Below are 115343 nucleotides of genomic sequence, written 5' to 3'. Positions count from 1 at the left end.
CGGCCATCCGTCGCGGCGTGGTGCTCCAGCCGGAGATGCGCCAGTCGCAGGGCCTGTTCTTCAACCTGCCGATCAGCGAGAACCTGCTGCTCGCGCGCGAGTCGGCGCGCGACGGTTGGCTGCGCCAGCCGGGGCAGGAACGCAGCGAGTGCGAGGGACTGCTGAAGCGGTGGGGCATCAAGGCCCCCTCGATCGACGTGCCGCCGGACAGTCTCAGTGGCGGTAATCAGCAGAAGGTCGTACTTGCGAAATGGCTGCTGACGTCGCCGCGCGTGCTGCTGCTCGACGAACCCACCAAGGGCGTCGACGTGGCCGCCAAACACGACATCCACCAGCTCATTCGCGAAGAAGCGGCACACGGCATGGGCTGTCTCGTCGTGTCGAGCGACCTGCCCGAACTGCTGGCACTCGCCGATCGCATCGTGGTGCTCAAGCAGGGCCGCGTACAGGGCGAGGTGCTTCGTGGGGCCACCGAGGAGGACGTGATGCACCTGGCGACTCGCGCCGAGGAGACCGGCGCGGCATGAGTACGCAGCCGACATCCAGCCGATGGACCGCGCTGCTGCGCACGCGCGAGCTGAGCACGCTGTGCATCCTGCTGCTCGAGATCGCGTTCTTCACCTGGTATCTCTGGCCCGAGGGGGGCGGCCGGCATCCGTTCCTGAACGCCGAGAACGGGCTGCTCATCCTGAAGTACTCGGCGATCTACGGCATCGCGGCCATCGGCGCGTCGATGGTGATCATCTCGGGTGGCGTGGACCTGGCACCAGGCGCCGTCATCGCGCTGACGACAGTGGTCGTCGGTCATCAGGCCGTCGTCTCGGAGTGGCCGCTCGCGGCATCGGTTCTCGCGGGGCTCGGCGTGGGCGTGCTTGCAGGTGCCGTGAGTGCAGCGCTCGTCGTCCTCGTGCGATTGCCGCCCTTCATCGCCACGCTCGGCGTCATGGGCATCACGCGCGGCCTCGCCTACATCGTCACCGAAGGCCGCTTCTTCGACGTCTCCGCGCGCGTGCCGCCTGACTGGGCACCGCTCGGCATCCCGCTCGACTGGATGGCGCCCGTCGTGATGGTGCTGCTCACGATCGTGTTCCACGTCTTCATGCGTCGCGTGCAGGCGGGTCGCGCGGTGTTCGCCGTCGGCGGCAACGAGACCGCCGCGCGCTACACGGGCATCCAGGTGGGCCGCATCAAGACCATGGTCTACATGGTCTCCGGCGTGCTCGCCGCGCTGTCGGGCGTGATCCTCGTGCTCGGACAGGGGCAGGGCAAGGCCGATCTCGCCAACGGCTACGAGCTCGACATCATCGCGTCGGCCGTCGTCGGCGGGGCGAGCCTGTCGGGTGGTCGCGGGTCTGTGGTGGGCGCCGTGCTCGGCACGCTCATCTTCGGCGTGCTGCGCAACGCGCTGCCGCAGATCCCCGGTGCCACCTTCTACGACCGCCTCATCGTCGGCCTCGTCGTCGTCGTGATCGTCGTCGTCGACCAGTTGCTCGCCCGCGGCAGCCGCCAGAGCTGACACGCTGCCGAAGGGTTGTAGGCGCGGCATTCCCGGCATTTATGTAAGACCATCATGGTCGGATATACGGCTGCTGCTGTTTGGTAGCATTCCGGATCGCGATGTCCCACGACTCCTACAGCACGCGCCGCACGCTCTCGGTCGGTAACGAGACGATTCACTATTACAGCCTTCCGGCGCTCCAGGCGGCGGGGTTCCCTGGCGTGGCCAGACTCCCGTACTCGCTCCGCATCCTCCTGGAGAACCTGCTGCGGCGCGAAGACGATGCGTTCGTCAAGAAGGCCGATGTGGCGGCGCTGGCCGAGTGGGACGTCAAGAGCGGCGGCGAGCGCGAGATCGCGTTCATGCCCGCGCGCGTGCTGCTGCAGGACTTCACCGGCGTGCCCGCCGTGGTGGACCTCGCGGCGATGCGCGATGGCGTCGTGAAGCTCGGTGGCGATCCGTCGCGCGTGAATCCGCTCCAGCCCGTCGAACTCGTCATCGATCACTCGGTGCAGGTGGACCACTTCGGCGCACGCGACAGCTTCGCGCTCAACGTGGATCTCGAGTACCAGCGCAACGGCGAGCGGTACGAGTTCCTGCGCTGGGGTCAGAACGCGTTCTCGAACTTCCGCGTGGTGCCTCCGGGCACCGGTATCGTGCACCAGGTGAACGTCGAGTACCTCGCGCGCGTGGTGTGCCGCGAAGACATCGACGGCCAGACGGTGGCGTATCCGGACACGCTCTTCGGCACCGACTCGCACACCACGAGGGTCAACGGCGTGGGCGTGGTGGGCTGGGGCGTGGGCGGCATCGAGGCCGAGGCCGCGATGCTCGGACAGCCCTCGTCGATGCTGATCCCCGACGTGGTCGGCTTCAAGCTCACCGGACGCCTGCAGGAAGGCATCACCGCCACGGACCTCGTGCTCACGATCACCGAGCGCCTGCGCAAGCACGGTGTCGTCGGCAAGTTCGTCGAGTTCTACGGCCCGGGCCTGAGCCAGCTGACGATTGCCGACCGCGCCACGATCGGCAACATGTCTCCCGAGTACGGATCGACGATCGCGATCTTCCCGATCGATGACATGACGCTCGACTTCCTGTGCCTCACGGGCCGTTCGGAGAGCCAGGTCGCGCTCGTCGAGGCGTACGCGAAGGCACAGGACCTCTATCGCACCGACGACACGGTCGACCCGATCTACACGACGGCGATCGAGCTCGATCTCGGGAGCGTGGAGCCGAGCCTCGCGGGACCGCGTCGTCCGCAGGACCGCGTGCCGCTGCGCGACGCGAAGACGTCGTTCGGCGCGTCGCTCGCGGCGATGCAGGCCGAGCCGAGGAAGAAGGCGTCGGGCGGTGGCGCCGCCGCTGCCGTGGCCGTCGAAGCACCCGCCTGGGCCGATCAGTTCGATCACGGTGCCGTTGTCGTGGCGGCGATCACGAGCTGCACGAACACGTCGAACCCGAGCGTGATGATCGCCGCGGGACTGGTGGCGAAGAAGGCCGTGGAGAAGGGTCTCACGCGCAAGCCGTGGGTCAAGACGTCGCTCGCGCCAGGCTCGCAGGTCGTGACCGAGTACTACGCGAAGTCGGGCCTCGACACGTACCTCGACGCGCTCGGCTTCAACCTCGTGGGCTATGGCTGCACGACGTGCATCGGCAACAGCGGTCCGCTGCCCGATGACGTGTCGGCGCTCGTCGACGAGAAGGACCTCGTCGTGTGCTCGGTCCTGAGCGGCAACCGCAACTTCGAGGGCCGCATCCAGCCGCAGGTGCGTGCGAACTATCTCGCGTCGCCACCGCTCGTGGTGGCCTACGCGCTGGCAGGCAGCCTCTCGGTGAACCTCACGACGGATCCGCTCGGCAAGGGCAAAGATGGCGAGGACGTCTACCTGAAGGACATCTGGCCGACGCAGCAGGAAGTCCAGCAGACGATGCTGTCGGCGGTGCAGTCGGATATGTACCGCCGCCGGTACGCGGATGTGTTCAAGGGCGACGAGCGCTGGCAGAAGCTGCCGGCGCCCGAGGGCGATCGCTTCGCATGGCGCGCCGACTCGACCTACATCGCCAATCCGCCGTACTTCGACGGCATGACGCTCGAACCCGCGCCTGTCGCCGACGTCACGGGCGCGCGCGTGCTCGCCCTGCTCGGCGACAGCGTGACCACCGACCACATCTCGCCCGCGGGCGCGATCAAGGCCGACAGCCCCGCCGGCCGGTATCTGATCGAACACGGCGTGCAGCCGCGCGACTTCAACCAGTACGGCGCGCGTCGCGGCCACCACGACGTGATGATGCGCGGCACGTTCGCCAACATCCGCCTGCGCAATCAGGTGGCACCCGGCACCGAAGGTGGCGTGACGCTCTACCTGCCCGGCGACGAGCAGATGAGCATCTTCGACGCCGCGATGAAGTACCAGGAGGCCGGCGTGCCCCTGGTGGTGATCGCGGGCAAGGAGTACGGGTCGGGCTCTTCGCGCGACTGGGCGGCGAAGGGGACGCGCCTGCTCGGCGTGCGCGCCGTGATCACGGAGAGCTTCGAGCGCATCCACCGCAGCAACCTCGTGAACATGGGTGTGCTGCCGCTCCAGTTCAAGGACGGCGAGAGCGCGGCGAGCCTCGGCCTCACGGGCCGCGAAGTGTTCGACATCGCGCTCGAATCGCTGGCTCCGCGCGGCGAGCTGAGCGTCGTGGCCACTGCCGACGACGGTACGGTCAAGACCTTCACCGTCCGCGTGCGCATCGACACGCCGGAGGAGCTGACCGCCTACCGCCACGGCGGCATCCTCCCGTACGTCGTCCGCCAGCTCGTCGCCCGCACGTGACATCGCCCTCAACCTAGGGGCCGGGCTTGCCCGGCCCGTTCAGCGACGGCGGGCGGACGGGCCGGACAAGTCCGGCCCCTACACCGTGGTCCGGCAGCGGCACGGTTGCCGTTTGCCGTTGCCGATCGTTCCGGTGCCCGGTCGCCCGGTGCCCGGTGCCCGGATCTGATGCTCTCCACTGATGCGCTTCGCGATCATGCGCTGACGCTCGGGTTCGACCTGTGCGGGGTGGCGGCCGTCGACCGCGTGGCGCGGCTCGACTACCTGCGCGACTGGATCGCGCAGGGCTATGCGGGCGATCTGCACTACGTGACGCGGTCGGCCGACGCGCGGATGGATCCAGCGCGTGTCCTGCCCGGCGCGCGCTCCGCCATCGTCACGGGTGTGCTGTACCACACCGACGAACCGCTGTCGGTCTCGCGCACGTCGCCTGATGCGGCGCGCATCGCGCGATACGCATGGGGCGAGGACTACCACGAGGTCATCGCGCGACGGCAGCACTTGCTCATCGGCTGGCTCAAGGAGCATGCGGGCGCGCGCTTCGAGGCGGTGGGGTACGTCGATACCGGGCCTGTGCAGGAGAAGGCCCTTGCCGCGGCGGCCGGACTCGGCTGGATCGGCAAGCATACGTGCCTCATCAGCCAGCAGCTCGGGTCGTGGCTGTTCCTGTCGGTGATTCTCACGACGCTCGATCTGCCGGCGGGCACGACCGTGCCCGATCGCTGCGGCACGTGTACCCGTTGCATCGACGTCTGTCCGACGGGCGCCATCGTGCAGCCGTACGTCGTCGACGGGACGCGCTGCCTCTCGTACGTGACGATCGAGTCGCACGCGGGCATCGACCCCGCGTGGCGCGATCGTGTGGGCGCGCAGATCTACGGCTGCGATCTGTGCCAGGACGTCTGCCCGTGGAACAACGGCGCACCGACGACGGACGATCCCGTGTGGGTTGCGCGTCCGCTCTGGCGTCAGGCCACGCTCGGACAGGTGTGGCGTGCGTCAGACGATGAGCTGCAGGCGTCGATTCGCCACAGTCCGATGTACCGCACCAAGGTGTGGCGCCTCCGCCGCAACATCGCGCTCGCCATCGCCGCGAGCACCGACCCCGACGCACGCGCCGCCCTGCACGAACCGCGCGACCCCGCCGTCGACCCCTCGTTCGCCCATCCCATCGTCATCGAACACATCGCCTGGGCGCGAAACAGGATCTCGGGCATGTCTTGAACAGCCGTTTATGATGCTGGGATGTCCCTGGCGCCCGCGTTGTTGCTGTCCATGCCGCAGATGCTCGACGAGAACTTCGAGAAGACCGTGGTGCTGCTGTGCGACCACACGGCCGACGGCGCGTTCGGGCTCGTGCTGAATCGCCCGACGACGATGGCGGCGGCCGAGGCGGTGGTGTTCGATCCGCCGCTGGCCGAGAACCACGGACCGCTCCTCTGGACCGGCGGTCCTGTCGAGCCGCAGCGTGGATGGATCCTGCTCGGAGAGTCGCTCGACGAGGACGCGGAGACGGAGGTTGCGCCGGGCCTGTACCTGTCGACCTCGATCGAACTGCTGCGTCGCGTGATCCAGGCCACGCCCGATCGCGCGCGCGTGCTGACGGGCTACGCCGGCTGGGGACCGGGGCAGCTGGATGAGGAAATGGCCGCGTCGGCGTGGCTCACCGTCGACGTCGATCCCGCGCTCATCTTCGAGACGCCCGCCGACGAGATGTGGAACCAGGCCCTCCGCCGCCTTGGCACTGGCCCGGAGAGCCTGCAACTCGGCCATGGGGTGCACTGAGCACTCAGCCCCGGTCCTGCCTCGCGTAGAGCTTCTTCAGCGCTTTCGACGCGATGCGCCCTTCGCGCCGGCGTTCGGCAGCGGCCTTGATGTCTGCCTCGTCAACGGGACGGGCGGACACTTCGCGTCGGAGGCGTTGATAGTTCGCCAGGCGCTCCGCAGACAGCCGGCCCTCGTCGACGGCGGCCTTCACCGCGCAATGCGGTTCCGTGTCGTGCGTGCAGTCGCGGAAGCGGCAGTCCACGCCGATCGCCGTCACATCGTCGAACGCCTCGTCGAGTCCGCTCGAGACGTCCCACAACTGCAGTTCGCGCATGCCCGGCGTGTCGATGAGCAGACCCCCGCCAGGCAGGACCACGAGCTCGCGATGCGTCGTCGTGTGGCGCCCCTTGCTGTCGCTCTCGCGCACGTCGGCGGTGCGCTGCACGTCGCGACCGATCAGCCTGTTGATCAGCGTCGACTTGCCCACGCCTGACGAACCGAGAAACGCCGCGGTGCGCCCGACGCCGATGTGCGCGCGGAGCGCATCGAGACCCTGTCCTGTCCTGGCGCTCACGAGTGCGACAGGCACCTGCCCGGCCACGGGGCCCAGCGCTTCACGCACCTCGTCGATGTTGCGATCGAGGTCGGCCTTGTTGAGCACCACGACGGGACTCGCACCGCCTTCGAGCGCGGCGAGGAGATAGCGCTCGATGCGGCGGACGTTGAAGTCGTGATCGAGTCCGCTCACGAGGAACACGACGTCGACGTTGGCGGCCACGACCTGTGCCTCGGCGACGGTGCCTGCCGCGCGGCGCACGAACCTGCCTCGCCGGGGCAGCACGTCGACGATGCGGCCCATGTCTTCGGTGGGTGCCGCCGGCGCGAGCGCGACCCAGTCGCCGACGGCGGGGAATGCTTCACGCGAGCCGAGCTTGTGACGCACGCGTCCCGTCACGCGAGCGAGATGTTCCGCGCTGCCTGTGTGGACGCGGTAGATGTGCTGGTGTTCGAGCACCACGCGCGCCGGCACCTCCGTCGCCGCGTGCCGGCCCACCGCCCATGTGTCGGCCCACGCGGCATCCCACCCGAGTTCGTCGAGCGTCGGCGACTCCTGCATCGGGTGACATTGTGAGGGATCAGGCCGTTCGGCCGGGCTCGGAGAGCCGGCCCTACCATCACGCGACGTTCGCCAGGGGTTGAAACCCCTGGCCTCCATTCGAGAAATAGGGGATGGTGCGAACGCGATCCACGGATGGTGCGAATGCGATCTCCGGGGATGGAGCGAACGGTCCGCCGTAGCGCATGGCGCGAAGGCGGAAGCCCGTTCGTCGGTGCACAATGCGTCCGATGGGCGGGACGGGCGACGCGGGGGCGATGGGGCGGGGGCAGGAGGCGCTCGATGCCGTGTGGCCGGAGGTGTACGAGGAACTGCGGCGGCTCGCGGGGCACTACGTGCGTGGCGAGCGGCAGGGGATCACGCTCCAGCCGACGGCGCTCGTCCACGAGGCCTACGTGCGCCTGCTGCGCGACGCGAACGCGTCGTGGGCCAACCGCGCGCACTTCTGCGCCATGGCGGCCAACGCCATGCGGCACATCCTCGTCGAAGAGGCGCGCGCTCGCGGGGCGCTCAAGCGCGGCGGTGATCGCCTGCGCGTGACACTCACCGGCATCGAGGCCTCGACGGCGGGCGACCCCGACGTGGAGGCCCTCGACGAGGCGTTGCAGGTGCTCGCCGCGCGTGCGCCACGTCAAGCGAGGCTCGTTGAACTGCGCTACTTCGGCGGACTCACGATCGACGAGGTGGCGGCTGAACTGGCTATCGCGCCTGCGACAGCCAAGCGCGACTGGGCGCTCGCCCGCGCGTGGCTTCGCCGCCGCCTCCAGTCCGAGGCACGTCCATGACGCCGGCGCAGTGGGCGCGCGTGACGGCCTTGTTCGGTGAGGCACGCGAACTGCCGCCAGACGCGCGCGTTGCATTCGTCGAGACGTCGTGTCCTGACGATGACGTCGTGCGGGCGGAGGTGCTCGCGCTGTTGTCCGACGATCGTGAGGATGACTTCCTCGAGCGTGGTGCCGTGATCCAGCCTGTCGACCTGCTCGACGCGGCAGGTGGGCACGCGTTCGCCCCTGGCGATGCGATCGGACACTATCGCGTCGAACGGCTGCTCGCGCGCGGCGGCATGGGTGTGGTGTACATCGCCGTGGACACGCGACTCGGGCGCCGCGTCACGTTGAAGGTCCTGCCTGCCGCGCTCACGCGCGACGCGCAGGCACGCGAGCGACTCCAACGCGAGGCGCGCATCGCGGCGGGTCTTCGTCACCCGCACATCGTGTCCGTACACGCGCTGGAAGAGGTGGACGACCTGCTGGTGATCGTCGCCGAGTACGTGGAAGGTCCGTCGCTTGCCGAGGTGATCGCGGCGCAGGGGCCGCTGTCGCGCGAGCGGTGGCATGCCGCGGCGTGCGATCTCGCCGAGGCACTGGCGGCCGCGCACGCCGCGCACGTCGTCCATCGCGACGTGAAGACGGGCAACGTGGTGCTCGGCGAGGACGGCATCCGGTTGGTCGACTTCGGCATTGCGTTGGCGGATGCTGACGCATCGGCGCGTCTGACGCTCGTCGGGCAGGCCGGGACGCCGCTCGCGCAGGCACCGGAGCAGCTCGACGGCGGAGACGCGACACCGCTGTCGGACCAGTTCTCGTATGGCGTGCTGCTGTACGAGGCCGCGTCAGCGCGTGTGCCGTTCGGCGACGGGCCGATCGCGAGCGTGTGGGCGCGGATGCTGCGCGATGCGCCGGCTCCCTTGCGCGCGCCGCAGCTGACGGCCGCGCAGATTGCCCTCGTGCATCGATGCCTGTCGCGACAGCCAGAGGATCGGTTTCCATCGATGCATGCCATCGCCGACGCACTTGACGCGGCGCTGCGCGATGAGTCCACGCCCGTTGTCGAGAGCGAGCGCGCCTCATGGTCGAGCCGATGGCTGGGCGTGCACCATGCGGCGACGGCGGCGTTGTATATCGCCATGCTGTGGCCTGGCTGGCTCGTGGCTGCGGCGGTTCCGAGGCCCTGGCGCGCGTGGGCACACATCGCGCTCATCTGCCTGGCGGCTGTTGCCACGTCCGTGCGTCTGCACCTGTGGTTCAGCGCGCGCCAGTACCCGCGTCACATCGCCGACGCACGCGTCAGGTTGTGGCCGCTGTTGACCGGCGTCGACGTGCTGTACGCGCTGCTCGTCGCGGGGATGGCGCTTGCCGCCGCCGACCTCACCCTCGTGCCATCGGTCTGCGCCGCCGGCCTCTCCGTCTGTCTCGCCGTCGCCTCGCTGGTGATAGAACCCGCCACCCGCCGTGCCGCAATGTCTGAGTAGGGTTTCTACCCTTCCGTCGTGACGCCGAGGATCGCGTTGGCGGTGCGGACGAGGCGGGTGGTGGCGTCGACTCCCGCGGTGTCGGCGACGAGGGGCGCGGCGACCCTCGCCAGTTCTTCGGCGCGGCTGGGCGAGAGCGTGGGCAGGCGCGCCGCGAAGTCGACGACAGCGCGGCGCTCGCGCGCGGTCAGCGGCACGCGTGGCGCTTCGCTCGCGCGATCGGCCCACGTGGGTGTCGACGGCTGCGCGGCATCCACGTGTACGACGAGCGTGCCGGCCGCGACGTCGCCGAGCCGGCGTCCGTCACCCGCGACGATCATGCTGACGACGGCAACGAGATAGCCCACGGGCAGGAAATCGACGGCGCGCAGCATGTTGCGCACGATGGACGCGCTGGCGCCCACCGGCGTCCCATCGTCGTGCACGACGGTGAGACCGCAGAGCCGCTTGCCCGGCGTCTGTCCATCGCGCCAGACTTCGAAAGCGATCGGGTATCCCCACTCGAGCAGGAACGCGAACACCAGGAACAGGCCGACACCCGCGGGCCCGAGTATCGGCAGCACGGATCCCACGCCCATGTAGATCACGACGCGGATCCCGAAATCCACGATCCACGCCCGCGCGCGTGCAACGGGCCCCGCGGTGCGCAGGTACAGGACGCACCCTTCGGGCGTCTCGACGGCACGCATCGTGTCGATGCGCGCAACGCGACCGTCGGAGGCGGCAGAGCGATCAGCCGATGAAGACGTCGCGATAGCTGACATACATCGCGGCCCAGTACGTGGGGATCATCAGCACCATCACCAGCGCGCCAGTCACGGCTGCCCCGATGGCCGCCGCGGGAATCCCGAACTCCGAGGATCCCAGCGCCATGCCGGCGATCATCATGAACCCGCCGGCGACGCAGGCGGTCGCGAGTGCGATGCCCAGCACGGCGAGACCGTAGACGAGAAACGGCAGCATGTTGCGCAGCGCGCCTCGCAGACTCGTGCGCATCGCGTCCATCGGCTGGAGTCCGTGCAATACGACGAGCGCCGGCGCGAACCAGATCGTCATCGACAGCGCCACGGACACGCCGACAACGAGCAGCACGGCGATGGCGATGCCGGCGGCAAGCAGCAGCGGCTGCGATTCGATCGCCTCCGCGCCGCCGACCACCGCCGCCACGCCGATGCCGATGGCTGCGACGATGCCGATGCACATGATGAGCAGGATTGACGCCGCCAGGTAGAGCACACCCACCATGGCGAGCGGCTGCAGGTGCGGTGCCTGGCAGGCCCCGAACAGGTCGCGGACCGCGATCTGGCGGCCCAGTTCGTCGGCGCGGCATCCCATCATCAGGCCGCCGATCAGGATCGGCATCATGACGCTGGAGAACAGGCTGACGATCGGCACCAGGCTGATGGCGATCGTCAGCCCCACGAACAGCAGGGCGATGCCGACCCACTGCAGCGGCGCCCGCGCGATCGTGCTCACGCTGCCGCGCACCCACTGCCAGCCGTGCGCGGCGGGCAGTGTACGCCCCTCCGCGATGAGTGTGCCTGGCGCGCCGAAGCTCGGCGACGTGCCGAGGACGGCATCGGGAGGACGGAACGGGTTGTCCATGGTCATATCAAAGGCTCCCGGCGCGCTTCAGGCGCCAGTAGTGGTTCGACAGTGCCACGGCCAGGTGCGACGGCGGGACGTCGAGCACGTCGACTCCTCGCTGTCGCAGCCGGCCGATGAGGGCCTCGCGCACCTGAGCGTACTCGATGGCTGTTGTCCATCGCGCGGCATCGTCCAGCGACACCACGCCGGCGCGCAGCCGCTCGTCGACGACCTGTTCGCGCAGGCTGGCCACGGTGACGCGATGCCGGCGCCGCAGCAGACGGGTGGCCGCGATCAACTGCTCCTCGTCCTCGTCGCGCAGTGCCGTCAGCAGCACGATGAGGCTGTGTCGTCGCAGGCGATCGTGCAGCGCGCGCGCGTCGGCGAGATAGTCAGGCACGCGGTGGCCGGGCTGCAGGTCGTACAACCCCTGCACGAGCCGCTGCAGCGTGGCGCGCGACTTGCGCGGCGGCAGCAGGCGCGCGTGGTCGTGCGCGATCGTCGCGCAGCCGACAGCGTCGCCCTGCGCCAGCGCCACGGCCGCGAGACGCAGCGCGGCGTTCAACGCATGGTCGAAGTGCGAGAGCGTGCCGTCGCGCGTGCGCAGGCGAAGACCGCAGTCGAGCACGAGCAGGATCTGCTGGTCGCGCTGATCCTCGTACTCGCGCGTGATCGGACGTCCGCGCCGCGCGGTGGCCTTCCAGTCGACGAGCCGCAAGGCATCGCCTTCGCGATAGTCGCGCAGCTCCTTGAACTCGAGGCCGTGCCCACGTCGCGGTGCCAGGCGCGCACCGGCTGGCGGCACGCGCAGGTCCACGGCCTCTACGGACCCGCCGCCGGCCTGGCTGAAGTCGGGGAACACGCGCACGGCGCCGTCCTGCCTGTGCAGCGACTGCCAGTCCCAGAGTCGCCACGGCGATCGCAGCCGCGTGACGATGGCGCCGGCGGAGTAGCGTCCGCGCACGGACGGTTCGACCACCAGAGGCACGCGTGCGCCGCGTGCACCGGCAGGCACGTGTACCGCGATCGGCGGTTGCGACTCGGCGCGCCCGAGCGGCAACTGATCGACCACGGCGACACGCATGTCGCGCGGTCCTGTCAGTCGTACGTGGTACCCATGCCGTCGCCCTACGGGCAGAATCGCGGGCAACACGCGAGAGGCGGTGACGTTGCGTGCGCGCTCGCGCAGGCGCCATGCGTCGATGCCGCCGGCCACCGCCGCCATGCCGCCCATCGCGAGCCACGCCGGCTGCAGCGACGGCCACACGCTCGCCGCGACGCCGGCGGCGAGGCAGCCGGTGACAACGGCCAGAGCGGGAGGCGCGGGCAGCAGCATGTCAGTCTCGCGGCGCGGGCACCTGCGCGAGCACGCCTTCGACAACGGTGTCGACGTCCTGGCCGTCGAGTTCCGCGTCGGCAGACAGCGTGACGCGATGACGGAGTACCGCCGGCGCCGCGCGCTTCACATCGTCAGGCGTGGCGAAGTCGCGATCGTCGAGGATGGCGAGCGCCCGCGCCGCGCGCACGAGTCCGATGCTCGCGCGGGGACTTGCGCCCGCCATCACGCCCGGAGCCTCACGTGTGGCGCGTGCCACGGCAACCGCGTAGGCGAGCACGCGGTCTTCCACGAGGACATTCGCCGTTTCCGCCTGCAGGGCCGCCACGTCGTCGGGCGTGAGCACGGGCGGCAGCGACGTCACGTCGAGGTCGGCGCCGGTGCGCCCTTCCGTCACCGCGCGCGTCAGCGCTTCTTCGTCGGCCTGCGATGGATACCCCATGCGGATGCGGAACAGGAAGCGATCGAGTTGTGCGTCAGGCAGGGGATACGTGCCCTCGTGTTCGATCGGGTTCTGCGTGGCGATGACGAGGAACGGGCGCGGCAGCGGGCGCGACACCCCTTCGAGCGTCACCTGCCGCTCCTGCATCGCTTCGAGCAGCGCGGCCTGCGTCTTGGCCGGGGCCCTGTTGATCTCGTCGGTGACGACGATGTTGGCAAAGACGGGGCCCTCGCGCGTCACGACGCGCTGCGTACCGGGCTCCAGCACGGCGTGACCGACGATATCGGCGGGCATCAGGTCTGGCGTGAACTGGATGCGTGTGACGCGACCGTCGATGGCGCGACCCAGTGCACGCGCCAGCAGCGTCTTGCCGAGACCGGGCACACCCTCGATGAGCACGTGTCCGTCGCAGAGGAGTGCCGCGAGCACTTCGTCGATCGCCTGATCCTGCCCGACGATCACGCGCTGCAGATGAGCGCGGACCCGGAGGATGGCGGCGGAAGCGTCGGAGGAGGTCAGAGCGGTCATATGCGATGGAGGCGACGCCAGATGTGGCGGAGTCGCTGAATCGTATCGAGGAAGTCCACGGGTGTCGCGGGTGTGGCCGCGATCGCCGCGTTGTCGCCGGGACGTGTATCCCAGGGCCGCCGTCGCAGGTGCTGTGCGACAGCGCGCTGCGCGGGTACTGTCAGCGCGGAGAACCGCGCATCCCGCACCTGGAAGCGCGCCAGGGCGTCGAGGTGCGCGCCCAGTTCGCGTCGTTCCGGCGCCGGCGGGGCGAACACCAGTCCGGGACGCGGCAGCACACGCCACAAGGCGAGCACTGCAAGTACGCAGGCGGCCGTCACGACCGGCCAGCCGGTGCGCGCCACGGCCTGCCATTCGAGCTCGGGCACGGCGGTGTCGGCCAGCAGCACGAGGCCGTCGAGCGTCTCGCGCGTGGCGAGATGCCAGAGCAGGGCTGCGTGTTCGTGCCGCCCGATGGCCTCGTTGTGCCACATCGTCGAGAGGCCGGCGACGAGGATGACGACGCCCTCGCCGTGCGGTACGTAGGCGATCGCCAGGCCGCCGTGTCCGTCGCCGCTGCTCCACAGCGGTGGCGTGGAGAGGAGGAAGCCCGAGGGCGTCTCGATCGTGAACGGCGTCTCGTGCTGCGGATCCTGGATGGTGACAGTGGTCGGTGGTTCGATGTACGTCCCGTCGGTGGTGAACGACACGGCGCGGCGATCCGGTTCGCGCACGCCAAGGCGCTGCGAAAGCGCACCGTACGAGGGCTCGAGGACCAGTGTGCCTCCTATCCTGACCCAGAAAAGCAGTGCGTCTTCCGTTGCGCGCGTCAGCGCGAGGTCGCGCTCCGTGAGCATCAGCGTGGCACCGAGCGGGTACTCTCCGACGGCGGCAACTCCCACATCGACGATGTCCGCGGTGAAGAGACCGGCGTCGAGCAGGCGCTCGAACGCGAGGCGCGGCTGCTTGCGGACTTCGGCCGATGCCCCGCGACGGATCGTCACCGGCACGCGCTCGAAGAGACGTCGTGCGGTGGCGATGCCGCCCGCGACCGCGAGGGCGACGAGGATGCCGGCAATGACGCGTCGCTTCATGCCGGGCCGTCCACGAGATGAGAGCCGTATGCGTCGCACATGGCGCGCGCGCGTTCGACGGACGGCTCGCGACGGGCATAGGCCGCGCCCTGCCACGCGCGGACCACGTCGCGCACCGCGCGCTCGGCATCGGGATCGAGCCTGCCGCGAACCTGCCGCAGGCAGTCGCCTTCCGTGTCGCCGGGGCGCGCGTCGTACAGTCCGCGCCGCACGGCGAACCGCACCACGCCGCGGTAGAGATGCCCCATCGCGTCGCGCACGCGACCCTCGTCGATGGCCTGACGTGCGCGCGCGACGACGTCCTCGTCGGTACCAGGTGTCGCCGCGAATTCGAACTCGGTCTCTACAGGGCTGGCGGCAGTTCCGGCCGTGCGCCAGCGTCCGCGTCGCCACACGAGGCGGACGATCGCCGCCACGACGAACGCGAGGAAGGCCCACGTGGCGCCGCGCGACAGCGTACCGAGCGCGGCGAGGCGATCGAAGAGCGCGTCGAGCCACGCCGGAGGCCTGGCATCCGGTACTTGCGGCGTGCGGCGCAGTTGCCACTGCTGCACCGTCTCGTTGCGTCCGAACTCGGGGGCCTCCAGAATCGTGGCGATCGCCTCGGCCGGATCGAACTCCTCGTCTGATATGTCAGCTTCGACTTCCGCATCGATCGCATCTGGCAGTTCGACGGATTCCTGTGCCCGCACCACGGGCGCGGGGAAGAGCAGTGCGATCGCGAGGACCAACGGCGCGGCCACGCGGCGTGCAAGCGCACGGAAGACGATCTCGATGTCCCACGCTTCGAGGTCGGTGCGACGGCTGACATACCACCCGAACTGCGCTGCCGTGACCCACGGCGCGCACAGTGCGTCGCTCGCGATGAGGAGCAGGGCCCACGTCCGTCCCTGCGTCGTGAGCAGCGGGACGTCGCCATCGAGCCACGCCGTCATCCGTTCACCCATCGGATCGGGCACCAGGGCGAGTGCGAGGCCGACGAGCGCAAGCATCGTGAGGACCGTTGCTGCGAGCCCGAGGACGGCGGCCGCCACGCAGGTGCCGTATCCGCGCGCCGTGAGGACGTGCATGCGGGCGCGAGCGGCCTGCCCGCGTAGTCCTTCGAGCTCCCAGACGGCCAGCCACGCGGTGCGCACGGGACTCAGGCGTCGCCATGTGACGCTCGCGAGCCACGGCCCGAAGTGCGCGGGTGCGCGGAGCGTGTCGACAAGCGCCTGCCGAACCGTGATCGGGTGATCGAAGAAGCGCCGGGCCATCACGATGAGGATCGCGCGCTCGGCCCACGGCCTGAGCAGCCACGCGCACGCCACGCCGAGGAACGGCCGTGGCGCGAGGGCGACGATCGCGAACGCCGGAAGTGCGTAGGCGAAGAGCCACGCGGGCACGAACTGCGCCGACCATGCGCGTCCGAGCGCGATGCCGAGGTCGACGGCCTCGAAGTCGTTGCGCGGACGCAGGTCGACGGCGATGTCGTCAGTCCGCATCGCGTCCTACGCGTATGAAGTACAGCACCGTCAGCAGCCACAGCGCGAGCCCGACGGCGTATTTCATGTCAGGCGGCACGCTCGCGCTCGGCGACCAGAATGCCTCGATGACGGCGGCGAGTGCCGTCAGCAGCGCGGCACCGAGCAGCAACGGCACGGCGCGCCGGGCTTCGAGCGTGAGCGCGTGTCGTCGAGGCCAGGCGCCCGGCGACAGCAGGCCGCGTCCGAGCATGAGGCCGGCCGCGCCCGAGAGCACGGCACCGATCAGTTCGAACGCGCTGTGTCCGGCCACGAACGACCAGAACGGCACGCCGCCGCCCGTCGCGGTGACGTAGCCCGCCGACGCGCCGATGATCAGGCCGTTCAGGACGAGGAAGAACACGCTGCCCGCGCCGAAGAGGATGCCGCCCGCGAAGCACTGGAAGTCGATGCGGACGTTGTTGGCGATGTAGAAGCCGTACATCTGCCAGTCGACTGCGGCGCCACGCGCACGCGACGATCCGTGTGCGGGATACATCTGTTCGAGCGACGCGCGTGTGCCCGGTCCGATCAGGAGATCGGCCACCGACGGCACGACGATGACGATCGCCGTGAGCAGGAGGAACGGACCGAGCAGCAGGATGGCCGACGCCAGCACGAGCCGCGCTTCGCGGCGCACGTGTCGCGGCAGGTCGCGCGTGATGAACGACAGCCACGACACCGACGGCCGCCCGGCGACACCGTAGATCTCGCGATGCGCGCCGAGCACGCGCGCCTGGAGCGCGGTGACCAGCGCGAGCGAGTAGTCGCGATCCTGCGCCAGCGCCAGGTCGTGGCACAACCGGCGGAAGCGGACCGCGATGTCCTCGCCCTCGTCGGGCGTCGCGATGCCGGCACGCCGGGCGGCGACCCACCCGTCCCACCACGCCCACGCGTCCTGCCGTCTCGCGGCGAACTGCTGCTCGCGAAGCACGCTACCGCGCGGGAGTCGCCGTGGCCGTGCCCGTCGCCGGCGTCTGCGTGCGCGGCGTGCCCTTCACGTACGTGTCGAACCACGCCACCCATTGTTCGAGCCGGTGCCGGCGATAGCTCGGTCGCGTGATGCCGTGATACTGGCCGGGATAGACGATGAGGCGCGTCGTCGTGCCGACGGACCTGAGCCCCTGATACATCTGCTCGCTGCCGATCGCCGGCACGTTGAAGTCCTTCTCGCCGGTCATGAACAAGGTCGGCGTCTTGATCCGCTCGATGTTGAAGAACGGGTACGACACCTTCATCCACCGATCCATCGTCTTCCACGGCTGGCCCATCTCCGTCTCGTACTGGACGATGTACTGGTCGGTGCCGTACATGGTGAGCTGCAGCGAGCTTCCGGCACCGCTGACGGCGCCCTTGAAGCGTGGGTCCGTCGCGATGGTGTAGTTGGTCAGGATGCCGCCGTAGCTCCAGCCGCCGATGCCGAGTCGAGCGGGATCGGCGATGCCAGACGCAATGGCCCAGTCCACGCCGGCCAGCAGGTCCACGACTTCCTTGTTGCCCCAGTCGCCGTAGATCGCGGTCTGGAACGCCTGGCCGCGCCCGTTGCTGCCGCGATAGTTCACCTGCAGGACGGCATAGCCGTTGGCGGCGATCCATTCGCGGTCGAACATGAAGCCGTAGCTGTCCTGTCCGTTCGGGCCGCCGTGGATGTGCAGCACGAGCGGCAGTTTCGAGGCGGTCGTCGTCCCCGGCGGAAGCGTCAGCAATCCGCCGATGCGGAGGCCGTCCTTGTTGGTGAACTCGACGGCCCTCAGCGTGCCCAGTGTCAGTTCCTTCGCCATCCAGTCGTTGTGTCCCGTGAGCTTGCGGAGTGCACCGTTGTCGAGCGCGTACACCTCGTCTGGCTGCGTTGGTGTGCTCACGAGGACCGCGAACCCATCGTCGGCGCGGCTATCGGCGATGCCACGAACGACGCGATCGCCTGATGTGATGCGAGTGACGGCACCGCCACTGGAAGGCACGGATGCGACGTGCTGCGCGCGGTCGTCGCTCACGACGAACGTCACGAGCGAGCCGTCGCGCGACCACGTGGCGTCGCTCACCGGCCTGTCGAGCGTGTCGGCGAGGAACGTGGGTGTGCCGCCTGTCACCGGGACCACGGCGATGCGGTACTGCTCGTACGCGTCGTAGCGGACGTCGCTGCCCTGCATGAAGAGCAGGCGCCGGCTGTCGGGGCTGAAAGCGAGTGGCTCGCCGTGGCGCGTGGCCGTCGTGCTGACCTGGCGCGGCGTGGCACCGGCGCGCGGTTCGATCACGTACACCTCGCGCACCGTGGACTTCTCGCGATTGTCGGATCGTGCGCTCAGGAAGGCGACGAGCGCGCCGTCCGGCGACCATGTCGCGCCGCTGTCGTCGTAGGCACCTGACGTCAGCGGCGTGGTCGTACGCGTCGCGACGTCGAAGAGATGCAGGTGCGTACGTAACCGTCCGTCAACGTATCCCACGCCGTCGCGCTTGAACTTGAACGTCTCGATCTCGATCGGCCTGGGCGCCTTGTCGGGTTTGTCGTCTTCGGCGGCCGGGTCCACGTCGCGTGCGGTGATGAGGAGCCGCGTGCTGTCGGGCGACCAGGCGTAGTCGGACACGCCGCCGGGATGCGCGGTGAGCACCTGCGCTTCGCCACCGAGACGGCTCAGCGTCCACACCTGTGTCTTCTTCTTGTCGTCCTGCCGCAGGAAGGAGATCCACTTGCCGTCGGGGCTCCAGCGCGCCGACGTCTCGGCCTCCGGCGTCGACGTCAGGCGGATGCGCTCGCTGCCGTCCCACTTCACCATCCAGACGTCGGTGTCGGTCTTGTCCTTGGCGACGTCGACGGTGGCAAGGGTGTAGGTCACCCACTGTCCATCGGGCGAGCGCTGCGGATCGCGCACCGACACGATCCTGTCGACGTCGGCCACGGCGATCGGTCGCGGCGCCGCGGACGCCGCGGGTTGCGCAAGAGACGAGGCGGCCGGCAGCGTGAGGATCAGACCGGCAGCCGCGAACGGGCGGTAACGGATGAGCAGGCTGGGCATGGGCAATTGTAGGACAAGGGAGCGTAGGGGCCGGGCTTGCCCGGCCCGCCCACCGGGCTACGGCGGAGGAAGTGGGCATCTGGCGGTAGGATCCGGGCGGAGATACCTCGACATGTTCTGGCGGCGGGTTGTGGAAGACTTCGGTCGTGATCTGCGTCTCGCGTCACGAAACCTGTGGCGCGCGCCTGCGTTTGCGGCCGCAGCCATCGCCACGCTGGCGATCGGTATCGCCGGGACCACCGTGATGTTTGCGCTGGTTCATGGTGTGCTCCTTCGACCGCTTCCGGTGCACGACCAGGACCGTCTCATCGTCGCGTGGAAGGAACTGCGCAAACCCGACCTTGCCCATTACTCCTTCGGCGATGTCGATGTCGAGCGAGTTGCACGAGACAGCGGTCTGCTTCTTACCGTCGCAGGCGTGTCGTCACACGGTACGTCGCAATCGACCATCGTGGTTCGTGGCGAGCCGGTGCACGTCATGGCCGCACCAGTCACGGGTCGATTCTTCGACGTGCTCGGCGTGCGCCCGCTCATCGGCCGGACGCTCGATGCCGACGACGATGTGGAGGGCGCGGAGCGCGTGCTGGTGCTGAGTCACGGCGTGTGGCAGCGGCACTACGGCGGCGCACCGGATGTCATCGGCCGCCAGATTACGCTCGACGAGTCGCCCTTCACCATCGTCGGCGTGATGCCGCGGGAGCTGGATTTCCCCGCTGGTGTCGAGGTGTGGCGAACGACGCGATCGTTCTCGACCAGGGGAGCGTTCGGTGATGCGGCTCGTCGCGAGGTCGATCTCGTGGCGCGGCTGCAGCCCGGCGTCACGATCGAACAGGCGACAAGCGAACTGGCGGCGTTGATACGCCACTACGAGGCCGACGCGCCGCCAGCCGAGACGCGCGGTTTGACGCCGGTCGTGCGCCCCCTGGCCGAGCGCGTCGTGGGCAACGTGCGTCCCGTGCTGCTGGCATTGCTGGCAGCGGCGGGCCTTGTGCTCCTCATCGCGACGGCCAACGTCGCCAACCTCCTGCTGATGCGCGGCGAGGCACGTCGCGCGGAGGTGGCGGTGCGTGCGGCACTTGGCGCCCGGCGCAGCGCCATCGTGCGCCAGGTATTTGCCGAGAGCCTCGTCCTCACCGGTGGTGCTGCCGGAGTCGGGCTGGCTGTTGCGTGGTGGAGCCTGCGGGGGCTTGCTGCGTGGCTGCCTTCGATGTTGCCGCGCGTCGAGTCGGTGCGGTTCGACCCGAGCGTCGTGCTGTTCACGACGCTGCTCGCGCTCGTCACCGCCATGCTCGCGTCGCTGACGCCTGCGCTGTCGTCCGTACGCCTCGATCTCGTCTCGCAACTGAGTAGCGGCGGGCGCAGTCTGAGTGGTCCGGCCACTCGTCATGGACGACGAGCACTCGTGGTGGCGCAGGTCGCACTGGCCGTCATGGTCGTGGCAGTTGCGGGGCTGCTGGCGCGCACCATGCTGTATCTGCAGACCGTCGACACAGGGTTTGCGACGGACCGTCTCGTGTTCGTCGATCTCGTGCTCCCGCGTGCCGCCACGGAGGGCCGCGGTCGGCACAGGCAGTTGCTCGATGACATCGTGGCGAGGCTCGAGGCCGTGCCGGTCGTCACGGCGGTCGCGCCACTGCACGTGCCGCCGTTGACCGGCGGAGCGTCATGGTGGGTGCCCGTGTTCACGGCGGAAGGCCAGAGCGTGGACCAGGCCGCCGCCAATCCTGCGCTCAGCCTCGAGTCGGTTCACGCGCGACACTTCGAGACCATCGGCATCCCGCTGACACGGGGGCGCGCCTTCTCCGACGCGGATCGTGACGGCACGCTTCCGGTCGCCATCGTCAGTGAAGACGTCGCCGCGGTGGTGTGGCCCGGGATCGATCCCGTCGGTAAGCGACTGAAGATCGGGGGCCCTGATTCGACCGACCGCTGGTACACCGTCGTCGGCGTGGCGGGGACCGTGCGGTACGGCGACATCACGCGGTCGCACCCGACGCTCTATCTTCCTGATGCGCAGTTCATCGTCTCGGCGGAGGTACTTGCCATACGCACCGCGGCGCCCCTGAGCGTGGTCGCGACGGTAGCACGCGATCGCATCCGTGCGGTGAACGCCGACATCCACGTCACGCGCGTCACGCCGTTCCACGAGGCGCGTGCCGGCCTGCTCGCGCCGCAGCGATTCAACGCATTGTTGTTGGGCCTGTTCGGAGCGGCAGCGTTACTGCTCGCCGCGATCGGCCTCTATGCCGTCATTGCGGCATCGGTCCGTCAGCGCGATCGTGAGATCGGTATCCGCATCGCCCTGGGAGCCACTGCCGCGCACGTGCGCCGCCTCGTCCTCGGCGAGTCGCTGCGGCTGGCCGGCGCCGGTGTGCTCGTCGGCCTGGCCGGTGCGGTGGCCACGACCCACCTGGTGCGCGGCCTGCTCCATGGTGTCGAGCCTCTCGATCCACTGACGCTGTCGGCCGCCGTCGCCGGCCTGCTGCTCGCCGCGGCGCTTGCCGCCTGCATCCCGATGCGACAAGCGGTCCGCCTGAATCCGGCAACGCTCCTGCGCAAGGGGTAGGAGAGAAGCGGGTGCCCTACATCCTGGAGAACGGGCGCCAGTGCACGTCAAGGCGTAAGCGATTGCACGAGTGTCCTGTCGATCAGCCTGGCAGACGGCGCGGCCCGGCGAACATCTGCCAATGCGCTGCGCACGGCAGTTCCGGCATCCGGGGCTTCTCGCGTGAACTCCAACGCGAGACGTCCCGACTGACCGATACCGACGAGCGCGTCGTCGCAGCCCGCTTCACCCAGGCGTTCGACGAGCGCATCCGTATCGCTGTCGTCGGATGCCAACTGATACTTCAGCGTGAACGTGTACTCCATCGTGGTTTACTCCTCTGACTCGACCTGCGCGGCGCTATCGGGCACCCACAAGGGGTGCCCCTACATCCCGGGGAACGAGCGTCAGCGCACGCTACGGCGCAAGCGATTGCACGAGTTGGCGTGGCCGTGTGAGAACGATGTCCACGCGTTCTGCCGAGCGTTGTCTGCCGTCGGGGCCGTAGTCCACGCTGATCACGCGCTCGTCATCGTGGCCGACGTAGTAGCCGGGAAGTACGTGATCCAGCACGTGAGATGAGCCGTCGAGATCGTGGACGTTGAGCTTCTGGCGCCACTGAACGAGGGTCGTGCCAGGCTGCCAATCGTCGGGTACATCCGTGGTCTCGTGGATGCTTGCCAGGTAGCCGCCGCAGACAGCGGCTGTGCGCATCATGCTGTTGGTACGAGCCCACAGTATCGAGCCCGACGTGTCGGATGGGGCGACAGGTTCGTGCGCGCTTCGCAGAAAACCAGGCGACGCGACATCCACGACGCGCACGAGGCTGTAGTGATCGTCGTAGAAACCGACCGTCGGTGTCGTCGGCAGCGTCACTGTGAACTCCGTGTCCGTGGCGTGTCCAGTCGTATTGATTGACGTCTGCGCGCAGCGCCCTCGGCATGTGTTGTCGAACGGTGTGAAAGCCGTCGTCCACTCACCGGTGGCGGGCGACAGCATCAGGCCGACATGGCGTCCAGCGTAGTGCTGGTCGGTCGATGGTGCGCGGTCGGGATCGCTCCCGGCGGTCGCCACGCCGTGCAGGACGATCGCGACACCGGGTACGACGGCAAGCGGCCCGGCTGGCGGGGCCGTGAATGCGAGCGGGTTGACGCCGATCGGCCACGTCGTGCGAGCGACGCCGGATCGCGAGTCGAACTCGACGAGGGTACGAGTCATGCTGTCGAGCACATACAGCGCGTGCCGTTCGCAATCCACACCCACGCCGCCAACCGACCGCGGAGCGTGCTGCGCGTCGAGTGTCATTGGCGTGCGTGGACCGGCGTGACGACGGACATCGAGATGCCAGACGAGGCCGGACGCGTCGCCAAGATAGACGTCGTTCCCGCACGCTGCCGCCGAGGCGATGATGCCGATCTGATGTCCGTCGGCGGCTTGCAGCGACACACGCTCTACCGCGTCGCGTGCGTCTTCCGGGTCACGTGACCTGCCAGGCGTGCAGGCGATCGTCAGGACGCCAGACAGAACCAACGAGGCAGTTCGCATTCCGAGCATTGTCGGGCGTCAGTGGTGTCGCAGGCGCTGAGCCAGGAGATCGTCGATCAGGCGCGGGAAATACGAGATGCCCACATCGACGACGGTAGCATTGTCACGCTACATTCGTTAGACATTTAACGCATCGATCGAAATACGTGATCCGCTGTCCAGTCCGGGCATTCACCGCACAGCCGGCGCCGGTGTGCTCGTCGGCCTGGCCGATGCGGCAAGCGGTCCGCCTGAATCCGGCGACGCTCCTGCGCAAGGGATAGAGAGGCGCGTCGCTTCACACGCCGAGATCGCCTGCCCAGAGCCGTTCGAGGAAGTGTCGCCACGGCAGTACCTCGATGCCGTCGGCGAGCGTGCGCGGCGCTGACTCGAGGCAGACGACGATCCGTCGGCGGATGCGGTGTTCCTCGGCGATTGCGCGCAGTCCGCGCAGGTCGCCGTCGTGGACGCGGTTGCCGCTCTTGATCTCGATGGCGAGATCGAGATCTCCGACGATGACGTCGATCTCGTAGCCGGACGCGGTGCGCCAGTACGACAACTCCATGTCCGGCGCGCGATAGGCCTGGTACGCACGCAGTTCCATCAGGACGTAGTGTTCGAAAGCCTTCCCGAAGTCGGAACTACCGGGCTGCGGCCGTCGGCGTGCGAGGTAGTTCGTCACGCCGACGTCGAAGAGATAGAACTTGTCGGTCTCGATGAGGCGCCGTTGCCTGGCACGTCGCCACGGTGGCAGACGAAAGCCGAGATACGTGTCCTCGAGGATGTCGAAGTACGTCCGCACCACCTTCGCCGACACGCCGGTCTCGCGCGCCACGTTGGTGTAGTTCAGCAGTTCGCTGCTGGTGAGCGCCGCCACGCGCAGGAACTCGGCGAACGCAGGGATGTTCTGCGTCAAGGCCTCGGCGGCGATCTCCTCCTTCAGGTAGTCGCTGACATAGGCGCGCAGGTCCTCGTGCGGATGCGCCGAGAGGAAGTGCGGGGGCAGCAGGCCGTTGGTCATCACGCGGTCGAGATCGAGATCATCAACCTCGGGCATCGCCAGCGGGAGCATGACGCGCCGCCAGGCTCTGCCGGCGAGCAGGTTGGCATGGCCGCGTCGCAGCTTGCGGGCGCTCGAACCGGTCAGGAGAAACGACAACGAGGTGTGTTCGATGAGCCAGTGGACCTCGTCGAGGAGGGCCGGTACCTTCTGAACCTCGTCGATCACGACCAGGTGCGAGGGGCTGGCGGCGAAACGCTCACGCAGCAATGCCGGACGGGACGCGTACTCCGCAAACACGTCCGTCTGGAGCAGGTCGATGAGCGGGGCGTCCGGATGGTGTTGCCGAACCCAGTAGCTCTTGCCTGCGCGTCGCGGTCCCCACAGGAATGCCGAGGCCCGCGGCGGGAGCGAGATCTTCAGGAGTCGCCTGACTATACGCGCCACGAGGGAAGTTTATCATGACAATCTTCCCTCATCGGTTCGTTCGTCATGGGAAACTCAGCCAGCTACGTCCGCATGCCTTGGGCGCGGGGGGCGCTGGTTCGGAGAGCCGGCCTTGCCTTCAGGAGCCTACCGGTTGCCGGTTGCCGGTTGCCGATCTCCCCGTCCGGCCCCTTCACATACCTGTCGAACCAGTCGAGCCAGCGGGCCCACAGGTCGAGGAAGTTCTCCTTCGCGCGCGGGGCGTGCGATTCGAAGGGGTAGACGTAGAGGACGGCCGTCTTGCCGAGGCCTGTCAGGGCCTGGAGCATGCGTTCGGACTGGATCAGGAACGTGCCCGAGTTGTTGTCCTGCGCGCCGTGGTACATGAGCAGGGGCGCCGAGATCTGATCGACGTAGAAGAACGGCGAGATCTCCAGGTACGTGTGCGGCGCGTCCCAGATGTTGCGGCGCTCGCCCTGGAACGTCATCGGCGTGAGCGTGCGGTTGTAGGCGCCGTCGCCGGCGATGCCGGCCTTGAAGAACGGCGTGTGCGCGAGCAGGTTGGCCGTCGTGAACGCGCCGTAGCTGTGACCGCCATGGCCGATGCGATTGACGTCGACGTACCCGAGCTCGTCCACCTTGCGGATGGCGGCGTAGATCGAGTCCTCGAGGTTCGGCCGGTAGTTGTCGTTGAAGCGCCCGTCGCGTCCGAGGATCGGGATGTCGGGCGCCACGAGCGCGTAGCCCTGCGTGAGCCAGATGTCCGACCAGCGCAGGAAACTCAGGGGCGTATAGGCGTTGGTGTTGCGCGTGCGGATCGCGTCGCGCGTGTACGCCGCCTGGTCCTCGTACTCACGCGGATACGTCCAGAACACCGCCGGCACGCGCGTGCCAGGCGTGTACCCGACGGGCAGGGAGATCCGGCCGCGCGCGGTCGTGCCGTCGCGTCGCGTGTACTCGAAATCGACGCGCTGCGCGCCCGTGATGTCGGGATACGGATCCGTGTTGCGCGTCAGGTTCTCGAACGTCGCAGCCCGATCACCGGCACCGTGCGTCCAGAGGTAGCTGTCGGGCACCGTCGAACGCCCCTCGCGAGAGACGATGAGGCGCGTCACGTCGCGATCCAGTGCCACGAGCGGCTGATCGAACGTGGTCGTCGTGCCTTCGAAGATCCGCGTCGTCTCGCCCGAGCGGATCGCCACACGATCCACGAACGGCTGCGGCGTGAACGTCTTCGTGTAACCGGCGCCTTTCAGGAACACGGCGCTGTCGTCGGACGAGACGATCGCCGACGCGATGCCATTGGCGTCCATGGTGGTCAGCACCTCACCCGGCAGCGTCAGCGGGTCGGCGGTGTTGACGTTGCCCTTCAGCACGAACGAGGCGACAGGCGTGGCCGCGAGGTCGTACGCCACGAGATCCTGGCGGCCGCCTGAGCCGGGCGACGAGTTGCCGGTGCTGCGACGTGCCACTGTCGCGAACGCGAAGCGGCCATCGCGCGCGTACACCACCGACGCGAAGCGATGCTCGGTCGTCGCCAGCGTTTGCGTCGTCGCGACGTCGAACGGCGCCTCCAGCAGCAGCAGCCGATCGCCGCGTGCCGGTGCGTCGCCTGCCGCGGACGGCTGTCCATCCCGTGGAGCGCTGTCACCGGCTGGCGCGGCGCTGCTTCGCGCGGCAGGCTCGCGCCACAGCACTGACAGTCCCTTTCCGTCCGGCCGCCACGTCACATCGCGTGGCAGGTCATCGTCTCCACCCGGCCCGCGCTGCTGTCCTTCCTGAAGCGGGCGCTTGCGGATCTCGGAGACAACCCGGCCCTCCATGTCGATCACTTCCAGCCGTCGTCCGAACGACGTGAAGCCGACGATGTCGGAGAAGGGCTCGTCGATGGTCTCGCGGAGGATGTGCCGGCCGTCCGGGCTGAGCGAGAAGTCCAGGTACATGGCCGGTGCGCCGACGAGGCGCGGCGCTCGTCCGGGCGCGACGATCGCGAGCTGCGCCGTGGTGTAGTAGCGAAAGAGCTGCGCGTCGTGATCCGAGCGGAGCAGGAACGGCAGCGTCGACGTCGGCGTCGGTTTCTCGCGGGTGCGCCGGATCATCGGTCCCGTTGGAACCGCGGACTCCAGCGGCTCGGGACCGCGCGCAGACGGGACGAGCGCGGTGAGCAGCGAGCCGTCCGGCAGCCACTGGAGCAGGCGGCTGCCCTGCGCGTCAGGCGCTTCGCCGCCCCCGCCACCAGGCCGCCCGAGCAGCGTGGCCATCACGGGCGCGTCACTCACCGCGCGCGCGGTGCCCGTCTTCACGTCTGCGACCCACACCTGCGATGCCGTCGGCAGGTGCGCGACGAACGCGAGCCGCGCTCCGTCTGGCGACCAGCGCATGTCGCTCACGTAGGCGTCGCGCGGGATGGTGACGGGATACGTACGTCGCTCACGCAGCGAGTAGATGTCGAGCCCCGTGTTGCCGTACGTGGCGAGCCGCCATTCGCGGTTGACCTCCGGGATGAGCTCCAGCATCGCAAGGCGCAGCGTGCGCCGTGCCATCTGCTTCAGATCGCTCAGTTCCTGGAAGTGCGGGATCACGAAATGGTCACCGTCGGGGCTGAGGCGATTGAGTGTCGCGATGTGCTTGTCGCGCGCGAACAGGTCCTGGACCGACGCCGGAGGCAGGACGTAGCCGTCGCCGGGTGCCTGTTGCGCGTCCGCCCGCGACACAGGAGGGAGCGCAACGAGCAGGAGTATGGCGACACACCGGAGGGCTGGCTTCATCTGGACGGCATCCTTTCGCGCCGCCATTGTAGTAGCCACGCACGCGGCGGTCGGATGCGCTACTCCGCGAAGAGTCACGCGAGAGGATCGCCAGGCCACGGGCCTCGCGTCAGCGGTGCGCGCCGCGCGGTAAGATGGGCACGTGCGCCTTCGCCTTCTTGTCGTGACTGGTGCGATGCTCGTCGGAGTCGTCGCCGTCGCAGATGTCGACGCGCAGACGCGTCGTCGGCAGTCGACGCCAGCGCCGGCGCCAGCCGCTCCGGCTCGGTACACCGCCACGCGACCCGCGTCGGCGCTCGCGGACAAGCAGGTCGTGTTCGAGACGACGCACGGCACGTTCGTGGTGCAACTCGACGCCGCTGCGGCACCCAATCACGTCGGGTTCGTGCTCGATCAGGCGGATGCCGGCGCCTACGACGGCACGACCTTCCATCGCGCCGTGCCGATGGGCATCGTCCAGGGCGGCGACCCGCTCTCGATCGATCCGGCGAAGACCACGCTCTACGGAACCGGCGGCCTCAATCGCCTGAAGCGTGAGCCCAACGATCGCAAGACCGTGCGTGGCGCCGTGGCGGCCGTCCTGATCCCGAACAAGCCAGACAGCGCGGGGGCGCAGTTCTTCGTCTGCCTCACCGATCAACCCGGACTCGACGGGCAGTTCACCGTCTTCGGCGAAGTCGTCGAAGGTCTCGAGGTCGTCGAGCAGATCTCGCTCACGCCGCTCGACGCCGAAGGACGTCTGACGTCGCGCGTCGTGATCACGAAGGCAACAGTGCGAGACACGCCGCCGCCGAGCGCGGCACCGTTCGCCGAGACGACGGTCGAAGCCCTCGCGGCGACGCGCGCCACCATCAGCACCACGCTCGGCGACATCATCGTCGGCTTCGCGCCCGATGTCGCGCATGAGCATGTCCGCAATTTCCTGCGTCTCGCACAGCTCGGCGTGTACGACGACACGGGGTTCCATCGCGTGGTGCCGGGGTTCGCGATTCAGGCTGGCGATCTGTCGTCGCGGCAGGCGCCGCTCACGCAAGTGCAACGGAAGGCCGTCGGCACCGTGCGCGGCGAGTTCAACGCGCTGAAGCACGAGGCGGGCATCCTCAGCATGGCGCGTGGCGACGATCCGGACAGCGCCAGCACGTCGTTCTTCATCTGTACCGCGCCCGCACCCACGCTCGACGGCAAGTACACCGCCTTCGGCCGCGTGCTCGAAGGCATGGACGTGGTGCGCGCGATCGAGCAGACGGCGCTCGACGGCGAGGCGCCGCGCACACGCATCGCGATCACGAAGGTCACCATCACGAAGGACGCGCAGTGAGCGACGCGAAGGACGGGAAGAAGAAGATCGACTACGGCAATGCGTGGGAGGAAGCGCGCGCGCTCATCTGGAAGAGCCGCGGCCGCCTCGCGCTCGGGCTGAGCCTGATGCTCGTCAACCGGCTCCTCGGCCTCGTCCTCCCGGCGTCGACCAAGTACCTCGTGGACGACGTGATCGGCAAGAGCCAACCGGACCTGCTGTGGACGCTGGCGCTGGTGGTCGGGCTCGCGACGCTGGGCGAAGCGGTCACCTCCTTCGCGCTCTCGCAGATTCTCGGCGTGGCGGCACAGCGCGCGATCACCGAGATGCGGCGCGAGGTGCAGGCCCACGTGGCGCGCCTGCCCGTGCGCTACTTCGACACCGTGCAGACGGGCGTCCTCATCTCGCGCGTGATGAGCGACGCCGACGGCATCCGCAACCTCGTGGGCACGGGGCTCGTGCAGCTCACGGGCGGCATCCTCACCGCGATCATCGCGCTCGGCGTGCTGTTCTACCTGAACTGGACGCTGACGCTCGCGATGATCGTCGTGCTCGGGGGCTTCGGCACCGTGATGGCGCTCGCCTTCAAGCGCCTGCGTCCGCTGTTCCGCGAACGCGGGCAGATCCAGGCCGAAGTCACGGGCCGGCTGTCGCAGTCGCTCGGCGGCATTCGCGTGGTGAAGGCGTACACCGCCGAGAAGCGCGAGGAGATTGTCTTCAGCAAGGGCGCGCACCGCCTGCTGCGCAACGTCGCGCAGGCGATGACCGGCGTCTCGGCGACGACGGCGATGGGGACCGTGGTGATCGGCGTCACGGGCGTCATCATGATCACCATCGGCGGCAGGTCGCTCGTCGCGGGCACGATGACGCTCGGCGACTTCGTGATGTACGTCTTCTTCACCGGCCTCGTCGCGGCGCCGATGATCTCCATCGCGTCGATCGGCACGCAGATCACCGAGGCGTTCGCGGGCCTCGACCGCATTCGCGAGATCAAGAAGATGGCCACCGAGGACGCCGACGATCACGCGCGTCGCGAGCTCACCGACGTCGAGGGGCGCGTCACGTTCGAGGACGTCTGGTTCGAGTACACGCCCGGCGTGCCGGTGATCAAGGGCGTGTCCTTCGATGCGCCGGCTGGCTCCACGACGGCACTCGTCGGTTCGAGCGGATCGGGCAAGAGCACGCTCATCAGCCTGGTGATGGCCTTCAACAGGCCGACCACCGGACGCGTCCTGATCGATGGGCAGGACATCGACGAGATACAGCTCTCCAGCTACCGCCGTCACCTCGGCATCGTGCTGCAGGAGAACTTCCTCTTCGACGGCACCATCGCCGACAACATCCGCTATGCGAATCCGCACGCGTCGATGGACGAGGTGATCGCCGCCGCGCGCATCGCGTACTGCGACGAGTTCGTGGAGGGTTTCACGGACGGGTATCGCACGGTGGTGGGGGAGCGCGGCGTGCGGTTGTCCGGCGGGCAGCGCCAGCGCGTGGCGATCGCGCGCGCCATTCTCGCGGACCCACGCATCCTGATCCTCGACGAGGCCACGTCGAGTCTCGACAGCGAGAGCGAGGCGCGCATCCAGGACGCGCTCCGGTCGCTGCGTCGAGGACGCACCACGTTCGTCATCGCGCACCGGTTGTCCACGATTCGCAGCGCGGATCAGATCCTCGTCATCGAAGACGGCCGGATCGTCGAACATGGCAGGCATGCGGAGTTGATGGCGCTCGGCGGCCGCTATCGCGACCTGCACGACCGCCAGTACGCCGTCGAACTCGATCGGTTCATCAATCCGGGTGAGGACTTCACGCCGGAGCCTGTCACGGCGGGGATCGACGCCTCAGGCGCGTGAGCCCGGTGCGCCTCGTCTTCCCGTTGGTCGTCGGCGTGCTCACGCTGGCCATCGCGCAACGATCCGGACAGTCGCGCGCGGCGGCGTGTGTCGGTGGCGCGGTGATCGCCGTACTCGGCCTGGCGATCACGGCGTTGTGCGCGTCGTCGTTCGTCGACCTGCCTCGTGCCGACATCTGGGACGCCGTTCCGCTCATCGAGCAGCAAGAGACCTCGGGGGTCTCGTGGCGCGATCTGTGGGCGCCGCACAACGAGCATCGGCCTGCCGTGGCGCGCACCCTCATCCTCGCGCATGTGGCCTGGAGCCGGTGGAACCACTGGCACGAACTCTGGCTCGCGTTGATCGTCACGGCGGTACACGTGCTCGTCCTGGTGTCGACGCTGCGGTACGCGCGTTCGACCGAGCCGACACGTGACTGGCATGGTGCCGCGAGCGTGGTGCTGGTCGCCGGTGTCGCCACGTTCGTGGCCACCGCCACGCAGTGGGAGAACTTCCTTCTGCCCGGCTGGCAGATCGCGTTGCTGCTCGGCGCGTGCACGACGTCGGTCGCCTTCATGCTGCTGGCCTACGGGCCACCCACATGGACACGACTGGCGGGCGCCGCGGCGTCGGTGTTCGTGGGTACCGCCGGATTCGCCAGCTGTCTCCTCGCATGGCCGCTCGGTGCGCTTGCCATCGCCATTCGTCGCGACGCGCGGTGGCGGCTGCGAACCGCCGTGTGGCTCGGCATCGGCATCGTGGTAGGCGTGGCGTACGTCAGGGGACTCGTGCACCCCGAGGGGCTGCCGCCACCGGCGCCCATCTTCACCTCTCCGGTGGCGGCCCTCAGAGTGGCGTATGGGCTCTGTCTGGCTCTCGGTATGCCTGTCTGGTACGTGTTCTCACCGTTCTCCGAGGGTGCGCGTGGGGCGACCGTGATCCTGCCGCTCATCGGCATCGCGGGTATCGCGCTCGCGATGTGGCTCGTGTGGCTGCACGTGCGTCGTGATGGCCTGCGCCGGCCTGATGTCTGGCTCTTCCCGGCGCTGCTCGTCGCGTTTGCCGTGGCCGCGTGCGGCATCACGGCAGTGGGACGCGTGCCGCTCGGCCTGCACGCGATGACGGCGTCGCGCTATATCGCGTTCACCGCATTGTTCTGGGTCGGGCTGGTGATGCTGTTGACCACCGCGTCGCCGTGTCGCACGCGCGCCTGGCGGCGTGCGAGCCTCGTGCTCGCGGGACTGATCGTGGCCGCCGGCCTGCGCGGCTGGGCAGACAGCCTGCCGCAGTGGGAACGGATGCATCGCGACGGGATCCTCGGTCGCGATGCGCTGCTGCGGCGCGACTTCGCTCACACGCGGGACGTGTTCCCCGTGGCCCCGGTCCTCGACGAGCGACGCGAGGTGCTGTCGCGTCTGCACCTGTCCATCTTCCGCCGCGGAGTTCACTGACTGCCGGACAGCTTGTCCGCCGTAGCCAGAAGGGCGAAGGTGGAAGTCCGGCGTCTACACCGCGGGATTCATCCCAGGCCACATCGATCGGGGCGTGCGTAGGGGCGACCCGCCCTTGTGGCTGCCCGCGCTCCTCAGTCGAACGGCAGGAGCCCGTCGCCCGTCGTCGTGACGGCCGAGGGGTCGATGAAGTTGTGGACGCTGACGCCGAGGAGGCGTACGGGGTGCGTGGCGGCCGCGGTTCTGTCGAGCAGCGCGATCGCGTGCGTCCGGATCGTCGCCGTGTCGCCGATGCCTCCCGACACGCTCTGGCTGCGCGTGACGGTGGTGAAGTCGTCGTAACGCACCTTCAGCGTGACGGTTCGCGCGCGGTACTGCCTGCGCTCCAGCCACTCGCCGCAGATCGCCGACAGCCGTTCGAGCTGGTGGCGCATGACGGTCACGTCGCGCATGTCCTCGTCGTAGGTCCGCTCGGCGCCATGCGACTTCGTCGGCCGATCGGGCGTCACGCGCCGATCGTCGCGCCCCCATGCCAGCGCGGTGAGCCACGCGGCCTGCGAACCCACGGCCGCCGCGAGCGTCGCGGGTGTCGCCGCGCGCACGTCGATGAGCCGGTCGATTCCGTGTGCACGCAGCCGCTTGGCCGTCACAGGTCCGACGCCCCACAACGCGTCGATGGGGAGATGCTGCAGGAACGCCTCCATGCGTTCGGGCGCGATCACGGTGAGACCGTCGGGTTTGCGCCAGCCCGACGCGATCTTGGCCAGGAACTTGTTGGGCGCCACGCCGGCCGAGGCCGTGAGCCCCGTCTCTTCGTGGATCGCGCGCTTGATGCGTCGCGCGACGTCCACGCCCAGCGTCTCGCCCCATGCGTTCTCGGTCACGTCGAGATACGCCTCATCGAGCGACAGCGGTTCCACGAGCGGCGTCACCGATCGGAAGATGGCAAACACCGTCTGTGACGCGGCCCTGTACTTCGCGAAGTCGGTCGGGACGATGACGAGGTTCGGACACAGACGCACCGCCCGCGACATCGGCATCGCCGATCGCACGCCGAACACCCGCGCCTCGTACGACGCCGCGCACACGACCGCACGACTCTCCGGCCGGCCGCCCACCGCCACCGGCTGCCCGCGCAGTTCCGGCCTGTCGCGCTGCTCGACTGATGCGTAGAACGCGTCCATGTCGATGTGCAGAATCCGCCGCACGTCAGCAGGTCGGGAGAACATACGGCGAAGAGCGTAGCCGCAATTGCAGGATTCGTGGGAATGTCGGACTGGCAACGCGGCGACCACCTGTCGCCGACGCGCGCCGCCGTTCGCGGTACAGTCATCGTCATGTCCACGTTGGCGGGCTTCGAGCATCGGCACGTTCCGGCGGTAGACGGCGCGCAGACGACGCTGGTGGTGTTGCACGGGACCGGCGGCGACGAGCACGATCTGCTGCCGCTCGGACGGGCGCTTCATCCAACGGCGGCGCTGCTCAGCCCGCGCGGGCGCGTGCTCGAAGGCCACATGCCGCGTTTCTTCCGTCGCTTCGCGGAGGGCCGCTTCGATCTGGACGATGTGCGCGTGCGCGCGGGAGAGTTGGCCGCGTTCCTCGACGAGGCGTCGCGTACGTACGGTCTCGCGCGCGATCGCTTCGTGGCGGTGGGGTATTCCAACGGTGCCAACATCGCGCACGCGACGCTGCTGCTGCACCCTGACAGCCTTGCCGCGGCAGCACTGCTGCACGCGCAGTTCATCCTCGCGCCGGATCCGCTGCCGGCGCTCGACGACCGGCCGGTGTTCCTCGCCGCAGGCGAGGCCGACCCGCTCGTGCCCATCGCGGAAGCACGACGCCTGGCCGACACGCTTGCGGCAACCGGCGCGTCTGTGACACCGTTCTGGTCTTCCGGCGGCCACGCCCTCACCCGAGACGATGTGACGCGGGCGCAGCAGTGGCTGAACGTGACGGGCTTCGGCGCGTAAGTACAGAACATGGATCCGGAACGACTCATCGGCGAACTGATCGGCGGCTTTCTCGGCGGCAGGAAGAAGCGGCGTCGCGGCGGCGTCGGGCTGTCGGGCGTCGGCAGGCATGCGGCTCGACGTGCTGGCGGCAGCCTGCTGAATGCGGGCACGCTCCTCACCGTCGGCGGTCTCATCTGGGGCGCGCTCGAGACCATGCAGGGTAGCAGTACGCCCGCGGCCACGCCGACATCGTCTGCGCCACCGCCACCGCCGCCTGTACCGGGGAGTTCGCCGCGCGGCGTGATGGCAGGTGCGTCCGGCCCATCGGTCGTGCCACCACCGCTGCCCACGCCTGCGATACCGGCGACTGCCGTGCCACCGCCTCCTCCGCTGCCGGCGGCGCTGCTCCCGCTGATTCAGCTCGCTGTCAGCGCGGCGCGCGCCGACGGCGAGTTGTCGGACGAAGAGATCGCGCTGATCCGCGATCGTGCCGACGCGTTGGGCGCCGCGGCGCTGGTCGATGCCGAGTTGCAGGCGCGCCGGCCTCTCGAGTCGATCGCATCGGCATTCGTCTCGCCGGAGCAGCGCGAGGTGGCGTATGCGCTCGCCTACGCCGTGGTCCACGGTCAGGACGGCATCTCATCCGGCGAGCGCATGTATCTCACTCAGTTGCAGCGTCTGCTCGCGCTGCCGCACGACATCGTCGATCGCATCGAGCGGGACACGCTGTCGGGCGAATCAGGCTGATTTCATCGTTGTCTCCTGCCGATATCGATCACCATGTGGTACTACGCCCAGAACAACGCTCCAGTCGGTCCGATCTCGTTCGATGACCTCGTCGGTCGCATTCGCACCGGCGTTGTCGGGCCCGACACGCTCGTCTTCACGGCGGGGATGGCGCAGTGGCAGGCGGCGAAGGACTCGACGCAGCTCGCGTCGCTGTTCGCCGTCGCCGCGGCCCCGGTGGCCCCGGGGGGCATGGCGGCGGCCGTTCCTGCGGCGTCGGCACCCTCGCCTGCCTACGCCGCGCCTGTTGGCGGACGTACGGCGCACGAGCTCACGTACCGCATCGTCGGCGAGGACGTGCAGTTCGTGGAGGTGGAACTCGATCCGGGCGAAGCCGCCGTGGCCGAGGCCGGCACGATGATGTACATGACCGCCGGCGTGCAGAGGGATACGATCTTCGGCGATGGCGGTCAGCAGCAGTCGGCCGGCATCATGGGCGCGCTCGTGGGAGCTGGTAAGCGACTCCTGACGGGTGAGAGCCTGTTCACGACGGTGTTCTCCAACCCGTCGTCGTCGCTGCAGAAGGTGGCGTTCGCGGCGCCGTACCCCGGACGCATCCTGCCGATGGACCTCGAGCAGCTCGGCGGCGAGCTGATCTGCCAGAAGGACAGCTTCCTCGCGGCGGCCAGGGGCGTCTCGATCGGCATCGCGTTCCAGAAGAAGATCGGCGTCGGTCTGTTCGGCGGCGAGGGCTTCATCATGCAGCGCCTCACCGGCGACGGCCTGACGTTCGTGCACGCGGGCGGCATGATCGAGGCGATCGATCTGAAGGCGGGCGAGCAACTGCGCGTGGACACAGGGTGCCTGGTCGCGCTCACTCCGTCGGTGCAGTACGACGTGCAGTTTGTCGGCAAGGTGAAGACGGCGCTGTTCGGTGGTGAAGGGCTCTTCTTCGCGGTCGTCACCGGCCCAGGCCGCGTGTGGCTGCAGTCACTGCCGTTGAGCCGCATGGCCGATCGCATCATCAAGGCCGTGCCGGGCCTGACGCGTGGCGGCAAGGAGGAAGGCTCCATCCTCGGCGGCCTCGGCAATCTCCTCGACGGCGATAATTAGCCAGGGGCTGGAGCCCCTGGCCTCCATCTGTAGCGGCCGCGTCGCGGCTGCTACACTATCGGGCGGTCCGGCCTCGGTGGTCGGCCACCTCACGCATGGCACCTCAGTACATCTACGTGATGAAGGGGCTGACCAAGGTCTATCCCCCGGACCAGGTCGTGCTCAAGGACATCTGGCTGTCGTTCCTGCCGGGCGCCAAGATCGGCGTGCTCGGCTACAACGGCGCCGGCAAGTCGACGCTGCTGCGCATCATGGCCGGCGTCGAGACGGAGTTCTCCGGCGAAGCGTTCCTCGCCCAGGGCCGGACCGTCGGCTACCTGCCGCAGGAACCGCAGCTCGATCCGGCCAAGACCGTGCTCGGCAACGTCGAGGAGGGCGTGCAGGCCATCAAGGACCTGCTCGCGCGCTTCGACGAACTGTCGGCCAACTACTCCGACGAGACCGCCGACGAGTTCGCCGCCCTGCAGGACAGGATCGACGCCGTCGACGCGTGGAATCTCGACAGCAAGCTCGAGCTCGCGATGGACGCGCTGCGCCTGCCGCCGCCCGACGCCGACGTCACCACGCTGTCTGGCGGCGAGCGGCGTCGCGTGGCGTTGTGCCGGCTGCTGCTGCAATCGCCCGACCTGCTGCTGCTCGACGAGCCCACCAACCACCTCGACGCCGAGTCTGTCGCGTGGCTGGAGCGTTTCCTCAAGGAGTACGCCGGCACCGTCGTCGCGATCACGCACGACCGCTACTTCCTCGACAACGTCGCCGGCTGGATTCTCGAGCTCGATCGCGGGCAGGGCATCCCGTGGGAAGGCAACTATTCCAGCTGGCTCGATCAGAAGCAGCAGCGACTGGCGCAGGAGGCGAAAGCCGAGTCGCGCCGGCAGCGCTCGCTGCAGCGTGAGCTCGACTGGATCCGCATGTCGCCGCGGGCGCGCCAGGCCAAGGGCAAGGCGCGCCTCAACGCGTACGAGGATCTGCTCGCGCAGGACACGAAGGAGAAGCTCGATACCGTCGAGATCTACATCGCGCCGGGGCCGCGTCTCGGCGACGTGGTGGTCGAGGCGCGCGACGTGCGCAAGGCGTTCGGCGAGAACCTGCTCTTCGAGAACCTCACGTTCACGCTGCCGCGCGGCGGCATCGTCGGCGTGATCGGTCCGAACGGCGCCGGCAAGACCACGCTCTTCCGGATGATCACCGGCGCCGAGTCGCCCGACGCCGGCACGCTGCGTCTCGGCGAGACCGTGCAGCTCGGGTACGTCGATCAGTCGCGCGACGCGTTGACGGCCGACCGCACGGTCTGGGAAGAGATTTCCGGCGGCCACGACGAAATCACGCTCGGCAAGCGTACGGTGCCGTCGCGTGCGTACGTGTCGTGGTTCAACTTCAAGGGACGCGATCAGCAGAAGCGCGTGGGGCAGCTGTCGGGCGGCGAGCGCAATCGCGTCCACATGGCCAAGCTCCTGCGCAGCGGCGCCAACCTCCTGCTGCTCGACGAGCCCACCAACGACCTCGACGTGGACACGCTTCGTGCGCTCGAGGAAGCCCTGCTCGACTTTGCCGGCTGCGCCGTGGTGATCAGCCACGACCGCTGGTTCCTCGACCGCATCGCCACGCACATCCTCGCCTTCGAGGGCGACAGCACGGTGGTGTGGTACGAGGGCAACTATCAGGACTACGAAGCCGATCGCCATCGCCGGCTCGGCACCGCGGCAGACACGCCTCATCGCGTGAAGTACCGTAAGCTCACGAGATAGGCCGGGCTCGGAGAGCCGGCCCTCCCAAGCGGCGCCTTGTGCGTCAGCCCTCTGAAAGAGCCATCATGACCAGCTCGCCGACCGCATCGCCGGTCGTGTTCACGCCGATCCTCGATCGCATCGCCCAGGAATTGTCGGTGGCGGCCCGTCAGGTGACCGCTGCCGTCGCGTTACTCGACGAGGGCGCCACGGTGCCCTTCATCGCGCGCTATCGCAAGGAGGCCACCGGCGGTCTCGACGATACGCAGCTGCGCACGCTCGAGGAGCGCCTCGGATATCTGCGTGAGCTCGAGGAGCGGCGCACGGCGATCCTCGCTGCGCTCGTCGAGCAGCAGAAGCTCACGCCGGAGCTCGAAGACGCAGTTCGCAGCGCAGACAGCAAGACGCGTCTCGAGGATCTGTATGCCCCGCATCGTCCGAAGAAGCGATCGAAGGCGCAGATCGCGCGCGAGCAGGGTCTGGAGCCTCTTGCGGACGCATTGCTCGCCACGCCCGCGCTCGTCCCGCAGGAGGCGGCCGCCGAGTACGTCAACGAGGCCACGGGCGTGGCCGACGTCGCCGCGGCGCTCGACGGTGCGCGCGCGATTCTCATCGAACGTTTCTCCGAAGCGCCGGAGCTCGTCGGCGGGTTGCGCACGTACGTGTGGGAACACGGCACGCTCCGGTCGGTGGTGGTGGAAGGGCAGGAAGAGAAGGGCGCGAAGTTCCGCGACTACTTCGACGCGCGCGAGCCGGTGAGTACGGTCCCGCCGCATCGCGTGCTCGCGTTGTTGCGCGGACGCAAGGAAGGCGCCCTGAAGCTGTCGATCGCGTTGCCCGACGATGAGAGTGGGGCACCGCTGGGTGAGCCGGAACGCCGCATCGCCGCGTGTGCCGGCGTCACGCACCAGCAGCGCCCTGCCGACGACTTCCTGCGCGCCGCCGTCACGCTCGCGTGGAAGGCGCGGCTGCAGCCCAAGCTGGAGAACGACGTCGAGCAGCGCCTGCGCGAGATGGCCGAAGCCGAGGCGATCCGCGTGTTCGGCACGAACCTGCGCGACCTGCTCCTCGCCGCACCGGCTGGCACGCGCGTCACGATGGGCCTCGACCCCGGGATCAGGACCGGCGTGAAGGTGGCGGTGGTCGGCAACACCGGTGCCGTCGTCGCTACCACAGCCATTTATCCGCACGAGCCGAAGAAGGACTGGGACGGATCGATCGCCGCACTGGCGGCGCTCTGCGCCGCGCACAAGGTGGATCTGGTGGCGATCGGCAACGGCACGGCGTCGCGGGAGACCGAGAAGCTCGTCACCGACCTGATGGAGCGCTTCCCCGAGATTTCGCTCACGCGCATCGTGGTGTCGGAGGCTGGGGCGTCCGTGTACTCGGCGTCGGAGCTGGCGTCCAGGGAACTGCCCGATCTCGACGTCACGCTGCGTGGCGCGGTGTCCATCGCCCGGCGTCTCCAGGATCCGCTGGCGGAACTGGTCAAGATCGAGCCGCGCTCGATCGGCGTCGGGCAGTATCAGCACGACGTCAGTCAGTCGGCTCTCGCCAGGCAGCTCGATGGCGTGGTGGAGGACTGCGTGAACGCCGTCGGCGCCGACGTGAACACGGCGTCGCCCGCGCTGCTGTCGCGCATCTCCGGGCTCAACGCGCGCCTTGCCGCGCAAATCGTCGACTACCGTACGCAGCACGGACCCTTCCGCCGGCGCGCCGACCTGCGTGCCGTACCGCGGCTCGGCGAAAAGACGTTCGAGCAGGCGGCGGGCTTCCTGCGCATCCCGAACGGCCCCGACGTGCTCGACGCATCGGCGGTCCACCCCGAGGCGTACGAGGTGGTGGAGCGGATCGCGCGTGCCACCTCGCGCGAGGTGCCGAGCCTGATCGGCGATGGCGCCTTCCTGCGCACGCTGGACCCGTCAGCGTTTGCCGACGAGAGATTCGGGACGCCAACCGTGCGCGACATCCTCGCCGAACTCGAGAAACCGGGACGCGATCCGCGCCCGGAGTTCCGCACGGCGAAGTTCAAGGACTCGGTCCACCAGTTGTCGGATCTCGCGCCGGGCATGGCGCTCGAAGGCGTGGTGACCAACGTGGCCAACTTCGGCGCGTTCGTCGACATCGGCGTCCATCAGGATGGCCTGGTCCACGTGTCGCAGCTCGCCGACCGCTTCGTGAAGGATCCGCGCGACGTCGTCAAGGCCGGCCAGATCGTGACGGTGACGGTGCTCGAAGTGGACATCGCGCGCAAGCGCGTCGCGCTCACGATGCGCAAGACGGAACGGCCGGCGGCGCGTCAGCCGCAGGCTCGTGATGCGCGCCAGGGTGGTGCGGCCGATGCACGCGTGCCGCGTCAGCGACAGGACCGACAGCCGTCGCCGCGTCAACCGGAACGTCGTCCGCAGGCGCCGGCCGCGCCGTCATCCACCGCGATGTCGGCGGCATTCCAGAAGTTGCTCGGCGGCCGGTAGGAGCGTCGCCCTGCGATCGCGACAATGGCATTGATCGAACTCGACGGCGTGACGATGGCGTTCGGCCACCGGCCATTGCTCGAAGCCGCGACGCTGCGGCTCGACGCCGGGGAGCGCGTGTGCCTCATCGGTCGTAACGGCGCGGGCAAGTCCACGCTGCTGCGCGTGCTGGCTGGCGAGCTTCCGGCCGATTCCGGCCGCGTATGGCAGCAGCCCGGTCTTCGTGTGGCGCGACTGGAGCAGGACGTGCCGCCCGGTGGCGATCGCAGCGTGTTCGCCGTCGTGGCCGACGGGCTCGGCGCACTGGGCGCACTGGCCACCGAGTATCACCAGGTGGCGCACGCGGTGGCCGAGCACGGCACCGACGCCCTGATGGCCCGCCTCGGCGAGTTGCAGGACGCTCTGGACCGGCAGGACGGGTGGCGTCTCGAGCAGCGCGTGGAGGACGTGATCGCGCGCCTCGACCTGCCCGAAGACGCAGCCGTCAGCACGCTCTCGGGCGGCCAGCGTCGCCGCGTCCTGCTGGCGCAGGCACTCGTGCGGCAACCCGACGTGCTGCTGCTCGACGAGCCGACGAACCATCTCGACATCGACTCGATCGAGTGGCTTGAAGCCTTCCTGCGCGAGTTCACCGGCGCGCTGCTCTTCGTCACGCACGACAGGACGCTGCTGCGTGCGCTGGCTACGCGCATCGTCGAGCTCGATCGCGGGATGCTCCGCAGCTATCCCGGCAACTACGATACGTACCTCGAGACGCGCGAGGCCGAGCAGGAGGCCGAGTCGCAGCAGCAGGACAAGTTCGACAAGCTCCTCGCGCGCGAGGAAGCGTGGATCCGGCAGGGCATCAAGGCGCGGCGCACGCGGGACGAAGGCCGCGTCCGCGCGCTCGAGGCCATGCGACGCGAGCGCGCGCAGCGGCGCGAGAAGGCCGGCACCGTGCACCTCGCCATCGACGACAGCGAACGCTCCGGTGCGCTGGTGCTCGACGCCCGTCATCTCTCGCACAGCTTCGGCGACCGCCCGGTCATCGACGATTTCAGCGGCCGCATCATGCGCGGCGATCGCGTCGGCATCCTCGGCCCCAATGGGTCGGGCAAGACGACGCTGCTGCGGTTGTTGCTCGGGACCCTGCCCGTGCAGTCGGGAGAGGTGGTTCGCGGGACGACCCTGTCGATCGCGTACTTCGATCAGGAGCGCGAGCAACTCGACCCCGACGTGACGGTGATGGACACCGTGGCCGACGGCCGGCAGATGGTCGACGTGCCAGGCGGCGGCACGCGCCATGTCGCCGGCTACCTGAAGGAATTTCTCTTCACGCCGGACCGATTCCAGTCGCCGGTGCGCGCGCTGTCAGGCGGCGAGCGCAATCGCCTTCTGCTCGCGCGACTGCTGGTCCGTCCGGCCAACCTGCTCGTGCTCGACGAGCCGACCAACGATCTCGACCTGGAGACGCTCGACGTCCTCGAGGACCTGCTGCTCGGATTCGCCGGCACGCTGCTGGTGGTGAGTCACGATCGCGCGTTCCTCGATCGCGTCGTCACGAGCACGATCGCGTTCGAGGGCGAGGGCCGCGTGCGGGAGTACGTCGGTGGGTACTCGGACTGGGTGCGTCAGCGGCCGTCGCCCCTCGTCGAGACACCGGAGCCGGTGCGCGAACAACCTGTTCGTCCCGCGGGGGAGCCCGTCGCCGCCCGTCCCGCGAAACTCACGTACAAGGAACGCCTCGAACTGGACGCGCTTCCCGCCTCGATCGAGAGCATCGAGACACGAAAGGCCGACCTGGAAGCCGCGATCAACGCGCAGGACTTCCACCTGCGCGGTCCCATCGGGATGGCCGAGACGGCATCGGCGCTGGAGGCCTGCGAGGCCGAGCTCGAACGTGTGATGGCCCGGTGGCTCGACCTCGAAGGCCGGGCCGGCGCGGCGCGGTAAGATGGCTGATTCAACGGCGGTCGCGGGGCATCTCCTGTGGCAGGCCCTTCATGACTTCTCCCGCCACGGTGCCTGCACCGGCCGGCGACAGCACGCAGGTTCACCATGTCCGACGTCGAAGAGATCACTCGCGCTTCACAACTCTGGAAGATGATGACCGATGGCCAGCGGCGGGCCGCCGCCGAGGCCTTCTGGAGCGAGGGCGAGGCGGGCGCGGAGCACGCGGAGATCGTCGGACTCCTCTCGCGCCGGCTGAACTTCCGCGTCAAGTCGGTTCTGGCGCTGCCGCTCGAGAAGAAGGCGAAGTACACGGCCGGTCTCGCCGCGGTGTCCGACGGCGTGGCGGGGCGACTGCTCGTGACCTTCCACCTCGCGAAGCAGCGGCCGATGATGGGCGCGTTCCTCGACGTCCTCGGCGTGACGCACGAGGATGGGCTGATCTCCGACGAATCCGCGCCCGCCGTCGATCAGGAGAAGCTTCCGGCAGCCGTGCAGGCCATCCGAGAGGCGTATCCGGTCGAGGACGTGAATCTGTACCTCCACACGCTCCGGCTGCAGGATCACGCCACGTGGGGGGGAGTGGGACAGTTTCTCTGACACTTGCGGCTCACGGCCCGCAGCTCACGGTTCACGGGTGAAGGGCGAAGGGCAAGAGGGGGAGCGGCTGATGACGGTGTATCGGGTTCTCCTCTTGCTGGTGGTCGTGGCTGTCTCGTGGCTGGGGCTGCGTGGGGCGGCGACCAGCGCGGCGCAGGCGGGTGGCGAGGACGTCGTAGTCACCGTGCGCGAGGGCACGTCGATGGCCATCGCGGTGTCGCCCGATGGTCAGCAGGTGGCCTTCGACCTCCAGGGGACACTGTGGGTCGTGCCCATCGGCGGTGGTGACGCGCGACGGCTCACCGACGAGTACGGCGACATCAGGCAGCCCGACTGGTCGCCCGACGGTACGCGTCTCGCGTTCCAGAGTTACAGGGACGGCACGTGGCGGATTTGGACCATCCGCGCCGACGGAACGGGGCTGACGGCCGTCACCTCCGGACCATTCGACGACAGAGAGCCGCACTGGTCGCCAGACGGGCGACGCATCGCCTTCTCCTCCGATCGCAGCGGCAACTACGACATCTGGGTGCTCGACGTGGCGTCCGGCGTTGTCACGCCGGTGACCACCCACACGGGCGACGACTTCTTCCCCGCATGGTCGCCGGACGGGAGCGAGATCGCGTTCGCGTCGACGCGCTCGTCGTCGCCTGGCGTCTACGCCACGACGCTCGATGGTGCGGAGCGCCGGATCGCTGACGCCCGTGGCAGCGTCGGCGCGCCATCGTGGTCGCGCGATGGCCGCGTGCTGTTCACCACGATGCCGATCACGCAAGGGGCCGGTGCCACGGTACCGCCGGGAACGCCGGCTCCGCGGGCTCGCCTGTACCTGAACACCGACGTGATCGCCGCAGACGAGGACTACGTCCCGTTCCGTGCGCAGTGGATTGACGGCGACGAATTCCTCTATCCGGCCGACGGCACGATCAAGCGACGCTCGCTGACGCGTGGAGCGCTGCCCGGTGTGCCGTTCACCGCTTCGCTCACCGTGCGACTTGCCAGATATGCGCGGAAGGTCCGTGACTTCGACTCGACGACGCCGCGACCCGCGCTCGGCATCCTGCGCCCCGTGCTATCGCCGGATGGGACCCGTCTTGCGTTCGCCGCGCTCGGCGACATCTGGATCCAGCCGATCGACGGCACGCCCGTTCGCGTGACCGACGACGACTGTGTCGACACGGATCCGGCATGGTCGCCCGACGGCCGGTCCCTGGCGTTCTCGTCCGATCGCGCGGGTTCGATGGACGTGTGGGTGCGCGATCTCTCGACGAGGCAGGAGCGCCGTCTCACCTCGTCGACCGACGCCGACATGGCGCCGGTCTGGTCGCCCGACGGCCGCCGGATCGCGTACGTGAGCAATCAGGCCTACGAGCAGGGCGAGCTGCACGTGGTGCCTGCCGAAGGTGGTCCGTCACGACGCCTGCGCGATCGTGCGTTCGGCGTGGGGTATCCCTCGTGGACGCCCGACGGCACACGCATCGTCGTATCGGCCATCAGGCCGTACTCGGCGCGCTACAGGGAAGCCACCAATTACGCGTGGTCCGTGCCCGTCGAGGCGGGACAGCCGGACCTGCTCATTCCGCAGCCGCACGTCGCTGCGGGCAAGCGCGCGGGCGATGGCCCCGCGGTGTCGCCCGATGGCCGCCGGTGGGCGTTCGTCGTCGACGGCCAGTTGCACGTGCAGGCGCTCGATGCGCAGGGCCGTCCGTCGGGCACGCCCGTGCGCGTGGCCGAGGAACTGGCAGACAGCATCAGTTGGGCCGGGCCGGATCGCGTGCTGTACCTGTCCAGCGACGCGGTGCGCGTCGCGCACCTCGATGGCACGCCTCCCACGACGATCGCGATCCCGTTGACGTGGCAGCGCCGAGTTCCGGAAGGACGCCTCGTCGTCCACGCCGGGCGACTCATCGATGCCGTGTCACCGGAGCCCCGCACAGACGTCGACATCATCGTCGACAGGCATCGCATCGCCGCGATCGTGCCGCACGACGCGTCGCATCACACGGGGCGCGTGATCGACGCCAGCCGGCACACCATCTATCCGGGGCTCATCGAAGGGCACGCGCACACGTTGGTCGAGCACGGCAGGAACTTCGGCTTCGTCCACCTGGCATATGGCGTCACGAGCGTGCGTGACGTGGGCGGCCTGCCCTATGACGAACTCGAGACTCGCGAAGCGATCGACTCCGGGCGGCGCGTGGGGCCGCGCCTGTTCACGACGGGCTATCTGCTCGACGGCATCCGTCCGTACTACCCGATGGCCTCGCCCTCGTCGAGCGAGGCAGCCGTCGACAGGGAACTACTGCGCGCCAGTCGGCTCGACTACGACACGTTCAAGACGTACGTGCGCCTGCCAGACACGCTGCAACGCCGCGCGATCGAGGGGGCGCACCGGCTGGGCATCCCGCTGTCGTCGCACGAGATCTACCCGGCGGCGCTGTCGGGAGCCGACAGCGTGGAGCACACCGGCGCCACGAGCCGTCGCGGGTACTCGACCAAGCAGTCGCTGGCCGGGCGCGCATACGAGGACGTCATCAGGATCGTCGCCGGCGCGCGCATGACGCTGACGCCGACGCTGGCGCTTGGCGGTTTCCAGGTGGCGGCCAATGAAGACGTGTCGCTCATCGAGGATCCGCGCTGGCTCGCCCTGCAACCGGCATGGACCGATGCCACGGTGCGTGCGCGTCGTGGGCTTGCGTCCCGTCGACGTGCCGACCTGACGCCGGCGCAGCGCACGGTGCGCGCGCTGCACGAGGCCGGCGTGCGGATCATCGCGGGCGTCGATTCGCCGCTGTCGCCATACGGGACGTCGCTGCACGTGGAACTGCAGGACTACGTGGCGGCGGGGCTCACGCCGTTCGAGGCGATTCAGACAGCCACGCGCAACACGGCGGACCTGCTCGGCGCGGGACGCGATCTCGGCACGCTCGAACCGGGCAAGCTCGCCGACATGGTGATCGTCGACGGCAATCCGCTCGAACGGATCGCCGACACGCTCCGCGTTCGGGTGGTCGTGAAGAACGGCGACGTCCTTGACATCGACGAGCGGACCGGAGCAGTGACGCTCCGCCCGTAGGACGGCCACCTATCCCGCGACTTGTTCGTCGATCGCCCGCCTCACGGCGTCGTAGTCGTTGGGCAGTTCGATCGGCGTGTTGGCCAGACGCGCGTCGATACCCTCGAGCTGACGCGTGTGGTACTGCAGCTTGAAGTCGCTGAACTTCAGGCCGTTGGCCGTCGAAACGACCACCACCTTCTGGTCGCGCGTCACGTCTCCGCGCGCCACCAGCTTCTCGAGGACGGCCAGCGCCACGCCCGTGTGCGGGCAGTTGAACATGCCCGTGCGGTCGGCGCGCGCCGACGCATCGGCCAGCTCCGCTTCCGTCGCCTGCTCGACGATGCCGTCGTAGGCCTCGAGCGTGCGTATCGCCTTACGTATCGAGACAGGGTTGCCGATCTGGATCGCCGAGGCCAGCGTGCTCTGCGCCTGCACCGGCTCGAACTGCCAGCCGTTGGTGTACGCGAGATAGAGCGGATTGGCACGCGCGGCCTGTGCCACGACGATGCGGGGACGCTTGCTGATGACGCCGAGCGCCTGCATCATGTCGAACCCGGCGCCGAGCGCGCTCACGTTCCCGAGGTTGCCGCCCGGGATCACGACAACGTCAGGCACCTGCCAGTCCCACTGCTGGACGATCTCGATTGACACCGTCTTCTGGCCTTCGAGGCGCAGGCTGTTCATCGAGTTCGCCAGGTAGACGCCCTCTTCGGCCGCCAGCCGCTGCACGATCGCCATGCAGCCGTCGAAGTCGGTGTCGAGCGACAGCACGAACGCGCCGTTGGCGATCGGCTGCAGCAACTGGGCCACCGACACCTTGCCTTTCGGCAGCAGCACGATCGCCGGGATGCCAGCGGCCGCGGCATACGCCGCGAGCGCCGCCGACGTGTCGCCCGTCGACGCGCACGCGATGGCGCGCACCTGCTGGCCGTCGGTGATCATCTGGCGGACGGCCGACACCAGCACGGTCATGCCGAGGTCCTTGAACGACCCGGTGTGCGAGTTGCCGCACTGCTTGATCCACAGGTCCGGCACGCCGAGGGTGCTGCCGTAACGCTCCGCCCACAGCAGGTTCGTGCCGCCCTCGTCCATCGACACGATCTGGTCGTCGCGGATGTCGGGGCACACCCACTCGCGTTTGCCCCACACCGCGGAGCCGTACGGCCACAGCGTGCGCTTGTACCTGTCGTCGAAGAGCCGCATCCACGCGCCTGCGGAGCGGTCCTTCAAGGCCTCCATGTCGTGCGCCACCTCCAGGAGGTCGCCGCAGGTCGGGCAGCGATAGAGCGGCGTGAAGAGCGGATGGGTGCCCGGGCACCCGGCGATGCAGCGGAATGAAGCGCGATACATATCGGCCGATTACAGATTCGTGGCTGGCCTTGCACGCTTGTGTGCGGGCCAGGCCCGGAGGAGCGCACCTGGTCCGATGCCGAACCTGCAACCGACTGCTGGACAAGGAAATGCCACGGCTGTGCGGGAGCAGATGGCCTGGTGTGCTCGTTGCAGCACCAGCGGAACGATGCGTGTGATCGCTGCGGCTTTCGACAACAGGAAAGGACGCGCGCGGTGAAAGTAGCACACCTCCAGGAACCGGCGGAAGAAGACGTGATCTTTCGCGACGGTCTCGGTGTGCGCGAGCGCCGTGACCTGGGCGCAGGCGAGGTCGTGGACTGGTTCCACCTGGACCCGGCCTTCGCGTCGGCGGAACACGCCCTGCGCGAGCGGGTTTCCCGGCTCACCAAGCTGCAGCACGCGAAGTTCGCCCGCATCCTCGGGCTCGAACCGGCGACGAAGGGGCGCGGTCCCATCCTCGTGTCGAGCCACGTGGCCGGCACACGCCTGTCCGATGTGCTCGAGATGGCGGGGCACGGACTGGTCACCTTCGAGCCCGGTGTCGCGCTCCAGGTGACGCGCGACGTGCTCGGGGCACTCGCCATCCTTCACGACTCCCGCAACGTTGCACACGGGTGCCTCGGCCCGGAGCGCATCGTCCTGACACCGGCCGGCCGCGTCGTGATCGTCGAGCACGCACTGGCGTCTGCCCTGGATCGGTTGCAGCGTCAGCGCCACCAGTTGTGGCGCGAGTGGCGGATCCCGGCCACGCTCGGGCCCGGCGCGCCGCGTCTCGACATGGAAACGGACGTGGCGCAGATTGGCCTGTTGGCGCTGGCCGCGCTGCTCGGACGTCCACTCGATGAAGAGGAGTACCCGCACCGGCTGCGTGGACTGGTGCCGCTGGCGCAGGATCGTCTCGCACGATCGCCGGCCGCCGCGATCGCCGCCGATGTGGCGGCCTGGCTCGAACGCGTGGCACCGGTCGACAGTCGTCGCGCGTTCAGGACCATGCGCGACGCGCAGCGCGCGTTCGACGCGCTCCTGCCGTCGGGCGCGGCGGCAATCGGCGTGAGCGTGTCTCGCGTGAAGGGCGTCATGGCCGCCATCGCGAGCCTCAACGAGCGTCCGGCCGCGCCGGCCGTTCAGGACGCTGACCCGATGCCGGCGCTCGTCGACGAGCCCGTGTGGGTCGCCGCACCTGTTGTCGTGGAGGACGCGTCGGCGATCGACGACGTGCCAGCCGTTGCCGGAGCGCCGGTCGCGGCCGCGGTCGAACCCGAGCCGCAGCTGGACCCGGAGCCCGAGATCGACATCGAGGCCCTGCTCCGGCTCGAGGCGGAGCTGGAGGGCGACGGTGACGTCGCGCCCTCCCTCGTCGTGGCGGAGGCGGCGGTCGTGGCCGAACCGGCGTTCGAGCCGGATCCAGAACCAGAGCCGGCGCCAGCGTCGGAGTCCCCCTTGCCGCCCGAGATGGAGGGTGCGCCAGCGTCGGACACGGGTCCTGAGCTCGAAGCCGTTGCCCTTGTCGACGCACCGCCGGACGTCGTCGCCGAGGCGTTGTCGGACGTGGTCGCGCCCGCTCATGAGGAGCCGTCGCTGGAGGCCATCGCGCAGGAGCGCGTCGATCTCGAGCGTCAGTTCGCGGAACTGCTCGACAGCGTGGCACCCGCCGACGAGGGACCGGCCGACGAGGAGCCCGTCGCACTCGTTCCCCCGCGACCCGAAACGTCGGAACCACTCGTCGATGTGCGCGTGATGTGGTCGTCCATGCCCGCCACCGACATCGTCGACGACACGGTGGGAGAGAGTGCGGGTCAGACAGGTGAGGACATCCTTACCAGCGAGGACGGCACCGAGCCGCTCATCGAACCGCTGGTCCAGCCGCTCGTCGAGACGTTCGGTCAGATCGATGCGTCGGTGGAGCCCGTTGAGTCCACCGAGGCGTCGGTCGAGACGTCTGGCTGGTGGCGCGAGGCGCTCCCGTGGCGGACGGATGTTGCGGACGCGACGGCGGTGTCCACGGAATCGATGGTCGCACCGACGCCGGTCTTCGAGGAGGCTGTCGCCATCGAGCCGGTGCCAGCCTTCGACGAGGTCGTCGCCGTCGAGTCGGTGTCAGCCATCGAGGCTTTGCCACTCGTCGAGCCCGAGCCCGAGCCCGATGTCGTGGCGGAGATCGATGAAGAGCCGTTCGAGTTGTTGGCTGCGGCGGTCGTCGAACCATCCGACGAACTCGTCGGGGCGGAAGTCGCTGACGTCGAGGCCGCGATTCTCGACACCAACACATTGGCGCTTCCTTTCGAGGCGGTGGAGGAACGCGTCGACGATGCGGTCGATACGTATCAGGCGTTCACCGACGTGGCGCTCGAGGCTGCTGCGGAGGACATCGGTCTGGGCACGGAGGACGGGGCGTTCGCCGTGCTGCCAGTAGAGGAGCCGTCGTTCTCGCTCCTCACGCTCGACGGCCAGCCCGTGGCCGAAGGGATTGCGACGGACATCCACGACGTCGTCTCCGAGTTCGTCATACCCGACGAGCCAGGGGCTGACTTGTCCGCCGCCGCGTCCTGCGCGGAGGTGGATGCCGCTGGCCTCCAGATGGAAGGGGAGTCTGTCTTGGCACGGTTCGCCGAAGCGCCATGCGTGGAGGTGGAAGTCCGTGCGGAGGAGCCGAGCGTCGCGGCGGGCACCACGAAGCGCAGGAAGAAGCGGTCGCGCCGGAAGAAGTCCGGCACGGCGACCGCACCTGTCGCACCCGCTCCGGCGACGGCAGTCGTGCAGCCCGCGGATCCGATTCCGGAACCCGTGTGCGAGGTCGAGCCAGCGTACGAGCCGGAGCCGGAAGCCGGTCCTGACGCCCCCGCGGATCTGCCAGCCGCAACACCTCGGGAGATGGCGACGTCGCTCCTGCACCGGGAAGTCCCGGCGTGGACACCGCCCACCGTCGACGTGCGTCCGCCGGCTCCCGAGGCGCCTCGCGAGCCCGTGCCCGCTCCCCATCCGCAGGCCGCCCCGGCCGCCTGGGACGCGCCCGCCGCCGTGGCGGCATCCGACGCCTTCAGGCCCTACGAACCGGAGATTCACGCCGTGGGGCTGCCGGACCCGGAGGCGCTCGACGCGCGAACGGGACGGCCTGCGGTGACGTCGGTGGCCGATGCGCTCGCGCCCACGCCCGGATCACGAGCTGCGAACGTCGAGACGTGGGCGGTGGCGAACACGCCGGTGTCGGCACCCCGCGTGAACTGGCGTCGCGTGATCGCCGCGTCGATTCTCGTGGCCCTGTTCCAGGGGGCCGCGTTCGCCGCGTGGTGGTGGACCCTCCCCGGCGCCACCGGCACGCTCGTCGTGCAGACATCGCGTGCCGCGGGCGTGGAAGTCATCCTCGACGACAAGCCGCTCGGGCGGACGCCATTCAGCGGCGAGGTCGCGCCAGGACGTCACAAGCTGGTGCTGCGTCAGGGCGAGACGCTGCGCGAGATGCCCGTCGAGATCAGCGTCGGCGTGGTGACGACGCAGGCCATCGACTGGCCGGTGGCGGCCGGAGGGCGTGGCAGTCTGCAGATCACGTCGAGTCCCACGGGCGCGCAAGTCCTCGTCGGTGGCCGGTCGCGCGGCGAGACGCCGCTGCTGCTGGAGGACCTCCCGGCCGGTGGACAGTCGTTGCTGATTCGCAGCGACGCCGGTACGGTGAGCGCATCGGCGATTGTCATCGCCGGCGCGACCACGCCCCTGGACGTGAAGATCTTCGCGGGGTGGATCCTGGTCGATGCGCCTGTCGAAGTGCAGCTCCTGCTGAACGGGCGCGAGAAGATCGGGTCGAGCATGGACGGCCAGATCCTGCTGCCGCCAGGGACGCATCGCGTGCAGGCCACCAACGACGCGCTCGGCATCCATGAGTGGATCACGGCCACCGTGGAGCCTGGCGCCGTCAGGCGTGTGACGCTGATGGTGGCGCCCGCCACGATCGCGTTGCGAGACGAAGCCGAAGTGTTCGTCGATGGTGCGTCGATCGGCACCACGCCGGGAACGCTGGACGTCCCCGTGGGCACGCACGAAATCGCGATTCGCCCCGTCACCGGCCCCGAGCGGAAGCAGGCGATGACGGTGCGATCGCGGCAGCGTATCGAGTTCTGATCAGCGGCGCGTCGTCTTGCGGACGGCCTTCTTCGCAGGTGTTGCGGCCTTCTTGCGCGGCGCGGCAGCCGCCTTCTTCCTGGTGGTCTTGCGTGCCCCGCGTGCGGGCGTTGCCGGTTCGGCGTCGGCTGCCGCCGCAGGACTCTGGTCGACGCCGTCGACAGCCGCGTCGCTCGGCGCGTCGCTCGGCGCCTCGCTCGGCGCCTCGGCCAACAGCTGATCGTCCACCGGTTCCGCCGCGACCACGTCGGGCACACCGGCCGGCATGTCCGCTGCCGCGCGGCCGCGTCCGCGACCACCACGCGCGTGCCGGCTCTGGCGCACCGAGGGCACCGGATCGCCGGGACGAGCCACGTTGCCGTTGACATCGCCTGGCTCGTGCAGGTCGTCCACTACCGCTGCGACCCGTCGTCCGCTGCCCGACTTGGGGGCCGGTGCCGGCTCGCTCGTGGCCGTCGGCGCCGGAACGGCCTCGATGCCCGCGTCCGCCAGCAGCGTGCCCGGGTACACCCGAATCACGCCCTGGCGGTCGCGATCCAGGCGGAAGAGCCCCTCGCGCTGAGCGTAGCGCAGCGCATCGACGATCCCGTTGAAGCCGTGGCGGCGCTCGTCGAACGCCTCGTTGGCGGCCCTGATGATCTGCTTGGCCTGACGTACGTACAACGGCCAGCGCGACACGACGCCTGGGCGCAGGAAGATGTCACGCACGATGGCGTACCCGTCTGCCTGCTGACCGGAGACCGCGGCATCGACAGGCGCGGCCGCGGTCTCCGCGGGCGCGCCTTCCGTCGTGGCGGGCGCTGGCGTCGCGCGCGGCGCGGGCGCTGCGGCAATCGGTGTCGCAGGCGTGGAGACGTAGTCCGGAACGTCGACGCCGTCGCGCAGTTCGACGAGCCGGCTGCGGTCGTCGCCGCGCAGCGTGACCAACTGCGCGCGTTCGAGCTTCTGCACGAAATCGCGGAACGTGCTGACGCCGTACTCGCGCTCCGAGAACGTCGAGTCGAGCTGCAGCAGCGTGCTCTTGAGGACGCCGAGCTGCGGCATCACCTCGCGGTCGGCGAGCACCTTGAGCGCGCGCTTGACGAGCGGCATGGCGTCCTTGACGTCCTTGCTCGCGCCGCCGCGGCTGCTGCTGCCGCGGCGGCCGATCAGGTTCTCGTACGCGATGAACTCGGTGCAGTTCTTCTGGAGGATCACGCTGGTGAATGCGCGTCCGCCGACCACGAACACCTGTCGATCGTAGAGCTTCAGCTTCTCGACGAGCGCCATGAAGTCGCTGTCGCCGCCGACGATCACGAAGGCGTTGATGTGACTGTGGGTGAAGGCCATCTCCAGCGCGTCGAGCGCAAGGTTGATGTCCGCGCCGTTCTTGTCGCCACCGGGCGTCAGGTTGCGCTGGACCATCTGGATGGCGTGCTGGGTGAGGGAGCGGCTGTAGTCACCGGCACGGGTCCAGTCCCCGTACGCGATCTTGGTGACCACCTCGCCGCGCTCCTTCATCGCTTCAAGTACGGCGCCGACGTCGAAGTGACCCCCGAGGGTGGTCTTGACGCCGATCTCGATGTTGTCGAAGTCGATGAAGAGGGCAATCTTGAGGCGGGTTTCCGACAAAACGTTCCTGGTCCTTTCGCAGGCGAATGTCGTGTCCGGTGCCGGGGGAAGTCCTGCAGGCCTGCCGGAGACGTCCCGGCAAGGATAGCAGGAAACCCCGGCGGCCCGGTCGCGCGCCTGACGTCAGGCGCGCGATGCGTCGTCTGGCCGTCGCGGCGGGGTGAGCAGCGAGACGACGACGAGCACGAGGAATCCGAGCGGAATCGTGACGATACCGGGCTGGCTGAACGGGACGGGCGCCGTCTCCGGCGCCCAGCCGTAGACGTCGCGGAAGGCCTGCGCGCTGCAGAGGATCCACGCGAGTGAGCTCGCCATGCCGACGAGGATGGCCGCGACGATGCCCTGCTTGGTGGTGCGCTTCCAGAACAGGAGCATCACGAGCGACGGCAGGTTGGCCGATGCCGCGACGTTGAAGGCCCAGCCCACGAGGAACGACACGTTCAGCTTCTCGAACGCGATACCGAGCAGCATCGCCACGAGGCCAACGGCCACGGCCACCATCTTCCCGGCGCGCACCTTCGCATCGTCGGTGAGGTCCATCTTCAGCACGTGCGTGAACAGGTCGTGCACCACGGCGCCGCTGGCCGCGAGGATGAGGCCGCTCACCGTGCCGAGCACCGTGGTGAACGCGATGGCAGAGATGATCGCGAAGAGCGGATTGCTGAAGCTGCGCGCGAGCAGCGGCGCGGCCATGTTGTTGTTGGTCACGTCGAGCGCGCCGCTCGTCATGGCACCGAGCCCGAGATACAGCGTGAGGATGTAGAAGATGCCGATCGCACCGATGCCCACGACCGTGCTCTTGCGCACGGCCATCACGTCCTTGACGGTGTAGTAGCGGATCAGGATGTGGGGCAGCGACGCGGTGCCCGCGAAGAGCGCCAGCATCAACGAGAGAAAGTCGAGTTTGTCGAACAGTTTGTCGCTGCGAACGCCCCTGAACGTGGGGCTTGCGCCCGGTTGCAGGAGGTCGGCACCCGTCTGCGTGCGCGGCGTGTAGACCATCGCGACACGGCCGTCAGACAGCGCGCGCCGCTCGGACGTCCATGTCTCGATCGTGCTGCCGCTGAACGTGCGCAGGAAGGCGAGCGGACCGAGCGCGCCCGACGATGTCGCGCCGTCGGGCAGGGCCGTCACCACACCGATGGGCGTCAGGTCCTGCTGGCCCGGTCCGAGGCCCTGTGGCAGGCCGTCGACGTACGTACCGGCCGGGCCCGTCGTCACCACCTGCGTGCGGAGGACGCGTCGGTCGGGCAGCCGGCGCCACGTGCGCACGGCGCCAGAACCCTCCTGCACGCGTAACCAGGCGCCATCGGGCCAGTCGGGATCGGTCACCACCTGACCGGTGGCTTCCACGGCCGACGCGTCCCGCGGCATCGACGCGACGTCCGCGGGTACGTCGAAGCCGCGCTGCAGGATCAGCGTCGTCAACAGGAGGCAGAACGCCACCAGCAGGCCGCCCTTGATGAACTGCACCCACGTCGTCGACACCATGCCCGCGGTGACGACGATGATCGTGACCACCACGCCGACGATGAGGACGCCGGCGGCGTGCGAGAAGCCGAGCAGCGGCTTGATGAGCACGCCGGCGCCGACCATCTGCGGGATCAGGTAGAAGAGGCTCACGACGAGCGTGCTGATCGCGGCGGCGAGCTTGATGCCGCGCGAGTGGAAGCGGGCGTCGAGCGCGTCGGCGAACGTGAACTTGCCCATCTGCTTGAGCGGTTCGGCGACGACGAAGAGCGCGACGATCCAGCCGGCCAGGTAGCCGATGGAGTAGAGAAAGCCGTCGTACCCGTAGAACGCGATCATCCCGCAGATGCCGAGGAACGACGCGGCAGACAGGTAATCACCGGCGAACGCGATCCCGTTGACGAACCAGTGGATCTGTCCGTGCGCCGCGTAGTAGCCGCTCGCGGAGCGCGCGCTCCGGCCGAGCCACCAGCTCAGGATCAGGACGCCGAGGACGAACGAGATGAACACGCCGACGGCGAGCGGCGAGGTGACGTAGACCATGACGGGATCAGCGGGCCAGGCGCAGATAGAGCGCGGCGAGGAGGAAGGCCAGCCCGATGAGCAGGAGGCCGTACAGGAGCGAGACGGGCAGGCCCCAGACGGGCGTCAGGGCGTTGAGTCCCGGCGCGAACGCGCTGACGGCCATGAAGCCGACGTAGACGACCAGGTACAGGGCGAACAGCCAGAGGGCGATCCGGGGAATCTGCATGAGCGCCGGCTACTGTATCAGGAGCGCGGGGCGGGGATCAGCCGCGGCGCTCGGGGCGCCAGGCAAGGCCGTAGTTGATGATGCGCTGCAGGAGTTGATCGTAGGCGAGGCCCGCGGCTTCGGCCGATTCGGCGAAGTCCTCGCCATACGCGATCTGCGGGTTCGCATTGGCTTCCAGTACGTAGATCCGGGCCTCGTCGGTGAGGCGGAGGTCGATGCGGGCGTAGCCGCTCAGATCGAGCGTGCGATAGACGCGCTTGCACAGCCCCTGGATCCGATCGACGAGGCTGGCATCGAGGCCCTGCGCGGGTCCGCTCATGATGCCGTGCTTCTCCTGGTAGGGTCCGCTCCACTTCACGCGTTCGGTGGCGATGCGCCAGTTCTCGCGCGGGAGGTTGCCGAGGTTCAACTCCCACACGGGGAAGACCTTCAACGCCAGGTTGCCCACGATGCCGACGTACAACTCGCGGCCTGGAATGTAGCGCTCGACGATGGCGTCGGTGCCCACGCTGTGGTGGATGAAGTGCACGCGCTCGCGCAGCTTCTCGTCGCTCTCGACCACCGACGCCTGCGAGATGCCGATGGAGGCTTCCTGCGTGAGCGACTTGACGATGAGCGGGAACGTGAGGCGCTTGGGACGCTGCACGGCGCGCCCGACGCGGAACACCGCGAAGTCGGGAACGGGGATGCGGTGATAGGAGAGCAACTGCTTGGAGAGCGCCTTGTCGCGCGACAGCATGAGGCCGCGCGGATTGCAGCCCGTGTACGGCGTCTTCAGCAGTTCGAGGTAGCTGACGATGTTCTGATCGAACACGCCGACCTCGGTGAAGTTCTCCATCAGGTTGAAGACGATGTGCGGCGCGAACTCCTTCGTGGCGTTGCGTACCACGGCAAGGTCGTCGGCCACGCCCACGACTCGCACGTCATGCCCCATCACGTCCAGCGTGTTCTTGACGTCGAACTCGGTCTTCCAGGGCACGCTGGTGTCGTACTTCGTGTCATCGTCGGGCGGCACGAGGTAGTCGTGCATCAGACAGAGCACGCGTAAGCGACGCATGCGCGAAGTGTAGCGCAACCGGCAACCGGTAACGGGCAACCGGCAACCGGATTCGGGATTGGATAGGGTCAACTAACGGGTTGTTGGTGCGAGGTATGAGCACGTGTGCGCGACCGGCGCACGAGACGCCTACCGGTTGCCTGTTGCCGGTTGCCCGTTGCCGGTCTCCCTGTCAGACCCCTCGTCCTGCGTGCGTCCGTGTTGCAGTGCGTGCAGCGCGGCATCGTTGTCGGTGCAGCGATCGTCGGCGTGGAGGGACCACGGCCATGTGGCGGCGTAGCCGGCGTTGCGGGCGATGTCGATGATGCGTTCTGGCGACGTGGCGCTGCCGCGTGTCGGGTACTCGCCGAGCAGGAGCGGCGCATGGCTCCATGTGACGTGCGGGCATCGTGCGAGCGGATGACGGCGTTCGAGATGGTCGTACCAGTGCACCTGCAGCACGTCGAGGTCGAGCGCGCGGCAGAGTGGAAGGCCGGCTGCGCTCGCGAGACCGACGGTGATCGGATGCACCGCGTGCCAACGTACGTGCAGCGCGAGTTCGGCCAGACATCGCCGCAACTGTGCGGATGAGAGACGACGTGCTGGCGGTCGCCAGGGTGTCGTCATCCATTCGGGTTCGTTCCACAGATCCCACATGGCGATGGCGGGGTGCCGGCCGAACGCGACGAGGAGATCGTCGACGGCACGCCACAGCGTGTGACGGGCGACGGGATCCCGCAGCACGGGGGCGCCTCCGCCGAGGGCCACGCCGTTGACGACGCGCCGCACGTCGGCCCATGTGAAGTCGAACAGCACGGGTACCATGCGCAGGCCGTGCGCATGCAGGGTGTCGAGGGCGATGGCCATGTCGTCGAGCACCACGGGATGGAGGCCCGTGGGCATGCCCGAGGCGTCGACGGTGAAGCCGGCGCGGCCGTCGCAGAGGACGAACCAGCGGACGACCTCGGCACCGGCGGAAGCGGCCGTGTCGAGGACGCGGTGGAGCGGCGTGCGATCGGACACCGAGAGGCCGCCGCGAGGCGACCAGGCGTTGGCGCCGAAATCTCCGCCGTACCTGAGCCAGGGGAGGTTCGCGCCGTGCGGAATCACGGGAACAGCCTAACTGCGAATGCCGCGATGCCGGGAATGCCGAATGCCGAATGCTCAACCCGGTGCCCGGTGCCCGGTGCCCGGTGCCCGGTGCCCGGTGCCCGATGCCCGATGCCCGGTGCCCATCCCGTTGCCCGGTGCCGGAGATGGAACTTTTCGGCGCGTGCCCGCGTCACAGAGTCGTCGACGCAAGCAAGCGCTTGCAGCGGCAGAGGTTCTCTCCGGGAGTACTGGACATCGCCTGAGCTTGTGATGAATATGAACAAGCGTCCAGTTGTCGTCGTCGAAACGTCTCGTTGAAAAGGTAAAAACATTAGCGATCGCACGGCACGTGAGTATGCGCGCAAGTAATTGCTTGCTGTCATTGTGAAATGTTGGTACAAGTCGAGTTCGCCGCCTCACGCGGCACCGTTACCATGGACGTGCGCGAACAACTCCTCGAGGCCGCCGTGAAGGTCTTTGCCAATGCCGGGTTCCGCGGCGCGACGACTCGTCGCATCGCGCAGGAAGCCGGCGTGAACGAAGTCACCCTCTTCCGGCAGTTCGGATCCAAGGAAGGCCTCATCACCGAGGCCGTGCTGCGCGTCATGGAGCGCCTGCGTGATGAAGCCGCCCTTCCGGCGGTGCCGGTGGACCCTGCCGCGGAGCTGCTGGACTGGACCGCGCGCCACTACGACTTCGTCCTGCGCCACCACCGGCTGATCAAGGCCGCCATGGCCGACGTCCAGTCGCACCCCGACATGGCCTGCATCGGCGATCGCGTCGGTGCCTCGACCAAGCTGCGTCTCCAGAGCTATCTCGACGCGCTGTGTACCGCCGGGCTGTGTGATGCCGATCTCGACACGGCCGTGGCCACCAACGTCCTGACCGGCGTGGTCTTTGCCGACGCGATGGGGCGCGACGTCCAGCCGCATTGCTATCCGTATCCGCCAGACGAGGCGCCGCAGCGCTACGTGGCGTTCTTCCTTCGCGCCATCGGCGCGCGTGCCGCCGGCCCCGCGTCGGCCCCAGACACGGTGGTCCATCATGGATAAGTCGTTGCTTACCCGCTCAAGGGACGGCCACAAGAGCCGCTCCTGCGCCGCTCTCGGCGGCATGCTCCTCGCCTCCGCGGTACTGGTGCCGATGGCCCACGCCCAGGCACAGACACCGGCCGTCCCGACGACGGCCGCGCGCCGCATCACGCTCGACGAGGCGCTGAGCCTGGCCGAGGGTGACAGCGAGACGGTGGCCGTGGCCGAAGCCGGCGTGCGCCGCGCCGACGGGCAGGTGGCCGTCGTGCGCAGCGGGCTCTTTCCGCAGCTGAACTCGGCGCTCGGCTACCAGCGCACGCTGCAGACGCAGTTCGACGGCATCTTCGACAGTGCCGGTCCCACGGTGCCGTGCGCCGGCCTGACGGTGAATCCCGGCGCGCCGCTCGCCGACCGCCTCGCGGAACTCGAGCGCTATCTCCAGTGCCCGGCGGGCAACCCGTTCGGCGGCGGCGGCGACAACGACCTGCCGTTCGGTCAGTTGAACACCTGGACGGCGAGCCTGACGTTCGCGCAGCGCGTCTATGACGGCGGTGAACTTCGAGCGCTCGAACGCCAGGCGCGCGCGGGTCGCGACGCGGCGTCGCTCGGCGTGACCACGGCGCGCGCGCAACTCGATCTCGATGTCGCCACGGCGTTCTACGACGCCGCGCTTGCCGATCGGCTCGTGGCCATCGCCGACGCGGCATTCACGCAGGCGGGCGAAACACTGCGTCAGATCGACCTGCAGTATCAGGTCGGCCAGATTGCCGAGTTCGAGGTGCTCCGCGCGCGAGTCGCGCGAGACAACCAGCGGGCGGGCGTGATTCGCGCCGGCGTGCAGCGCGATCTCGCGTACCTGCGGCTCAGGCAGTTGATCAACGTGCCGTCGGATCAGCCGCTCGAGCTCGACGCGAATCTCGTCGAGCCCAATGGCCTGCTGGCCACGCGGTGGACCGCCGCGCTCGCCGAGGCGGAAGCGACACTCGCGCTCGTGGCGCGCACATCGGTCAAGCAGACCGAGTACGGCGTGCAGGCCAACCAGGCGGCGCTGGACGCGACGCAGTCGCTCTTCAAGCCGCGCGTCAACCTCACCTCGTCGTTCACGACGTACGCGTACGACCCGCTGCCCGCGTTCAACAGGCGCGACTGGACGGTGGGGGCCACGATCTCGCTGCCGCTGCTCGACGGCGGACGCCGCAAGGCCAATCGCGCGATCGCCGAAGCGACGCTGGCCGAGAGCCGGCAGCAGCTGGAACTCGTGAAGGAACTGGCCGAACTCGATCAACGCAGCGCGCACGCCGCCTATCTCGCGGCGCGCGCGGCGTGGGACGCGTCGGCCGGCACCGTGGAGCAGGCCCAGCGCGCGTACGAGATTGCCAACGTGCGGTACGGCGAAGGGCTCTCGACGCAACTCGAATTGAACGACGCCCGCCTGGCGCTCGAGCAGGCAGGCGCGTCGCGCGCCCAGGCCGCGCGCGATCTGCAGGTCAGCCGTTCGCGCCTGGCGCTGCTCGCGGATCTGCCCGTTGGGGCGGGCGGCGCGCGCGCGGCCGCGGCGGGCGGTGCGCAGGTGGGCGGTGCGCAGGTGGGCGGCGGCGCTGCGGCGCAGGGCGCCACGGGGACGGCGGGGATGACAGGTACGGGAGTGCAGCAATGAGAAGCGCGATGACACGGAACGGGCGGCATGGCCGCATGGGATGGCTGGCCGTCGGCGTGATGGCATCGCTCGCCGCGGCGTGCACCGGGCAGGCGGCCAACGACGCCCCGTCGAAGGAGACGGGACCCGCGGTGCTGGACATCGGCACGGAGAACACCGTTCGCGTGAGAACCGACGATGTGACGGTGGGTCCGTCGGTGTCGGGCACGCTCACGCCGCGCGTGCAGGCGAGCGTGCGTGCCGAGGTGGGCGGTGCCGTGCTGCTCGTGACGGCGGAGCAGGGCCAGGGCGTTCGCCGCGGCCAGTTGCTGGCGCGCATCGAGGCGCGGACGGCGGCCGATGGCGTCACGTCGGCAGAGTCGTCGGTGCGCTCGCAGGAGCAGGCGCTCGACCTCGCGCGTCGCGAGCTCGCGCGTACGGAGAAGCTGGTGAGCGCGGGCGCCGTGGCCGAGCGTGCCGTCGAGGCCGCCCGCAACGAGGTCGTTCGCCTGGAATCGGAAGTGTCGGGCGCGAAGAGCCGGCTCACCAGCGCCCGCAAGACGCTCGGCGATGCCACAGTCACATCACCCATCGCCGGCGTCGTTGCAGACCGGCCGGTGAATCGGGGCGACGTCGTGGCGCCTGGCGCGCCGCTCTACACGATCGTCGATCCGTCGAGCATCCAGCTCGAGGCGTCAGTGCCATCCGAATCGTTGTCGATGGTGAAAGTGGGCGCAGACGTGACGTTCGAAGTGCGTGGTTATCCCGGGCAGACGTTCTCGGGCAAGGTGGACCGCATCAGCCCGACGGCCGACCCCACGACCCGGCAGGTACCGATCTGGGTGACGGTGGACAACCGCAGCGGCAGGCTCGTGGCGGGACTCTTCGCCGACGGGCGTGTCACGCAGGCCTCGCGCAAGGGGCTCGTCGTGCCTACCAACCTGGTGAGCGACATCGACGCGTCGCCGAGCGTGCTGCGCATCCGCGACGGCAAGGTCGAGCGCGTGTCCGTGACGCTCGGTCTCGTCGACGTCCAGAACGAGCGCGCCGAAATCGCGTCCGGGCTGTCCGAAGGCGACGTGCTGCTGACGGGCGTGGCCCAGGGCGTCTCGCCGGGTACGCCCGTCCGTGTGGTGAATCGTTCGGAGACTGCCGCGTCGGCGGCGGCTGACGCGCCCAAGTCCTAACCGGCGAACGCAAGGAGCCAGTCACGTGTTCATCTCCGATTTCGCCATCAAGCGTCCCATCGTGACGATCGTCTCGATGCTGGCGCTCGTGGTTTTCGGCACCTTCGCGCTGTTCCAGCTCGAGGTGGACGAGTTCCCCGAGATCAATCCGCCGGTGATCGCGATCTCGTTGCCGTTCCCCGGTGCCTCGCCCGATCAGGTCGAGCGCGACCTGATCGATCCGATCGAGGAAGGCATCTCCAGCATCAGCGGGCTCAAGAAGATGGACTCGCAGTCGCTGGACAGCTTCGGCGTGATCATCGCCGAGTTCGAGTTCGGCAAGGAGCCGGCCGAAGCGCTGCAGGAGATCCGCGACAAGATCTCCGAGATCCGCAACGAGCTCCCGCTCGAGATGGAGGAGCCGATCCTCAAGCGGTTCGATCCGAACGACTTCCCGATCGTCACGCTGGCGTTGACGTCAGACCACCTGACCGGCGCGCAGCTCACGCAGATCGCCGACCCCGGCATCACCAACGTGCTGCGCGGCATCAGGGACGTGGCCGAGGTGACGGTGGCGGGCGCCGTCGAGCGCGAGATCACGGTGGAGGTCGACCCGACGGCGATGCAGACCGCCGGCGTCAGCGTCGGGCAGGTGGTGATGGCGCTGCAGTCGCAGAACCTCGCCGTGCCCGTCGGCCGCCTCCAGGGCGACATCCAGGAGCGGACGATCCGTCTTCGCGGCCGTCTGCAGACGCCCAACGAGTTCGGGCAGATCGTGGTGAGCCAGTCGGCGGGACGTATCGTGCGCCTCACCGATGTCGCGCGCGTGTACGACGGCGCGGAGGAGCCGCGCACCGGTGCGGCCTTCAACGCCAGCAACGCTGTCGGCATCGAGATCAAGAAGACGACCAACGCGTCGACCACCACGGTGAGCCGGGCCGTGATCGACAGGGTCGCGACGCTGCAGCAGAACCTGCCGCCGGGTGTCGAGCTGAAGCTCATTCGCGACGCGGGCTCGCGCGTCGAGGCGTCTGTCGAGAGCGTGCAGTCAGCGCTCATCGAGGGCGCCGTGCTCACCGTCTTCACGGTGTTCCTCTTCCTCAACTCGTGGCGCTCGACGGTCATCACCGGTCTCGCGCTGCCGGTCTCGGTGCTGGCCTCCTTCGTCGCCGTCCTCATGTTCGGCTTCAAGCTCGAGACAATGTCGCTGCTCGGGTTGTCGCTGGCCATCGGCATCCTGATCGACGATGCGATCGTGGTGCGCGAGAACATCGTGCGCCACGTCGAGATGGGCAAGGATCACTACACCGCCGCGCGTGAAGGTACGGCGGAGATCGGCCTGGCCGTTGCGGCCACCACGTTCTCGATCGTCGTCGTGTTCGTGCCGATCGGCTACATGGGCGGCCTGGCGCAGCAGTGGTTCGCGCCGTTCGCACTGACGATTGCGTGCTCGGTGCTGGTGTCGCTCTTCGTGTCGTTCTCGCTGGACCCGATGCTGTCGGCGTACTGGCCCGATCCGCACATCCCGATCGAGCAGCGCAGCTTCATCTCGCGGTGGCTCGATCGGTTCAACACGTGGTTCGACAGGCAGGCCGAGCGCTACAAGGTGGTGATCGGCTGGGCGCTGCGTCACCGGTTCGCGATGGTGCTGCTCACGATCCTGTCGTTCGTTGGCGCGATTGCGCTGCCGGCGATGGGATTCATCGGCGGCGGCTTCATGCCCATCATGGACAACTCCGAGTTCAGCGTCGTCGTGACGACGCCGGCCGGGTCCAACATCGCGTACACGCGACTGAAGACACAGGAAGTGTCCAACATCGCGCGCGCGCTGCCGGAGGTGGCGTACACCTACACGAACATCGGCGGGCAGACCGAGTCGGTGGACGAAGCGTCGGTGTTCGTGCGGCTGAAGCCGCGCGTCGCACGCACGCGCCGGCAGGAGGACGTGGCGGCGGATCTGCGCGCGAAGCTGCTGAACCTCGGTGGCGTGGAGGCGTGGATCAACACGAACTTCTTCGGCAACTTCAAGCAGATTCAGCTCGAGCTCACGGGGCCGAAGTCGGGGGATCTGACGGCGCTCGCCGAGCGCATCCGCGACGAAGTGCGGCAGGTGCCTGGCGCCGTGGACGTGGGGCTGTCGACAAAGGGGCGCAAGCCGGAGATCGACGTCGTGCTCGATCGCGGGCTCGCCGGATCGCTCGGCGTGACGGCGGCACAGGTCGCGCAGGCGCTGCGTCCCGCGTTCGCGGGGATCGATACGGGCGACTGGATCGATCCTGAAGGAGAGACGCGCGACGTCTACGTGCGCCTCGCGCCGGAGGCGCGCGCGCGGGTGAAGGACCTGTCGCAGCTGCCCATCTCGGTGCAGGGACCGCAGGGACCGGTGCTGATCCCGCTCGGACAGGTCGCTCGCCTCGAGAACAGCGTCGGCCCGGCCCGCATCGATCACCTGAACCGCAATCGGGTGATCAAGATCGAGGCCAACACCGAAGTGCGTTCGCTGAACGAGGTGCTGGCCGACGTGATGCCGCGGCTGGCCAGGAACGTGCCGCTGCCACCGGGCTACGTGCTGTCGAGCGGCGGCGAGTCGGCAGACCAGGCCGAGGTCTTCGGAGGGATCCTCGCCGCGCTCGGGCTCGCGGTCCTGCTGATGTACTTCGTGCTCGTGCTGCAGTTCGGATCGTTCCTGGACCCGCTGGCGATCATGATCTCGCTGCCGCTCTCGCTCATCGGTGTGATGCTGGCGCTGCTGGTCACCAACACGACGATCAACCTGATGAGCATGATCGGCGTGATCCTGCTGATGGGCATCGTGGCCAAGAACGCCATCCTGCTCGTCGACTTCGCGAAGTGGTCGATGGAGCAGGGCATGGGCCGGCGCGAGGCGCTGATCGAGGCGGGTCGCGTGCGCCTGCGGCCCATCCTCATGACCAGCTTTGCGCTCGTGGCGGGCATGATTCCCGTGGCCATCGGGCACGGCGAGGGCGCGGACTTCCGCGCGCCGCTCGGGCGCGCGGTGATCGGCGGCGTGATCACGTCGACGCTGCTCACGTTGCTGGTCATCCCCACGCTGTACGACATCATGGCCGGCCTGCGCGACCGCGTGTTCGCGCTGTTCCGCCGGTCGACCCGCGCCAGCCGCCACGGCCACGCCAGCGAACCCGTCGACCTCCCGACGACGTGAGGCGTGCGGTCGGGCCGGAGGGCCGACCCTGCCTGCTGCACAGATGCCGGCCCCGCCAGCCAGGTAGGGCCGGCCCTCCGGGCCCGGCGTCCCCCATGGTCGGCGTTTGACCGTGCGGTGCCCGGTGCCCGGCGCCCGGCGCCCGTTACGCAGTGCCTGTCGAGCCGAAGCCGCCTCGCGATGTCGTCTCGGCGTCGTGGGTCAGCGGCTCGAACGTGATGCGAGGCACGCGGACCACGAAGGCCTGCGCAATCCGATCGCCGCTGGCGATGTGGACGACCGCCTGCGTGTAGTTGAGGACCAGCACGCGCGCCTCGTCGTCGGGACCGCGGTAGTCGCTGTCGAGCACGCCCAGGCCGTTGGCCACGATCAGCCCGCGTTTGGGCAGGCTGCTGCGCGCCACGATCGCGAGGAAATGGCCGGGCGGGACCGCGAACACCAGGCCCGTCGGGACGAGCGCGAGTTGGCCAGGGGGCACGTCCACGGCGGTGGCGGCCGCCAGATCGACGGCCGCCGCGCCCGGCGTCTGGTAGCGGGGGACGTCGATGTCGCGGAGGGCCCTGACGCCGACGGTTATGGAATCATTCGATAAATCCACGATTGTGTATCTCCACATGTAATGCTATCGTCTCTTTCGACATCCGGAGCGGCTCGCACGTGGCGGGCCCGGCAACCTGGGTCGGACATCCCAAGGTGCCAGCTCTGTCGGAGCAGCAGGCCGGCAGGTGCGATGCGGTTCGAGAAGAACAACCAAAGTGTCCGTGCGGTCACCCCGCAGACTCCGGGTGTCTTCGCTTGGTTCGTCACAGGAGAAGACACCATGATTGCCACAGCCACCCTCGCCTCGCCCCTGTCGCCCCTCGCGGCACATCGTCCCACTCTGCAGGTTGCGTTGTCGCCCGACGATCGCCGTTTCCAGCGGCTCGGCGAGAATCATCACCTCTGGCGGAATGGCCGCTTCTGGTGGATTGCCTACACGGTTATCATTGACGGCTGGCGTCAGGAGCGGATTCGGCATTCGCTCAAGACCGACGACCTCACCGAAGCGCGCGTGCGCCGGGACGAGATCCTGGCCAACGTGACCATCGAAGGCGTGTTGCGCCGCGTGAGCTGATCGGCTGCGCTCGCCTGCCGGTCGTGGTTCTCGGCACCAAAGGGTCCCGGGAACGCGGCGGGCGGCCCGTGAACGGCTGGCACGGCGAAGCTCGGCCCCAACGCACTGTTCCTCTGAAGGATTAGCCCCGCATGTCCCGTTTCGTTCTCACGTCGGAGTCGGTTTCGGAGGGTCACCCGGACAAGGTGGCCGACTTCATCTCCGATTCCGCGCTCGACGCCTGTCTTTCGCAGGATCCCACCTCGAAGGTGGCCGTTGAAACGCTCGTCAAGGAAGATCTCGTCGTGCTGGCCGGTGAGGTGACGACCGGCGCGACGGGCGTGGACTACGAGGCCATCGCCCGCCAGGCGATTCGCGAGATCGGCTACGACTGGCCCGACGAGGTCTTCAACGCCGATGGCGTGCAGGTGATCCTCAAGATCACCGCGCAGTCCAAGGAGATCAACGCCAGCGTCGTGGACAAGGCGCAGGCCGAGGAGCAGGGCGCCGGCGATCAGGGGCTGATGTTCGGCTACGCCACCAACGAGAGCCCGGAACTGATGCCGCTGCCGCTGCTGCTCTCGCACAAGCTCACGAAGGGACTCGCCGACGACCGCAAGCAGGGCGGGGCGTATCGCTGGCTGCGTCCTGACGCCAAGAGCCAGGTGTCGGTGCGCTACGAAGGCGGCAAGCCCGTGGCCATCGAGCGTGTGGTCGTCTCGACGCAGCACGTGGCCGACGCGGCGCAGGCCGACATCAAGGCCTACGTGATCGAGGATCTCGCGCCGCGCGTGCTCGGCGACTGGTGTCCGAAGGCCGACCTGTTCCTCGTGAACCCGTCGGGCAGCTTCTCGCACGGTGGTCCGTCTGCCGACGCCGGCGTCACGGGCCGCAAGATCATCGTCGACACGTACGGTGGCGCGGCGCGTCACGGCGGCGGCGCGTTCTCGGGCAAGGACCCGTCGAAGGTGGATCGCAGTGCGGCGTACTTCGGCCGCTACGTGGCGCGGGAAGTGGTGAAGGCCGGTCTCGCGGATCGCTGCGAAGTGCAGTTCTCGTACGCGATTGGCGTCGCCGAGCCGACGTCGCTGCTCGTGGAGACCTACGGCACCGGCGACAACCAGGCCGCGGAAGACTTCGTGCGCAAGACGTTCGACATGCGTCCGGCAGGCATCATCAGGACGCTCGATCTGCTGCGCCCGATCTATCGCCAGACCACCAACTACGGTCACTTCGGCCGCCCGGGCCTGCCCTGGGAGCGGTGACGCCCTCCTGACGTGTCTGCGATCGTTTTCGATCTCGATGGGACGCTCGTCGACTCGTTCGACGACATCAGCGGCGCGTTCTGCCGCAGCTTCCATGTGATCGGAGTACAGGCACCGGAACCCGCAGCGGTACGGCCGTGGATCGGCAAGCCGCTGCGGGACATGTATGCGGCGTGGGCACCGCCCGAGGCGATCGACGCGCTCGTGGACGAGTATCGTCGCGACTACGCCGAGCGGTGCGCCGATCGCACGCGTCCGTACCCCGGCATCGTCGACCTGCTGCACCGGCTGCGCGAGCGCGGCACCGGATTGGCCGTCGCCACGACCAAGACGACGTGGATGGCCAGAACGGTGATGGCGCGTCTCGACCTGGAGGATTGCGTGGATCACGTGCAGGGCACGGACGGCTTTCCGCACAAGCCGGCACCGGACGTGATCGCGCACGCCCTTCAGGGCCTCGGCACACCCGGGGCCTGGATGGTGGGAGACGCCGTCACGGACATCCTCGCGGGCCGCGCTGCCGGCCTGCGCACGTGCGCCGTCACATGGGGCGTGCACGACGCGGCGACCCTCCGCGCGTCAGAACCCGACGCGCTCGTGTCATCGGTCGACGATCTGCACGCACTGCTTGTTCTATAGTCCTCGCGTGCCGTTCGATTCGTTGCTGCGTGAAATCCTGACCAGTCGCGTGTACGACGTCGCGCGGGAGACGCCGCTCGACCCCGCGCCGCGTCTCTCGGCGCGCCTCGGCGTGCCTGTCCTCCTCAAGCGCGAGGACCTCCAGCCCGTCTTCTCCTTCAAGATTCGCGGTGCATACAACCGCATGGCGCGACTCACCGCCGAGGAGCGTACGCGCGGGGCGATCGCGGCCAGTGCCGGCAATCACGCACAGGGCGTGGCGCTGTCGGCTCGGCATCTTCGCATGCAGGCGCGCATCGTGATGCCGTGCACCACGCCGGACATCAAGGTCGACGCCGTGCGCGCCCTCGGCGCCGAAGTGGTCCTGGCCGGTGATACGTACGGCGATGCCTACGCATTCGCGTGCGAGGAAGCGGCGCGGACCGGCGCGACGTTCGTCCATCCGTTCGACGACCTGCTGGTGATCGCCGGACAGGGCACCGTGGGCGACGAGATCGTGCGGCAGCGCCCGGGCGAGATCGACGCGGTCTTCGTCCCGGTTGGCGGCGGCGGTCTGCTGGCGGGCATCGCCGCCTACATCAAGGCCGTGCTGCCCGCCGTGAAGATCATCGGCGTCGAGCCGGTCGACGCCGATGCGATGGCGCGCTCGCTGGCCGCTGGCGATCGTGTGACGCTCGATCGGGTGGGGTTGTTTGCCGACGGCGTCGCCGTCCGCGAGGTGGGCGTCCACACGTTCGCGATCGCATCGCAGACGGTCGACGAGGTCGTGTGCGTGGACAACGACGCGATCTGCGCGGCCATCAAGGACGTCTTCGACGACACGCGCACGATCATGGAGCCCGCCGGCGCGCTGTCGGTGGCCGGCCTCAAGGCATGGGTGGCACGTCAGCCGACGCCTCCATCGAACCCGCTCGTCGCCGTGCTGTCGGGCGCGAACATGAACTTCGGCAGGCTGCGGTTCGTGGCCGAGCGTGCCGAACTCGGCGAGCAGCGCGAGGCCCTGTTCGCCGTCACGATTCCCGAGCGCAAGGGCGCGTTCCGCGAGTTCTGCACCATCCTCGGTCCACGCGTCATCACCGAGTTCAACTACCGCCTGAACACGCGCGCCGAGGCGCACATCTTCGTCGGCGTGGCCACGCGGTCCGGCGCCGACGCCGCCGATGTGCTGGTGCGCTTGCAGGAGGGCGGTTATCAGGTCGCGGATCTGACGCACAGCGAAGTGGCGAAGCTCCACGTCCGCTACATGGTCGGCGGCCGGTCGCGCGACGTGCGTCGCGAGCGCGTCTGCCGCTTCGAGTTCCCCGAGCGACCGGGCGCGCTGCTGCAGTTCCTCGACACGCTCGGCGGTCGCTGGAACATCAGCCTGTTCCACTACCGCAATCACGGCGCCGACAGCGGACGCGTCCTCGCGGGCTTCGAGGTGCCGGAGGTCGACGACAGCGCGTTCGATGGCTTCCGGGAGGCCCTCGGGTACCGATCGTCGGAAGACACCGGCGACCAGGCCTACGCGCGTTTCCTCGCGTAGGTGCGCCTTCCGGTTGCATTCGCGCGACGAGTGGCACATCATCGCGCGATATGTCGCACGAATCCTCCCGTCGCACGTTCCTCAAGCAGGCCGGCGTGGCGTCCGCTGCGGCGGCCGCCTCCTCGGCCTTCGGTTCGCCCGTGACCGCGGCCGGGACCGCCGTCGCCGCCGCGGCTCCGGGCGGTTCTCCGAAGAAAGCGGTGCTCATCGGGATGTTGCCCCGTGCCCTGCCGTACGCGGAGCGCTTCGCCCTCGCGCGCGAAGTGGGCTTCGAGGGCATGGAGGTCAACACGATCGACGACCCTGCCGACGCGGAGGCCATCGCCAAGGGCGCGCAGGCGGCCAAGCTGCCCATCCACTCGGTGATGAACAGCGAGCACTGGCGCTCGCCGCTGTCGTCTGCCGATGCGTCGGTCGTCGACAAGAGCGTCAAGGGCATGCTCACGTCGATCGGCAACGCCAAGTTGCTCGGTGCCGACACGGTGCTGCTCGTGCCCGCCGTCGTCGACGAGAAGACCGGCTACAAGGACGCCTGGGATCGTTCCTTCAAGGTGATCAGGGAGCGCATCCTGCCGGAGGCCGAGAAGCAGGGCATCGTCATCGGCATCGAGGAGGTCTGGAACAAGTTCCTCCTGAGCCCGCTCGAGATGAATGCGTACGTCGACAGTTTCAAGTCGAAGTACGTGCAGGCGTACTTCGACGTCGGCAACATCGTGTTCTATGCGTATCCGCAGGACTGGATCCGCACGCTGGGCGCGCGCATCAGGAAGGTCCACCTGAAGGACTTCAAGCTCGATCGGCGCAAGGGGACGTTCGAGTTCGTCCATCTGGGCGAGGGCGACATCGACTGGCCCGAGGTGCGCAAGGCGCTGCACGAGATCGGCTACGGCGGCTACGTCACCACGGAAATCCGCGGTGGCGACAAGGCGTACCTGACCGACGTCGTCGCCCGCATCGATCGGTTCCTGGCCGGACAGCCGCCAGTGGCCGCTCCGTCTGCGTAGAACAGACCGGCAACAGGCAGCCGGCAACGGGCAACCGGGTGAGATGGAGGCCAGGGGCTTCACCCCTGGCACGCTTGACTGGCCGGGGACGCGCTGGTCTCTACCGCGCGTGGAAGGCCGGCGTCGGCGTCACCGACGGATAGGTGATGAGGACGTCGCATCCGTTCGGGCTGTCGATCGTGAACGGATCGGCCTGCGCCGGCACGCACCACGCGCTGCCCGGCACCAGTCGCGTCCCGTCGATGGTCCCTTCGCCACTGATCCCCATCACGAGATGGACGTGCGGCGCGAGCGGCGTGAACGCCAGCGTGCCGACGATGGTGCGCCGCTCCATGGTGAAGTAGCGGCAGCGCGTGAGGATGGTGCGACCCGCTTCGGCGGTCTGGAACGTGTCGTTGCCGTGCGTGTACGGACGCAGGTCCGCCACGGCAAAACCGTGCTCGAGATGCAGCGGCCGGCCACGCCCGTAGTCGAACAGGCGATAGGTGACGTCTGACTGTTCCTGCACCTCGATCAGGACCAGACCCGGTCCGAGCGCGTGCACCGTGCCTGCGGGCACGAGGAGCGTGTCGCCCGCCGACGTGCGGCGCCAGTCCATGAGCCGCTCGATGTCGCCGGACAACGCGGCGGCTTCTCCCTGTTCGCGCGTGAGGGGGGCAGACAGCCCCAGTCCGATGGTGGCCTGTGGGTCGGCCGAGAGGATGTGCCAGGCTTCCGTCTTGCCGCGCGACCCATCGTGGTGCGTCGCGGCATACTCGTCGTCGGGGTGTACCTGCACCGAGAGCCGTTCCGAGGTGAACAGCATCTTCACCAGCAACGGACACTCGGTGCCGAGCCCGGGGCCGAGGATCTCGGTGGGGAAGGAGCGCGTGAGTGCCCCGAGGGTCGGGCCGGCGCTCGTCGGGTTGTCGTCGGCCGTGAACCACGCTTCGCCCACCTTGATGCCGGGCGTCGGGTTGGTGAACCACGGCGCCAGGTCCGTGACGCCCCAGGGGCGCTCGGCGAACGTGGGGAGGAGCGTGAACGGTCGTTGCCAGACGGCCATCGCTCGATTGTAGGCCACCCCGTCGGTTCGCCTCGTCACTTCGACATGCGGTCGTCACCCGACGTTGCGTACAATGCGCGCCATGGACCACTCGCTGACGGCTCGCGGGCGTACGCGCCGCAGCCTGATCCTGTCTGGCGCCGCGGTGATGACCGCCTGGGCATCGCGCGCGCCGGCGCTCGCGATCCGCGATGTCTCGGGGACGGATCCGTTCACGCTCGGCGTGGCGTCGGGCGATCCCTGGACCGATAGCGTCGTGCTCTGGACGCGGCTGGCGCCGCGGCCGCTCGAGCCTGACGGCCTCGGCGGCATGCCGCCACAGCCCGTGTCGGTTCGATGGGAAGTCGCCACCGACGATCGCTTCATGCGTGTCGTGCGCCGGGGCCAGGTGGCCGCCCTGCCGCAGCACGCGCACGCCGTCCATGTGGAAGTGGCCGGCCTCGCGTCGGGGCGTGCGTACTACTACCGCTTCGAGGCGATGGGGCATCGCTCCCGCACGGGCCGCACCCGGACGACGCCGGCGCGCGGCAGTCTCGACCCGGCGAAGATCGCCGTCGCCTCGTGCGCGCGCTACGAGACGGGCTACTTCACGGCGTACAGGCACATGGCGTCCGAGCGGCCGGATCTGGTGCTGCACCTGGGCGACTACATCTACGAGTACGCCGGCAATCCGAAGACGCCCGTGGCCAGACCGTTCGACCAGGGTGAAATCGCTTCGCTCACGGACTACCGGCTGCGATACGCGCGCTATCGGCTCGATCCGGATCTCCAGGCGCTGCACGCCGTGGCGCCCTTCGCCGTCGTGTGGGACGACCACGAGGTGGACAACAACTGGGCCGCCGACGTCGCCGAGGACGATCAGACGCGTGAGCAGTTGCTTGCGCGTCGAGCGGCGGCCTTCCAGGCGCATTACGAGGCGATGCCGCTGCGGCTCGGCGCCGCGCCCTCGGGTCCCCACTCGCGCCTCTATCGCGAACTGGCGTGGGGCGATCTGGCGAACCTGTACATGCTCGACACGCGGCAGTTCCGCGACGACCAGCCGTGCGGTGACGGCAACAAGGTCGATTGCACCGAACGGCTGGTGCCCACGCGCACCATGCTCGGGACCGAGCAGGAGCGCTGGCTGAAGGCGCGGGCCGTCGCGTCGCGCGCCCGATGGGACGTGCTGGGGCAGCAGGTGTTCTTCGGCGAGTTGTGGCGTCCGCTGCCGGACGGGCGCGACGCGCTGCCCATGGACAGCTGGAACGGCTACGCCGCCGCCCGTGGGCGCGTCGTCGAGATGTTCGCGGATCGCGCGCGCAACTTCGTGGTGCTGACCGGCGATGTCCATCGGCACTACGCCGGATCGCTGCCCGCCGACGCGCGAGATCCGGAGAGTCGGCCGATCGGAGCCGAGTTCGTCACGACCTCCATCACGAGTTCCGGCGACGGCACCGACGACCCGGGCGTCACCGAGCCCATCCTGCAGCGCAACCCCAACCTGCGGTATACGTGCGATCGTCGCGGGTATCTCATGATGGAAGTGACGCCGCAGACATGGACGACACACTATCGCGTGGTGCCGTTCGTGACGCGTCCTGACGCGCGGCTCGAGACGCGCCGGACCTTCATCGTGGAGGCCGGCGTCCCGGGGCTCTCGTGAGACTGCGGCGAGCGCCGCCTACAGTCCGGCTGGCATTCGGCCGACACACCGGGGAGAAGACACACTCGTGACTCGGACTCCGCCCCCTTCCCGCACCCTCACAGCCGGTCTCCCGGCCGACGCGTCTCCCGCGCGCCGGCGACTCGAGACCTCGGCGGTACCGGAAGCGGAGCAGGCGTTCGAGACCTTCAGCTACGCGGTGTCGCACGACCTCCGGGCCCCGCTGCGTGCCATCGAGGGCTACGCACAGGCGCTGGTCGAGGACTACGGCGGAGCGCTGCCTGAGGGCGCGCACGAGTTCGTCGCGCGTATCAGGTCGGCGACGCAGACCGTCGAGCAGCGCGTGGACGCCCTGCTCCGGCTGTCGCGTCTCAGTCGCGGCGCGCTGCGCAGCGAGCCCTGCGACCTGGCAGAGCCGGCGGCGCACCTGCTTGCCGATCTTCGGCGGGCCGAACCGACGCGGCACGTCGACGTGACGCTGGCCACCTCTATCCCGGTGATGGGAGACGCCACGCTGCTGGCGATCGCACTAGAGAACCTGCTGACCAACGCGTGGAAGTTCACGCGCGGCAGGGCGGACGCGCGCATCACGCTCGACGTGGCGTCGGACGGCGACGACATCATCATCATCGTTCGCGACAACGGTATCGGATTCGACATGCGGCAGGCGCACCGGCTCGGCGTGCCGTTCCAGCGGCTGCACGCCGGCGATCCGGTCGACGGACTCGGCATCGGCGTCGCGTCGTCGCGACGCATCATCGAACGACACGGTGGCCGACTCTGGGCCGAAGGCGTTCCCGGACAGGGCGCCACGTTCTACGTGTCGCTGCCGACCGTGCGTAGACCGTGACCATGGCTCTCGACGCTCCGTCCCCGCTCGTCCGGCGTCAGGTGGTTCCGACCGCCGTGGCACCGGTCTCGACAGACGGGCGTCGGCCGGCGCCGGCGCAGCCGGGACTGTTCGCCGTCGCGCCTCCCCGCATCGTCCGCGTGCTCATGGCCGAGGACTCGCGTGACGATGCGTGGCTGGTGCAGCGGCAGTTGGAACGAGGAGGGTTTGCGCCGGAGATTCTGCGCGTGCAGGACGAACGCGGTCTCCGCGGGGCGCTCGAGGGTGGACGCTGGGACCTGGTCATCGTCGACTACTCGATGCCGGAGCTGAGCGGACTCGATGCCGTGCGGATCGTGCGGCAGCACTGCGGCAATCTGCCGTGCCTGCTGGTCTCGGGCACGATGGGCGAGCACGTCGCCGTGGAGGCCATGCGCCTGGGCGCCAACGACTACCTGATGAAGGGCAACCTCACGCGGCTCGTTCCCGCTGTCGAGCGTGAGTTGCGCGAGTCGGAGAGTCGTGCCGAGCGCCGACGGGCGGAACGGGCGCTTGCCGCGAGCGAGGAGCGCACGCGCCTGATCCTCGAACACGCACTCGACGCCGTCGTCTCGTTCTCGGCGCGGGGGCACATCACCGAGTGGAACCTGCGCGCAGAGGAGTTGTTCGGGCGGTCGCGGGTGGAAGTCGTCGGGCGCCCGATCCACGAGGTCGTGCTGGCACCCTCCGAGCGCGCCGCGTTCGTCGACGCGCTCGGAGGCGGCTTCCCGCCGACGTGCACGCTCGGCGTCAGGCGTCGTGCCGAGGTGATCGGCGAGCACCGCGACGGGCGCGAGTTGTCGCTCGAACTGTCGCTCGTGCCCGTGCCCTCCTCGTCGGGTCTGTCCTACTGCGCGTTCCTGCGCGACCTGTCCGAGCGTCGCGAGAGCGAGGCCAAGCGCGCCAGTCTCGAGGCGCAGCTCAGGCAGTCGCAGAAGATGGAAGCGATTGGCAAGCTCGCGGGCGGCGTGGCGCACGATTTCAACAACCTGCTCACCGTGATCCAGGGGCAGTCCTCGCTGCTCGAAGACGGCATGCTGGACCCGACCGAGATCGGGCCAGCCGCGCACGCGATCGGTGAAGCGGCCGACAAGGCCGCCGAGCTCACGCGCCAGTTGCTGGCCTTCAGCCGGCGGCAGGTGGTGCAGCTCACGCCGATGGACGCCAACGAACTGGTGGCCGATCTCGGCAAGCTGCTGCGGCGCCTGATCGGCGCCGACATCGAACTGCACACCGTGCTCGCGCCGGGACGCGTCCACATCAATGCCGATGCCGGGATGATCGAGCAGGTGCTCATGAATCTCGCCGTCAACGCGCGCGACGCGATGCCGACCGGTGGCTCGCTGGTGGTGTCGACGGCCATCGTGCACGCGCGTCCGCCGCGGTCGGCGCCGGGAGCACCGGGACCGGGCGTCTACGCGCGACTCACGGTGCGCGACTCGGGCACCGGCATCGCGAACGAACACCTGCCGCACATCTTCGAGCCGTTCTATACCACCAAGGACAAGGCGCGCTCGACGGGACTCGGACTGGCCACCGTGTTCGGTATCGTCGAGCAGCATCGCGGATGGGTGGAAGTCAGGACGAAGCTGGGCCACGGCACGCAGTTCGACGTGTACGTGCCGCAGTGTGCGGCGGCCGACGTCGTGACGCCTCCGGCGCGTGCCACGGCACCGCCGCTGCCGCGCGGCCACGAGTGCATCCTGGTGGTCGAGGACGAACTGCCGGTGCGGGAGATGGTGCGTGACGTCCTCGTGCGCCAGGGGTATCGCGTGCACGAAGCGGCATCGGGTCGTGACGCGCTGGAACTCTGGGGGCGTCTGCACCACGAGATCGATCTTGTGCTCACCGACATCGTGATGCCCGACGGCATCATGGGCACCGACCTGGTGACCGCGCTTCGACGGTCGCGACCCGACCTGCCCGTCATCTTCTCCAGCGGCTACAGCCACGAGCCAGACGAGTCACAGCTGCCGCTCGTCGACGGCGTCAACTTCCTCCAGAAGCCCTACCGTCCCGCCGGACTCATCCGCCTGATCCGCGAGCGGCTCGAACAGCCGTGAATCATCCGCAGGGCACGCCCGTGCCGCCGACGCCGCAGTAGCCGTTCGGGTGCGTGTGCAGGTACTGCTGGTGATAGTCCTCGGCGAAGTAGAACGTCGGCGCCGAGACGATCTCGGTGGTGCTGGCGCGGTTGCCGGCGTTGCGCAACGCCGCCTGGTCAGACCTTCGTGACGCAAGTGCCGCGTCGCGTTGTGTCTGGTCGTACCAGCCGATGAGCGAGCGGTACTGCGTACCCACGTCGTTGCCCTGACGCATTCCCTGCGTCGGGTCGTGGTGCTCCCAGAACGTGCGCAGCAGCGTGTCGTACGTCACCACACGCGGATCGAACACCACGCGTACGACCTCGGTGTGACCGGTGAGACCGGAGCACACCTCTTCGTACGTCGGGTTCGGCGTATGCCCGCCCGCGTAGCCGGCGGCCGTCGAGACGACGCCGGGGAGTTGCCAGAACTTCCGCTCGACGCCCCAGAAGCAGCCCATGCCGAAGAGTGCCGTCGCGCTGCCGTCGGGAAACGGTCCAGTCAGGGACTCCGGGAGGACATGGTGCCGCGAAGGCACCGGCATGGCCTGGTCGCGGCCAGGCAGGGCTTCGGCAGCCGTGGGAACGTGGAGTTCGCGAGGATCGTGGAAGCGCATGGGATCAGATGTGGATGAACGGATACCCCGGCGTGTTGCGCCAGATCCAGAATGCCACGGTCACGACCACCATGGCCCAGGCGATCGCGGTTCGGGCACGCACCGTGCGTCGCGCGTCGGCCATCGACGGCAGCAGGGCGAAGGCGGCGAGCGCGGGGCCGCTGATGAACGCCCAGGGGTTGTAGGCGAAGGCCAGTGCCACCTCACCGTGCAGCAGCAGGTGCAGGGCCCGCGTGATGCCGCAGCCCGGACACGCGAAGCCGGTGAGCGTGAGATAGGGACAAGGTGGCGTGAGCGTGTGCCGCGTCGGGTCGAAGACGTACAGCGCGACGCCGACGGCGGCGATGAAGACGGCGGCGGTGGCCGCCGTCTTCAGGGTGATCGGTCCTGTCACGCGACCCCTCTTACATGCCTCCGGTCAACGCGCCGAGCATGGCCATTCCGCCGAAGAACAGGATCCAGAGCAGTCCGAGCACGAGGAGGATCGTGCCGATGATGCCGAGGATCTTGGCCGCTTGTGCCATGCCGCGGTTCGACTCGGCGATCCGGCCGGCGTTGATCTGCTCGATTTCGCCATTGGCGAGATACCACGCCACGGGCGCCAGCAGGCCACAGCAGATGATGCCGAGCACGCCGAAGACGACGGCCATCGTGGCCTTGCTGTTTTCCTGGGCGACGGGGATCGCAGGGGGAATGGGTGTGGACATGCGCGCGCGACTCCTGTTCGGAAGGTTCGAACGTCCTGACGATCATGAACTGGTGAAAACCGTCAGCAGTCTCGCACAACTCGACCATGGGACGAAATGCCCGCACCCGTGTCGCAGGTGTGAGAGAGTGGTCATCACGCGCATGCTGCACGCGCGAGGAGGCCGAATGGAAGGCATATTCCCGGCGTGGGGGCGCATCCTTCGTGGATACCAGCCCAACCTGTCCATCGAACTCACGCGGGAATGCCCCTTGCGCTGTCCGGGGTGCTACGCGTACGGCGACGACCATCTCGGCGGTGACGTCACGTTGCGTCAGATGACCGACCTCAAGGGCGACGCGCTCATCGCCGGCGTGCTCGACGCCGTGCGTGTTCACAAGCCGCTCCATCTCTCCATCATCGGCGGCGAACCGCTCGTGCGCTTCCGCGAACTCGACCAGTTGCTGCCGCAGTTGTCGGCGCAGGGGCTCTACGTCCAGGTCGTCACGAGTGCCGTGCGACCCGTGCCCGTCGCGTGGGCCTCGATCCCGCGCCTCCAGATCGTGGTGTCGATCGACGGACTGCCCGCCGAGCACAACGTGCGCCGCGCGCCCGCGACATACGACCGCATCCTGAAGCACATCGCCGGACATCGGATCACCGTGCACTGCACCGTGACGCGGCAACTCGTGCAGCGCGACGGCTACCTGGAGGAGTTCACGCAGTTCTGGTCCGAGAATGCCGATACGCGGCAGATCTGGTTCAGCCTCTACACCCCGCAGATCGGTGAGGAGTCGGATGAGCGCCTGCGACCCGAGGATCGCGCGCGCGTGGTGCAGACACTGCTCGACCTGCGCACGCGCTACCCGAAGCTGCGCATGCCGAAGGGGATGATCGAGGTGTATCTGCATCCACCCTCGTCGCCCGCCGAGTGCACGTTCGCCCGCACCACGATGTGCGTGTCGTCGGACCTGGCACGGCGGATCACGCCGTGTCAGTTCGGTGGGAATCCCGATTGCGAGCAGTGCGGCTGCATCGCGTCAGCAGGTCTTGACGCGGTCGCCAGGCACCGCCTGCCAGGCGGCCTTCGCGTCGGCGCGATCTTCGACGCCTCGCTGGGCATCGGCAGGGCAGTCGCAAAGCTCCGGCAACCGGCAACGGGCAACCGGCAACCGGTCGCCCACACGTGAAAGCCCCGGCAACGATTGCCGGTTGCCCGTTGCCGATCACTTCACGGCCAATTCGTTCTTGATCGTTGCTGCTGGCGCGATGTCCTTCGCGGCCTTCTCCGCGAGGGCCTTGGCCGCGGCGGTCTTCACCGTGCCTTTCAGCGTCACCGTGCGACCGTCGGCCGACGTATCGACGGTGATACCAGACGCGTCGAGACCCGACGCGGTGGCCAGTGCCGTCGTGACAGCGCCCTTTACGGCCGCCGCAGACATCGCCGTGGCGGCCTGCTGCGTCGCGGCCGCGGCGGCAAGGGCGGCGGTGGCGCCGGCCTGCATCATCTTGTCAGCTGCGTCGGCGCCGCCAGCCTTGGCCGCGTCGGCCATGTCCGCGGCTGATTTCCGCATCTCGGCGCCTGCTGCTTCCATCTGCTGACCCATCGACTTGGTCGCGGCTTCCACCTGGCGCGCCGCGTCCGCCGTAGCCGCCTGCACCTGCTTGGCCGCGGCCTCCGCCGCCTTGGCCGCTTCTTCGGCCCGCCGTTCGGCCTCGGACTTGCCGCATCCCATCATCAGGCTGGCCATCAGCAGACCCGCCACCGTCGTCATCACCCTGCGCATCACCATCGCTCCTCGTGGAAGGGATATTCGGAGGCGCAACTCGTGCCACGCCTCCGAGCAGGAACAACGTCGCGCAGCGGGCAAGCGCACGGCGGACGTGATGCGAACGGGTGTCGCAGACGCGTCGATTGTTCGTTCGGGCCGGTTCAGGCGTTCTGCACCACAAGGCAACTCATCAGGACATCAAGGCAGAACTCTGAAAGGGATGTGCGGATCATGCGCACTTGTTGGCTTCTCTCGCTCACCGCGGCCGTGTGTGCCGGCTTCCTCCTCACCGCAGCGCCAGGGCTCATGGCGCAGGCCCGTCGCCCCTCCACCGGTGCCACGCAGAAAGCCGCTCCGAAAGCGGCCGCCAAGGCCGCGCCCAAGGCCAATCCCACGGTGAGCCTGGCCGGTATCCAGATCGCCGCCCGCAGCCTCGGCAAGGCGCGCTTCGGCGACACCGTGGCCTTCGGAGGGAAATCGGGGCTGACGCTCGCGCTCGCGGTGCGAGTGGCCCCTGGCACGGCGATTCTCGACATCGACGACGATGAGTCGGTCGTCAATGCGTGGACCGACGACAAGGAGACGGATCTGAACGTCGAGCCGGACTGGGACTCGTTTCCTGACTACACCGAAGACCAGACGGGCGGGATCACCACGGTCAGCACCGTCATGCTGCCTGCCGCGGGCGCGCAGCAGGTCACCATCTCCGGTGCGCTGGCCGTGACGACGGCGGCGGGCACGCGCAACGTGCAGGCAAAGAAGGTGGCGCTCACGAAGGGCACCGCCTTCCAGCTCGGCGCCATCGCTGGCTCGATCAGCGAATTCGATGCGAGTGACAGCGGCGGGAGCCTGGCCGTGCGTGTCACGGGCTCCGGTCTCGACGCGATCAAGCGGATCCGTTTCCTCGACGCCGCTGGCACCGAGATCGAGAGCGAAACGAACGGTTCGATGCGCTCCTCGTCCGAGAGCGAGTATTCGTACACCCTGAAGGCAAAGGCAACGACCGTCACCGTGGAGGTCGAACTCTGGCAGAACCTCCAGACGGCGGCCGTGCCGTTCTCGATCACGGCTGGCGTGGGATCCGTGCGGTGATTCCGGCCGTCCCTACCTGGGTGACCTGAGGTACGCGAGCAGGTCGGCGAGTTCCTGCGCGGACATGGCCTCTTCGAACCCGGTGGGCATGAGCGACGAGGGCGCCGCGGTCATCGAGACGATGTCTCGACGAAGGATGGCATGCGGCTGCCCTGTCGCGTCGCGCACGGTGACACTGTTGGGCGCTTCGGATTCCAGTCGGCCGAAGAGCGCGCGACCGTCGCGTGTCTCGACCGAGTACGCGTCGTAGCCTGGCGTGATCTCGTGGTCGGGCACGAGGATGTGGAGCAGGATGGCGTCGGCCGGTTGATTGCGGATGCCGCTCAGGTCCGGTCCCGTGTGCCCGCCGCTGCGATCGACCGTGTGACACGCCTGGCAGTGCCGCGTGTACTGGTGGGCGCCGCGTGAGGGGTCGCCCGCACGGCGCAGCACGTCGGGCCGCACTCGTTCGTAGGTCTGCATGCGGTTGCCGGCGCCACGGGAGTTCGTGTCTGGGCCTGACGTGCCCAGCCCTGACGCGAGCACCCGCGTCGCACGCGCGCGAATCGCTGGATCGCGATGGCGCACCAGCCGATCACGCCACGCCACGTTGAGGACGTTCTGGCCCATCTGCCGCTGTTCGAGCGCGTCGAGGAGGATGTGCACGTGTCGCGCGTCTCCGAGCAGCAGCGTCAGCACGGCGTCGCGCGTCCGCGGCGTGTAACTCTGCCAACGACGCGCGTCGAGCAGACGTGCGGCCGCCTCCCGTTCGGACATCTGGCCCAGCGCGCGCACGGCCGCCAACTGGACATCGGCCGGCACTGACGGTGCCAGCAGACCGAGGAGCGTCTCACCGCTGTCCCCGAAGTGTCGGTGTCCGAGCAACTCCACGGCCGGCACGCGCAGCGCCGCTGGTGTGTCGTCGGACGCCGCGATGGCTCGTGCACGCACGATCAGGGCATCGACGCGTGTGCGGGCGGTCCGCGCCCGTGGCGTGTCAGCCGCCAATATCGACAGGAGAGGCGACCGGCCGGCCTCCGCCATCCCACGCGCACGCAGGCCGCGCGCGAGCCCCACCAGCGCCGCCGACTGCCAGGTGGCGTCGGTTGCCGGGTCGGCGATGGACGCGATGAGGTCGATGCAGCGTTCGATCGATTCGGCGGCGCCGAATACCTGGCCGAGGTCGGCCATCACGGCCGCGCGAACCGCGGGCGTCATGGGCGAGTCCGTGAACGCGTCGAGGAACGTGCCTGCGCGCGTGCCGATCCCGCTGAGCACGGAGGCTCGCATCCAGCGGTCCGTGCCGTCACGTCGCGCCACCGCGGCGAGTGCCTGCACCGCGCGCTCATCCGCCACATCGCCGAGCGCCAGCGCCACGCGCAGACGGACGCGCGCGTCATCGTCGGCGGCGAGCGGCAGGACCGCGTCCAGCAGCGCTGGAGAGGACGTCAGGCGTCCTTCCGTGATCCGAACGGCATTCTCGCGGATGCCAGGCGCGCCATCACGTAAGGCACGACTGACATCATCGTCTTCGAGGGCGCCGAGCCCCTCGAGCGTCCAGAGCGCATGGAGCCGCCCCATCTCCGCTGGCGATGACGCCGCGAGGGTCCGGAGGTGAACGACAGCGTCGCGCGCCTGCCGCTCGACGAGCAGGCGCTGGGCCGTGTCGCGCCTCCACGCATTCGGATGCGTCAGCGCCGCCACGAGCGTCTCTGTCGATGCGTCGTCGAGCGCAGCGCCGAACCCGACAGGTGGACGCGCCGCAGCGGCGAGTCGATAGATGCGGCCCCGTTCCCTGCCGGCGCGGAAATCGAAGAGCGGCCGGCTCGCTTCCGGCACATACTGCGGGTGATCGATGTCCCTGCGGTACATGTCCACGACGTAGAGCGCGCCGTCGGGTCCGTTGGCACTGAACACGGGTCTGAACCACGTATCGGGAGACGCGAGAAACTCCACGCCCGTACGTGCGGGGCGCGATCGGAACGTCGCGCCCGTCGGCTCGCGCACCTGCCGCTGCACGAGGTTCTGCGCCGACTCGCAGATGAAGATGCTGTCGCGATGGCCGTCAGGCAGTGCGTCGCCGCGATGGATGTGGACGCCACTCGCCGCGGTGAACGTGCCGGCGTGAGGGGTGCCCATCAGGTTCGGGATGAACGACGCGGTCGTCAGGTCGCGGCTGAGGGGCCACACGACGGCGTCGGCACCGACGGTCGACACTTCCTGCACCGTCTCGGAGAACGTGAGGTACGGGTTGCGCTGCAGGTACCGCGGCTCGAGCACGACGTGCCACACGGGATGGCGATTGGAGCAGATGAAGCGGCGGCCGTGGTCGTCGAACGTCAGGCCGTACTGTCCCTGTCCGCCGGTCAGTTCGAACGCGAGCGTGCGCGGATTGACGCGCGAGTCGCTCGAGGCGAACGCGACGGGCGCCTGGTCGGGTCGATCGGGGACCACCACGCGTCCGCCGTTCAGACCGCTCGTCAGGTAGATCCAGTTGTCGAGGCCGGAAGTCGGGTGGCTGAAGCGGATCTGCGCCGTCCGCGTGGCGTCGAAGCCCGTGAGCACCACGCGTCGTTGGTCGGCCACGCCATCGCCGTCGGTATCCTTCAGATACAGCAGGTCTGGCGCGCACGTGACCAGGACGCCGCCGTTCCACACCATGATGCCGTTGGGGTAGGTGAGGCCCGTCGCAAAGTCCGTGCGCTTGTCGTAGCGCCCATCGCCGTCGGTGTCGATGAGCTGCGCGATGACACCCTGCGCCTCCTGGGGTGGCTCACCGTCGAGCGGATCGGGATATCCACGATTCTCGACCACATAGAGCCGGCCACGTTCGTCGAACGCGATGGCCACGGGACTCCGGACGAGCGGTTCGGCAGCCACCAGATCGATGCGATAGCCTGGCTCGACCACGAACGCTGCAAGTGCATCGGCCGGCGAGAGCGGCGGCCGATCGTCAGCGTGTGACGGATCGTGGGCAGACCGCGGCAACTGCGTGCAGGACATGGTCGCCAGCAGCAGCGCCACGGGCGCGATCGGCGGTCTGAGCATGGCAATCGGTGGAGTCTATCGCCCTGTCGTCGACGTGTCTCTACCTCAATGCTGCCAGCATCGCCAGCAGCGCGTCGGTCATCTTGCGGGCGGCGTCCGGCTCCACGCGGTTGGTGCCGAGCCACGTCTCGTAGCCACCGAGTTGGTGGTGACGAGCCGTCGGCAGATATCCTTCGGAACCGTTGGCCAGAGAGATGGTGAAGCTCTGCGCGAAGGGGGTCTTTGCCTTGATCTCGATGCCGATCTCGGCGAAGACCTCGAAGGGCATCGTGGCGATACCGAGATCGCCGATGCGCACCGCCTGCAGGACGACGTCGAGGGTGGGTGGGGCGCTGGCGCGGCCGAGGGTGCGCTCGGCGTAGATGCGCTCGCGTGGATGGCGCAAGGGCGCATCTGCCGGACGCGCCATGACTGCCTTTGCCCATACCAGCAACTCCGGCGTGGGTCGGCGCGTCTCGAGCGTCATTGTCTGCTGCGCCATGCGGACTGGTGCGGCGTCGTGCCACGTGACGTGCTGATAGGCGTCGAAGACACGCGCGGCCACGCGATTGGCCACGCGCGTCATGCGCTCGTATGACGGCAGCCGCTGCTGCCCGCCACGGACGTCGACGTTGTTGACGTCGCCGCTGGTGCCGTTCGAGAGGATGGCGACAAAGCGCGATGCACGTTCGTCCTCACCGATCATGTGCGCCAGGCGCCGCGCGAACACGCCGAAGTAGTCGGCCGAGACGTGGCCTTCAGGTACGCCGCCGACGTAGTGCAGCGAGTAGTTGGCAAGGACCGAGATCGGCCGTCCATTCAGCGCGCGGACGGCGAGGATCGCGATGTCGGGGTCTGTGGGGCCGGCCGGCTCGATCAGTTCCGGACTGCCGACACGCGGATTCATCTGCACGCGGTCGGTGCTGCCGAACGGGTTCTCGAGGTGCGGGCCCGGGTGCATGAACCAGCGGCGGTTGAACACCTCGTCCGGCAGTGAGGCTCGTCCCCAGGCGACCTGCGCGGGCTCGAGATTCGCGACGCCCAGGCGGATGCTGTCGGCGATGCGCGTGGCGAGGAACGTCTGGTAGTCGTCGAGCGCGGGCGACACCTCGTACTCGGCGGGCGACCAGCGCTCGCCGAGCGATGTCGTCGCCGAGTGCGTGTGCGTGGCGCTGACGAGGATGCGCTCGGCGGGAATGCCCGTGTGCGCGTGCGCCAGTCGCTTGGCGTGGTCGATCACGTGCCGCGGGACGCCGAGGCTGTCGACCACCACGATCGCCACACGGCTCTCGCCATCGTCGAGCACGAGACATCGCGCGTGCAGTTCGTCGTGTATATGGGTTGCCGGCGTCGGCGTCCAGTTGCCGACGATGAGACCGCCGAGCGCGGGCGTGATGTTGGCGGTGGCCGCGCCCGCGCGGAAGCGGCGCGGTGTCGTCTCCGCCGTGGGTAGGGCCGGCGCTCCGAGCCCGGCCTGTGCGCGTGCAGGCAAGGCGGCGAGCAAGACGAGGAGCGCGAGCGCGGTGAAGAGACGAGGGATGACCATCGCGAATCGGTGGAGTCTATCGCGACTGTCGCTCCCTCACCGCTGCAGACGGCGGCCGTGCCCGTTCCTGCTCGGCCGCCGTCTATTTCGTGCGGTGATTCGGTCAGCGGGCGCGCGTGGCAGCGCCGGACGCGACCGCGGCGGCCAACAGGCTCGCCGCGCGGGCCTGCGCCGCGGCTTCGCGAGCCGCCGCACGCGCTTCCTGCCGTGCTGCACGGTCTGACGCCAGTGTCCGTTCCGATTCGCGAGCGCGTTCGGCGTCACGGGCGGCGTGGATGGCCGCCACGCGCGCGACCGTCACACCGGTCTCGGCCCGTCTCATGGCGATGTCGGCCTGACGTGCGCCGATGTCAGCCTGTCTCTCGCCCTGTGCGCGCATCGCCGCGCCGACGCGATTCATCTCCTTACCGATGCGATTCATCTCCTGACCGACGACGGTGACGGGCGCGAAGGCATCGCGCACGGCCCGGATCGTCGAGGGATCGCGCGTGACGTACGACGTGCCGTCGTGCCGGAACCAGATCAACGTGTCGTCAGCCGATGTCTGCTGTCGCTCGGCTTCAGCCCTGTCGCGCGAACTGCCTGCCGACATCGAGCGGCCAGGGCCGTCGAGCAGGATGAACGGAAGTTCGTCGTTGACGAGGTGCCATTCGCTGCGTGCCGCTGGGGCCGGCGGGGCAGGTGGCGCTGGCGGGGCTGGCTGCGCGACCGGTGCCGGCGGTGCTGGCTGTGGCGCGGGAACCGGGACGCCGAATGGCGCGCGTGGTGCGGCCGGTGGCGCCGGCACGTCTGGGAGAACAGCTACCGGCGTGAGCGGCGCCGGCGGGGCGGGTGGAACGGGGACGTCGGGTACGAACGTCGCGGACTCCAGTGGCAGCGGTGCCGGAGCAGGGACGGGCGCCGCGACGGCAGCAGGTGTGGATTGAGGTTCCGGCACCGGCGTCGGCGCGGGCTGCGCGGCGATGGTCAACGGCAGCAGCAGGGCGGGCGCGCCCGCACTGGTCCACCACCACCGCGACGGACGCGTGTGCACACGATCGAGCATCGTCAATCTCCTCTTCAACTGGCTGAACGAGCGAGACGCACCCGCGGCCGCGAGCACATCGTCCGTGGTGGCCACACCGAGCTTCACGATCGCGCGGCCGTAATCGGCCGGCGCGACGTCGAGTGTCTGCAGAACGTCGGCATCGCACGCTTCTTCGCGTGCGGCGAGGTACTCGCGCAGTGCGAGGCGCGCGAGTGGATGGAACGCGAACACGCGCGACGCGATGGCCGGCACCCATCCCCAGGCGAGATCGCGCCGGCGCATGTGCGCGAGCTCGTGTCCCAGCACGAGATCGAGCTCATCGCGCGTCAACGTGTCGGGGCTCGACGCCGGAAGCACGATGGCGGGACGGATGATGCCCATGAGCAATGGCACGCTGACGATGCGCGACGCGAGGACGCGCGGCACGATCGGCAGCGCGAAACGCGCCACGAGATCGATCGCGCGACCGATGACGTGCGGCGGTGCGGGAATGGCATCGCGCCTCAGGCGTCGCGCGGTTCCCAGCGCTCGCCAGAGACCCGCGGCGTGCAGCGCGAGTATCGATAGCCAGATCGCGACGAGCAGGACGGGCCAGAACGTGGCGTAGGGGAGTGTCACGCGCGACGGGGCCATGTCGGCGTCCGTCGCCGGAACGATGGCGTCGTACGCGACAGGAATGTCATTCGACGTCGTCGCGCGGACGGCAGGTCGCGGCTGGCTGTCGACGAGCGCCACGCCCGGTGCGCGGCCGTCTTCGAGCGTCGCCATGGCGCGCTCGGGTACCGGCAGCCATGGCAGCGCGACGCCCGGAAGCGGCAGCAGGCCGAGCATCAGCTTCAACGACACGGACCACCACAGCCACGCACGCGCCGACGCCGGCAGCGACGGCACCGCGCGGATGACGGCCCACACGACGATGGCGCACACGGCACCGTCGATCGACGCGCGCGTCAACGCGACGAGCACGTCGAGACTGCCGGTCCGGAGCAGATCGGCGAGCGTCAGCAGCGTCATGACGACCTCTTCGTGCGGTGTTCGAGGCGCGCCACGAGGGCCTGCAGTTCCGCCAGTTCCTCGGGGGTGACGTTGGCCTCGTCGCTGAGATAGGCCACAAATGGCGACATCGAACCGCCGAGGGTACGAGAGACGAATGTGCCCACGGCGTCCTTCAGGACCTCGTCAGGTCCCGCGGCAGAGGTGTAGCGGAACACGCCATCGGTACGCCTGCGCGACAGGTGTCCCTTCTTGCGCAGCCGTTCCATCATCGTGAGGATGGTCGAGCGGGCAAGGTCGCGCGGCGTGCCGTACTGATCGGCCACTTCGCCGACCGACAGGGCCGGGTGCTCGGCCAGCCAGGTGAGGAGGGCGAGTTCCTGCTCGCCGGGTCGCTTGATGGTCGCCACGTTGTCGTTCCTTCGCGTTGACTACAACTGTCGTCAACAGGGGCAGTGTGCCACTGACTACAGTTGTCGTCAACACCCGGAACGTCAGACGAGGGCGGTCGCAGAACGGTTCACGGCGTCCAGTCCGGACCCAACCGCACGCGTCTCCGTCAGAGCGGGCGGACCTGGATGTTCCTGAAGTGGACGCGGCTCTTGGGGTCGTGGCCCTGCAGCGCGAAGGTGCCCTTCGAGAGGAGGCGCTGCGCCATGCTGGCGGGGCGTTCCACGCCGGCCGGCTCGGTGTAGGCCACCGTCGTGACGCCGTTCACCTTGATCGTCACGGTCCTGCCCTTGACGATCACGAGCTGCGTGAACCACTCGTTGTCGCGCGCCGGCGCGGAGATCATGTAGTTGACGATGTTGTAGAGACTGCCGGTACGGATCGGGTCGGTGTGCGAGTTGTTCACCTGCACCTCGTATCCCTTCTCGGGCCAGCCGCTCTCCCGGTACTCGGTGTGGAAGTACATCCCCGAGTTGGAACCCGGGAACGTCATCACGTCGGCCTTCCACTCGAAGTCGGTGAACACGTGATCCTGCACGGGGCCCATGTAATAGAGGTGTGCGCGTGGCCCGAACACGACGATGGCGCCGTCCTGCACGCTGAACGTCGCGGCGTTCTCGCCGACCTTCCAGCCGTCGAGGGTCTTGCCGTCGAAGAGCGAGATCCAGCCGTCCTGGGCCCGCAGGGACACGAGCGAGTGGGGGACCAGCAGCAGGACGGCTCCGCACAGGGCGGTCAGCCACGACAGTCGGGCGCGCATCGAACCTCCATCGAAAGACGCGGCGACTCTATCATGGACGGTTGAGTGTCCCGATGATCACGTTCTCGAAGATCTCCAAGCAGTACGGCCGCCAGGTGTTGTTCGTCGACGCCTCGTTCCAGCTCAATCCCGGCGAGCGCGTCGGCCTCGTCGGTCCCAACGGTGCCGGCAAGACCACGCTCTTCCGCATGATCGTCGGCGAGGAGTCGGCTGACGAGGGCGACCTCTCGGTGCCGCGCAAGCTCACCGTGGGCTACTTCAGGCAGGACGTCGAGGAGATGAGCGGACGCTCCGTGCTCGACGAGGCGATCGCCGGCAGCGGCCGCGTGGGCACGCTGCACCACGAATTGGAGGCGCTCCAGCACGCGATGGGGGATCCCGATCGCGCCGACGACATGGATCGCATCCTCGATCGATTCGGCCACGTGCAGGAGGAGTACGACCACCTCGGTGGCTACGCGCTCGAGGCGCAGGCCCGCGACGTGCTCCAGGGCCTCGGGTTCGATGACGCGCAGATCGACGGCGACGTCGGCGCGCTCTCCGGCGGCTGGAAGATGCGTGTCGCGATGGCGCGGGTGCTCCTCGGCAAGCCAGACGTGCTGCTGCTCGACGAGCCCACCAACCACCTCGATATCGAGTCGATCCTGTGGCTCGAACGCTTCCTGACGTCGCTCGACGGCGCGCTCCTCATGACGTCGCACGATCGCGAGTTCATGAACCGCATCGTCACGAAGATCGCCGAGATCGACGGCGGCGAGATCACCGTCTATTCCGGCAACTACGAGTTCTACGAGCGCGAGCGCGCGCAGCGAGAAGCCAATCGCGAAGCCGCGTACGCGCGCCAGCAGGCGATGCTCGCCAAGGAGCAGCGCTTCATCGAGCGGTTCTCCGCGCACGCCGCCAAGGCCGCGCAGGTGCAGAGTCGTGTGAAGGCGCTCGAGAAGATCGAGAAGATCGAACTGCCGAAGAAGCGGAAAGTGGTGCCGTTCAAGTTCCGCCAGCCGCCGCGCTCGGGTGACAGGGTCGCGGTGCTCGAGGGCCTGACGAAGGCCTACGGCGATCGCGTGGTGCACGGGGGCCTGTCGATGAACATCATGCGCGGCGAACGCTGGTGCGTGATGGGGAAGAACGGTGCGGGCAAGTCCACGCTCCTCCGGATGATCGCGGGCGCGCTGGCGCCGGACGCCGGACAGGTCACGCTCGGCGCGAGTCTCCAGATGGGGTACTTCGCGCAGCAGTCGTTGCAGGTGCTCGACCCGGACCTCACGATCGAGACGCAGGTCCAGAAGGACTTCCCACAGGAATCGATCGGCGTGCTGCGCAACCTGCTCGGTGCCTTCCAGTTCTCCGGAGACGATGTGGACAAGCCCATCCGGGCGCTGTCCGGCGGTGAACGGACGCGGCTGGTGATTGCGCGGATGCTGCTGTATCCGCCGAACTTCCTCGTGCTCGACGAGCCGACCAACCACCTCGATCTCGCGACCAAGGAGATGCTCATCGAGGCCCTGACCGACTTCGAGGGCACGATAATCTTCGTCTCGCACGACAGGACGTTCCTGCGCGGGCTGAGCAACCGCGTGCTCGAACTGGGAGGCGAGAGCGGACGCGAGCGGGAGCCGCACCTGTTTCCGGGGTCCTACGTGGAGTACGTCGCGCGCACAGGCCACGAAGCGCCTGGCGTCCACGCCTGACGCAGACGCGCCCGCGGCCGCGACTTGCGTTCGGCCGCCGCTTCGCCATACAAGGCCCTATGGATCGTCGTGACCTCCTGAAGCAGGGCAGCCGTGCGCTCGCCCTCGCCGCGCTGCCGCTGCCGATGTCCATCGCCGCGCGCGCGCAACCGAAGCCGCGCCGCGTCGGCCTCATCGGCTCGGGCTGGTACGGCAAGGCGGACCTGCTGCGCCTCATCCAGGTCGAGCCGGTCGACGTGGTGTCGTTGTGCGACGTCGACGCGCAGATGCTCGCGGGTGCCGCGGAGATCGTCGCGTCGCGGCAGGCATCGCGAAAGACACCACGCACGTATCGCGACTACCGCGAGATGCTGAAGGAGCGCGATCTCGACGTCGTGCTCATCGGCACCCCCGATCATTGGCATGCGCTGGCGGCCATCGAGGCGATGCAGGCGGGCGCGCACCTCTACCTGCAGAAGCCGATCAGCGTGGACATCGCCGAGGGGCAGGCGATTCTCGCCGCCGCGCGCCGTCACACTCGCGTGGTGCAGGTCGGCACGCAGCGCCGCAGCACGCCACATCTGATCAACGCACGGCGGCGAGTGATTCAGGAAGGCCTGCTGGGGAAGGTCGCGTACGTGGAGATCTACTGCTACTACCACATGCGCACGCGCGAGAATCCACCGGACGCGACACCGCCGGCCACGCTCGACTACGAGATGTGGACGGGGCCCGCCCCCATGCGGCCCTACAACGCGCTCGTCCATCCGCGGGGATGGCGTGCCTTCATGGAATACGGCAACGGGATCGTCGGCGACATGTGCATCCACATGCTCGACATGGTGCGGTGGCTGCTCGACCTGGGCATGCCGGAACGCGTGGCGTCGACCGGCGGGATTCTCGTGCAGCCCAACAGCAGGGCCAACATCAGCGACACGCAGACGGCGACGTTCGATTTCGGGTCGCTGCCCGTCGTGTGGACGCATCGCACGTGGGGCGACGCCCCGGATCCGAAGTACCCGTGGGGCGCCACGATCTATGGCGACAAGGGCACGCTCAAGGCGAGCGTGATGAGTTGGGACTTCATCCCGCGCGGCGACGGCACGCCGCTCCACGAGGACGTGACGTACGAGTTCGAGCAGTATCCGGAGGATCGGACCGAGAAGGATCTGGAGCGGCATGTTGCGCCGGCGATGCGCGGCCACATGCGCGACCTGCTGCGGTGCATCGACGCGGGTGGACGTCCCGTCGCCGACATCGAGGAAGGCTACATGTCGACGACGGCGTGCATCCTGGCGAACCACTCGATGCAGTTGCGGCGGTCGCTGACGTGGGATCACGAGGCCGGCCGCATCGTGAACGATGCCCAGGCCAACGCGCTGCTGCGCCGGCCGTATCGGGCGCCGTGGACGCACCCCGCGGCATCCATGGCGTGACGGGACGCGGGCCGGTGGAGGTCAGCTGCGTCCGCGCCGGCGACCGATGGAGCGCGTGGGCGGCTCGGGCGGCGTCTCGTCTCCGCCCATCACCTTGAAGGTGCGCGTCACGCGCGACCTGATGCCGCCGACGCCTTCGAGCGTGGCCACGATCTGGTAGTCGCCTGGCGGGAGTTCACGCACGTTGAAAGTGTGGGCGCGCGCGCCGTCGATGCCATCGAGCTGACGCTCGGTGCTGGCGTAGAACACCGGCGCGTCGACGATCATGTGCAGGCGGCGATTGCCGGCGTCGGGCTGCACACGCACCACAACGCGGAGATCGGCTCCGGCGAAGGCCACGATCGGCGAGAACGTGATCGATTGAATGAGCTTGTTCGCGCTTGCCGTGGTTTCGACGGTCGCGGTGACATCAACGGTGTCGGCCGCGCGTCTTGCCTGGGCGCCGGCCATCGCCGGCATCAACTGAAGCAGACCGAGCACCACCGCCGATCGCCACATCGTTGTCGATACGCGTGTACCCATCGCACACCACCACGTCCACAGGAACGCGACAGCTCCCGCCGGACATCACGTGTTCGGCGCGAGCCGATTGATTGGAGACACGCAACGGTACTCCTTGACACGGGAGGACGCAAGCGGGGACCAGCGGGACCCTTTCGAGGTCCCGCTGGCAGGTACTGCAGTAATGCACGTATGAGGAAGGTTCCGGCACCGCACCGACGCAGGGCCGGCGCGGAGACGGAGAACACGAACCGACACGTGGACAGGACATCCGCATGCCGGCCGTGCGGCGGGAGGGTCTTCGTGTCTACTCGATCGGCGCCTCGCGCGACGGCAGACTCACATTGATGGGCGTCACTTCGCCCGGCTGTACCGTCACGTCGGCCGTGAACGGCGTGTGTCCCGGTTTCCGCACGTCGATTCTGACGCGCCCGGCGGGCACACGGACTTCCAGCGGCCTGGTGCCGTCGGGTGTCTGCCACAGCTGCCCGTCGATCAACACGTCGGCATCCGCCGGCTGCACGCGAATGACGAGCAAGCCACCGTCGGCCACGTCGGGCCGCGCCTCGACAGATCCCGGCGGTCGCGGTGCGCGTGGCGCGCGCGGTTCACGTGGCTCACGCGGTGGACGAGGTGCCCGCGCAACGGGTGGCTCGTCAGGTGCTCGGCCTGGACCCACCTCGAGTGCCTGTCGCTCGGGCCGTGGCGCGAGCACCGGGCGTTGGTCGGGCGAGGCGCCGGCGGGCAGCGGTTCCATCGTATGGCGCAGCTTCAGAGTCGACCCCGGCGCCACGTACACGCTGCGATCGACGCGCCGGAAGCCGTCGAGATAGAGCGAGATCGTGTGCGTGCCCGGCGCGAGCGTCAGGCTCTGGAAGACGCCGTCGTACTGGTCGACGACTCCGGCCAGCGCGCCATCGATGTACACCTCGGCTTCGCGCGGCGTCACGAGGAAGCGCGCGTTGCTGGTGACTCGCAGGCCGTAGGGTGGTGCGTAGATCGCAGGACCTCCCCACCAGCCCCAACCTGGCCACCACATGCTGCTCGCGTAGCCCGGTCCCCACCAGCCCGGACCCCAGCCCCATGCGCCGGCGCCCAGACCCCAACCGCGGTAGTAGCCGTAGTAGCCGCGCCGGCCCACGTATACCGGCCTGTAGCTGCGGCCGCCCGAACGCACGCCGCCGGGGCGCATCGCGCCGCCGCCGCGAGGCACGGCCCGTCCGACGGTGCCGCCGCGCGACCCGCCACCGCCACGCGCACGCTGCGCGAAGGCAAGCTCAGGGACGAATGCCGTTGCCGTGAGCACGGCCGTCGCAACCACGAGACTTCTTCCGAACTGTTTCACGTTGCGGGTCTCCTGAATAGGCGCCTGTCGTGGTTGAGAGCAAGTTGGATACCAGCGTCGAGTGTCCCCCCTGACTGACACGTTCCCATGCTGCAGCGTTGACGGCAGTGCCCATCGTCCCGAGCAGGAGACAGACTGACTGCGGGATGACCGACCGCCGCATGTCGATCCCACGTAGCGTCGACCAACGGGTTGAAGAGCCTGTGAAGCAATCGCGGGTATTCGTGAAGGCGCGGGTCCTGTCGCCGGACAGCCCCACCCGCCCTCGGCGCGAACGGCCCTTGTACGGCTGACGCGCCTGCGCGCGGGCGGGGCGGCCCCGTCCGGCGCCACCCGCACCGACACGCGATTCCTTCACAGGCTCTGAAACCCGTTCGCTCCATTCCCGATGGCCGCTTCCGCATTCGGTGCCCGGTGCCCGGTGCGTTCAGCGAAAGATCAGGGTCGCGAACGTGGCGAGGTTGCGGCGCCAGACGGTCCACGTGTGAGCCCCAGCCGTCTCGATCGCCTCGTGCGGCACGCCGCGTTCGGTGAGGAAGGCGCGGAACTGGCGGTTCGCGTCGATCAGGCGATCCTCGGTACCGCACGCGATCCACAGCAGGCGCAGCCGCCTGCCCTCCGCCGACGTCAGCGAAGGGAACAGCGTGGCGAACTGCGTCGCATCGCCGAGCCCGCCTGAACTGAAGGCGCCAATCCATCCGAACCTGTCGATGGCGTTCAGGCCCACGAACAGGCTTTCGGCTCCGCCCATCGAGAGACCGGCAATCGCACGGCGCTCGCGGCGCGTGTCGGCGTGATAGTCGCGCTCGATGGCCGGGATGACCTCGGCAAACAGCGCGTCGCGATAGCCCTCCATGTTCCTCTGCCCCAGGCCCGGTGCACGTGGACCGCGCGTCAGGATCTCCGGTGCGCCGTAGCCCAGCGTCATCACGACGAGCATCGGCGTGACTCTTCGCGCCGCGATCAGGTTGTCAAGGATGACGTGCGCCTGACCCACCGCCGTCCACCCGCTCGCATCGTCGGAGAAACCGTGCAGGAGGTAGAGGACCGGATAGGCCTCCGTGCGACGGGCGTCATAGCCTGGTGGCGTGTAGACGTAGTAGTCGCGGTGGTCGCCCACCCGGGCCGACGCGTAGAAGTGGCGATGCAACTGGCCGCGCGGCACGTCGGCGACGTCCCACGGTCGATGCCCGTCGCCGGACGAGGGCCCCGGCACGCGCACCATGTTCGACATGTTGAGCAGGTTGGGTGCGACCCACGTGTTCAACGGATCGAGCGTTGTCCGGCCATCGACACTGAAGGTGTACTGGTAGATGTCGGGCTCGAGGGCTCCAGTGGTCGCCGACCACACGCCCTCCTCGTCTTTCACCATGGGCAGACGATCCGCACCCGAACGGCCGACGGCGACGTCTCCTGCCGTCGGCGCGCGGAACCTGAACGTGACCCGGCCGTCGGCATGGACCTCCGGTGACACGAGTACCGGCGCAGGGGCCGTCGCCGCTCGAGGAGCGGCGGCGGGTTGCGCCTGGGACACATGGCACGGCAGCGCCAACAGCGCTGCCGCGGCCACCACTCGCAACGGGAGCAGGGGAGGGCTGCTCATGGCTGCGGGAGGCTGTCCCAGAATTTCTCGATCTCGGCGCGCTGCGCTGCCGTCGGCAGCTTGCCCTTGCCGGCGCCCTGGTTGTCCTTCAGGTTGGTCACCTGCCGCGTGCCCGGAATCGCCACCGTGATGGCCGGGTGCGAGACCACGTACTTCAGGAACACGTGGGCCCAGGACGAGGCATCGAACGCCCTGGCCCAGTCAGGCACTGGCTGGCCCTGCACGCGACGGAAGAGGCTGCCGCGACCGCCACCGAGCGGCAGGTTCGTGAGCACGCCCATCTTCAGTTCCTGCGCGAGCGGCAGCACGTCCTGCGCGGCGTTGCGGTTGTCGAGAGAATAGTCCACCTGGATGAAGTCGAGCGGGAACTCCCGCATCTGGGCGAGCAGGTCCGGATACTGGCGATCCTCCGACGTGGTGACGCCGATGTAGCGGATGCGTCCTTGCTCCTTCATCTTCAGCAGCGTCGGCATGATGGCCGCCGTGCCGTTCAGGCTGTGGACCTGCATCAGCTCGATGCGGTCCGTCTTGAGGCGGCGGAAGGATTCTTCGAGCTGCGCTTGCCCTGCCGCCGCGTCGCCGTTGGGGGCCATCACCTTCGTGGCCAGGAAGAACTTGTCGCGATTGCCGAGTTCGGCCATCAATTCGCCGAGGATGATCTCGGAACGACCGTAGCCGGGCGCCGTGTCGATCAACGTGCCGCCCGTGGCCGGCATCTCGCGGATCACCTCGCGCAGCGGCGCGAGTTCCTCCGGCGTCTTCACGTTGTACAGATTGGTCCCGAGCCCGATGACCGGAATCTGTTCGCCGCTCTTGGGGATCCCCTTGAGGATGGCCGGCAGCGTCTGGCCTTCCACTGTGGACGACGACCAGTGCGCCAGGACCAGGCCTGCACCGGCGGCAGCGACCGTGCCGAGTGCGTCGCGTCGCGTCATACGGGTATGTGATCGGGTCATCGACATGTGTCCTCTCTCAGGCTTCCTGCGCCATGCGCTCCTGACGTTTGCCGAGCCAGAACGCGTTGGCGAGCCACGCCAGCGAAACAGGGACGGCCACGTAGAGCGCGATACCCGGCAGCGCCAGACCCAACGCGCCGAGTGCCGCATACGACCACGCGCCCACCTGATCGCCGAGCCGGTACACGGCCGTGTCGATGAGACTCTTGGCCTTGTACTTGTCCTCCCGCGACAGCACCGTGTACAGGAACTCGCGTGTGGGGCGCGCAATGGCGAAGTTACTCGCACGACGCGTGACCTGCAAGGCCACGATGGCGGCAATCGTCGGCATCACGCCGAGCCATGCGAACCCGAGCACGCTGACCAGCGGCAGGATCGAGAGCGTCACTGCCACCCCGAGCCACTGGAGGAGGCGGCTCGTGAGGAACAGCTGCGTCACGAGCGTCAGGACGTTCACGGCGAGGTCGACGCGCGCGAAGAACGCCGTTCGCGCACCGCGGCTGTCGAAGTAGCTCGCGGCGATGTCGACCTGCTGGAAGTACAGGACGGTGGACGTGAACGTGTACAGGAGCATGTAGAGGGCGACGTTGAGCAGATACGGGCTGCTCAGGGCGCGCTTGAAACCCTCCAGCGCGCCGCCGCCGATCGGCGTGTCCTCGCTCGCGCCGCCCGTGGCCGTTCGCAGGGCCGTGGCGATGGCCGACAGCCGGACCATGGCAAACACCGCGATCTCGAGCAGCACCACGGACACGAGCAGCAGCGGCGTGCTGCCGATGCGCTGCGCCAGCAGCGCCGGCACCAACGATCCCAGGATGGCGCCCACCGTTGCGCCCGCCGCGATGAAGCCGAAGAGGCGCTTGCCCTGCTCGCGCGTGAAGACGTCCACCATGAACGCCCAGAACACCGAGACGACAAAGAGGTTGAAGACCGACGTCCAGACGAAGAACACGCCGCCGGCCAGCGTCTGGAGCGCCGCGCCGCCGAGGAGGAAGATCGCGAAGAAGAGCAGCAGATTCGCTTCGAAAAAGCGGTACGTGTAGCTGATGAACTGCAGGCGGGGCAGCCGCGAGACCAGCGCCGCGTACGGCGGGTTCACCACCAGCATCGCCACGAGCGTGGCCGTGAACAGCCACGGGAGATTCTCCACGCCGCTCTCGGCGCCCATGGCGTCGCGGATCGGGCGGATGACGTAGTACGCCGACAGCGCGCAGAAGTAGAAGAGCGTCGCCCACAGGAGGGCGCTCATCTCGCCTGGACGCACGTCGATCAACCGATGCAGAAAGCCAGGCTGCCGGGTCATGTTGACGTACTGTAAACGACACGACCCCATCCATCGTTGCGCGACGTCGGGTAGCATCCTGTGCCGTGACGATGATTTCGAGCGCGTGGCCGATGCCCGGCGACCGGCGCATCTCCGTCGTGACGGGCGTGACGTTCGTCGTTGCCGCGATGGTGTCTCTCGTCCTGGCATCGCTCCTCGGTGCCGCCCCGCTGACGGTGTCGCGGGCCGGCCTGCTGGCCCTCGGCGGGGTGCTGACGCTCGTCGCCGTCTCGGGCGAGACGCCGCTCGGGCGCGCCACCGCCGCGATTCTCGTTCTCCAGGTGACGGTGGCCGTCGTGTGTCTGGCATGCCTGTCGGCGGGTGTGTTGCCGGAACGACCCTACGGCGACGGGGCCGTGTTCAGCAGTTTCGTGACCGAAGGGCGTGTCGTCCCACGCTGGCTTGTCGGCAGCACCGCGGCGTCGACCCTCCATGCGGCTGTGTGGGGCCTGCCGCCTGTCGCGGCCCGACTGCCCGTCGCGTGGCAGTCGGCCAACGCCTTCCTTGCGTTGCTCGGCACGGTGTGCATGGTCGGCGGCACGCTGGCCCTCCTGCGACGCTGGCCCGGTCGGCTCTCCGTCCTGCTGCCCGCGCTCACGCCCGTCTGGCTCCTGTTCATGTCGGGCTATACGGAGTACTACCCGCTGATCGCGGTGCCGTTCGTGGCCGTGCTCGCGTGGGTGTTCGAGCGCCCGCTCGGCGACAGGACGCCAACGCAGGTCGGCGCGCTCGTGGCACTGCTGCCGCTCGTATACATCGGGTTCCTGCCTGTCGCGTGCCTGACGCTTGGCGCATGGGCCGTCGTTCGACCCGAAGGTGCGGCGCGGGTCGTGGCGACCGGCCTCGTGGTGGCCGCCGTCACGATCGCGATCTGCTGGCCTCTCGGCATTCCGCACTACTTCCAGGCCTTGTATGGCGTGATGAATTTCGGTGAAGCGAACATGCCCGCGCGCTACGTCGGCCTATCGGCGGGTCCCACCTCGCTGGTCTTCTCGCTCGACGCCGTGCTGACGATGGCGCGGGCGCGTGAGGTTGGGGCGCTCGTCGTGTGGGGCGGAGGTTGGTGGACGATGCCGTTGCTGCTGGCGGCGACGTGGCGCGCGTGGCGCGCGGGTCGTGTCACATGGCTCGCGTGCCGGCGCGACGTGCGCATGCCGCTGGGAATCGCGCTCGTGGGGGTGCAGGTGTACTACCTCGCGTTCATGGTGCCGCGACTCGGCCCCGTCGGCGACGTGGACCTCTTCTTCACCACGTACCTCACGCTGGCCTTCATGGCGGGCCGTGTCGTCGACGCGGTTGGCGAGCGCATCGACGGTTGGCGTGTGGCCGCCGTGGCGTGTGCGCTCGCGGCCCTGGCCGTCGCCGCGCCGTGGCTCGTCTGGTACGGCCTTCCGCCGGTGCCCTGATCCCGATGCATCTCCAGCATCTCGGCCTCGACGGACTCGCCCCCTACGACGTCATCATCGTCGGGACCTCGTTTGCCGCGCTGCCCATCGCGCAGGCGCTCGCGCCCGCCGCTCGTGTGCTGCTGATCGAGGGGGGCGACGCGACGGAGACTCAGGAGACCCGTGAGCTGACGCGCAGCGACGAGTACGGACACTTCTCCGACGGTTACTGGGCGAACCACTGGATCCGGGCGCTTGGCGGTACGTCCTCGCGCTGGTCGGGCGTGGTGGCGGCACTCGAACCGTCGGATTTCGCTGGCGGCGACGGCCGGCCTGCGTGGCCGATCGCGCGCGCCGATCTCGACGGCGAGTACGCCCGTGCCGCCGAATGGCTCGGTCGTCCTGCCGCCGTGTGTCGTCCTGGGACGGCTTTCGGCGACACGCTCGTTTCCTGTCCGCTCTCACACGACGTGCCGGTGCGCCTGCCCGCGCTCGCTGGCGACATCGGGTCCTCGGCAGGCGTGGATCTGCTCATGCGCCACACCGTGGTCAGGCTGACGAGTCGATGGCGCCAGCGTGTGGAAGGGCTCGAACTGACGGGACCCTCGCGTACCTCGCAGACGCTCGCCGTGCGCGAGGGGCAGACCGTCGTGCTGGCGTGTGGCGGGCTGGGCAATGCGCAGATCCTGCTGCAACCCGCCGCGGACACCGATACGCCCGTGGGCAACGAGTCGGGGCTGGTGGGTCGCTTCCTCATGGAGCATCCGCACGTGGTGAGCGGACACGTGCTGGTCCATCGCGCCGGGTTGCCGCCGATGCCCGACGGATTCGGGCCCGGGCTCGTGGCGCTGCGCGTCGCGCCGCCGCTGATGACGCGTCACGATCTGCTTCCGTGTTCACTGGCGGTACAGGGTCCCGTCGAGGCGCCAGCGGACAGTCAGGACGTGAAGGCGCGCCTGGAAGCGTCGTTCGGCGTGTCCCTGGACTGGGCGATGCTCTTCGCGCGATCGGAACAGGAGCCGAGTGCGTCCAACCGCGTGGAGATCCTTGCCGATCGTACGTGGGCGGGCAGCCATCGCCTCCGCACGCACTGCAGCTTCTCCTCGCGCGACCTGCGCTCGATCGAAGAGAGCACGCGACTGGCCGGCGAGGCGCTCACGACCATGAAGATCGGTGCGGTGCGGCTGCTCAACAACGCGATCTATCGCGAGACGACAGGCGGCGGGCACACGATGGGCACCACCCGCATGGGGGCGACTCCGCGCGACTCGGTGTGCGACGCGTCGCTGTGCGTGCACGGCTACGCCAACCTGTATCTCGCCGGTAGTTCGGTGTTCCCGACGGTCGGCGCGGCCAACCCCACGCTGACGATCGTCGCGCTCTCCATGCGGCTCGCGTCGCACCTCCGCACGACACGAGGCTGACGATGACCACTCTCTCGCGCCGCGCGTTCCTCGCCTGTACCGCCGTTGCACCGTGGATCACATCCGGTGCCGCCGCGCCGAACGTGCTCGCGCCGCCGGTCGGTGTCGCCTCGCCCACCGCGCCACGCGTGACGCCCCCCGCCCCCGCCACCGGTTTCGTCGACCACGAAGGCTGGATCCTCACGACCGCCGACAGGGATGCGATAGCCGGCCGTGAGATGTGAGGTTCCGGCGTGCGGCCCGCGTCGCGCACCACATCGCAGGGGCCTGGCGTGCCCGGCCCGCGCAGGTCCGGTTGAAGCCCACGTCGCGCCGCGCCGATAGCCAGAAGGGAAGCCCGTGACGGTGATCCTGTCGGTGTACGGGCATCAGGAGGACGAGAACATGCGTGTACCCGTGCTGATGGCCGTCGTGACGCTCGCCGTGTCTGGTGGCTGTGCCACCGTGCGACAGGTGCTCGTGTCGCCGCCGCGAACAATCGACCGCCTGGCGAGCAACCCGCCCGACATGTTCGTGCAGGAGGATGGTCGTGCGAAGTCGGGCAACGCCTGCCTGACGACGATCGTCGACCCGCGCGACAACACGTCCCTGCAACTGGTCCGCAAGGTGTCCGGACAGGGCGACTACCGTGCACCGGCGGGGAAGTACGGCGTGAGCGACACGGAACTCCTGCGCGTCGACTGCACGACCACGATTGCCGTCGGGATCGTGCGTACCGAGTAGCACGCCGTCACGCGCGGCGCGTGTTGCTCAGGAGGATGGGATGTCGGGCTGCTGCCAGACGCTCATCCCGCCGTCGACGAGGAGCATCTGCCCGTGGATGTGCCACGCGGCGTCGCTGAGCAGGAACACCGCCGCCTCACCGCACACGTCGGGCCCCGGTACCGCGCCGTTCGGCGTGTGCAACTGCATCCACGCCATCGCCTTCGGGTCCGAGAGGAACGCGTCGGTGAGCGGCGTGCGCACGAGGCCCGGCGCCATCCCGTTCACGCGGATGCCCTTCGGTGCGAGCGACACGCACAGCGTCCTCACCATCATCTCGATCGCGCCTTTCGACGTGTCGTACGCGGCGTGATTCGGTTCGGCCAGCCGGCCGTTGATCGAGCCGGTGAAGAGCACGCGTCCCTGCGTGCCCCGCGCCACCCAGTCCCTCGCACACTGCTGCGTCAGGAAGAAGGGCGCCTGCACGTTCAACCGCATCGTCTGTTCGAAGACGTCCGGTGAGAGGTCGAGGAACGATGTCGTGTCCAGGCACGTGCCGGCGTTGTTGACGAGCAGATCGATGCCCGGCATCGCGACCGTCGCCTCGCGCCAGACCTGCGCCGCGGCCTCCACGGGGCGCGACGAGAGATCGCCCGACACCAGTGCCACCCGCACCCCGGCCGCCTCGCACTGCACGCGCGTCTGCTCCGCCTGCGAATCGAGGCGCAGTCCGTGCAGCACGACGTCGGCGCCTGCACGCGCGAGCGCGAGTGCGATCGCCCGTCCCACGCCTTGCGTGGCGCCGGTGACGAGCGCGCGACGACCGGTGAGCGTGGCCATCACGCGCGCCCGCGTTCGCCCAGGACCGCCCAGGGGTGCGGCGACTGTCTGGGTGTGAGGCCGAACGGCGTGATCGCTCCTTCCTTGACATGCCCCAGCGCTTCCTGCACATCGTCGGTGACGAGCAGCAGGTCGAGATCCTGCGGACCGATGGTGCCGGCCTCGACCATGTCGTTCAACTGCGCGATGAGCGGCGCCCAGTACTCGCGTCCCATCAGGACGACGGGGAAGGAGTGCACCTTGCCGGTCTGGATGAGCGTGAGCACTTCGAAGAGTTCGTCGAGGGTGCCGAGCCCGCCGGGCAGGGCCACGAAGGCGTACGAGTACTTGATGAGCAGAACCTTGCGGACGAAGAAGTACTCGCAGGTGAGCCACCGATCGAGGTAGGGATTGGGCTCCTGTTCGAATGGCAGGCGGATATTGCACCCGACCGACCAGCCGCCCGCATCCTTTGCGCCGCGATTGGCGGCTTCCATCACGCCGGGCCCGCCGCCCGTCATCACGGTGAACCCGAGCCGGCTGAGGCCCGCGCCCATTTCGCGCGCGAGCGTGTAGTACGGATGCCGATCGTCGAATCGCGCCGAACCGAACACCGTGACGCAGGGCCCCGCGAAGTGCAGCGTGCGGAAGCCGCGGATGAAGTCGCGCACGGACTTCAGCACGATGCGCAGCTCGTGCAGGCGCGAATGGGGCCCCTGGAGCAGGATGCGGTCGTTGCCGCTGCTGGGAGGCGCGGGCTTCAGGTTGGCAGACGAGGGACGCTCGCGGATGTCGGCGACAGATGGCATGGGAGTCAAGTGTAAGCGGGACACTGAACGGCAACCGGCAACCGGCAACCGGCAACCGGCAACCGGCAGCCGGCAACCGGCAACCGGCAAGCGGACGCCTCACACACGTAGCCGCCGGATTTCATCCGGCGGTCAGCAGTGCCGCTGGGCGTGCCCATCCTCCGAGCGGGCTCTCGTCGTACCATCACCCCATGACCGATGGGGCACCGAAGAGCAGGCTCGAACTCGTGATGGAGAAGCTGCGGCAGCAGGATGCCGCGCAGGGCGTCACGCAGGTGACGCTCACCGATGCGCAGCGGGAGGCGATCGCGACGGCGCGGCGGCAGCACGAGGCCCGCGTGGCGCAGCGGCGCATCATGCACCAGACCGCGATGGCCGCCACGTTCGATCCTGCGTCGGCGCTCGAACGCGAAGAAGAACTGCGCCGCGACCTCGCCCGGTTCGATCGAGAGGTCGAGGAGACGCTCGCCCGCATCCGGCGCGGCGAGACCGACTGACCGGCGTGCCGTGCTACACTTCCAAGGTTGTTCGGCGGCGCGTCCGTTGAACAGGCCTCCCTGCAGGCCGACGTAGCTCAGTTGGTAGAGCAGCTGATTCGTAATCAGCAGGTCGCCGGTTCAAGTCCGGCCGTCGGCTCCACGCCACAGAATCTCCGAATTTCACAATCGCGGAATTGCGCACACGCCGCAGGTGTCGGCGGGCGGCCACAAGGGCCGCCCCCACAACCGTGGGCGCAGTCCTCAGAAGGCCCCGTGGCCCCAAGGCCCGCTCTGTTCAGCGCGTGAAGCGATGCCACGTGCCGTCGATGCGGCGTTCGTGGGGGGAGAAGCTGGCCTTGTAGGACAGGTGCGTCGAGTCGGCGACGAACAGGCCGAGGTACAGGTGCGGCAACTGTTCGGCCTGGCAGTACTCCCACTGCTTGAGGATCGTGTACGTGCCCGGACTGAAGCGCGCGTATTCGGGATCGAAGCAGCAGTAGACGGCCGAGAGCGACTGGTCGCCGCGGTCGGCGACAGCCACGGCCACGAGGCGGTCGCCGTCCCACAACGCGAACTCGAGACTCTCGCAGCAGGTCTCGACGAGGAACGCCGCGTACGTCTCGACGTCGGTGATCTCCTCGTTGTCTTCCGCCGTCGTGAGGCCGCGCCCCCACTTGTGCCGCGCGTAGAGCGCGGCGCGCTCCTCGTCGGCGACGGGCTTGCCGATCTCGAGACGGAACCGCGCGTCGCCCGCGCGCAGCGTGCGCCTGTGCGTGGCAGACGGCTGGAACTCCCCCACGGGGATCCGGATCGGTTCACAGGCCTGGCAGGCGGGACACGCCGGACGATAGAGGAACACGCCCTGCCGGCGATCGCCGGCCGCGAGTGCGGCGTCCACCTCGGATCGCGTGAGCGGACGCGCCGGGACCCGCAGCGGCAGACGCGCCACGTGACCGGCCAGGTACGGACACCGATCGAGCTCGTCGTACACGATGAAGGTCGCGACCACTGCCCGTATGGTAACGCCCGCCGCGCCGGCCGGGGACACGGTCCGCGTCATCGCCGAACGGTTCCGGTCCTGCGATATAGTCGCGCGCATGCGCTTCATCCATGCCCTCTCCATCGCCCTCCTGCTCGCCCCGGCGGGTACGGCCACCGTTGCCGCACAACCCGCACAGCCCGCGGCGCCGCCCGCGCAGACCAGGCCGGCCCAGCGTCCGCCGCGCCCGAAGCTGCCCGGCGAGCAGTGGGTGCAGTTGTTCAACGGCAAGGACCTCACGGGCTGGCAGGAGATCGGCAAGGAGAAGTGGGTCGTCGAACCCGGCGGTATCCTCCACGGCGTGGCGGTGACCAAGGCCTACGGCTACCTGCGCACCGACAAGAACTACAAGGACTTCCAGCTCGCCATGCAGTTCAAGTGCGATGGCGACGGCAACAGCGGGGTCTTCTTTCACTCGGAGTTCGAGCCCGGCACGCCCAACATCACCCAGGGCCTCCAGTTCGAGATCGATTGCCAGGCGATGCACCACACCGGTGGCCTCTACGGTGACGGCCGCAACTGGATCGTGTGGCCCAAGCCCGAAGACGAGATGGTCGTGCGGCGCGGCGAGTGGAACGAGTACGTCCTCACCGTGGTCGGCAACCACTACATCTCGCGACTGAACGGAGTCGTGCTCGTGGACTTCGTCGACCCGCAGCCGCGCTCGTTCGACGGCGGCATCTCGCTCCAGCTCCACTCGGGCGGCAACGGCGACATGCGCTTCCGCGAGATCTGGGTCCGCGACCTCTCGCAGCGGTAAGCGCGCCAGTGGCGTGCGGGGGGCGGGGACGCCCGGCCCCTACGACCGTCTGTCCTTCTGCTTCCGTCCACCGGTTGCCGGTTGCCGGTCTGTTTCAGTGCGTCACCCGCCGGTGCGCGGCCGTCAGCAGGTCGTGCAGCGTGACGGCCAGGTCGCGCAGGGAGAAGGGCTTCGCCAGACGACCGGCGAAGCCCACAGACTGATACTCGGCCAGCAGCCCGGTATCGGCGTAGCCGCTCATCACCACGGCACACACCTGCGGGTCGTGCCCGCGCAGTTCGGCCAGGGCCTGCGCGCCGCCCATGCCGCCAGGCACCGTCAGGTCCATCACCACCACGTCGTAGGGATCGCCGGCTTCCATGGCCTGCACGTAGCGTTCGACGGCCATCTCGCCGTCGGACACGATGTCCGGCGAGTATCCGAGCGACCGCAGCATCGACGCCGTCACGCTCGCGATCGAGCGGTCATCGTCCATCACCAGCACGCGGCCCTTGCCGTGCGGAATCGCCACGATGGGCGGCGACGCCACGGGGGCGACGCGCTTGACCGACCGTGGCAGCAGGATGTGGAAGACCGTGCCCGTGCCCACCGCCGACTCCGCCTGGAGCAGGCCACCGTGGTTCTTGATCACGGCGTGCGACACGGCCAGCCCGAGGCCCGTCCCAGACGGCTTGGTCGTGAAGTACGGATCGAAGATGCGTTCGAGATGCTCGGCGGGGATGCCGGCACCCTGGTCCTTGACGCTGATCCTGACGTAGGGCCGCGGTACGCCCGGCGCGTCGGGCGTTGGCGCCAGACGCGCGTTGCTGCACGTCACGTGGACGTGCCCGCCGCGCGGCATCGCCTGCTTGGCGTTCAGCACGATGTTGTGCACCACCTGCTCGATCTGCCCCTCGTCGGCTTCGACCGGCCACAGATCCGGGGCGATGTCCACGCTGCAGCGCACGCTGGACCCGCTCACGGCGAACTTCACGGTGGCGTCAACGAGCGGCCCGATGTGCATCGGCCGCTTGATGGGATCGCCGCCGCGCGAGAACGTCAGCAACTGATGCGTCAGCGTGCGTGCGCGGAGGCACGCGCGCTCGGCTTCTTCCAGCCACGTGGCCGTCTCACGCGACAGCGTCTCGTCGCTGCGCGCCAGCGCGATGTTGCCGACGACGGCGGTGAGGACGTTGTTGAAGTCGTGCGCGATGCCGCCCGCGAGCACGCCGAGCGACTCCAGCTTGCTCGCGCGCACGCGCTCCTGCGTGAGGCGCACGCTCTCGGTGATGTCGCGCACCACCAGCACCACGCCCACCTTCTGCCCTTCACCGTCCGACATCGGCGCGCCGGTCAGGTTCACCGACAGCCGCGATCCATCGGGAGCGATGAGCGACGCGTTCGTCTCGGCCTCGGGCATGCGCCCGCTCTCGAGAATGCGCGCCACCGGCACTTCCTGCACCATGGTGCCTTCCGGGTCCCACAGGCACAGCACATCGTCGATGGCCCTGCCGATCGCCTTGTCCTGGTTGCGGCCCGTCAATTCCTCCGCGACCACGTTCAGCATCGTCACCCGCCCCTGGAGGTCCGCGGTGATGACGGCATCACCGATGCTGCGCAGTGTGACGGCCAGGCGCTCCTTCTCGGCGGCCAGGTCGTCGCGCGCGCTCGCGTGGAGGTCGGCCATCGCCTGCACGCGCTTCTGCTCGTCGTGCAGGCGTCCGAAGTAGACCTTGTACGAGTGGTAGATGAACGCGACCGGGACGAGGACGAACAGCACCAGGTCCCATGCGCGGTACTTGGCCACCAGTGTCGCGAGCGACACCACGGCCGCGGTGAGGAAGTAGCCCGGCGCGGTCCAGAGGAAGTTGTCGTGCCAGCAGCGCCACACGGGCTGCCCGGTCGACAACGCCACCGCCGTCGAGACGATGAGGGAGTTGGTGATGAAGTACGCGGCCGTCGCGCCGACCAGCGGGCCGATGCGCAGGTCCTGTTCGATGCCGCCGAGCGAGCCGCCGAGGAGCAGAAAGGCGTAGCCGGCCGCGCCCACCGACAGCACGAGCATCATGCTGTTGAACAGGTGGCGCCAGAGCGGCGAGCGCGTCTTGCTGTGAAAGGCCGACTGCACCCAGCCCGACACGGCAGCGATGACCAGGGCCGGCCCGAATCCGGCCGTGAGCATCGCCACGAACAGCGCGGCGAACGACGTGGACATCGTCGCCCAGCCGCGCGCCAGGGGAACGTGGATCTTGAGCGCCGACAGCAGGGCCGACAGGACCAGCAGGCCGGCAAACACCCACGGTGACTCGCGCACCGTGGGAAGGGCGCCGAAAAGCAGCCCCAGCCCCGTGGCGATCACGGCGCAGACGTAGACGTTCAGCCAGCGCTTGGATGGTGTGGTGTGCACGCGTGAACCAGAATTCGAACCCATCCAGAATATCGGGCGGATGGGCTTGGCGCATCATGTGGTGCCGCTGAATGTCACTCCTTCGACCCGGCTCCAGTCGTCACTCCAGGTGATCTCCGCTTGACCGCGAGGGGCGATTCCGAGGTAGCGAGCGGGCTGAATTGACCCCATCGCCCACGCGACCGCTACATCTTGTGCCGCCCACTTGGCCGTATGCCCCACGGCGGCTGGCATCGTCAGGGAGGAGCCAGCCAGCGTGAGTGACCCCGGAGCCGCCACGCGACCCGAGGCGTCTGCCACAACCTCCAGGTCGCCGATGCGATAGGGACCCGGCGGCGCGCCGGCGGCCATCATCGCGTCTGTCACCAGGATCGTGCGCGCCGGCGTCTTGGCTCGCACCATCACGGCGACCGTGGCAGGTGGCAGGTGATGCCCATCCACGATGAGCGACGCGTGCAGGGCGTCGAGCGCCAACTGGTCCCAGATCGGATTCGGATGGCGGGGCAGCGTGACCGGCAAACCGTTGCCCAGGTGCGTCGAGAGGGTCGCGCCGGCACGCACGGCGTCGGCGATCTGCGCTGTCGTCGCGTTGGTGTGCCCGATGGCCACGCGCACGCCCATCGCCACGGCGCCTTCGATGACGGCCAGCGCACCGGGGACTTCCGCTGCGAGCGTGAGCAGGCGGATCTGCCCGTCTGCTGCGTCGACGCGACGCCTGAAGTCGTCCATCGACGCCGGGATTACGCACGCACGCGGGTGTGCGCCGCGGAAGCCGTCCTCAGGCGAGATGTACGGTCCCTCCATGTGCAGGCCCGCGACGATCGGATGCCGTGTGTCGAGGATGCGCCGCGCGCAATCGCGAAACCGCTCGAACGACGAGGTGATGATCGTCGGCAGGCAGAGGCCGACGCCGGTCCCCTCCATCGCGTCGAACGATCCGGCAATCGCTTCCGTCGAGGCGTCGGTGTTGTAGTCGACACCCGCAAAGCCATTGACCTGGAGGTCGATCAACCCCGGCCCGCGATGGCTAGGCATCCTTCAGGTCCCTGATCCGCCCGAGCTCGCCGATCAACACGACGACGAGGAAGAAGGCGATGAGGTAGGCGGAGGCGCAGACGAGGAAGACGGGCGCGTATCCCGCGCCCTCGACCACCTGACCGATGATCCGCTGCGTGATCACGCCGGCGATGCTCCCGAGCAGCCCGCCGAGTCCTGTCACCGACCCCACGGCCCGCGCGGGGAATACTTCCGCTGGCAGGATCACGTTGCCCCAGGCCCCGTGACAGAACATCGCCGCCGTCACGCACACGAGCGCGAGCGTGGTGATGTCCATGCCGACGCTGGCCGCGTACGGCGCGATCGAGTCGATGCGCGCGAGGGCGAGGAACAGCACGAGCGCCGTGGCAGACACGGTGAACGTCACGAGCTTGCGCGCGCGGTTGACGGTGAAGCCGAGTGACGTCACCAGGTAGCGCGGGATCGCGCCAGACGCGATGTTGCCGCTTGCCAGCGCCGCGTACGGCAGCCACCCGACCGCCAGCAGCGTCGTCCGCGGAATGGCGTAGACGTCTTCCAGGTACTTGAGCACCCAGAAGTTCAGGAGGTACGAGATCGGATCGGTGAGCACGCGTGCCGCCACGCAGCCCCACGTCTCCTTCATCCGGATCAGCACGCGCATCGGCGGCGGCGCCTGCGTCTCGGTCGCCGACCGGTCGGCAAGGATCAGGGCGCGTTCCTCGGCGGTGATACGGGAATGGTCTTCGGGCTTGTGATACAGCCACGCCCACAGCGGGAGCCACAGCAATCCCAGGGCGCCCGAGACGATGAACGCAGCACGCCAGCCGAAGTAGAGACTGATGGCGCCGATGACGGGCACGGCAAGGGTGGAGCCGAGCGCCGTACCGGCGTTGAAGATGCCGACGGCCAGCGCGCGCTCGCGGACGGGGAACCACTCGGTGGCGGCTTTCACGCCACCGGGGATGACGGCGGCTTCAGCGGCGCCGAGGCCGAATCGCGCGACCTGGAAGTGGAACGGCGTGCGGGCGAGCGCATGACTCATGGCCGCGATCGACCACGCCGTCACGAAATACAGGTAACCGCGACGCGTCCCGATCAGATCGAGGATGCGTCCGCTGATGAGGTACATGACCGAGTAGCTCATCAGGAACGCCGACGTAATCTGGCCGTACTGCGCGTCGGTGAAGCCGACGTCCTTCTGGATCTGGGTCGCGAGGACCGACAGCGCCTGGCGATCGAGGTAGTTCAGTTCGGACGCCAGGCACAGGAGGATGGCGATGTACCACCGCAAGTGCGGGATCTTGCGCGGCTCGCTCGACACGGGCTTACGTCTGCGAGGCGATCGTGCCTGCCTGCAGGCGCGATGCGGAAGGAGGATCGAGGAAGATCCGCGTGTTCGCGTGCGTCTGGAGGATCGACGCGGGCACGTGCGGCGTGACAGGCCCTTCGATCGCGGCCTGTGCCGCGACGGACTTCCGTTCGTCGGGCACGATGCAGCAGATGAGGCGGCTCTTCAGGATCTGCTGCACGGACATGCTGAGGGCCTGTTTCGGGACCTCGTCCAGGCTGCCGAACCAGCCTTCGCCCACCTGTTGTCGGCGGCACGCCTCGTCGAGATCGACGATGAGGTACGGATCCTCCGTCGTGAAGTTGGCCGGCGGGTCGTTGAAGGCCAGGTGGCCGTTCTCGCCGATTCCGCAGCAGCACACGTCGATGGGGGCGGCGCTGATCGCGGCACCTGCCGACGCGCGGACCGCTTCGACATCGCCTTCCCCGTCGAGCAGCAGCGCCGAGCCGATCGGCACCCGGCTGAACAGCCGCTCCTGCAGGTACTTCCTGAAGCTTGCCTTGTGGGCGAGCGGCAGGCCGATGTACTCGTCGAGGTGGAACGCATCGACCTGTGCCCACGGCACGTCGGTGCGCGCCACGAGGGCATCGAGGAACGTGAACTGCGAGGCGCCGGTGGCCACGATGATCCGCGCGCGCCCGCGCGCCTGCACCGCGTCGTTGATGGCCTGCGCCACCTCCGCCGCGGCCGCCGCTCCCATCGCCGCCGCATCCGCATGAACTGTGATCGTCATCGCGCGCGACTCTAGCACGTCGAGAGGCCGGAGGGCCTCTCGACCGGCAACCGGCACCCGGCAACCCGGCAACCGGTTGGGCCGAACCGTACGCCCGACGTCCACAGGCTGACGCCCCCGACATTCCCGGCATTGCCGGTGGCCGGGTGCCGGGTGCCGGTTGCCGGTTGCCGGGTGCCGGTTGCCGGTTGCCGGTTGCCGGTTGCCGGTCGAGTATGCTGGTAGTTTGATGTCTACCTCCCCCTCCGCGCCTATCCGGGACATCGTGGTGAAGGGGGCCCGCACGCACAACCTCCAGCACGTCGACGTCACGCTGCCGGCGCGCAAGTTGATCGTCATCACGGGCGTGTCGGGATCCGGCAAGTCGTCGCTCGCCTTCGACACGATCTACGCCGAAGGGCAGCGCCGCTACGTGGAGTCGCTCTCGGCCTACGCGCGGCAGTTCCTCGAGCGGATGGAGCGGCCCGACGTCGACGCGATTCACGGCATCTCGCCGGCCATCGCGATCCGGCAGAAGAACAGCATCCGCAACCCGCGCAGCACGGTGGGCACCACCACCGAGATCCACGACTACCTGCGCCTGCTGTTCGCGCGCGTCGGCCGGACGTACTGCCGCAACTGCGGGCGTGAGGTCATCCGTGAGTCGGCGGAGGTCGTCGCGCAGCGGTTGGCTACGCTTCCGGAAGGCACGCGTCTGCTCCTCGGCTTCGAGATGCCTGTCGTGAGCCTGCACGTGACGGGTGACGAGGACGCGCGGGACGAACAGGACGAGGCCAAGTCCAGCGCACGCGCGACGAAGCAGGACGTGCGGCTCTCGCTCGAAGCCACGCTCGACACCCTGCGCCGCCGCGGCTTCACGCGCGTGCTGCTCGATGGGGAGGTGCAGACGCTCGCCGACGTTCCCATGAAAGCCCTCGAAGGGCGCGCGCGGCTCGACGTGATCGTGGATCGCGTGAAGGTGGGGCCCGACGTCACGGGACGCATCACCGACTCACTGGAGATCGCCTATCAGGAGGGCGGTGGCGCGGCGTTCGCCATCGAACCCGGTGAGAGCGGCGCGCGACAGAGCGAGGCCGTGCGTCACGAGTTCTCGGAGCGGTTCGAGTGCCGTGCGTGCGGCATTCCGTACGAGGTGCCGCAGCCGCGGCTGTTCTCGTTCAACCACCCGTTCGGGGCCTGCCCGACGTGCCACGGCTTCGGCAACGTCATGGAACTCGATCTCGGACTGGTCGTGCCGAACCCGGGCAAGACGCTGGCGCAGGGGGCGATCGACCCGTGGACCAAGCCGCAGTATCGCGGCTACCAGATGCTCCTGAAGCGACACGGCCGCGACGGCAAGGTGCGGCTCGACGTGCCGTGGGCGCAGCTGACCGAGGCCGAGCGCGCCTTCGTTGTCGATGGCGACGGCACCTACGAGGGCGTGCGCGGGTTCTTCGCGGTGCTCGAGCGCAAGAAGTACAAGGTGCACGTCCGCGTGTTCCTGAGTCGCTACCGCGGCTACCAGATCTGTCCTGACTGCCATGGTTCGCGGCTGCGTCGCGAGGCGCGCGACGTGCAGGTGCAGGGACTCACCATCGATCGCGTGGGCGCGATGACGGTGAGCGACGCGCTCGCGTTCTTCACCGGACTGTCGCTGTCGGAACGCGAGGCGACGATCGCCGCCAAGCTCCAGGCAGAGATCGTGAAGCGCCTGACGTTCCTGAGCAACGTCGGGCTCGAGTACCTGACGCTCGATCGTCTGTCCTCCACGCTCTCGGGCGGCGAGTCGCAGCGCATCAGCCTGGCGACGTCCCTCGGATCGGCGCTGGTGGGCACGCTGTACGTGCTCGACGAACCGTCGATCGGCCTGCATCCGCGCGACAACCTGCGCCTCATCCAGATCCTCAGGCAGCTCCGCGATCAGGGCAACACCGTGCTCGTCGTCGAACACGACGCCGACATGATCGCCGTCGCCGACGAAATCATCGACATGGGGCTCGGCGCCGGCGAACTCGGTGGACGCGTGGTGTACGCGGGTTCGCTCGAAGGGCTGCGCAAGGATGCGCGCTCGCTGACGGGCAAGTACCTGCGCGACGACCTGGCGATCCCGATCCCTTCGACGCGGCGCAAGCCGACGGGGCAGCGCCTGCGTGTGCTCGGTGCCGCGGAACACAACCTGAAGGACGTCGACGTCGAGATTCCCCTCGGGTTGTTCACGGTGGTCACCGGCGTGTCCGGCTCCGGCAAGTCCACGCTCGTGCACGACGTGATTCACGCCGGCATCAAGCGCGCCAAGGGCGACTGGGACAAGGCCGTCGGAGCCTGCCGTCGCATCGAGGGCATCGAGCTCGTGTCGGACGTCGTGCTCGTCGATCAGGCACCGATCGGCCGCACGCCTCGGTCCAATCCCGTGACGTACCTGAAGGCGTTCGATCCGATCCGCGAGCTCTTCGCGTCGACCAAGGACGCCAGGACGCGCGGCCTCACGGCGAGCAGCTTCTCGTTCAACGTGCCCGGCGGACGATGCGATGCGTGCGAAGGCGAAGGGCAGGTGCGCGTCGAGATGCAGTTCCTGGCCGACGTGTTCGTGCCGTGCGACGTGTGCGACGGTACGCGCTTCCGTCCGCAGGTGCTCGAGGTCACGTATCGCGGCAGGAACATCCACCAGGTGCTCGACCTCACCGTGCACGAGGCCCTGCAGTTCTTCAACGGCCTGCCGAAGGTGCTGCGCCGGTTACAGGTGCTGGACGAAATCGGCCTCGGCTATCTTCGCCTCGGTCAGCCGGCGACGACGCTGTCTGGTGGAGAAGCGCAGCGCATCAAGATCGCCGCGCACCTTGCGACGCAGGGCGGCGAGCGCGTGCTCTACATCCTCGACGAGCCGACCACCGGCCTGCACTTCGACGACATTGCGAAGCTGCTCGCCGCGTTCAGGAAACTGCTCGCGGCAGGCCATTCGCTGCTCGTGATCGAGCACAACCTCGACGTCATCAAGACCGCCGACTGGGTCATCGACCTCGGCCCCGAAGGCGGCCACGGCGGCGGCTCCCTCGTCGCCACCGGTACCCCCGAAGCGATCGCCGAGATCGCCGCTTCGCACACGGGCCGACATCTGAGAGCCATCCTCCAGGCCGCAGCGATGTAGAGCTGATGGCGCAGGTCCTGTCGCCGGACAGCCACACCCGTCCTCCTCGCCAAGAGCACTTGTACGGGAGAGGCTCGTCGGCCCGGGCGGGACGACCCCGTCCGGCGCCACCCGCGCCGGTGACGGCCCAACCGGTTGCCGGTTGCCGTCGTTCCGCTGTCGGTTCGGTCTACACTGATCGCCGATGCGCATTCCTCGATTGATGGTGGCGGCGGTGCTGGCGATCGGCGCTGCTCCGGTGATGGCGCAAGACGCGGCGCCGCGCGCGTCCTACGATCAGGTGGTCGCGCAGCTGAAATCACCCGACGCCGAGGTCAGACGCGATGCGCTGCGGGCGCTCGGCGCCACGGCGTACCCCGAGGCGATCGCGTCGATCAGCCAGGTGCTGACCGATCCCGTGGACGACATCCAGCTCGAGGCGATCTACACGCTGCTGAGCTTCTACCACGTCGAGAAGCCCGAGGTGCTCGACAGGCGCAAGGGCCTGCGCGTGCGGCCGACATCGCGGCTCACCGCCGCGGCGCAGCGCATCTATGACCTCGGCCCGTACGGGCTCATCCCGCAGCCCGTGCCCATCGAGCTGACCAACGGCCTCGCGCAGTCGATGTTCGACCTGAGCCCGCGCGTGCGCCTCGAATCCGTGTACGCGCTCGGTGTGATGGCCCGCCCGCCGCTCGACGGCTACGCGGCCGACGCGCTCACGCGCCTGCTGCAGGATCCCGTCGAGGACATCCGCGAGGCCTCGGCGCGCGTGATTGGCGGCCTGCGCGTGGCGACAGCCGGCGATGCCCTGGTGGCCGCGCTCAACGACAAGAGCACGCGCGTAGCGACCGCGGCGATGCGTGCGCTCGGCGACATCAAGGCGTGGCAGTCGCTCGATGCGCTCACCACGCAGTTCCAGCACTACAACGGCAAGGGTCCGCGCGCCGAGGCCGCGTTCGACGCGCTCGCACGCATCGCGCACGCGTCGTCGCAGCCGCTCTTCACCGCGCAGCTGTCCTCATCGTCACCGAACCTGCGCCGGCTCGCCGCCGAAGGACTCGCGCGAAGCGGCAACCGCGAAGCCGCGCAGCAGGCGGGCCTCGCGCTGGCCGGCGCGAAGCAGACCGACGTGCTCCTTGCCGGCGCCTTCGCCGCCGTCGTCGGTGGTGGCCTGGCGAGCGGTGGCGTGTCGACGCTCGTGAGCGCACTCGACAACGGCGCGAACCACGAGCAGGCGATGGCATACCTGGTGGAACTCGGGCCGCGCGCGATCCCCGGTCTCGAACAGGCGCTCGGCTCGTCGGACGTGGAAACGCGCGAACGCGCCACCCTCGTGCTCGGCTTCATCGGTGGCCCCGAAGCCCTGACCCTGCTCGAACGCGCCCGCGGCGACAGCGACCTCCGCGTTGTCCGCGCCGCCGAACGCGCGATCGCCAGGCTGCGCCAGAAGGCCGTGTGACGGGATCCCCGGCACCCGGCAACCGGCAATGGGCAACCGGTCGTTTCCAGCGTGACCAGTCGATTGTTCGCCGGGCCAGCGCTCGACGTCACGCGACGGCTGATCGGGAAGCGACTCGTCCACGAGACGCCTGACGGCATCACCGGTGGATTGATCGTCGAGGTCGAGGCCTACATCGGCGAGGACGATCCCGCGTGCCATGCGGCACCGGGGCCGACCCCGCGGAACGTGCCGCTCTACGGACCGCCGGGAATCTCGTACGTGTACTTCAACTACGGCGTGCACTGGATGGTGAACGTCGTCGCCGAGCCGGCGGGATCGCCGGCCGCGATCCTCATTCGCGCCATCGAACCGGAGATCGGGCTCGACCTGATGCGCGCCCGCCGTGCGCGCGTCCGGCAGGGGAGTCCGGCAGGTACGGTGCCGTCATGGACGGGACGCGATGCCGATCTCTGTCGCGGCCCCGGGAACCTGACGCGTGCGCTGGCGATTACCGGTGCGCAGAATCAGTTGCCGCTGACCACGGGCGCCCTGCGCATCGAATCCCCGTCGCGCGCGCACCGCGCCTGGTCCATCGAATGGAGCCCGCGCATCGGCATCCGCGTGGGCACCGAGCACCTCTGGCGCGCATACGTCCCGGGACACCCGTCGGTGTCGGGACGACCGCGGTAACAGAAAAGGGAAAAGTCCAAAGGGTAACGGACAAGGACAGCGACAAAGGCGGAAGGATCAAAGCAGAAAGGGCAAGCGCGAAAGGCGCAAAGGAGTGCGCTCACGCCCCGGGCGTGCCACACACTCCAGCCGCGTCGGTGTCAGTTGTGCGAGCGAGCCAGAGGCGACGAGATGTGCCACGCGCTCCCGTGCTTCACGACGACACCCTTGCCACTCCGCTCGATGCGGGCCAGCGTGTTATAGACCGACGCATACGTGGTCTGCGGAAAGCCCTTTGCCTTCAGCATCTTCGCGATATCCGACGTGCTGATGGGCTCGTTGCTGGTCTTCAGCAGCGTGACGATGGTGTCCTTGAGCCCGCGCTTGGGGCCGCCGCTCTTGTGTGCGCTTCTCGGGGGGGAGGTGTAGTGGGGCAGAGGTACGTGTGGCGCCGGTTCGATGAGGGCGTCGATTGCGGCGATCGCGTCGTTCAGTCGGGCGCGTTCCGCTTCGAGCACGTCCTTGATCTGCCTGTAGATGCTGACCTGATCCTCGTGTGACATGTTCGGCGAGTCCTCCTGACTCATCAACGTGTCCACTGCCCGGACAAAGCGTGATCATACAACAGACGTCACGCGTCGTTGCATACCGGAGAGTCACGGCTCTGGGGACGATCTCACGATGTCGGTGCTCATCATCGCCGATGAGCTAATTATCGATAGAGCCCTCCGCAACCAGGCAGTTGCCGGCGACCGGAGGGCGAGATGGCAGTTCTTTCGGGGTGTCGGGGCCGGGCTTCCACCCTCGCCGTCAGGGCTATGGCGGACAGGTCGCCCGGCCCGCTATCGTGGCCCGAGATCAGGCGCGCATACGCCCCGGCCTGCCACCGAGTGCGGAACGCCGCTCATGGCGACGCGCGCGGGGGCGACGTGCTCCTGAACGGTACGAAGCGGTTGCTCACTTGATTCGAGAGACGTGGTTCATCTCTCCGGGCAGCCAGGTCGTCTTCCTGCCGGAGGAGATTCGTACTCACACTCATTGCTCTCTCTGACTCCGAGGAGGCGAGTCACTCGACCGTAGGTCCGCCTGAGTTATTCGACAAGAAACGCGTTCGCAGTAACTCATGGCCGCCCATGTGACATGGGAATGACGACGCATGCCTCGATTCGAACCAGTCGCGTCACCTCGAGTTCGGAGCAAGCACATGACGCACATGACGCACCAACGCCGACGTGTCCGATGACCATCCCAGGCTGATGCTGCCAGTGCGCATCAGGGTAGCCAGCGTCGCGAAGAGGAACAGGACGTGGATTAGTGTCGAGGAGGAAACAGAAGGTGTGTTATCGGACGCTAGTGTAGTGCGACCAAAAGATCATCGATTATCCTGAGCGGTTCGTGCACGCGCGACTTTTGCGAGGATGTCTTTCGCCGACGCCGTCCAGATGAAGGGCTTGGGCTGCTCGTTGTGCTGATCCAC

Annotated in this window: 88 protein-coding genes, 1 tRNA gene, 1 pseudogene and 1 riboswitch (1 of these 91 running past the window's edge); of the genes and pseudogenes, 46 read left to right on the top strand and 44 right to left on the bottom strand. The window is 68.6% G+C overall.

Features of this window, described 5'->3' with window-relative positions; genetic code table 11:
• The 5 genes from IT182_13045 to IT182_13025 form a co-directional block, all read left to right on the top strand.
• Positions 1-527, top strand: partial view of a sugar ABC transporter ATP-binding protein gene (locus tag IT182_13045; GenBank protein MCC6164268.1) — the final stretch only. It extends 961 nt beyond the left edge of the window; 527 of the gene's 1488 nt are visible here — the last part of the coding sequence; the start codon falls outside the window, past its left edge; it ends in the stop codon at positions 525-527.
• Entirely contained in the window at positions 524-1516 is a 993-nt protein-coding gene (locus tag IT182_13040) for an ABC transporter permease (protein ID MCC6164267.1), read from the top strand. The genes IT182_13045 and IT182_13040 overlap by 4 nt, the downstream gene beginning before the upstream one ends.
• A gap of 101 nt (positions 1517-1617) precedes the next feature.
• Positions 1618-4320: an aconitate hydratase AcnA gene (gene acnA, locus IT182_13035; protein MCC6164266.1), complete on the top strand. Its 2703-nt coding sequence runs from the start codon at positions 1618-1620 to the stop codon at positions 4318-4320.
• Positions 4321-4488: 168 nt separating this feature from the next.
• Positions 4489-5544 (top strand): tRNA epoxyqueuosine(34) reductase QueG, encoded by a 1056-nt coding sequence (gene queG, locus IT182_13030; GenBank protein MCC6164265.1) that lies wholly within the window; start codon positions 4489-4491, stop codon positions 5542-5544.
• 21 nt (positions 5545-5565) lie between these two features.
• Positions 5566-6105, top strand: coding sequence for a YqgE/AlgH family protein (locus tag IT182_13025; protein MCC6164264.1), 540 nt, complete (start codon positions 5566-5568; stop codon positions 6103-6105).
• A gap of 4 nt (positions 6106-6109) precedes the next feature.
• Here the strand turns inward: IT182_13025 and rsgA are convergent, their stop codons facing one another.
• Entirely contained in the window at positions 6110-7204 is a 1095-nt protein-coding gene (gene rsgA, locus IT182_13020) for a ribosome small subunit-dependent GTPase A (protein ID MCC6164263.1), read from the bottom strand.
• Between the two features lie 230 nt (positions 7205-7434).
• On the opposite strand from rsgA, the gene IT182_13015 reads away from it, so the two are divergent.
• Both IT182_13015 and IT182_13010 read left to right on the top strand, forming a co-directional pair.
• The gene (locus tag IT182_13015; protein ID MCC6164262.1) at positions 7435-7989 is read left to right on the top strand and encodes a sigma-70 family RNA polymerase sigma factor; all 555 of its coding nucleotides are present in this window, start codon (positions 7435-7437) and stop codon (positions 7987-7989) included.
• Positions 7986-9455: a serine/threonine protein kinase gene (locus IT182_13010; protein MCC6164261.1), complete on the top strand. Its 1470-nt coding sequence runs from the start codon at positions 7986-7988 to the stop codon at positions 9453-9455. The genes IT182_13015 and IT182_13010 overlap by 4 nt, the downstream gene beginning before the upstream one ends.
• Before the next feature lie 5 nt (positions 9456-9460).
• Here IT182_13010 and IT182_13005 read toward each other — a convergent pair whose 3' ends face one another.
• From IT182_13005 to IT182_12970, 8 genes are read right to left on the bottom strand one after another with little or no spacing between them, the layout of a single operon-like run.
• Positions 9461-10144 carry an RDD family protein gene (locus IT182_13005; GenBank protein MCC6164260.1) on the bottom strand — a complete coding sequence of 228 codons (684 nt, stop codon included), beginning with the start codon at positions 10142-10144 and terminating at the stop codon, positions 9461-9463.
• Positions 10145-10187: 43 nt separating this feature from the next.
• A complete protein-coding gene (locus IT182_13000) occupies positions 10188-11060 on the bottom strand; it encodes a hypothetical protein (GenBank protein ID MCC6164259.1) in 873 nt (290 codons plus the stop codon).
• A 7-nt stretch (positions 11061-11067) separates the two neighbouring features.
• Positions 11068-12378, bottom strand: coding sequence for a DUF58 domain-containing protein (locus tag IT182_12995; protein ID MCC6164258.1), 1311 nt, complete (start codon positions 12376-12378; stop codon positions 11068-11070).
• Between the two features lies 1 nt (position 12379).
• Entirely contained in the window at positions 12380-13348 is a 969-nt protein-coding gene (locus tag IT182_12990; protein MCC6164257.1) for a MoxR family ATPase, read from the bottom strand.
• Complete coding sequence (locus tag IT182_12985; GenBank protein MCC6164256.1) at positions 13345-14421, bottom strand: hypothetical protein; 1077 nt, start codon at positions 14419-14421, stop codon at positions 13345-13347. The genes IT182_12990 and IT182_12985 overlap by 4 nt, the downstream gene beginning before the upstream one ends.
• On the bottom strand, positions 14418-15905 hold the full coding sequence (locus tag IT182_12980) for a DUF4129 domain-containing protein (GenBank protein ID MCC6164255.1): 1488 nt from the start codon (positions 15903-15905) through the stop codon (positions 14418-14420). The genes IT182_12985 and IT182_12980 overlap by 4 nt, the downstream gene beginning before the upstream one ends.
• Positions 15895-16857: a stage II sporulation protein M gene (locus IT182_12975; GenBank protein ID MCC6164254.1), complete on the bottom strand. Its 963-nt coding sequence runs from the start codon at positions 16855-16857 to the stop codon at positions 15895-15897. The genes IT182_12980 and IT182_12975 overlap by 11 nt, the downstream gene beginning before the upstream one ends.
• A gap of 1 nt (position 16858) precedes the next feature.
• Positions 16859-18937 carry a S9 family peptidase gene (locus tag IT182_12970; GenBank protein MCC6164253.1) on the bottom strand — a complete coding sequence of 693 codons (2079 nt, stop codon included), beginning with the start codon at positions 18935-18937 and terminating at the stop codon, positions 16859-16861.
• Between the two features lie 112 nt (positions 18938-19049).
• Here IT182_12970 and IT182_12965 point away from each other — a divergent pair, with 112 nt between their 5' ends.
• The gene (locus IT182_12965; protein MCC6164252.1) at positions 19050-21503 is read left to right on the top strand and encodes an ABC transporter permease; all 2454 of its coding nucleotides are present in this window, start codon (positions 19050-19052) and stop codon (positions 21501-21503) included.
• Between the two features lie 77 nt (positions 21504-21580).
• Here the strand turns inward: IT182_12965 and IT182_12960 are convergent.
• From IT182_12960 to IT182_12945, 4 genes and pseudogenes are all read right to left on the bottom strand, one after another.
• Positions 21581-21808, bottom strand: a pseudogene (locus tag IT182_12960) (DNA-binding protein).
• Positions 21809-21899: 91 nt separating this feature from the next.
• Positions 21900-23027 carry a hypothetical protein gene (locus IT182_12955; GenBank protein MCC6164251.1) on the bottom strand — a complete coding sequence of 376 codons (1128 nt, stop codon included), beginning with the start codon at positions 23025-23027 and terminating at the stop codon, positions 21900-21902.
• A 277-nt stretch (positions 23028-23304) separates the two neighbouring features.
• Positions 23305-24453, bottom strand: coding sequence for an ATP-binding protein (locus IT182_12950; GenBank protein ID MCC6164250.1), 1149 nt, complete (start codon positions 24451-24453; stop codon positions 23305-23307).
• 62 nt (positions 24454-24515) lie between these two features.
• Complete coding sequence (locus IT182_12945; protein MCC6164249.1) at positions 24516-27200, bottom strand: prolyl oligopeptidase family serine peptidase; 2685 nt, start codon at positions 27198-27200, stop codon at positions 24516-24518.
• A gap of 142 nt (positions 27201-27342) precedes the next feature.
• Between IT182_12945 and IT182_12940 the strand changes: the two genes are divergently transcribed.
• From IT182_12940 to IT182_12930, 3 genes are all read left to right on the top strand, one after another.
• Positions 27343-28518: a peptidylprolyl isomerase gene (locus IT182_12940; protein ID MCC6164248.1), complete on the top strand. Its 1176-nt coding sequence runs from the start codon at positions 27343-27345 to the stop codon at positions 28516-28518.
• Between the two features lie 107 nt (positions 28519-28625).
• Positions 28626-30353 (top strand): ABC transporter ATP-binding protein, encoded by a 1728-nt coding sequence (locus tag IT182_12935; protein ID MCC6164247.1) that lies wholly within the window; start codon positions 28626-28628, stop codon positions 30351-30353.
• Positions 30350-31783 (top strand): hypothetical protein, encoded by a 1434-nt coding sequence (locus IT182_12930; GenBank protein MCC6164246.1) that lies wholly within the window; start codon positions 30350-30352, stop codon positions 31781-31783. Before IT182_12935 ends, IT182_12930 begins: the two co-directional genes overlap by 4 nt.
• Before the next feature lie 134 nt (positions 31784-31917).
• Here IT182_12930 and dinB read toward each other — a convergent pair whose 3' ends face one another.
• Positions 31918-33012, bottom strand: coding sequence for a DNA polymerase IV (dinB, locus tag IT182_12925; GenBank protein ID MCC6164245.1), 1095 nt, complete (start codon positions 33010-33012; stop codon positions 31918-31920).
• 108 nt (positions 33013-33120) lie between these two features.
• On the opposite strand from dinB, the gene IT182_12920 reads away from it, so the two are divergent.
• The 8 genes from IT182_12920 to IT182_12885 all read left to right on the top strand — a co-directional run bounded on the left by IT182_12920 (position 33121) and on the right by IT182_12885 (position 45380).
• Complete coding sequence (locus IT182_12920) at positions 33121-33753, top strand: alpha/beta hydrolase (GenBank protein MCC6164244.1); 633 nt, start codon at positions 33121-33123, stop codon at positions 33751-33753.
• Positions 33754-33762: 9 nt separating this feature from the next.
• Positions 33763-34482, top strand: coding sequence for a DUF533 domain-containing protein (locus IT182_12915; protein MCC6164243.1), 720 nt, complete (start codon positions 33763-33765; stop codon positions 34480-34482).
• 33 nt (positions 34483-34515) lie between these two features.
• Positions 34516-35574, top strand: coding sequence for a TIGR00266 family protein (locus IT182_12910; GenBank protein MCC6164242.1), 1059 nt, complete (start codon positions 34516-34518; stop codon positions 35572-35574).
• A gap of 95 nt (positions 35575-35669) precedes the next feature.
• Positions 35670-37322, top strand: a complete 1653-nt coding sequence (gene ettA, locus IT182_12905) for an energy-dependent translational throttle protein EttA (protein ID MCC6164241.1) — start codon at positions 35670-35672, stop codon at positions 37320-37322.
• 65 nt (positions 37323-37387) lie between these two features.
• Positions 37388-39775: an RNA-binding transcriptional accessory protein gene (locus IT182_12900; protein MCC6164240.1), complete on the top strand. Its 2388-nt coding sequence runs from the start codon at positions 37388-37390 to the stop codon at positions 39773-39775.
• Between the two features lie 24 nt (positions 39776-39799).
• Positions 39800-41707 carry an ATP-binding cassette domain-containing protein gene (locus IT182_12895; GenBank protein MCC6164239.1) on the top strand — a complete coding sequence of 636 codons (1908 nt, stop codon included), beginning with the start codon at positions 39800-39802 and terminating at the stop codon, positions 41705-41707.
• Between the two features lie 105 nt (positions 41708-41812).
• The gene (locus IT182_12890; protein MCC6164238.1) at positions 41813-42304 is read left to right on the top strand and encodes a hypothetical protein; all 492 of its coding nucleotides are present in this window, start codon (positions 41813-41815) and stop codon (positions 42302-42304) included.
• A gap of 70 nt (positions 42305-42374) precedes the next feature.
• Positions 42375-45380 (top strand): PD40 domain-containing protein, encoded by a 3006-nt coding sequence (locus IT182_12885; protein ID MCC6164237.1) that lies wholly within the window; start codon positions 42375-42377, stop codon positions 45378-45380.
• 9 nt (positions 45381-45389) lie between these two features.
• Here IT182_12885 and thrC read toward each other — a convergent pair whose 3' ends face one another.
• Entirely contained in the window at positions 45390-46712 is a 1323-nt protein-coding gene (gene thrC / locus IT182_12880; protein ID MCC6164236.1) for a threonine synthase, read from the bottom strand.
• A 216-nt stretch (positions 46713-46928) separates the two neighbouring features.
• Here thrC and IT182_12875 point away from each other — a divergent pair, with 216 nt between their 5' ends.
• A complete protein-coding gene (locus IT182_12875) occupies positions 46929-50828 on the top strand; it encodes a PEGA domain-containing protein (protein ID MCC6164235.1) in 3900 nt (1299 codons plus the stop codon).
• Here the strand turns inward: IT182_12875 and IT182_12870 are convergent, their stop codons facing one another.
• The 5 genes from IT182_12870 to IT182_12850 all read right to left on the bottom strand — a co-directional run bounded on the left by IT182_12870 (position 50829) and on the right by IT182_12850 (position 56806).
• Entirely contained in the window at positions 50829-52439 is a 1611-nt protein-coding gene (locus IT182_12870; protein MCC6164234.1) for an NYN domain-containing protein, read from the bottom strand.
• Between the two features lie 123 nt (positions 52440-52562).
• Positions 52563-54452, bottom strand: a complete 1890-nt coding sequence (locus IT182_12865) for a cation acetate symporter (protein ID MCC6164233.1) — start codon at positions 54450-54452, stop codon at positions 52563-52565.
• 7 nt (positions 54453-54459) lie between these two features.
• Positions 54460-54660: a DUF485 domain-containing protein gene (locus tag IT182_12860; GenBank protein MCC6164232.1), complete on the bottom strand. Its 201-nt coding sequence runs from the start codon at positions 54658-54660 to the stop codon at positions 54460-54462.
• A 37-nt stretch (positions 54661-54697) separates the two neighbouring features.
• Positions 54698-55717, bottom strand: coding sequence for an ATP-grasp domain-containing protein (locus tag IT182_12855; GenBank protein MCC6164231.1), 1020 nt, complete (start codon positions 55715-55717; stop codon positions 54698-54700).
• A 129-nt stretch (positions 55718-55846) separates the two neighbouring features.
• Positions 55847-56806: a hypothetical protein gene (locus IT182_12850; GenBank protein ID MCC6164230.1), complete on the bottom strand. Its 960-nt coding sequence runs from the start codon at positions 56804-56806 to the stop codon at positions 55847-55849.
• A 371-nt stretch (positions 56807-57177) separates the two neighbouring features.
• Here IT182_12850 and IT182_12845 point away from each other — a divergent pair, with 371 nt between their 5' ends.
• The 4 genes from IT182_12845 to IT182_12830 all read left to right on the top strand — a co-directional run bounded on the left by IT182_12845 (position 57178) and on the right by IT182_12830 (position 63805).
• Complete coding sequence (locus IT182_12845; GenBank protein MCC6164229.1) at positions 57178-57840, top strand: TetR/AcrR family transcriptional regulator; 663 nt, start codon at positions 57178-57180, stop codon at positions 57838-57840.
• Between the two features lie 61 nt (positions 57841-57901).
• On the top strand, positions 57902-59476 hold the full coding sequence (locus tag IT182_12840; GenBank protein ID MCC6164228.1) for a TolC family protein: 1575 nt from the start codon (positions 57902-57904) through the stop codon (positions 59474-59476).
• A complete protein-coding gene (locus tag IT182_12835; protein MCC6164227.1) occupies positions 59473-60642 on the top strand; it encodes an efflux RND transporter periplasmic adaptor subunit in 1170 nt (389 codons plus the stop codon). The genes IT182_12840 and IT182_12835 overlap by 4 nt, the downstream gene beginning before the upstream one ends.
• A gap of 25 nt (positions 60643-60667) precedes the next feature.
• Positions 60668-63805: an efflux RND transporter permease subunit gene (locus tag IT182_12830; protein ID MCC6164226.1), complete on the top strand. Its 3138-nt coding sequence runs from the start codon at positions 60668-60670 to the stop codon at positions 63803-63805.
• A gap of 145 nt (positions 63806-63950) precedes the next feature.
• Here IT182_12830 and dut read toward each other — a convergent pair whose 3' ends face one another.
• Positions 63951-64403, bottom strand: coding sequence for a dUTP diphosphatase (dut, locus tag IT182_12825; GenBank protein MCC6164225.1), 453 nt, complete (start codon positions 64401-64403; stop codon positions 63951-63953).
• 34 nt (positions 64404-64437) lie between these two features.
• Positions 64438-64569, top strand: a riboswitch (SAM riboswitch).
• A gap of 128 nt (positions 64570-64697) precedes the next feature.
• On the opposite strand from dut, the gene IT182_12820 reads away from it, so the two are divergent.
• The 5 genes from IT182_12820 to IT182_12800 all read left to right on the top strand — a co-directional run bounded on the left by IT182_12820 (position 64698) and on the right by IT182_12800 (position 69331).
• The gene (locus IT182_12820; GenBank protein MCC6164224.1) at positions 64698-64919 is read left to right on the top strand and encodes a hypothetical protein; all 222 of its coding nucleotides are present in this window, start codon (positions 64698-64700) and stop codon (positions 64917-64919) included.
• A 131-nt stretch (positions 64920-65050) separates the two neighbouring features.
• Positions 65051-66163 carry a methionine adenosyltransferase gene (locus tag IT182_12815; protein ID MCC6164223.1) on the top strand — a complete coding sequence of 371 codons (1113 nt, stop codon included), beginning with the start codon at positions 65051-65053 and terminating at the stop codon, positions 66161-66163.
• A 12-nt stretch (positions 66164-66175) separates the two neighbouring features.
• Entirely contained in the window at positions 66176-66802 is a 627-nt protein-coding gene (locus tag IT182_12810; protein MCC6164222.1) for an HAD-IA family hydrolase, read from the top strand.
• Positions 66803-66809: 7 nt separating this feature from the next.
• On the top strand, positions 66810-68327 hold the full coding sequence (ilvA, locus tag IT182_12805; protein MCC6164221.1) for a threonine ammonia-lyase, biosynthetic: 1518 nt from the start codon (positions 66810-66812) through the stop codon (positions 68325-68327).
• Positions 68328-68377: 50 nt separating this feature from the next.
• Positions 68378-69331, top strand: a complete 954-nt coding sequence (locus IT182_12800; GenBank protein MCC6164220.1) for a sugar phosphate isomerase/epimerase — start codon at positions 68378-68380, stop codon at positions 69329-69331.
• A gap of 100 nt (positions 69332-69431) precedes the next feature.
• On the opposite strand, the gene IT182_12795 is transcribed toward IT182_12800, so the two are convergent.
• Positions 69432-70376 carry a class I mannose-6-phosphate isomerase gene (locus IT182_12795; protein ID MCC6164219.1) on the bottom strand — a complete coding sequence of 315 codons (945 nt, stop codon included), beginning with the start codon at positions 70374-70376 and terminating at the stop codon, positions 69432-69434.
• A gap of 82 nt (positions 70377-70458) precedes the next feature.
• Between IT182_12795 and IT182_12790 the strand changes: the two genes are divergently transcribed.
• The 3 genes from IT182_12790 (at position 70459) to IT182_12780 (ending at position 74949) form a co-directional block, all read left to right on the top strand.
• Positions 70459-72018 (top strand): alkaline phosphatase D family protein, encoded by a 1560-nt coding sequence (locus IT182_12790; GenBank protein ID MCC6164218.1) that lies wholly within the window; start codon positions 70459-70461, stop codon positions 72016-72018.
• A gap of 67 nt (positions 72019-72085) precedes the next feature.
• A complete protein-coding gene (locus IT182_12785) occupies positions 72086-72868 on the top strand; it encodes a hypothetical protein (protein ID MCC6164217.1) in 783 nt (260 codons plus the stop codon).
• 2 nt (positions 72869-72870) lie between these two features.
• Positions 72871-74949: a response regulator gene (locus IT182_12780; GenBank protein MCC6164216.1), complete on the top strand. Its 2079-nt coding sequence runs from the start codon at positions 72871-72873 to the stop codon at positions 74947-74949.
• A gap of 1 nt (position 74950) precedes the next feature.
• Here the strand turns inward: IT182_12780 and msrA are convergent, their stop codons facing one another.
• The 3 genes from msrA to IT182_12765 are packed head-to-tail and all read right to left on the bottom strand — an operon-like array spanning position 74951 to position 76293.
• Positions 74951-75586 carry a peptide-methionine (S)-S-oxide reductase MsrA gene (msrA, locus tag IT182_12775; GenBank protein ID MCC6164215.1) on the bottom strand — a complete coding sequence of 212 codons (636 nt, stop codon included), beginning with the start codon at positions 75584-75586 and terminating at the stop codon, positions 74951-74953.
• 4 nt (positions 75587-75590) lie between these two features.
• Positions 75591-75980 carry a DUF2752 domain-containing protein gene (locus IT182_12770; GenBank protein MCC6164214.1) on the bottom strand — a complete coding sequence of 130 codons (390 nt, stop codon included), beginning with the start codon at positions 75978-75980 and terminating at the stop codon, positions 75591-75593.
• A gap of 10 nt (positions 75981-75990) precedes the next feature.
• Entirely contained in the window at positions 75991-76293 is a 303-nt protein-coding gene (locus tag IT182_12765) for a hypothetical protein (GenBank protein MCC6164213.1), read from the bottom strand.
• A 166-nt stretch (positions 76294-76459) separates the two neighbouring features.
• Between IT182_12765 and IT182_12760 the strand changes: the two genes are divergently transcribed.
• Complete coding sequence (locus tag IT182_12760) at positions 76460-77461, top strand: radical SAM protein (GenBank protein ID MCC6164212.1); 1002 nt, start codon at positions 76460-76462, stop codon at positions 77459-77461.
• Positions 77462-77497: 36 nt separating this feature from the next.
• Here the strand turns inward: IT182_12760 and IT182_12755 are convergent, their stop codons facing one another.
• On the bottom strand, positions 77498-78058 hold the full coding sequence (locus IT182_12755) for a BON domain-containing protein (GenBank protein MCC6164211.1): 561 nt from the start codon (positions 78056-78058) through the stop codon (positions 77498-77500).
• A 216-nt stretch (positions 78059-78274) separates the two neighbouring features.
• Here IT182_12755 and IT182_12750 point away from each other — a divergent pair, with 216 nt between their 5' ends.
• Positions 78275-79135: a hypothetical protein gene (locus IT182_12750; protein ID MCC6164210.1), complete on the top strand. Its 861-nt coding sequence runs from the start codon at positions 78275-78277 to the stop codon at positions 79133-79135.
• Between the two features lie 12 nt (positions 79136-79147).
• Here the strand turns inward: IT182_12750 and IT182_12745 are convergent, their stop codons facing one another.
• From IT182_12745 to IT182_12725, 5 genes are all read right to left on the bottom strand, one after another.
• Positions 79148-82162: a HEAT repeat domain-containing protein gene (locus IT182_12745; GenBank protein ID MCC6164209.1), complete on the bottom strand. Its 3015-nt coding sequence runs from the start codon at positions 82160-82162 to the stop codon at positions 79148-79150.
• 40 nt (positions 82163-82202) lie between these two features.
• Positions 82203-83687, bottom strand: coding sequence for a neutral/alkaline non-lysosomal ceramidase N-terminal domain-containing protein (locus IT182_12740; protein MCC6164208.1), 1485 nt, complete (start codon positions 83685-83687; stop codon positions 82203-82205).
• Between the two features lie 103 nt (positions 83688-83790).
• Positions 83791-85728, bottom strand: coding sequence for a M56 family metallopeptidase (locus tag IT182_12735; protein ID MCC6164207.1), 1938 nt, complete (start codon positions 85726-85728; stop codon positions 83791-83793).
• Complete coding sequence (locus IT182_12730; GenBank protein ID MCC6164206.1) at positions 85725-86108, bottom strand: BlaI/MecI/CopY family transcriptional regulator; 384 nt, start codon at positions 86106-86108, stop codon at positions 85725-85727. Before IT182_12730 ends, IT182_12735 begins: the two co-directional genes overlap by 4 nt.
• 158 nt (positions 86109-86266) lie before the next feature.
• Complete coding sequence (locus IT182_12725) at positions 86267-86917, bottom strand: DUF1080 domain-containing protein (protein ID MCC6164205.1); 651 nt, start codon at positions 86915-86917, stop codon at positions 86267-86269.
• A gap of 53 nt (positions 86918-86970) precedes the next feature.
• Between IT182_12725 and IT182_12720 the strand changes: the two genes are divergently transcribed.
• Together IT182_12720 and IT182_12715 are read left to right on the top strand one after the other, a co-directional pair.
• Positions 86971-88608 carry an ABC-F family ATP-binding cassette domain-containing protein gene (locus IT182_12720; protein MCC6164204.1) on the top strand — a complete coding sequence of 546 codons (1638 nt, stop codon included), beginning with the start codon at positions 86971-86973 and terminating at the stop codon, positions 88606-88608.
• A 59-nt stretch (positions 88609-88667) separates the two neighbouring features.
• A complete protein-coding gene (locus IT182_12715) occupies positions 88668-90023 on the top strand; it encodes a Gfo/Idh/MocA family oxidoreductase (protein MCC6164203.1) in 1356 nt (451 codons plus the stop codon).
• Positions 90024-90044: 21 nt separating this feature from the next.
• Here the strand turns inward: IT182_12715 and IT182_12710 are convergent, their stop codons facing one another.
• The 5 genes from IT182_12710 to IT182_12690 all read right to left on the bottom strand — a co-directional run bounded on the left by IT182_12710 (position 90045) and on the right by IT182_12690 (position 95728).
• Positions 90045-90545 carry a hypothetical protein gene (locus tag IT182_12710; GenBank protein ID MCC6164202.1) on the bottom strand — a complete coding sequence of 167 codons (501 nt, stop codon included), beginning with the start codon at positions 90543-90545 and terminating at the stop codon, positions 90045-90047.
• A 286-nt stretch (positions 90546-90831) separates the two neighbouring features.
• Complete coding sequence (locus IT182_12705; GenBank protein MCC6164201.1) at positions 90832-91869, bottom strand: PEGA domain-containing protein; 1038 nt, start codon at positions 91867-91869, stop codon at positions 90832-90834.
• A 427-nt stretch (positions 91870-92296) separates the two neighbouring features.
• A complete protein-coding gene (locus IT182_12700; GenBank protein MCC6164200.1) occupies positions 92297-93472 on the bottom strand; it encodes an esterase family protein in 1176 nt (391 codons plus the stop codon).
• Complete coding sequence (locus IT182_12695; protein MCC6164199.1) at positions 93469-94407, bottom strand: aldo/keto reductase; 939 nt, start codon at positions 94405-94407, stop codon at positions 93469-93471. Before IT182_12695 ends, IT182_12700 begins: the two co-directional genes overlap by 4 nt.
• A gap of 37 nt (positions 94408-94444) precedes the next feature.
• Positions 94445-95728: an MFS transporter gene (locus IT182_12690; GenBank protein MCC6164198.1), complete on the bottom strand. Its 1284-nt coding sequence runs from the start codon at positions 95726-95728 to the stop codon at positions 94445-94447.
• A 65-nt stretch (positions 95729-95793) separates the two neighbouring features.
• On the opposite strand from IT182_12690, the gene IT182_12685 reads away from it, so the two are divergent.
• The 4 genes from IT182_12685 (at position 95794) to IT182_12670 (ending at position 99281) form a co-directional block, all read left to right on the top strand.
• Positions 95794-97155 carry a hypothetical protein gene (locus tag IT182_12685; GenBank protein MCC6164197.1) on the top strand — a complete coding sequence of 454 codons (1362 nt, stop codon included), beginning with the start codon at positions 95794-95796 and terminating at the stop codon, positions 97153-97155.
• Between the two features lie 5 nt (positions 97156-97160).
• Positions 97161-98558, top strand: a complete 1398-nt coding sequence (locus IT182_12680) for a GMC family oxidoreductase (protein MCC6164196.1) — start codon at positions 97161-97163, stop codon at positions 98556-98558.
• 2 nt (positions 98559-98560) lie between these two features.
• Positions 98561-98782 carry a hypothetical protein gene (locus IT182_12675; GenBank protein ID MCC6164195.1) on the top strand — a complete coding sequence of 74 codons (222 nt, stop codon included), beginning with the start codon at positions 98561-98563 and terminating at the stop codon, positions 98780-98782.
• 115 nt (positions 98783-98897) lie between these two features.
• Positions 98898-99281, top strand: a complete 384-nt coding sequence (locus IT182_12670; protein MCC6164194.1) for a hypothetical protein — start codon at positions 98898-98900, stop codon at positions 99279-99281.
• Positions 99282-99308: 27 nt separating this feature from the next.
• Here the strand turns inward: IT182_12670 and IT182_12665 are convergent, their stop codons facing one another.
• Entirely contained in the window at positions 99309-100103 is a 795-nt protein-coding gene (locus IT182_12665) for an SDR family oxidoreductase (GenBank protein ID MCC6164193.1), read from the bottom strand.
• On the bottom strand, positions 100100-100888 hold the full coding sequence (locus IT182_12660) for a TIGR00730 family Rossman fold protein (protein MCC6164192.1): 789 nt from the start codon (positions 100886-100888) through the stop codon (positions 100100-100102). The genes IT182_12665 and IT182_12660 overlap by 4 nt, the downstream gene beginning before the upstream one ends.
• Before the next feature lie 191 nt (positions 100889-101079).
• On the opposite strand from IT182_12660, the gene IT182_12655 reads away from it, so the two are divergent.
• Together IT182_12655 and IT182_12650 are read left to right on the top strand one after the other, a co-directional pair.
• Complete coding sequence (locus IT182_12655) at positions 101080-101385, top strand: hypothetical protein (GenBank protein ID MCC6164191.1); 306 nt, start codon at positions 101080-101082, stop codon at positions 101383-101385.
• Positions 101386-101451: 66 nt separating this feature from the next.
• Positions 101452-101527: transfer RNA gene (locus IT182_12650), tRNA-Thr, on the top strand.
• Positions 101528-101662: 135 nt separating this feature from the next.
• Here the strand turns inward: IT182_12650 and IT182_12645 are convergent.
• Positions 101663-102427: an arginyltransferase gene (locus tag IT182_12645; protein MCC6164190.1), complete on the bottom strand. Its 765-nt coding sequence runs from the start codon at positions 102425-102427 to the stop codon at positions 101663-101665.
• Positions 102428-102464: 37 nt separating this feature from the next.
• Between IT182_12645 and IT182_12640 the strand changes: the two genes are divergently transcribed.
• Positions 102465-103166 carry a DUF1080 domain-containing protein gene (locus IT182_12640; GenBank protein ID MCC6164189.1) on the top strand — a complete coding sequence of 234 codons (702 nt, stop codon included), beginning with the start codon at positions 102465-102467 and terminating at the stop codon, positions 103164-103166.
• Positions 103167-103260: 94 nt separating this feature from the next.
• On the opposite strand, the gene IT182_12635 is transcribed toward IT182_12640, so the two are convergent.
• From IT182_12635 to IT182_12620, 4 genes are read right to left on the bottom strand one after another with little or no spacing between them, the layout of a single operon-like run.
• Positions 103261-105552, bottom strand: coding sequence for a PAS domain S-box protein (locus IT182_12635; GenBank protein MCC6164188.1), 2292 nt, complete (start codon positions 105550-105552; stop codon positions 103261-103263).
• Between the two features lie 54 nt (positions 105553-105606).
• Entirely contained in the window at positions 105607-106587 is a 981-nt protein-coding gene (locus IT182_12630; protein ID MCC6164187.1) for an N-acetylglucosamine-6-phosphate deacetylase, read from the bottom strand.
• Complete coding sequence (locus IT182_12625) at positions 106580-107890, bottom strand: MFS transporter (GenBank protein ID MCC6164186.1); 1311 nt, start codon at positions 107888-107890, stop codon at positions 106580-106582. The genes IT182_12630 and IT182_12625 overlap by 8 nt, the downstream gene beginning before the upstream one ends.
• 4 nt (positions 107891-107894) lie before the next feature.
• Positions 107895-108650: a glucosamine-6-phosphate deaminase gene (locus IT182_12620; GenBank protein MCC6164185.1), complete on the bottom strand. Its 756-nt coding sequence runs from the start codon at positions 108648-108650 to the stop codon at positions 107895-107897.
• A gap of 229 nt (positions 108651-108879) precedes the next feature.
• Here IT182_12620 and uvrA point away from each other — a divergent pair, with 229 nt between their 5' ends.
• From uvrA to IT182_12605, 3 genes are all read left to right on the top strand, one after another.
• Complete coding sequence (gene uvrA / locus IT182_12615; protein MCC6164184.1) at positions 108880-111774, top strand: excinuclease ABC subunit UvrA; 2895 nt, start codon at positions 108880-108882, stop codon at positions 111772-111774.
• A gap of 184 nt (positions 111775-111958) precedes the next feature.
• Positions 111959-113215 (top strand): HEAT repeat domain-containing protein, encoded by a 1257-nt coding sequence (locus IT182_12610; protein MCC6164183.1) that lies wholly within the window; start codon positions 111959-111961, stop codon positions 113213-113215.
• A 51-nt stretch (positions 113216-113266) separates the two neighbouring features.
• Positions 113267-113887 carry a DNA-3-methyladenine glycosylase gene (locus tag IT182_12605; GenBank protein MCC6164182.1) on the top strand — a complete coding sequence of 207 codons (621 nt, stop codon included), beginning with the start codon at positions 113267-113269 and terminating at the stop codon, positions 113885-113887.
• Between the two features lie 140 nt (positions 113888-114027).
• Here IT182_12605 and IT182_12600 read toward each other — a convergent pair whose 3' ends face one another.
• Positions 114028-114429: a hypothetical protein gene (locus IT182_12600; GenBank protein MCC6164181.1), complete on the bottom strand. Its 402-nt coding sequence runs from the start codon at positions 114427-114429 to the stop codon at positions 114028-114030.
• Positions 114430-115343 lie beyond the last annotated feature (914 nt).

It is taken from the genome of Acidobacteriota bacterium, assembly GCA_020845575.1.
Lineage (GTDB): Bacteria > Acidobacteriota > Vicinamibacteria > Vicinamibacterales > Vicinamibacteraceae > Luteitalea.
Note: the sequence above shows the minus strand (reverse complement) of the source record. Positions and strands in the feature narration are given on the sequence as shown.

Coding starts and splice junctions, on each gene's coding strand:
- IT182_13040 (MCC6164267.1), top strand. CDS start 524: ATGAGTACGCAGCCGACATCCAGCCGATGGACCGCGCTGCTGCGCACG.
- acnA (MCC6164266.1), top strand. CDS start 1,618: ATGTCCCACGACTCCTACAGCACGCGCCGCACGCTCTCGGTCGGTAAC.
- queG (MCC6164265.1), top strand. CDS start 4,489: ATGCTCTCCACTGATGCGCTTCGCGATCATGCGCTGACGCTCGGGTTC.
- IT182_13025 (MCC6164264.1), top strand. CDS start 5,566: ATGTCCCTGGCGCCCGCGTTGTTGCTGTCCATGCCGCAGATGCTCGAC.
- rsgA (MCC6164263.1), bottom strand. CDS start 7,204: ATGCAGGAGTCGCCGACGCTCGACGAACTCGGGTGGGATGCCGCGTGG.
- IT182_13015 (MCC6164262.1), top strand. CDS start 7,435: ATGGGCGGGACGGGCGACGCGGGGGCGATGGGGCGGGGGCAGGAGGCG.
- IT182_13010 (MCC6164261.1), top strand. CDS start 7,986: ATGACGCCGGCGCAGTGGGCGCGCGTGACGGCCTTGTTCGGTGAGGCA.
- IT182_13005 (MCC6164260.1), bottom strand. CDS start 10,144: ATGCGTGCCGTCGAGACGCCCGAAGGGTGCGTCCTGTACCTGCGCACC.
- IT182_13000 (MCC6164259.1), bottom strand. CDS start 11,060: ATGGACAACCCGTTCCGTCCTCCCGATGCCGTCCTCGGCACGTCGCCG.
- IT182_12995 (MCC6164258.1), bottom strand. CDS start 12,378: ATGCTGCTGCCCGCGCCTCCCGCTCTGGCCGTTGTCACCGGCTGCCTC.
- IT182_12990 (MCC6164257.1), bottom strand. CDS start 13,348: ATGACCGCTCTGACCTCCTCCGACGCTTCCGCCGCCATCCTCCGGGTC.
- IT182_12985 (MCC6164256.1), bottom strand. CDS start 14,421: ATGAAGCGACGCGTCATTGCCGGCATCCTCGTCGCCCTCGCGGTCGCG.
- IT182_12980 (MCC6164255.1), bottom strand. CDS start 15,905: ATGCGGACTGACGACATCGCCGTCGACCTGCGTCCGCGCAACGACTTC.
- IT182_12970 (MCC6164253.1), bottom strand. CDS start 18,937: ATGCCCAGCCTGCTCATCCGTTACCGCCCGTTCGCGGCTGCCGGTCTG.
- IT182_12965 (MCC6164252.1), top strand. CDS start 19,050: ATGTTCTGGCGGCGGGTTGTGGAAGACTTCGGTCGTGATCTGCGTCTC.
- IT182_12955 (MCC6164251.1), bottom strand. CDS start 23,027: ATGCGAACTGCCTCGTTGGTTCTGTCTGGCGTCCTGACGATCGCCTGC.
- IT182_12945 (MCC6164249.1), bottom strand. CDS start 27,200: ATGAAGCCAGCCCTCCGGTGTGTCGCCATACTCCTGCTCGTTGCGCTC.
- IT182_12935 (MCC6164247.1), top strand. CDS start 28,626: ATGCTCGTCAACCGGCTCCTCGGCCTCGTCCTCCCGGCGTCGACCAAG.
- dinB (MCC6164245.1), bottom strand. CDS start 33,012: ATGTTCTCCCGACCTGCTGACGTGCGGCGGATTCTGCACATCGACATG.
- IT182_12920 (MCC6164244.1), top strand. CDS start 33,121: ATGTCCACGTTGGCGGGCTTCGAGCATCGGCACGTTCCGGCGGTAGAC.
- IT182_12915 (MCC6164243.1), top strand. CDS start 33,763: ATGGATCCGGAACGACTCATCGGCGAACTGATCGGCGGCTTTCTCGGC.
- IT182_12910 (MCC6164242.1), top strand. CDS start 34,516: ATGTGGTACTACGCCCAGAACAACGCTCCAGTCGGTCCGATCTCGTTC.
- ettA (MCC6164241.1), top strand. CDS start 35,670: ATGGCACCTCAGTACATCTACGTGATGAAGGGGCTGACCAAGGTCTAT.
- IT182_12900 (MCC6164240.1), top strand. CDS start 37,388: ATGACCAGCTCGCCGACCGCATCGCCGGTCGTGTTCACGCCGATCCTC.
- IT182_12895 (MCC6164239.1), top strand. CDS start 39,800: ATGGCATTGATCGAACTCGACGGCGTGACGATGGCGTTCGGCCACCGG.
- IT182_12890 (MCC6164238.1), top strand. CDS start 41,813: ATGTCCGACGTCGAAGAGATCACTCGCGCTTCACAACTCTGGAAGATG.
- IT182_12885 (MCC6164237.1), top strand. CDS start 42,375: ATGACGGTGTATCGGGTTCTCCTCTTGCTGGTGGTCGTGGCTGTCTCG.
- thrC (MCC6164236.1), bottom strand. CDS start 46,712: ATGTATCGCGCTTCATTCCGCTGCATCGCCGGGTGCCCGGGCACCCAT.
- IT182_12865 (MCC6164233.1), bottom strand. CDS start 54,452: ATGGTCTACGTCACCTCGCCGCTCGCCGTCGGCGTGTTCATCTCGTTC.
- IT182_12860 (MCC6164232.1), bottom strand. CDS start 54,660: ATGCAGATTCCCCGGATCGCCCTCTGGCTGTTCGCCCTGTACCTGGTC.
- IT182_12855 (MCC6164231.1), bottom strand. CDS start 55,717: ATGCGTCGCTTACGCGTGCTCTGTCTGATGCACGACTACCTCGTGCCG.
- IT182_12845 (MCC6164229.1), top strand. CDS start 57,178: ATGTTGGTACAAGTCGAGTTCGCCGCCTCACGCGGCACCGTTACCATG.
- IT182_12840 (MCC6164228.1), top strand. CDS start 57,902: ATGCTCCTCGCCTCCGCGGTACTGGTGCCGATGGCCCACGCCCAGGCA.
- IT182_12835 (MCC6164227.1), top strand. CDS start 59,473: ATGAGAAGCGCGATGACACGGAACGGGCGGCATGGCCGCATGGGATGG.
- IT182_12815 (MCC6164223.1), top strand. CDS start 65,051: ATGTCCCGTTTCGTTCTCACGTCGGAGTCGGTTTCGGAGGGTCACCCG.
- IT182_12800 (MCC6164220.1), top strand. CDS start 68,378: ATGTCGCACGAATCCTCCCGTCGCACGTTCCTCAAGCAGGCCGGCGTG.
- IT182_12795 (MCC6164219.1), bottom strand. CDS start 70,376: ATGGCCGTCTGGCAACGACCGTTCACGCTCCTCCCCACGTTCGCCGAG.
- IT182_12790 (MCC6164218.1), top strand. CDS start 70,459: ATGGACCACTCGCTGACGGCTCGCGGGCGTACGCGCCGCAGCCTGATC.
- IT182_12780 (MCC6164216.1), top strand. CDS start 72,871: ATGGCTCTCGACGCTCCGTCCCCGCTCGTCCGGCGTCAGGTGGTTCCG.
- msrA (MCC6164215.1), bottom strand. CDS start 75,586: ATGCGCTTCCACGATCCTCGCGAACTCCACGTTCCCACGGCTGCCGAA.
- IT182_12765 (MCC6164213.1), bottom strand. CDS start 76,293: ATGTCCACACCCATTCCCCCTGCGATCCCCGTCGCCCAGGAAAACAGC.
- IT182_12760 (MCC6164212.1), top strand. CDS start 76,460: ATGGAAGGCATATTCCCGGCGTGGGGGCGCATCCTTCGTGGATACCAG.
- IT182_12755 (MCC6164211.1), bottom strand. CDS start 78,058: ATGCGCAGGGTGATGACGACGGTGGCGGGTCTGCTGATGGCCAGCCTG.
- IT182_12750 (MCC6164210.1), top strand. CDS start 78,275: ATGCGCACTTGTTGGCTTCTCTCGCTCACCGCGGCCGTGTGTGCCGGC.
- IT182_12745 (MCC6164209.1), bottom strand. CDS start 82,162: ATGCTCAGACCGCCGATCGCGCCCGTGGCGCTGCTGCTGGCGACCATG.
- IT182_12740 (MCC6164208.1), bottom strand. CDS start 83,687: ATGGTCATCCCTCGTCTCTTCACCGCGCTCGCGCTCCTCGTCTTGCTC.
- IT182_12735 (MCC6164207.1), bottom strand. CDS start 85,728: ATGACGCTGCTGACGCTCGCCGATCTGCTCCGGACCGGCAGTCTCGAC.
- IT182_12725 (MCC6164205.1), bottom strand. CDS start 86,917: ATGCGCGCCCGACTGTCGTGGCTGACCGCCCTGTGCGGAGCCGTCCTG.
- IT182_12720 (MCC6164204.1), top strand. CDS start 86,971: ATGATCACGTTCTCGAAGATCTCCAAGCAGTACGGCCGCCAGGTGTTG.
- IT182_12715 (MCC6164203.1), top strand. CDS start 88,668: ATGGATCGTCGTGACCTCCTGAAGCAGGGCAGCCGTGCGCTCGCCCTC.
- IT182_12710 (MCC6164202.1), bottom strand. CDS start 90,545: ATGGGTACACGCGTATCGACAACGATGTGGCGATCGGCGGTGGTGCTC.
- IT182_12700 (MCC6164200.1), bottom strand. CDS start 93,472: ATGAGCAGCCCTCCCCTGCTCCCGTTGCGAGTGGTGGCCGCGGCAGCG.
- IT182_12695 (MCC6164199.1), bottom strand. CDS start 94,407: ATGACGCGACGCGACGCACTCGGCACGGTCGCTGCCGCCGGTGCAGGC.
- IT182_12690 (MCC6164198.1), bottom strand. CDS start 95,728: ATGACCCGGCAGCCTGGCTTTCTGCATCGGTTGATCGACGTGCGTCCA.
- IT182_12680 (MCC6164196.1), top strand. CDS start 97,161: ATGCATCTCCAGCATCTCGGCCTCGACGGACTCGCCCCCTACGACGTC.
- IT182_12675 (MCC6164195.1), top strand. CDS start 98,561: ATGACCACTCTCTCGCGCCGCGCGTTCCTCGCCTGTACCGCCGTTGCA.
- IT182_12660 (MCC6164192.1), bottom strand. CDS start 100,888: ATGCCATCTGTCGCCGACATCCGCGAGCGTCCCTCGTCTGCCAACCTG.
- IT182_12655 (MCC6164191.1), top strand. CDS start 101,080: ATGACCGATGGGGCACCGAAGAGCAGGCTCGAACTCGTGATGGAGAAG.
- IT182_12645 (MCC6164190.1), bottom strand. CDS start 102,427: ATGACGCGGACCGTGTCCCCGGCCGGCGCGGCGGGCGTTACCATACGG.
- IT182_12640 (MCC6164189.1), top strand. CDS start 102,465: ATGCGCTTCATCCATGCCCTCTCCATCGCCCTCCTGCTCGCCCCGGCG.
- IT182_12630 (MCC6164187.1), bottom strand. CDS start 106,587: ATGCCTAGCCATCGCGGGCCGGGGTTGATCGACCTCCAGGTCAATGGC.
- IT182_12620 (MCC6164185.1), bottom strand. CDS start 108,650: ATGACGATCACAGTTCATGCGGATGCGGCGGCGATGGGAGCGGCGGCC.
- uvrA (MCC6164184.1), top strand. CDS start 108,880: ATGTCTACCTCCCCCTCCGCGCCTATCCGGGACATCGTGGTGAAGGGG.
- IT182_12610 (MCC6164183.1), top strand. CDS start 111,959: ATGCGCATTCCTCGATTGATGGTGGCGGCGGTGCTGGCGATCGGCGCT.
- IT182_12600 (MCC6164181.1), bottom strand. CDS start 114,429: ATGTCACACGAGGATCAGGTCAGCATCTACAGGCAGATCAAGGACGTG.